Raw genomic sequence first — 108,723 nt, forward strand, 5'->3', positions numbered from 1 at the left:
CGCAGCGAAATAAAGGAGGAGGCCGCAGGCCGGGGGACATTCGCGGAGAAAGGTACCCCGTCGGCGGGTGCGCACCCAGGACGGTATTCCGATTGCATCTCACACCCCCCAATGCGGAATATGGTGCGACCCCATCGACACCGCAACATTCTTCGGTTCGCAGAACACTTCATAGCTCCACGTACCGCCTTCGCGCCCCGTCCCAGAGGCCTTGGTGCCGCCAAAGGGTTGTCGAAGGTCTCGTACGTTCTGGCTGTTGACGAAGCACATGCCAGCCTCCACCGCAGCCGCCACGCGGTGCGCACGGCCGATGTTCTCGGTCCATACGTAGCTCGAGAGACCGTACTGGATGTCGTTGGCCAGGCGGATCGCATCGGCCTCGTCCTTGAACGGAATCAGGCAGGCGACCGGGCCGAAGATTTCTTCTTGCGCAATCCGCATGCGGTTGTCGACGTCGGCGAAGACCGTGGGCATCACATAGTTGCCCTTCTTCACGCGGTCGGGAAGGTTGCCCGGAACCTCGAGCCCGCCGCACAAGAGCGTCGCGCCTTCCTTCGGGCCGAGCTCGATGTAGCTGCGCACCTTTGCCAGGTGGCCTTGTGAAATCATCGGGCCGACGATGGTCTTCTCGTCGAGCGGGTCGCCCACGGTGATGCGCTTCGCGCGTTCGGCAAACTTCGCTGCAAAGTCCGCATAGATCGACTGCTGCACCAGGATGCGCGAGCCGGCCGTGCAGCGCTCGCCGTTGTTGCTGAAGATCATGAACACCGCTGCGTCCAGCGCACGGTCGAGATCGGCGTCGTCGAAGATCACGAACGGGCTCTTGCCGCCCAGCTCCATGCTGAATTTCTTCAGGCCCGCGCTCTTCACGATGCGGTTGCCGGTGGCAGTGGAGCCGGTGAACGAGATTGCGCGCACATCGGGGTGCGCCACCAGCGGCTCGCCCGCTTCCTTGCCGTAGCCGTGCACCAGGTTCAGCACGCCCGCCGGAATGCCCGCTTCGAGCGCGAGCTCGCCCAGCCGCGCAGCCGTGAGCGGCGAGAGCTCGCTCATCTTCAGCACCGCGGTATTGCCGAAGGCGAGGCAGGGCGCGACTTTCCATGTGGCCGTCATGAAGGGCACGTTCCACGGGCTGATGAGCGCGCACACGCCCACGGGATGGAACAGCGTGTAGTTCAGGTGCGTGGGCGTGGGGTAGGTGTGGCCGTCGACGCGCGTGCACATCTCGGCAAAGTAGTAGAAGTTGTCGGCCGCACGCGGAATGAGCTGCTTGCCGGTTTGCGAGATGACCTGGCCGCAGTCGTTGGTCTCGGTCTGTGCGATCTCGGGCACGTGCCTGGCAATCAAATCGCCGAGCTTGCGCACCAGCTTCGCGCGCTCGGTCGCGGGCAGCCCGGCCCACCTGGGTAACGCTTCCTTGGCCGCGGCCACGGCCGCATTCACTTCGGCTTCGCCGCCCGACGCAACCTCGGCCAGCACCTCTTGCGTGGCGGGATTGACGGTTTCGAAGTAGTCGGTGCCGGCAACGCTCTTGCCGCCGATGAGGTGATGGATCTGTTGCATGGGTTCCCTGCGAGGGTCGGTCAGTCGAGTTTGATATCGCGCGCCTTGATCAAGGCGTGCCATTTCTTGCGCTCGGCGTCGACGAAGCGCGCCATCTCGGCGCCGTCGACGGGGCGTGCTTCCCAGCCGGCATCGAAGAGCTTCTGGCGCACGCCGGCGTCGGCCATGGTCTTTTGCAGGTCGGCGCCGAGGCGGGCTTGCGCGTCCTTCGGCGTGGCGGCGGGCACCACGAGGCCCTGCCAGGTGTAGGCCTCGACGCCGGCGTAGCCCAGCTCTTTGGCGGTCGGCACATTGGGCAGCTGCGGAATGCGTTCGGCACCCATCGTGATGAGCGGCACCACCTTGCCGGCCTTGACCGCGCTCACGCCGCTGGGCAGGTCGAGCATCATCAGCGGCACCTGACCGCCCATCAGGTCTTGCAGGGCGGGTGCGCCGCCCTTGTAGGGCACGTGCAGCATCGAAACGCCGGCTTCGCGCTGAAAGAGTTCCAGCGCCAGATGGTGGGGGCTGCCGGTGCCCGGCGTGGCAATGCTGTATTTGCCCGGCGATGCCTTCAGTGCGGCGATCAGCGCCTTGGCATCGGCCAGGCCGGCATTGGGCGCGGCCGTGATGACCAGCGTCGAGCGGCCCATCATGCCCACCATTGCGAAGTCTTTCTCCGCGTCGTAGGGCAGCTTCTTGTAGAGCGCGGGGTTGTACACCAGCACGCCGTTGTCGGCCGAAAACACGGTGTAGCCGTCGGCCGGCGAGCGCGCCACGTTCTCCGACGCGATGATGGCGCCCGCGCCAGGGCGGTTGTCTACCAGCACCGGCTGCCCCAGCTGCTGCGAGAGTTGCGCGCCGGCGGTGCGCGCGAGAAAGTCGGTGCCGCCGCCCGCGGGGTAGCCCACCACCCAGCGCACGGGCTTGGCGGGGAAGGGCTGCGCCTGCGCATGAGGTGCGATGGTGGCGGCGGCGAAAGCCACCAGGGCTGCTGCGAGCCCGAGCTTGTTCCTGATCGTCATGTGGTTTGTCTCTTCTGTAGTTGGTATTTGGGGCGAAGCAGGCGGCGCGGCGGGTGCGGCGTTAGGTGGCTAGGTCACTAGGTATCGCCGGAAATGGTGTTGACCAGCGCGCCAATGCGCTCGATTTCGGTCACCACCACGTCGCCCGGCTTGCAGTCGACCACCCCGTCCGGCGTGCCGGTGAGGATCAGGTCGCCTGGCGAGAGCGTCATGAACCTGCTGAAATATTCGATGAGGAACGGCGCATCGAAGATCATGTCGCGCGTGCTGCCCTGCTGCGTGACCGTACCGTTGACCGTCGTCTTGAGGGCAAGCGCCATCGGGTCCGGCACATCGGCCGCATCGACGAACCACGGGCCCAGCGGCGTGCAGGTGTCGCGGTTCTTCACGCGCAGGTTGGGGCGATACCAGTTCTCAAGATAGTCGCGAATCGCGTAGTCGTTGGCCACGGTGTAGCCGCCGATGAAGTCGTAGGCGTCATCGCGCTTCACGTTCTTCGCGGTCTTGCCGACCACGATGGCGAGCTCGCATTCGTAGTGCATGAACTGCACGCCGCTCGGGCGGTGCGTGTGCTGGCGGTGGCCGATGAGCGTGCTCTGTCCCTTGACGAACACCAGCGGTTCCTCGGGCGCCTTGAACTCGAGCTCCTTCGCGTGATCGGCGTAGTTGAGGCCCAGCGCGAGGATGGTGCGGGGCCGCGCCGTGGGTGCGAGCGGCGGCAGCCAGGTGAGCCGCTCTTGCGGCACGATGCGGCCGTCGTCCAGGCGCACGGCCGCGTCGGACTGGCCGCCGAATTCGTGGGCGACACCGGTGTGCTCGCGGCCTTCGAAGATGACGCGTGCGTGCTTCATGCGGTGGTCTCCTGCACCAGCGTGTTGATCAATGTCTCGAAGCCAGGCGAGGAAATCTCGATGCGGTCGCCCGCGCGCGCCAGCGGCCGGCCGGCGTCGCAACCCAGCAGCAGCACATCGCCGTGCGCGAGCGTCATGAATTCGCCCACATCGGCAAGCAGTTGCTGCGCCGGCCGCACGAGCTGCGAGAAATCGATCGACTGCTTGAGCGCCCCGTTGATGCGCACCTCGACGCGAAAGTTTGCCGGGTCGGCCACTTCCTGCGCATCGCGCAGCGCCGGGCCGATGCCCAGGAATCCGTCGATGCACTTGAACTTCACCGGTGGGCGAAAGAAGCTCGCATGCGGGATCGACAGATCGTTCATCAGCACAAAGCCTTCGATGTCGCTCTCGGCGCCGATCACCATGCCGATGCTCGCGCCGATCTCCACTTCGGGCACGGATGCAGGCACGGTGATCGCGCTGCCATGCGGACTCCAGGTGTTGGCGGTCTTCACATAGAGCACCGGCGCTTTCGGCGGTGCCTTGTAGGGCGGCTGCGTCATCTGCGGCGCAAGCGCTTCCACTTCCGCGCGAAAGTTCAGCAGCGTGCCGTACACCGTGCCGGTGGGCAGGAAAGGAGAAGGGGTCATTCGGGCTGCTCCAGCGCGATCAGTTCGTCGAGCAGCCCATACAGCTGCGTCAGCTTGGTCTTGCCCAGCGACTGCTCCAGCCACTGGTAGTGCGCCTCGATGCTCGAGGACAGCTTTTTCACCAGCTTCATTCCATGCGCAGTGGCTTCGACGACGGTGCGGCGCTGGTCTTCGGGATCGCGGCTTCGGGCGATCAGGTTGTCGCGCTCCATGCGCGCGAGCACACCGGTGAGGCTCGGACCAAGAATGAACGCCTCGCGCGCCACGCGGCCGGTTTCCACCGCCCCGTGCTCGCCCAGCACGCGCAGCACGCGCCACTGCTGGTCGGACAGCGCGTGCTCGCGCAGGCTGGGCCGCGTGTGAGCCATGACGGCTTCACGGGCCTGCAGCAGCAGGCGCGGGAGGTTGCGGTGGGTGAAGGTGCTGGCCACGTTTTTCTAGTTCGGCAAATTAGTTAACATGTTAAATGATCGGGCGTGACGGGGCCGGGATGCAATCGGGAAAACCCGTGTCAGGTGAGAAGAGGGTGACGGCGCCCAGCGAATCGGAGCCAGGCGGATTGGCAGGAGCCGGGGGGCGGCCTCAGGAAAGGAAGGACTTCTCGCCGCCGTACTCCCGGGCGACAAGCTCCAGCGTGTCCGCCATGGTCTGGCTCAGCGTCTCGGCATGCACTTCCGAGACTCGGATATCCCTGCCGGTGGTGTCCTCCTGAGGCCCGCGGATTTCGCAGGTCAGGTAGAGACCGCCTTGGGTGGGAATCAGGTAGCTTGCGACATTCAGCGTGACGTCGCCAAATTGCAGGAAGGCATACAAGCTCGAGAATTTCAGAGTGTCGGGATACTTTTCCGAGCCATCCGTGAAGATGAGATGGATGTCCTTGGGGCCGAGTTCGCCGAAGACGTCCGGCCTCTGCTCGAACCTGGTCTTCTTCCTGAAGCTCGCCAAGGCCTTGTCCAGCCGGAAGAGGAAGTTCGGCACATAGACATCGTTGTCGTTCTCGGTCAAATGCAGGTTCAGCGCGTGGATGTCCACACGGCGCATCGAGGCGCTTTCCGGGTCTTTCGCGCCCACCTCGAATTGAAGGATGTCTTTGCTGCCGAAGATGTGATTGAGCATCGGTGATGATTCTCCACGAAGGTGGTTCTTGGCACCTGGCTGGCGCTACCCACGGCACTGCGGCACCGAGTTGGCAAACCTGCGCTGGTCGGCATTCAAGGTGAGGCCGCCCCTCACTCCCTTGAGCGTGATGCCATTTTCCGATCCGGCCCAGTGATAGACCCGGTGTCCGGAATCCTGGAACTGGTGGATATTGCCGGCACTGTCCCGCGCAAATCGGACGCTGCGGTCGCCGGGATAGGACTGGCTGCTTCTGAACAGCTCCCGGTGGTTGTCGGGGAGCACGCTCTTTCCCGGGTTGTAGCGAACGTTCCCTCGTCCCGGTGCATTCCACTTCGGGTCGTGATGCCCCGGGTTTTCGTAGTGGTCGAACTTGCCGTCATTACCCTTGACGCGTTCGAGGATCTCATGTTCGTGGGGACCTCGCTCGCCGATCTCCCAGAATGGAAGCCTCGGGCTGTGCTGAAGGCCCAGGGGGTCGATGCCGAGGATGGGGTTCTCGGCGTAGCGCGTCAGGTTCTCCCCGGCGCGTAGTCGCAGTGGATCTTGCGAAACGAACTGGCCGCAGTTCGGATCGAAATAACGGTACCGGTTGTAATGCAGCCCCGTTTCCGCGTCGAAGTACTGGCCCTGGTAGCGCAGCGGGTTCGAGATCTCTTCCTGGTGCAGCGCCGCAATCGCACCTCCCGCTTCGTAGCTCGCTGACCAAGCCGTGTGTCCCTCCTTGGTCGTGATGCGCGTCGGGCAGCCGTTGGGATCGACGTGGTAATACAGTGTCCTGGTGTCGTCGCCGTCGCGCTCCATGAGAGCCAGGGGCACGAAGGTGTAGGGATAGCAGACGTACTCGCGCGCGTGCCGATACCTCGCGCTCGCGTTTTGTCCGCCCTGCGGCCGTCGGACGCTCGCGACCAGGCGCAACGCGGACGCTGGCTGTGCGGTCACTGGCGTCCTTGCGGCTTCGTGGCTTTCGACCAGTTCGCCGAGCAATGCGTTTCCATCCCAGAAGAACCAGGTGGTGTGCGTCGGGCTGCGCTTGAAGACGCGCCGTCCCGCCGGGTCATAGCCATAGCGGGTGGCTTGCGTGCCCCTGCGGCTTTCGGCCAATCGGTGGTTCGCATCCCACAGGAGATCCAGCCCGCTCCCGGCCGGCTGCTCGGCAGTGCGCGTCTGCACAAGGTCTCCGGCGCGGTCGAACACATAGTGAAGCCCCCCATAGCTGCCCTCCCGCGTCCAGAACGCTGGCTGGGAGCTATCCTCGCCACTTGCCACCTTCTTATGCGGCGTTTGCCGGATGCGCGTCTGCAGGCGATCGCCGGCCGGGTCGTGCAGGAACCGCTCGACGCGGCCTTTGGGATTGGTGTGCTCCAGGAGTTGTCCGAGAGGGTCGTAGCGATAGTCGTCTACACCTTGCTGGCTATCGGTCCGGTGCACGAGATGGCCCGCGCGGTCGTACTCGTAGCTGGTGTCGAAAACCGGCGCCGCCTCCTTGAGCAGACGCTGGGCGGTCAGCAGGTCGCGTGCGTCGTAGTCGAAGCGGCGCTCCAGTTGCATGCCCAGGCGCTCGCGGGTGGTGCGGCCCAGCGCATCACGGGTTATCGCGATGGGTGACTGGTCGTCGATAGTGATGGTCTCTACCCGATTGCACAGGTCGAAGGCGCAAGCCACGCGATGGCCCGCGCTCGTCTCGCGCAAGATGCGGTTGCCTGCTTCGTCGTACTGGCTCGTCACCCGGAAACCGCCCTGCAGTTCTTCCAGCAGATGGCCCGCAGGGTCGAAACGGCGTTTGACGTGCGCAGCGTCGTTGCGCATCTCCACCAGTTGCCCGCACCGGTCGTAGGAAAAGTGTTCCTGAACCTGCCGCTCCGGTCGCAGCGGGTCGGCGAAAGTCTTCCGCGTGATGCGACCCATCGGATCGCAAGCGAAGGCAATGCGTTGGCCCAGTGGGTCGATGGTGGCCGTCAGGCGCCCCGCCGTGTCGTATTCGTAGTGGCGCGACTGGCCCCAATAGTCCATTTCTTCGACAACGCGGCCCAGCGGGTCGCGGCGCAGCGTGTACCGCTCGCCGCGCTGGTTGGTCAGGCCGATCAGCCATTCCTCGGTGTCGTAGTGGAAATGCACCGTCTGCCCGTCGGGTTGGATGCGCCGGCCCACTCGGCCGGTGCCCACGTACTGCAGCCGTGTGCGGGCGCCGCCTTCGTCGATATAGGCAACCAGCTGGTCCTCGGCGTCGTAGGTGCAGTCGATCTGCTGGCCGCCGCCGGGCTGCGCAATGCGCAGCAGCCGGCCCTTGGCATCGTAGTGATAGCGGGTGGTTCGGCCCAATGTATCGGTTTGCGTCGCCAATCGCCCAAGCACGTCGTAGCCGAAGCGGCTTTCATGGCCCAGCGGATCGGTCAGCACGCACAGTTGGCCATGCCGGTCGTACCGAAGGTGGGTAACCGCGCCACGGGCATCAACGTGCCGTATCAACTGCCCGCGCGCATCGTGCGCGAAACGCGTGATGGCGCCCCGCGGGTCGCATTGGCTGACCGGGAGGCCGCGGGCGTCGTAGACCTGGGCCCAGCGATGGCCCAGCGGATCGATCACGGTGAGAACCCGGTCCTCGTCGTCGTACTCATTGCCGATGGTGCTGCCGTCCGGCCGCCGCACGCCCAGCAGATTGCCCCGCGCATCGTAGGTGAACCCCGTGCGCAGACCCCCGGGGGTGGTCACGGCCACGGTGCGTCCCACGTCGTCGTATTCAAAGGTGGTCACCCCGTCGAGCGGGTCGATCTCGGCCAGCGGCAGCCCGGCCTCGTCGAACTTGACGACGGTGATGTGCCCCAGCGAGTTGGTGACTTCGGTCTGGCGCAGCACGGCGTTGTAGGCGAACCGGTAGTCGTGCAGCCCGCCGTCGCCCCACGCGTGCACCACGCGCCACTGCTCGTCGTACGCGTAGTGAAACGACAGGTCCGTGCGATCCGTGTGGCGCGCCATGCGGTGCTGCAGGTAGGCAAACTCGCGCGCCGCGCCCAGCGCATCGATGGCCGCCAGCAAGTCTCCATCGAGGTGGCGGTAGCGCACCAGCGGATGGTCCTGTCCGGTGGCGGGGTCGCGCAGCGCCATGGACTCGATGTACCCCCCGCGCGATCGCACCTCGATGCTGCGGCCCGGGAGGCCGTCAACGCCGCTCTCGGCGATACGCACCAGATCGCCGCCCTGGCGCGCGAAGCGCCAGTGGTTGCCGCAGGCATCCTCGATGCGCGTGATCGGCAGGGTCGCGGCCAGAAGCTCTCCCTTGGTCGACAGCGCATCCTCGAAGTGATAGCGCAGGCCGCTCTTGAATCGCACCACCAGTTCGCTGCCCTGGCGCATCAGTCGCGCGCCGTCGACCACGTCGAGCACCTGCTGTCCCTCCGCCTGGGGCAACGCAGGGAACAGCGCGAATTCCTCCGGCCCCTGCAGGCTGATCAGTCCGTCGGCTTCGATTGCCAGGCGCACATCCGCCGGGGTTTGCCAGCCGTGGCCGCAATGGCCGGGAAGGGCGTGGTCGCGCGACGCGTAGACGCGTATCCAGCTCAGCGGCAGCCGCCCCGGAACGTGAAAGTCCTCGTGCGTCACCGAGACGCTGCCGTCGCGGATGTCCACCGGTTCGGCGCGCAGCACCTGGCACTTGAGAAAACCCGGCGGCATGTTCTTGAACACGCGCCGCGCAATGCGCGTGTAGGCGCGGCCCAGGGCCTTGAAGAGCCCGCGCTGGATCATTGCGCCCCACGAAATGGTGGGCGGACCGCCCACGAACACCTGCGGCGGAATGGCGATGTTGAAGGTGGTCGGCAGCATCAGGCTCAGCCGCAGGGGCTTGACCGCCTTCTTCTTGCGGAACGGCGGCACCATGCCCACGATGTTGCAGGCCAGCACCGGCATGCTGATGCGCGAAAAAGGCTCGCCGTCAGTCAGCACGGTGCGGCTACCCATGAAGAGTTCGTCGTCGAACTGCGGGCCGCCGGGCGCCTTGATTACCGGCATGGGCGCACCGATGAGGATGTGAAAGTCCACACCGCCTGTGCCGGCGTTGGCGCGGCGCACGCCTGCCACCTCGACGGTGGCGCCGAGCGGCAAGGGAATGCTCGCGGGCATCTCGCCGCCGCCGGCCGGTGCGCCCGGAGGCGGCGGGACCGCGGGGGCCGCAGTGCCCTGGCCGATGGCGTCCAGACCGGCCTGCATGGCGCCGTCCACGGCGGCCATGCCTTTCACGATCGGGTTGTCCGGCGAAACCTGGATGGTCGGCAGGTAATCGAACGGGTCCATCACGATGCCGATGTGCAGCGTGGGCCACACGCCGGGCGGTGCCAGGTAGGTGTGGGCGTCGATACCCAGCTGGGGGTCGAAGTGCTTGGCCGCGAAGAACAAGGTGCTTCTCTCTCTGTCTGGCGTGTGGCGTGTGGCGGGCCGGCGCGGCTCAGGCTGCCTGGACGAAGGGCTGCGGATCTGGCAAGCGGGCGAACTCGGGCGGCTCCCGCCATTCGTCGATTCCCTGGTCCAGCGGATGGCTCACGTGCGGCAGTCCGCTCCAGGCAGGGTCCAGCCATTGGCGTCCCAGGGCGATGACCGTGCGGAATACGTCCTCGCTGCTCTGCACCCACTTTTCGCGCTCGCGCAGTTGGGTCTGGAACGCCTGCTCGTAGCGCTGCGCGAGCCGCACCTCGATGGCCTCGATCGCAGGCCGCGGCGGCCGGTCGCTCAGCCGATGTCCCGCCAGGTCCGCTTCGACCAGGGCCGCGCGCGCATCGCGCTCGTAGCCGGTGGCGCAGCGCGCGATGTGCTCGCAGCGCTTGGGGTCCTGCATGACGAGCATGTCGTGCAGCAGCTGCGGCACGGTGCTCTGGGGGCGGTCGGCATCGGCCATGATGCGCGCCTCGCGGACGCCGGCCAGTGCCGCAGCCCATGCCTTGTCGCGCTCGCCGGCGCTGCGCCAGGCCTGGGCAGCGGCGCGATGCCCTTCGACGGCGAACATGCTGTGCGGCACGCGGCGGGCCGCTTCGGCGGCATGCTCGAAGGCAAGGGCGGCCTGCTTCATGTCGCCCGCCGCCGCACAGGCGCCGCCTTCGGCCATCCAGCCCTGCATGAACAGCGTGGCACCCATCGGGTTGCCGGCTTGCGCTGCCTCTGCCGCCGCATCGCGGGCCCGTCGGTAGCGCGTGATCGAGGCGCCGAAGTCGCGCGCCTGCAGCCGGGCGCCGCCCACCATCATGTCGACCACCGCGCGCTGGTCGGCCCAGCCGTTGCGGGTGGCCAGCCGCAGGGCGCGCTCGCCCGCGGCTTCCACCCCGGCCGCGTCGCCCTGGCGCAGCAGCGACAGCATGTCGGCATAGAGCTGCCGAAAAAGAGCCACGCCGCTGCCCCCGCCGCCGCTCTGGGCGGCGATCTCGCGCGCGGCGTCGAGGATGTCCAGCGGCGCATCGACCACTCGCATTGCGCCGGCATGCCGCTCCACCAGCGGCTGCCATGCGCGCGTGTCGCTGTCGTCCACCAGAACCAGCCGCAGCAGGCCGGCCTCCTGCTGCGGCATGGGCGTCTGCATCGCCGCATCGAACCAGCGCTCGAAGCATTCGGCGCTGCTCACGCTGCCGGGCTGCAGCACGACCGACATGCGCTGGCAGCGCAGATGCCGTGCGAGCGAACGGCCGGTTTCCATGAAGCCGGCGGCGCTGTCCCAGCCGGGCCTGGATTCTTCGTCCCAGGTTGCTGCGACGCCCTGTTTCACGAGTTGCGGGCGGTTGTGCCGGTAGGTGTCGACCAGCTGCTGCCGCAGCTCGCGGCTGTAGCGAAAGCCGGTCTCGAAGGCCGTGTCCAGCCGCAAAAACAGATCGGGCGTGCTGTATTCGCTGTCGAGCATCTGGAGCGTGAAGAAGGCCTCCAGCATGCGTTGCGAGTCGGGCGGCACGCGCAGCACGATGGCGCGCAGGGCGGGGTCATCGGTGCGCTCCCACCACAGGTCGTGCAGCTGGGCCATTCGCTTCTCGACGGGGTTGCGTGTCGACACGGCGGCCTCAGCAGTTCAGGAAGATCTTGGTGCCGTTGACCGTGACGCCGGCGTCGTCGAGCATGAGGGTCGCGCTGCCGGCGCGCAGCACAATGCGCCCCGGCGTGACCTCCACCGTGGTGCCTTCGACGTTGAGCACCACGCTGGTCGGGCTCGCATGCGTCATGGCGCCGGAGGAGAAAGTGTCCAGCGTGCCGCCCTCGGCGCTTACTCCGACGTTGTCCGACGCCACGGCGGAAAAGTCCCCGCCCTGCGCGAACAGCCCCACGTTCAGCGCGGCCGTTCCATAAATGTTGGCAGCCGAGCTGGTCACGGAAAAGTCGCCTTGCGAGGTGGCCGAGGCCGGCCCCGCCGGCACGTTCAGCGTCATCGCGTCGTTGTACGTTCCGCTGTGCGACTTGGCGGAAACCGTGTAGGCCTGCCCGATGGTGGTGGTCTGCCCGAGCGTGACGCTCCATGTGTCGGTGTCTTGCGCCGTGACGGTGCGGGCCTTCGTCACCGTCAGCGAATCGGTGCCCATGACCGACGTGCTCTGGTTGCCCGTGACGCTGGCGGTGCGGTTGGCCTTGGCGGTGTGCGTTTGGTCACCCGTGACCGTGAGGGTCTCGGTGCCGGTGATCGAGTGGCTGCGGTCCGACTTGACGGTGACCGTCTCGTTGCCGTCCACCGTCTCTGTGCGCTTGCCGTGAATCGTGATCGTCTCGTCGCGATCTACCGTTTCCGTGCGGTTGTTCTTGATGTGATTGGTTTCGTCGTGGTCGACGGTCTTTGTGCGGTCGCGGCCCACCGTGTGCACTTCGTCGTTCTCGACTTCGATCAGCTGGTCTTTTTCCGCATGCAGCCAAAGCTGCTCTTCGCCTTTCTTGTCCTCGAAGCGAAGGGCGTTCGCGTTCTCGCTGGTGCCGCCTTCGGAACTGCGGGACAGCAGGCCGCTTTGCGTGGCATTGCCCGGCAATTCCCACGGAGGCATGTTGTCCGCGTTGTACACGCGGCCGGTAATGATCGGCCGGTCCGGGTCGCCGTATTCGAAGTCGACCACCACTTCCTGGCCGATGCGCGGAATCTGCATGCCGCCGAAGTTGGTGCCCGCCCATGGCGAGGACACCCGGACCCAGCACGAACTGTTTTCGTCCTTGGTGCAGTAGCGGTTCCAGTGGAAGCTGAGCTTTACGCGCCCGTACTGGTCGGTCCATATCTCACGGCCCGCGGGGCCTGTGACCACCGCCGTCTGCGGCCCGGCCGTCCGGGGTTTGGCCGAGTCGGGGTTCGGGCGGAAGATGTTGCTCGCGGGGATGACTTCGAACTCGACGTTGCACTGGAACTCCTCCTGCCCCGTCGTGTCGCCCGCCTCCTGCAGGAACAGGCGCGCCGCCGTGACGAGGTAGTCGGCGTTCGCGCTGTCCTGCGGATGATCGACCAGCGTGAAGCGATGGCCGGTCGCAACGCCCCGCAGGTTGCCCGCGCCGCTGGCCACCTGCCCAGGCGCGCCGGCTTCTTCCATTCGTGCACGCGCGAGCTGCTCGCCTTCGGATTCCACGACATAGTTGCCGGGCCACGCGAACACCTCCCGCGTGCTGTGCTGCGTGCGCCGCGGCATGGCGCGGGTCTGCATGAGGTTCGCCTTCGGCCGTGTGAAGTCGAAGTCGCCCGTGACCCACCTGCCGCTTTGCAGGCCTTCGGCCAGCCGGAAGCGGTGGCAGTGCTCCTCGTTGGACGATGCCTCCATGGCACTGAAGGGAATCCGCTGGTAGCCGCCCGCGGGAAAAGGCCGGTGCGACTGCATGTCATCGACGATCACCATCGTGTGGCTGCCCTGGCCGTGCTCGAAGTAGTAGTACAGCCCCCACTCGTGCAGCAGGCGGCTGACGAAGTCGTAGTCGGTCTCGCCGTACTGGACCACGAATTCGCGCGCGGGATAGCTGCCCGTGGTCCGCACCGAAAGCGGAAAGCCGTACGCGCCGAGCACTTCGTTGACGGTGTCGAGCACGCTGTTGTTCTGGAAGATCTTGAAGTCCCGCGTTCGCTGCGCCAAGCCCAGCCAGGGCTCGATGACGACTTCGTAGAGGGCGCGCTTGCCCTCCAGGCGCAGAAATCGGGCGCGTGTCACCAGGCCGGAGATGTGGCGCTCCTGGCCAGCCCCGCCGACGCGGCCGTCGAGCAGGATGTGAACGCTGAACTCCTCGCCGATCAGTGGCTTGAGCTTGACGTTCGCTGCCGAGCGGGCATCGATGTCCGCGGACTCCGGCGTGATCAGCGTGATGGTGTAGCTGTAGGGGCGGCTGAGGGCTTCTTCTCCCTCCACCCGCATCGGCTCGAGTGCATCCATGCCTGCGAACGTGGGCATGGCATTGGACGTCGCGGCGAGCTTGCGCCCGCGATTGAAGACGGACATGACGTTGAGACTCCCTGAATGGGCCCGGGCGGATGCGCCAAGGACCGAAGCCCCGCTCTTGTTCCGAGCGCATTTCGAAAGTCCCGGCAACGCGAAGCGGACCGGCGTTTTCGAGCATTGCGCCGAATGGGCGGGTGCTCGCAGATGCTATCGCGGCCTCTCCCGGTTTCGCAAGGCAGTCATTTTTATGACATTTCCCCTGGCTGGCGGACATTGCGCATGCCGTGCCTCCCTACACTTCGGCATGGCCAAGGAAAAATCTCTCTTCGTCTGCAGCGAATGCGGCGGCACCAGCCCCAAGTGGCTCGGCAAATGCCCGAGCTGCGGCGCCTGGAACACACTCATCGAGCAAGTAGCGGGCAGCAACAGCGGCCCGGCCAACAACCGCTTCGGCACGCAATACGCCGCGCTCGCGGGCGTGTCCGAACTCGCAACCCTCTCTGAAATAGAAGCAACCGACGTTGCGCGCACGCCCACGGGGCTCGACGAGCTCGACCGCGTACTGGGCGGCGGCATCGTCTCGGGCGGTGTCACGCTCATCGGCGGTGACCCGGGCATCGGCAAATCGACGCTGCTGCTGCAGGCCGTCGATGCGCTGCAGCGCGCCGGGCAGAACGCGCTCTACGTTACCGGCGAGGAAAGCGGCTCGCAGGTGGCGCTGCGCTCCAAGCGGCTCGGGCTCGATCATTCGCAGGTGCAGGTGCTGGCCGAAATCCAGCTCGAAAAAATCATCGCCACGCTCGACGCCAACCGGCCCGCCATTGCGGTGATCGATTCGATCCAGACGGTGTATTCCGACCAGCTCACCTCTGCCCCCGGCTCGGTGGCGCAGGTGCGCGAATGCGCGGCCCACCTCACGCGCTTCGCCAAGACCAGCGGCACGGCGGTGGTGCTGGTGGGCCACGTCACCAAGGAGGGCGCGCTCGCGGGCCCGCGCGTGCTCGAGCACATGGTCGACACGGTGCTGTACTTCGAGGGAGACACGCATTCGAGCTTTCGTCTCGTGCGGGCCATCAAGAACCGCTTTGGCGCGGTGAACGAAATCGGCGTGTTCGCCATGACCGAGCGCGGCCTCAAGGGCGTGGCCAACCCGAGCGCGATCTTCCTGAGCCAGCATGCCGAGCCGGTGCCCGGCAGCGTGGTGCTGGTCACGCTTGAAGGCACACGGCCGATGCTGGTCGAGATTCAGGCGCTGGTCGACAACGGCGGGCCGAGCCCGCGCCGCCTTTCGGTGGGCCTGGACCGCGACCGGCTCGCGATGCTGCTTGCCGTGCTGCACCGCCATGCCGGCGTGGCCTGCATGGACCAGGATGTGTTCGTCAACGCAGTGGGCGGCGTGCGCATCAGCGAACCGGCGGCCGACCTGGCCGTGATGCTTGCCATTACTTCGAGCCTGCGCGGCAAGCCGCTGCCCAAGGGGTTCATCGCGTTCGGCGAAGTGGGGCTGGCCGGCGAAGTGCGCCCCGCGCCGCGTGGGCAGGAGCGCCTGCGCGAAGCCGCCAAGCTGGGCTTCAGCGTGGCCGTGGTGCCCAAGGCCAATGCGCCGCGCAAGGGTACGAAGGAGATCGAAGGCCTGACCATTCACGCCGTCGAACGCATCGAAGAGGCGATGGACGTGGTCCGCCGCCTCGACTGATCACCGGAGGAAAAAAATGCCCGGCGCACCACAGGCGCGCCGGGCCACCCTCCCTACCCCCCGATGTGCATCGTGAACGCCGGTCCGCCGTTGAGCACGCATTGGCCGCTGCCCAACGTGGCCGAGTTCATCGTGTACTGGCAACTCAGGTTGCCGCCGCGATTGCCGCTGGCGTTCGCCAGGCCGGCACCTCGCGAGCCCGCAACCCGGGTCGCCTCTCCCTGAAACTGCTCATTGCCGATCACCGTATTGAAGCGTCCGCGTCCGTTCATGTCGTTGGTCACCGTGCCTGCAATGGTTCCGTAGCGCGCCGCTTCGGCGTTCGACGGATACAACCGCGCACTGAAGCTTTGCGCCACCGGGCCCGGTGCCACGGCATAGGCCTGCGAAGGCGGCGCCGCGGGAGCGGGTTGTCCGAGCGGCACCACGTAGCAGCCGCTGAGTGCGGTGGCCGTGAGTGCGGCGCAAAGGCTGAGACGAACGAATGTGACGGATCGGGGAATGCTCATACGCTTTTCAGTGGCCCGGGCTGATGCCCGTGAAATGAAATGTGCCGCCCGGCGCCCCCGCGCCATGTGCTTTTCAGGGCGAGTACCGCGCCGCGCGCCCGGCGGTAGCCACGGCCGCTACTGCCGCCGGCCTTGCCGCGGCGGCAAGAAATCGCCCCCGATTCATATGCGTACTTTCGAATGACGCCCGCGGGGCTCAGGCCGCCGCGCGGCGACAATGCGCGCCATGAATTTCCAGAAATTGCTGGTGCCCGTGGGCGCCATCGTCCTTCTAGGGCTGGCTTGGCGCAGCGGCGGATGGGGCGGCGTCGCCCTGGCGGGCGGCGTGATCGTGATGTTCCTGCTGATGCACTTCACCCGCGCCATGCAGGTGCTCAAGCGCGCGGCCGATCGCCCGGTAGGCTATGTCGCAAGCTCGGTGATGCTCAACGCCAAGCTCAAGAAGGGCGTGACGCTGATGCACGTGATTGCGATGACGCGCGCGCTTGGCGAACTGCGCTCGCCGCAGGACGAGCAGCCCGAGCTTTATCGGTGGACCGATACGGGCGGCTCGTACGTCGACGCCGTGTTCAACGGCGGCAAGCTGCAAAGCTGGACGCTGACACGCCCTGAAGCGGAGCCCGACGCCGCTCCGCCTTCCGAAGAAAACACGGCGGGCTGAGCCGCCGCGCGGCGCCGTCGGGTCAGAAGGGCGCGTCTTCCTCGACCTCGGCATCCGCCGGGGTGGTGGTCGTGGTCGCTTCCGCAGCAGCCTTGGGGGCTACATCGGTCGGCGCGCCGCTGAAGGCCGCTTCGCCGCCCAATGCATCGAGCAGCGCCGGCACCAGCTGGCCGAGCTCGCCGGTGGCAATGGCCACGTCGGCATCGAAGTTGTCTTCCTTCTTGCCGCCCGAGGCACCGTCGCCCGTGCCTTCGAGGAACACGATCTTGCGGATCAGCATGCCGTGCGTCAGCTCGAAGGACACGCGGTCGTCCCAGGTGAGCGCCAGGCGCGTGGGGCGCTTGCCGTCGGTGATGTGCTTTTGCACTTCCTCGATGTCCAGCGGATGCTTGGCGTAGCGCACCACGGCCTTGGAATCGTCCGAAGCCTTGAGCTCGCATTCGCGGTCGATGGTGAAGCCGGCCGGCGGCTCCTGCGTGAGCAGCCAGTTGGCCATGGCGGCGGCGGGTTCCACCTGCGTGTTAATGAGGGCCACCGCAAAGCCGTCGAGCGACTTCACGAGGCTGGTCACCACTTCATCCGCGCGGGCGGCATTGGCGCTGTTGATCACGAGGCGGCGCTCGGCCTGATCGATCCACACGGCCACGCGCGCGCTGCGCGTGAAGGCCATGGGCAGCAGCTCGAGGGTGATGTCTTCCTTGAGCTCTTTCTTTTCCTTCTTGCCGGGCTTGCGGCCGGTGGTGGCTTCGATTTGCGCGCAGCGCTCGTCGAGCTTGCGGCGCACCACGGAGCCGGGCACCTGCTTGCTCTCGATCATGTACTCGACCAGCCACTGGCCGCCGATGGATTCGACCAGCGGGCCGTTGGCTTCGCCGCGGGGCTCCACCCAGCCGGCAGATTTTTCCTGCGAAGGGCCGCAGGGTTCGAAGCGCTGCTTGCCGAGGCCTTCTTCGATCTCGGTCAGTGTTTGGGACCAGGCAGGTTCGATGCGATAGACGATGACGTTCTTGAATACGGACACGGAAACCCTTTTTCCACTGGTTTGGACAACCCGCCATTGTCGGGCACCCCGTTCCGCCGGGCGCCGTAAAATCGAAAGCTTTTGCGACTCCCGGGTCGCTCCCCACACAGCTGCCCCCCAAAGGAATCAGGAAATGAGCTCGATCCCCCCCTCGCTGGACGACCGTGACGGCAAGATCTGGATGGACGGCGAACTCGTGGACTGGCGCGACGCCAAGATCCACGTGCTGAGCCACACGCTGCACTACGGCTGCGGCGCCTTCGAGGGCGTGCGCGCCTACAAGACGGCCGAAGGCACGGCCATCTTCCGCCTGGCCGAGCACACTGAGCGCCTGTTCAACAGCGCCAAGATCCTGCGCATGAAGATCCCCTTCTCGCAAGAGCAGCTCAATGAGGCCCAGAAGCAGGTCGTGCGCGAGAACAAGCTCGAAAGCTGCTACCTGCGCCCGCTGATCTGGATCGGCTCCGAAAAGCTCGGCGTCAGCCCCAAGGGCAACAAGGTGCACGCCATGGTCGCGGCCTGGTCCTGGGGCGCCTACCTGGGCGAAGAGGGCATGAAGCGCGGCATTCGCGTGAAGACCTCGAGCTACACCCGCCACCACGTCAACATCACGATGACGCAGGCCAAGACGGTGAGCAACTACACCAACTCCATCCTCGCCAACATGGAAGCGCTGGACGACGGCTACGACGAGGCGCTGCTGCTCGACGCGAGCGGCTTTGTCTCCGAAGGCGCGGGCGAGAACATCTTCGTGGTGAAGGGCGGCGTGGTCTACACGCCCGACCTGTCGGCCGGCGCGCTGAACGGCATCACCCGCAACACCATCCTGCACGTGTGCAAGGACCTGGGGCTCGAGCTGGTGCAAAAGCGCATCACGCGCGACGAGGTCTACATTGCCGACGAAGCCTTCTTCACCGGCACCGCGGCCGAAGTGACGCCCATCCGCGAGCTCGACCGCGTGGAAATCGGCAACCGCGGCGACGGCGGCTCGCGCGGCCCGATCACCGAGAAGATCCAGACGGCCTTCTTCGACATCGTGAACGGCAAGAACTCCAAGTACGCCCACTGGCTCACGAAGGTCTGAGAAACATGTCTACCAACGCAGTCGTCGAACTCCTGGCCAAGGAGCTCAACCACCAGGGCGGCGTGTTCTGCCCCAGCCCCAAGGCCGACATGAAGCTCTGGAACACCCATCCCAAGGTGTACCTCGACGTGGCGCGGACCGGCGAGGCCAAGTGCCCGTACTGCGGCACCGTCTACCGCCTGAAGGCGGGCGAGACGGTGTCGTCGCGGCACTGAGGGGGGGCCGGCCGCTGTCGGGTAGCTATCCGATGGCGATCTAGCTGGAAGCGGGAGCCTCGGGCACAGCTGCCATGCGGCTTCCCGGCAACAAGTCGTTCCAGGGCTGGACGCTCCGGGGTTCTTGCGCAAGCCGCAGGTACACCATCGCAATCCACAGCAGCGCCAGGCCGATCTGCGCATCGCGCACGGCCGAATTCACGCTCGATGCGATCAATGCGATCAGCGTGGCCGCCAACGCGTAGCGGCCCGCAATGTCGGGCCGTTTCCATGCCTGCCAGACAGCGCCGACCATGATCACCAGCAGGCTCAGCAAGGCCGGCAGGCCGCCCTGCGCGCCGACCCACAGGAAGTCGTTGTGCGGCATGTTCGAATCCGCAAACATCGCCGGTCCGCGCTTGTGCCACTGGCTGGTCCAGCCGCCGATGCCCCATCCGGTGAGCGGCCGGTCGGCAATCATGAGGCCGGTGTCGCGGTACATGTAGTAGCGGATGACCCAGCTGCCCTTGAAGACCGCGCCGGCCTGCGCCTTTTCGATTTCCTCGATGCCGGTCTCGACCTTGTGCTGCAGCTGCGGCAACTGGTAGAGCGCGGCGGCCAGCACCACTGCGCCCAGCACCAGCGAGCTCACCAGCATCTTCAGGTGGCTGCGCCATTGGTGGATGCACACCACCGGAATCACCAGCATCAGCGCGAGCACCGAGGTGCGGGAGGTGAGCGGCAGCGCCACCACCAGGCCCAGGCCGAGCACCAGCACAAAGGCGGGAACGGCGCGCAGCGGCTTGTGCGCGGCGATCTGCGCAATGCCCCAGACCGCGGCCGTGGACGCCACCACGCTGAACAGCAGCGCGTTGCTGATCGACTTGTTGCCCACCTCCATGACCACCGCGCGCAGCGGCGACCAGATCGGAAAGCCCGTGGCGTAGAACGCGACGATCAGCACGACGTTCAGCGCCGCGATCAGCAGGAAGCCGCGCAGCGCCCACATCGCTTCTTCGCGCGTGAGCGCCATGGCCATCAAGATGGTGATGCCGATGCGCAGGCCGTGGAAGAGGTTGGAGCCCGTTTCGGGGTAGTGCGGCCCGATGGCCAGCACGATGAAAGTCCACCCCAGGTACGCCACCAGCGGCCACCACAGCGGGTTGGCGCGCAGCCGCTCATAGCGCTCGCGGTAGCTGCCGGCCACCAGCATGGTGGCGAGCAGCAGCAAGGCCGAAAGGTAGGTGACGCCGACGGGCAGGAACACCACCAGCCCCCAGAACGCGGCCGCGGGCCTGACGATGTGCGATCTCTGCATAGGGGCGGGATTTTAGGTGGGGCCGGGCGGCCCCCACCTGACTGGCCCCGGCCCGCCGCCGGAAGGCGGATTCAATGTGCGGGTGCGCCCGTCGGCAGGCGGATCACGAAGCTCGCGCCGCCTTCGGGCCCCTCTTCGCAGCGCACGCTGCCGCCATGCCGCTCGGCAATCGACTTCACCAGCGCCAGCCCCAGGCCGACGCCGCCGTTGCGCTCGCTGGCGCCGGGCAGCCGGTAGAAGGGCTCGAAGATGCGTTCGCGCAGGGCAGGTGGCACGCCGGGGCCGCGGTCGGTAACGCGCACCGTCGCAAAGCCGTTGGCGCTGCCGAGCTCCACCCTGATGTCGCCGTTGCCATAGCGGCGGGCGTTCTCGAGCAGGTTGCGGATCGCACGGCGCAGCAGGCGCGACACGCCGGGCACGGTGAGCCTGGCGTTGTCGGTGCCTTCGACCAGGTCGAGTTCGGCATTCACCTGCGAGCACTCCTCGGCCGCGAGCCCGGTCAGGTCGACCGCCTCGATGGTGCCCATGTCGGCCTCGCTCGCATCGAGCCGGCTGGCCAGCAGGATCTCGTCGATGAGCTGGTCGAGCTCGCCGATGTTGCGCGAGATTTCGTCGCGCGCCGCGGGGCTCGGGCGGTCGCCCATCAGTTCCAGCCCCATGCGGATGCGGGTGAGCGGCGAGCGCAGCTCGTGCGATGCATTGGCCAGCAGCGATTTGTGCGAGCGCACCAGTTTTTCGATGCGTTCGGCCGATGCGTTGAAACGTTTGGAGAGATCAGCCACTTCGTCCTGCCCTTCTTCGATCACGCGCACCGAAAGGTCGCCTTCGCCCCAGCGCTGCACACCGCGCTGCAGCGTCTCCAGCCGCTGGGTAAGGCGCCGCACGATGGGGTACACGCCCAGCGCCACGGCAATGCCCACGAGCGCAATCATCCAGCCCAAGCCGAAAGGCGTGCGCCAGGGCGCGAACCCGCCGGTGCCGGTGGGCCGGTCGCGCGGCGCCACGCGCAGCGTGATGGCCTTGCCGTCGCTCAGCGTCACATCGAACTCCAGCCCCTGGCCCGGCACGCGCAGGGCCTTGCCGCTGCCGATGGTGCGGTCTTGCGCATCGAGCACCACCACGTTGCGCGGCACCGGGGCGAGGCGCTCGCGCTCGGCCTCCGCGGCTTCGCGCACGATCCAATTGGCCATCAGCGTGAGGATGACGACGCCGCCCACCACCGCGAGCCAGATGCGGACGTAGAGGTGCCGGGAGTACAGGCTGCGCAGCATCGATCGGTCAGTCCTGCTGCTTGGCGAACACGTAGCCCACGCCGCGCACGGTAAGAATGCGCTTCGGGTTCTTGGCGTCGACCTCGATGGCCGCGCGGATGCGGCCCATGTGCACGTCGATCGAGCGGTCGAAGGCTTCGAGCTCTCGGCCGCGCACGGCTTCCATGATCTGGTCGCGCGTAAGCACGCGGCCCGCGCGCTCGGCCATGGCCACCAGCAGGTCGAACTGGTAGGAGGTGAGGTCGGCCACCGCGCCGCCCACGGACACGGTGCGCGCGTTGCGATCGATCTCGAGCGTGCCGAAGCGCATCACCGTGCTGGCTTCGGTGTCGGCGTTGTTCTCGCTGCGGCGGCGCAGCACCGCGCGGATGCGCGCCAGCAGCTCGCGTGGCTCGAAAGGCTTGGGCAGGTAGTCGTCGGCGCCGATCTCCAGGCCGATGATGCGGTCCATGGGGTCGCCCTTGGCGGTGAGCATGAGCACCGACACCTTCGACGCCGGTGCGGGCAGCGAGCGGATGCGGCGGCAGATTTCAAGGCCGTCGGTGTCGGGCAGCATCAGGTCGAGGATCACCAGGTCGGGCGCGTGCTGCTGCAGCTGCTCGAGGCCGCTGGCGCCATCGCCGGCATGGGTGAAGAGAAAACCCGACTGCGTCAGGTATTCGCCCACCATCTGCGCCAGGCGGGCGTCGTCTTCGATCATCAGGAGTTGGGGGGTGCTCATGCGCTTCATGGTCGTGCACGGGGGGCAACGGGGCTTGAACGCTCCGTAAAGTTGGGTAAACGCGGCTCCCGATGGTCAACCGGAAGCGCTGCGAAAAGCATAGCGCCGCTTTCCGCGCGTGCGGGCGGCGACGACATGTTTTCTTCGAGGAGAGAGGGCAGGGGGCAATCGCCCAGGTCCGTATTGTCGGCCCGCGCCCGCTCGAGAATTTCGCGTGCGAGCTGCCGCAGCTGCGCCGTCGAAGCCCGGATGCGCGCCTTGAACCCGGCATCGTCCAGCCGCGGGTCCTTCAGGCTCCGGTTGAGTTCGGCGAACCACGGCATTGCGGCCTGGTCGAGCAGCACCGGGGCGTTGCGCCTGGCGCTTGCCGCGGACCATGCGCGCAGCAGCTGCTGGACCGCCAGGTTCAGGCGCTGGCAATGCTGCAGTTCTTCCTTCAGGCTGCCGAGCAGCATCAGGTCGGTGAGCCGCTGCTGGAAGAAGATCTGCGACAGCACGCCCCAGTAGTAGGCGTAGTCCCAGATCACCTTCACCGGCAGCACCTCGGGGTCGCCGAACAGCGGGTACTGGTCCTGGTAGAGCGCCAGCGTGCTCTCGTAGAACGAGTGGTAGATCTGGTCGTACAGCTGCGCGCGCGCCTCCACCGAACGGCCCGCGCGGTCGTGCGCCACCAGGTCGGTGATGTAGGTGTTGCTCATCGCGATGAAGTCGCTGCCCGGCGAATAGAACGGGTCGAGAAACAGCCCCGCCTCACCCGTCAGCGCCCACCGCTGGCCCGAGAACACCTGCTTGCAGCCGTGCGAGAAGTGCTTGAGAAAGGCAAAGTCCTGCAGCAGGTGCCGCTTGCCGTCGAGCGCTTCATACAGGCGCGGCTGGTAGGCGGCAAACCACTGCATCGCCTTCTCGAAGGTGTCGATGGTGTCCAGCGGATGCAGCTTGGGGTCCGCCACGATGCCCACCGAGTGCGAGCCCGAGGCCAGCGGAATCAGCCAGGCCCAGTACCCGGCGCCGCACAGGTGATTGGTCGAAAGCCAGCGTGCGCGGGGATCGCAGCGCGCCTGCCAGTCGGCGTTGTCGCTCCAGTCGTCGATGGCAATGCGCTCGCCGATGCGAAACCACACCGCGTTGACGTTGTGCGCGTTGGGCTCGGCCAACCCCAGCTTGCGCTTGAGCAGCCCGGCCCGCCCGCAGGCATCGATGATCCAGCGCGCCTCGGCACTGTGCGTCTGGTCGCCGCGAGACCATTCGATGCGGTGCGGCGCCTTGGCGTCCGAAGCCAGTTCGATGCGGCGCACCAGTGCGGCATCGTCGAAGCGCACGCCGCGCCGAACGGCCTCCTGGGCGAGATAGTTCTCGAAGATGCCGCGGTCGATCTGGTAGCTGGGCACCGCCAGGTAGCGGCTCGCGCCGATCTCGGTGACCTGGTCGATGTCGCGTCGGCCCTCGCTGAAGAAAAAGCGAAAGCCGAACTTGCGCAGTTGCGCGCTGTCCATGTGCGGCTTGAGGCCGAGCACCGTGTCGAAGTAGTGCGCGCCGATTTCCACCGACGATTCGCCCACCTTGTGGGCCGCGTGCGGCACCGGGTGCTTGCGGCGCTCCAGCACCAGCACGTCGATGTTGTCGAAGCGCTGCTTGAGCTGCAGCGCCAGAGTGAGGCCCGCGAGCCCGCCGCCCATGATCACTGCGTCACATGTATGCGCAGTGCCGGTCATGGAACTTCAGTCCCGGACCGGCTGCAGTTGCAGCCGCAGCGCCAGGGTGGAAGAAAGCGGCAGGTCCAGCGGCCCGGGCGGGTCGTCGTCCGCCACGCGCGCCAGCGATTCGAACAGGCCGAGCGCGTGCGCCATCGGGTTGATGTGCGCCAGCGTCTTGGCGGCGTCGGAAATAGGCGCCGGCGCGCCGCCGTCGCCGATTTCCGTCGACCAGTCGAAAGATGCCACGGTGCGCTCGGTGCGTTCGGGCGCAATCACCAGCGCCACGGCCAGCAGGCCCTGGCTGTCGGTGACCGAGGTCAGCGCGCCCACCGTCGGCGTGTCGTAGCCCACCAGCAGCACCGGCGAGTGGTCGGCCGCGCACTGCACCGCCGCTTCGAGCAGGCCGGCGGCGAAGCTGTTCTCGTAGGCCGACACCGAGTTGCTGGCCGCCATGCAGCCGGTGCCGATGGTCCAGTAGCCCACGGCCGCGTTGTGCACCGAGTTGTGAAAGCGCGTGGGCGACAGCACCGTCGGGTCGGTGGCGAGCGTGCTGCACATGTAGTCGTTGATCGAAAGATCGCCGTGCGCCGAGACGAACACGCAGGGCACGTCCGCCGCATTGCGGCCCGCGCCCGCCATCGATGCGGCGGCCACCTCGAGCGCGAGGGCGACGGTGTCCGGCGCGCGGCGGCGCTCGGCGGGCGCCAGCACCTGTGGCGACGGGCGCTTGGCCGGCGGATCGGTCAAGGTGCCTTCGCCGCGGAAGGCAGCGCGGGCGGCCTCCCAGCCTGGCAGCGTGGGCGTCCAGAAGGCGGGGCCTTCGATGTAGAGGGTGGGCGGCTTCGGAGCCTGGTTCGCGGCTGTCATTGAACAGCCTTGCCGAACACCAGCGAGCAATTGTTGCCGCCGAAACCGAAGGAGTTGGTCAGCGCGTAGCGAACCTCGCCGTGCGCGGGCTCCAGCTTGATCTGCGGCCCGAAGCCGGTATCGAGTTCGTTCGTGTTCACGGTGCCGGGCATCAGCCCGCGTTCGATGGCCAGCAGGCTGATCACCGATTCGACGATGCCCGCCGCGCCCAGCGTGTGGCCCATGAAGCCCTTGGTCGAACTGGCATGCGTGGTGGCCGGAAAGCGGCGCGCCACCAGCGCGCCTTCGACTTCGTCGTTCTTCTGGCTCGCCGTGCCGTGCATGTTGATGTAGTCGATGGCGTCGGGTGCCAGGCCCGCGCGCGCCAGCGCCTCGTCAAGCGCGCGTTCGGCCCCCAGGCCTTCCGGGTGCGGCGTCGACATGTGGTGCGCATCGCTGGCTTCGCCGTAGCCGAGCAGGCGCAGCGGCGCGCCTGCGTCGTCCTGCACGCGTTCCACCAGCGCAAATCCGGCTGCCTCGCCCAGGCTGATGCCCTTGCGGCCGGCGTCGAAAGGCCGGCACGGTTCGCTCGACACCAGTTCGAGCGAATTGAAGCCGAACAGCACGCTGCCGCACAGCGTGTCGACCCCGCCCACCACGGCGGCGTCGGCCAGCCCGAGGCGGATCAGCCGCTCGGCCGAGGCAAACACCTTCGCGCTGGACGAGCAGGCGGTGGAAATCGTCTCGCTGGGGCCGGTGAGCCCGAGCACCTGCTGCACGAACATGGCCAGCGAATGCGGCGTGTGCACCGCAGGGCGGCGCTGGTTCTGGGGAAAGAGCCCGTCGGCGTCGAGCTGGGTGTAGGCCAGTTCGGTTTCGCCGATGCTGGACGTCGAGGTGCCCAGGATCAGCGCAATGCGCGAGGGTCCGTACTTGGCCCGCGCGGCCGCCACGGCTTCGGGGAACCCGTCAGCGTGCAGGCCGAGCCAGGCGAGCCGGTTGTTGCGGCAGTCCCAGGGGGCGAGGTCTTCGGGCAGGCGAATGTCTTCGAGCCCGTCGACCCGGCCGATCCAGGTGGGCAGCGGCGCATCGCCGAAATCGTTGGCGCGCAAGCCGCTGCGCGAATGCGCGAGCGCCTCGGCGAGCGGCTCCTTGCCGACACCGACGGCCGAAGTGGCCGTGAAGGCGCTGATCTGAAGGGGAGAAATGCGGGGCGGCACGTTGCTTGTGGGTTTCGGGCGAAGGTAATCGCTTTGAAAGCGATGCGAAAGGTAACCGGAAAGTGAAAGCCTAACAGTTGTGCGGGGCCCCCAGCGTCAGCTGTTTTCCTATAGGGCCCGTGCTCTATTGACGCTCGGCAGGGGCTATGGTCGTGGTGATTCGGGCAGCCAAGGCCACCAGCAGCAGCACCGGCACCCCCAGCAGGGCGGTGGCGGTAAAGAACGGGGCGTAGCCGTAGGCATCGACAAAAACACCCGAGTAGCCGGCAATGAACTTCGGCAGCAGCAGCATCAACGAGCTGAACAGGGCGTATTGCGTGGCGGAGTAGCTGATGTTCGTCAGGCTGGAGAGATAGGCAATGAACGCCGCCGAGGCGATGCCGCCAGCCAGGTTGTCGGCCGACACCACCGCAATCAGCGCCGTAAGGTCGTGTCCGCGCGAGGCCAGCCAGGCAAAGAGCAGGTTGCTCGCGGCGCTGAGCACCGCGCCCAGCATCAGCACGCGCATCACGCCCAGGCGCATCGACAGCACGCCGCCGACAAAGGCGCCGGCCAGCGTCATGACCACGCCGTAGATCTTGCTGACCGTGGCTACTTCGTCCTTGGTAAAGCCCATGTCCACGTAGAACGGATTGGCCATGATGCCCATCACCACGTCGCTGATGCGGTAGATGGCAATCAGCGCGAGGATCAGCGCGGCTTGCCACTTGTAGCGGCGAATGAAGTCGGCAAAGGGCTCGATCAGCACGCCCTGCAGCCACTCGGCCGCGTTCTTGGCCTTGGGCAGCACGCGCCGCGCGGGCTCGGGCGAGAGCAGCACCGTGAGCACGCCGACCGCCATCGAGGCGGCCATGACCAGGTAGGCCGTTTTCCAGGCGCCGTTCTGGTACGCCCCCGCACCCGTGACGCCGGCCACCGGTGCGACTTCGGCCCAGGCCGCGACCCACAGCACGCCGGCGCCGGCCCAGATCATTGCAAGGCGGTAGCCCGTTTGATAGGCGGCCGCGAGCGCGGCCTGCTTGCGGGTTTCGGCCGATTCGATGCGGAAGGCGTCGAGCGCGATGTCTTGCGTGGCCGAGCCGAAGGCCACCAGCAGCGCACACCAGATCAGCGGCTGGAGCCCCTGGCGCGGATCGTTCAGTGCCATGCCGACCAGCCCCGCGATCACCAGCCCCTGCGCCAGCAGCAGCCAGCCGCGCCGGCGGCCGAGCAGCGTGGTCAGGGGCGGCAGCGGCAGCCGGTCGACCAGCGGCGCCCAGACCCATTTGAAGCCGTAGGCCAGGCCCACCCAGCTCAGGTAGCCGATGGTGGTGCGGTCGATGCCGGCCTCGCGCAGCCGGAAGCTCAGCGTGCCCAGCACCAGCAGCAGCGGCAGGCCGGCCGAAAAGCCGAGCGCCAGCATGCGCAGGGTGGCAGGCTCGAGATAGACCTTCAGCGCGTCGCGCCAGGGCAGGGAAGAGGCGGAGGAGGTTTCGGCGGGCTGGGCAGACATGAACCCCGGATTGTCCATGAGGGCGCGGCATGCGCCGAGCCGTCTTTTTGTCGGCAATTGTTCCTATGATCCGCGCATGTGCACACGATGCGAGCTCCTTCTTCCTTCCACGGCTTCTTCAGTCTCCCGTTCCTCGGCCTGGCAGCCGCGGCGGGCCTTCCTGCTGGCCGCGGCGGGTGCGGCGTTTGGCGGGCCGGCGTTGGCGCAGGTCAACGTGGGCAACGCCTCCGTGGCGCGCAACCTGGTGCCGGCGGACCGGATCGAGGCCGCCGGCGTCCAGCAATATGGGCAGCTGCTCGCGCAGGCGCGCACCAAGGGGGCGCTCGCGGGCGACGGCAACGGCCAGCTGCAAAGGCTGCGCACCATTGCCAACCGCCTGATTCCGTTCGCCACGCCCTGGAACACACGGGCGCGCGATTGGAAATGGGAGGTCAACCTCATCGGCAGCAAGCAGATCAACGCCTTCTGCATGCCCGGCGGCAAGATCGCCTTCTTCACCGGCATCCTCGAGCAGCTCAAGCTCAATGACGACGAGGTGGCAATGGTGATGGGCCACGAAATGGCCCATGCGCTGCGCGAGCATGCGCGTGCCCGCCTGGCCAAGAGCGCCGGCACCGGCGCTGCGCTTTCCATCGGTGCGCAGCTGCTGGGCCTGGGCCAGATGGGCGACCTGGCGGCCCGCGCCGGCACGCAGTTGATCACCCTCAAGTTCAGCCGCAGCGATGAGACCGAGGCCGACCTCGTCGGCCTGGAGCTGGCGGCGCGCGCCGGCTACGACCCGCAGGCCTCGGTGTCGCTCTGGAAGAAGATGGCCACGGCGTCGAAAAACCAGGGTGGGCTGAGTTTTCTTTCCACCCACCCGAGCGGGCCGGACCGGATCCAGAAGCTCGAAGCCAACCTGCCGAAGGTGGAAAAGCTTTACAGGGAAGCCAAGCGCAGCTGAGGTATCGCCCTGTCCCTGGCAAAGGGCGGGGCTGGCGTGTATTACTCCCTCTCCCTCTGGGAGAGGGCGGGGGTGAGGGCAGCTGCCTTCATATAAGAGCCGCGCTTCATCGGCCGCACAGAGCCCTCACCCCAACCCTCTCCCAGAGGGAGAGGGAGCAAAACCCCCAATAAAACACTTCTCTGAATGGCCACCTCCGATCGCCTGGCACGCCGCTTGCATCTCATCTTGTACACAAGTTTGGATGCTTTGAAATGGTGCATGAAGAAAACGGATCGGCCGCAGCGGCGTGGATCGCGCGCTTCCCTCGGCCCGTACCCGGCGCGGCTTCCGGTAACAGCCCGCTCGCCGGCCTGCGCTTCGCAGTCAAGGACAACATCGACGTGGCCGGCGTGCCCACGACCGCCGCCTGTCCGGCCTTCGACCGCAAACCCACGGCACACGCGGCCGTGGTGCAGAAACTGCTCGATGCCGGTGCATCGCTTCTCGGCAAGACCAATCTCGACCAGTTCGCCTGCGGCCTGAACGGCACGCGCTCTCCCTATGGCGAGGTGCCCAATGCCTTCGATCCGCGCTACGTCTCAGGCGGCTCCAGCTCGGGCTCGGCCTATGTGGTGGCCGCGGGCGAGGTCGATTTCGCGCTCGGCACCGACACCGCCGGCTCAGGCCGCGTGCCTGCCGGGCTCAACAACATCGTCGGCATCAAGCCTTCGCGCGGTTTGCTGAGCGCCTTCGGCGTGGTGCCCGCTGCGCAGAGCGCGGACTGCGTGTCGATCTTCGCGCGCACGGTCGGCCTGGCTGTCGACGTGCTTCTTGCGGCCGCGGGCCCGGATGCGCGCGATCCCTATTCGCGCGAACTTGCCTTGCGGAGCGACCCCTTTCCGTCGGCATTCCGCTTCGGCGTGCCCGATACGCTGAGCTTCTTCGGTGACGTGGAAGCCGAAGCGGCCTTCCGCGACGCACAGGCGCGGCTCGTGGCGCTAGGCGGCACACGCGTGACGATTCCCTTCGCCCCGCTGGCCGAGGCCGCCGCGCTGCTCTATGAAAGCGCACTGGTGGCCGAGCGCTATGCCGCGGTGCGCGGGTTCTTCGATGCGCACGGCTCCCAGGTCATCGAACCGGTGCGCGGCATTCTCGAGAGCGGCCGCGGCTACAGTGCCGCCGACGTGTTCGAGGCGCAGACAAGACTGCGCGCGCTCGCACAACAGGTCGAGCCGATGTGGCGTGGCATCGACGTGCTGCTGGTGCCGACCGCGCCCACGCACTACACGCGCGACCAGATGCGCGCCGACCCGGTCGTGCTGAACCGCAACCTTGGCGCGTACACCAACTTCGTCAACCTGCTGGACTACGCCGCCATCTCGGTGCCGAGTTCGTTGCGCGCCGATGGCCTGCCATTCGGCATCACGCTGATCGCGCCGTGCGGCAGCGACCTTGCGCTGGCCGATCTGGGTCAGCGCTATCACCACGCCACAGGGCTGCCGCAGGGCGCGACCGGCTTGCCGCTGCCCGAGCCGCGCGCCATTTCGGGCCTGGGCGTTTCGCAAGCGCAGACCATGCCCATCGCCGTCGTCGGCGCCCACCTTTCGGGCATGCCGCTCAACGGCCAGCTCACCGAGCGCGGCGCCACGCTGCTGCGTGCCACGAGCACCGCCCCCCGCTACAGGCTTCATGCACTGCCCGGCACCGTGCCACCCAAGCCGGGGCTGCAGCGCAGCGCAGGCGGCGGCAGCGCCATCGCGCTCGAAGTGTGGTCGGTTCCGGTTGCGCAGGTCGGCAGCTTCCTGGCACTGATCCCGCCTCCGCTGGGGCTCGGCAGCGTGGAGCTTGCCGACGGCAGCTGGGTGCACGGCTTCATCTGCGAAGGCCATGCGCTGGCCGACGCCGAAGACGTGAGCCACCACGGCGGCTGGCGGGCCTACATCGCGAGCCGCACCGTTTCTTCTTCCCAAGCCATTTCAACCTGACCGATCGAGGAGTCTTCATGAGCATCCCTGAAAAATTGACCGCCGCCGCGTCGCGCCGCCACGTGCTGCAGGCCGGGGCAGCGGGCTTGGCCGTGCTGGCAGCGCCGGCCATCGTGCGCGCGCAAGCGGCCCCGAAGATCCGCATCGGCTTCTGGCCGGTGGCTGCGGGCCTGCCCTTCTTTGCAGCGGTGGACCGCGGCTATTTCAAGGAAGCGGGCCTCGACGTGGAGCCGCTCAAGTTCGCGGGCGCGCAGCAGGTCATGGAAGGCATGCTGGCGGGCCGCTGCGACGGCAGCTCCAACGGCACGGGCTCGGCCAACCTCGCCATCGGTGAGATCGCGCAGCCGGGGCTCTTCAAGATCTTCTGCACCAACCCGAGCAACGCCAAGTTCGTGCTCGACGAATTCATCGTCGCCAAGGACAGCCCGATCAAGACCATGGCCGAGCTGGCCGGCAAGAAGATCGCGTCCGGTCCCGGCATCCAGAACGTGACCCTGTGCAAGACGATGCTCGAACGCGCGGGTGCCAAGGGCGCCACGGTGAGCGAGCTTCCCATCGGCCAGCACGTGGCCGCGCTCGTCGCGGGCCAGGTCGACGCCTGCTACACGCTGGAGCCCACCGGCACCGTGGGCCGCATGAACGGCACCACGCGCGTCATCGAGGCCGGCGTGGTCGCCAAGTACATCCTGGGCGATCCGATGGCGCCGTGGCACGGCGGCGCGGCCAGCCTCACGAGCGAGTTCATCAAGAAGAACCCCGAAGTGGCCAAGAAGTACATCGCGGCCTATGCGCGCGGCGTCGAGCTGGTGCGCACCAAGCCCGACGACGCCCGCCAGCACATGAAGGGCTACACCGCCATCGAGGGCAAGCTCACGGCCGAAGTGCCGCTCGCGTCCTACATGCTCTACAACGAGTTCAAGCCCAGCGACGTGGCGTACTTCCAGAAGTTCTACGACCTGTTCACCGAGAAAGGCATCTTCGAGAAGAAGGTGCTGGTGGACGGCTTGCTCTACAAGGCATGACCATGGCCGACGCAAGCACGACCACGGCTGCGCCGTGGACGCCGCCGGCCGCCGGTGCAACGGCGGCGGCAATGCCCAAGCCCCCGCTGCGCGACCGGCTGCTGCCCTTCATCGGACCCGTGGTGCTGTTCATCGTGTGGGACCTGGCGGTGCGGCTCGGTTTCATCAAGCCGATCCTGCTGCCCACGCCCGCGGACACTGTTGCGGCGCTGATCACCGGGCTCGCGGGCGGGCCGCTGCTCACCGACTTTGCGATGACCGTGTGGCGCACGCTGCAGGCCTTCCTGATCGCGGCGGTGGTCGGCGTGCCGCTGGGCGTGCTGCTCGGCAGCAACGAGAAGGCCTACCGCAGCGTTGAATTTCTGATCGACTTCTTCCGCTCCACGCCTTCGTCCGCGCTCATTCCGCTGTTCCTGCTGATCTTCGGCGTGTCCGACGTCAACAAGGTGGCCATTGCGGCCTTCGGCGCGCTGCTGATCGTGGTGTTCAACAGCGCCTATGGCGTCATCAATGCGCGCAAGCAGCGCGTGATGGCGGCGCGCGTCATGGGCGCCTCGCGCTGGCAGATCTTCAAGGACGTGCTGGTGTGGGAAAGCCTGCAGCCCAGCTTCGTCGGCCTGCGCTCGGCGGTGTCGATGGCCCTGGTGATCGTCATCGTGGCCGAGATGTTCATCGGCTCCGACACCGGCCTTGGCCACCGCATCATCGATGCGCAGCAGGTGCTCAACGTGAAGAGCATGTACGCGGCCATTCTTGCCGCCGGTGCGCTCGGCTATGCGCTCAACATTCTTTTTCTTGTGGCCGAGCGCCGCATCGTGCACTGGAGCGGCCGATGAAAGCCACGCAAGACATCGTCGTGAACGGCCCGGTGTATGCCGACGTGCCCAAGCCCGTGTTCAAGCCCGGCCCGGCCGGCACGCACATCACCATTCGCGGCCTGACCAAGTACTTTGCGGGCTGGCCGCTGTACGAGAACTTCGACCTCGACATTCCCAAGCACAAGATCGTCTCGGTGTTCGGGCCCAACGGCTGCGGCAAGTCCACGCTCATCAACATGATCGCGGGGCTCATCCCCATCGACGCGGGCGAAATCCTGTTCGACGGCAAGCAGCGCAAGGACACCAAGATCGGCTACGTGTTCCAGAACTACCGCGAGGCGATGTTCCCGTGGATGCGCACCATCGACAACATCGCCTACCCGCTGAAGCTCGAGGGGCGCAGCAAGGCCGAGGTCGACCGGCGCATGGAAGAGCTGGTGGCATCGTTCGACGTCAAGTTCGACCTGAAGCGCTTTCCGTACGAACTCTCCGGCGGCCAGCAGCAGACCGCATCGATCATGCGGGCGCTCGCGCCCAATCCCGAGGTGCTGTTTCTCGACGAGCCGTTTTCCGCGCTCGACTTCGAGATGACGCTCTTCATCCGCGAGAAGCTGCAAGAGGTGTTCATGCAGACCGGCACCACCATGCTGCTGGTGTCGCACGACCTCGAAGAAGCCGTGTACCTGGCCGACGAGGTGCTGCTTTTGACCAAGCGGCCCACCAAGGTGGCCGAGATCCTGCGCTACGGCGATGCACGGCCGCGCACGGTCGAGACGCTGAGCACCGAGAGCTTTGTCGCAATGAAGAAGCTCAGTCTCGACATCTTTCAACGCGAGGTTCGCCGATGACCCTGGAAATCAACATCCCCGAAGTGCTGGCCGAAGTGACCGAAGTGTTCGCGCGGTATGAAGAAGCACTACTCACCAACCGCCGTGATGTGCTCGACGAGCTGTTCTGGAACAGCCCGCACACGCTGCGCTACGGCTACGCCGAGAACCACTACGGCCATGCGGCCATCAGCGCCTTTCGCGCATCGCTGCCGGTGCAGAGCCCGCCGCGCGAGCTGCTGCGCACCGTCATCACCACCTACGGCCGCGACCTTGCGACCGCCAATGCCGAGTTCCGCCGCGAAGGCAGCGGCCAGACCGGCCGCCAGAGCCAGACCTGGCTGCGCACCGCCGATGGCTGGCGCGTCGCCGCCGCGCACGTGAGCCTCATCGGCTGAACACGCAGGCACATTTTTTGCACCCCACCTTGTATCCAAGATCGGAGAACGCCATGACCAGCCCCTTGAATCGCCGCGAGTCCCTCAAATCCCTGGCCGCGCTCGGCGCCGCCGGCACCCTTGGAGGCTGGAGCGCCCTTGCCGGCGCACAGGCCAAGCCGCTGACCGTCGGCGTGATCTACGTCGGCGCGCGCGACGACTACGGCTACAACCAGGCGCACGCCATGGCCGCGGCCGAGGTCAAGAAGCTGCCCGGCGTGAAGGTGGTCGAAGAAGAGAACGTGCCCGAGACCGCCGCCGTGCAGAAGACCATGGCCGGCATGATCTCGCAAGACGGCGCCAAGCTGCTGTTTCCCACGTCGTTCGGTTACTTCGATCCGCACATCCTCGCAGTGGCGCCCAAGAACCCCGACGTGCGCTTCTCGCACTGCGGCGGTCTCTGGACCGAGGGCAAGCACCCGAAGAACGCGGGCAGCTTCTTCGGCTACATCGACGAGTGCCAGTTCCTGAACGGCGTGATCGCCGCGCACATGACCAAGAGCAACAAGATCGCCTTCGTCGCCGCCAAGCCCATTCCGCAGGTGCTGCGCAACATTAACGCCTTTACGCTCGGCGCGCGCTCGGTCAAGCCGAACATCACCTGCAGCGTGATCTTCACCGGTGACTGGTCGATGGCCGTGAAAGAAGCCGAGGCCACCAACAGCCTGGCCGACCAAGGCTGCGACGTGTTCACCATGCACGTCGACGGCCCCAAGGTGGTGGTCGAGACGGCCGCCAAGCGCGGCAAGATGGTTTGCGGCTACCACGCGAGCCAGGCCAAGCTCGCGCCCAATGCGTACCTCACCGGTGCCGAGTGGAACTGGCTCACGGCCTACAAGGCGGCCATCGAGGCCGCGCAAGCCGGCAAGCCGCATCCCAACTTTTTGCGCGGCGGCCTGAAGGAAGGCTACGTGAAGATGTCCGCCTACGGCCCCATGGTGCCCGACGCCGCGAAGAAGCAGGCCGACGACATCAAGGCGAAGATGATTGCCGGCACCTTCGACATCTTCAAGGACGGCATCAAGGACAACAAGGGCGCCGTCGTGGTGCCGGCGGGCAAGGTGCTGAAGCAGACCGACCTGGAGCTCGAGAAGATGAACTACTTGGTCGAAGGCGTGATCGGCTCGGCCTGATACCGGCTTCATCCTCACCATGCGCCACGCGCTCAAGGAATTCGCCCTGCCGATGTTCGCCATCGCGGCGGCGCTGCTGTTGTTCGGCGTGCTGGTGGCCTTTGCCGGGGTCGATCCGGTGGAGGTCTGGGCGACGCTGTTCAAGGGCGCGTTCGGCGACTGGTTCTCGTGGCAGAACACCTTGCAGCGCGCCGCGCCGCTGATGCTCACGGCCCTGTGCGTGGCACTGCCTGCTCGCGCGGGGCTGATCGTCATCGGCGGCGAAGGCGCGCTGGTGCTGGGCGGCCTGGCCTCTGCGGCGCTCGCGCATGCGCTGCCTCTGCCGGGCAACATCGCGGGCACGGCGGCAGTGTGCATTGCGGGCGCGCTTGCCGGTGCGCTGTGGATCGCCCTTGCAGGCTGGCTGCGCCAGTACCGCGGCATCAATGAAACCATCAGCAGCCTGCTGCTGGCCTACATCGCGATCGGCATCTTCAAGCATCTGGTCGAAGGGCCGCTGCGCGATCCGGCGAGCCTCAACAAGCCGTCGACCTATGCGCTGGACGCCGGCTTGCTGATCGGCGGCATCGGCGGCTCCGACGTGCACTGGGGCCTTGCCATCGGCGTGGTGGCTTGCCTGGGCCTCGGGTGGTGGCTGCGTGCCACGGCATCGGGCTTTTCGGTGCGCGTGGTGGGTGGCAATCCGCGCACCGCGCAGCTCGTCGGACTGCCGGCCACGCGGCTCATCCTGGGCGCCTGCGCGCTCGGCGGTGCCTGTGCGGGGCTCGCGGGCGCGGTCGAGGTGGCGGCGGTGCACACCACCGCCAATGCCTCACTGATCGCGGGCTACGGTTATGCGGGCATCCTCGTGTCCTTCATCGCACGCCACAACCCGGTGGCCATCGTGCCGGTTGCCATTCTCTTCGGCGGCTTTGGCGCGGCGGGCAGCCTGCTGCAGCGCCGTCTCGGACTGCCCGACGCCTCGGTGCTGGTGCTGCAGGGCATCGCCTTCGTGCTCATTCTCGCGAGCGAGGGGCTGCGCATGGTCGACTGGAAGGCGTTGATGAGCCGCAGGGCCGCGCCCAAGGCGACCACCGCAGTGCGCGGCGCGGAGGCCGCCCCATGACCGCGGACCAGTGGATCGCCCTCGTGGCCGGCATCGTCGGCGGCGCCTTGCGCGTCGGCGCGCCATTCCTGTTCGTGAGCCTGGGCGAATGCCTCACAGAGAAATCGGGCCGCATCAACCTCGGGCTCGAAGGCGTGCTGGTGCTCTCGGCCATGGCGGCTTTCGGCGGCGCGTATCTCACCGATTCGGCATGGCTCGGCGTGCTCATCGGCGCGGTGGCAGGCGCATTGCTTGCGCTGCTGCACGGCCTGCTGTGTTCGCTCGACCGCGTCAATGACGTGGCGACCGGCATCGCACTCATGCTGCTCGGTACCGGCCTGGCGTTCTACCTGGGCAAGCCGCTCATCCAGCCGCAGGCGCCGCAGATTCCCGCGATACCTCTCGGCTTCTGGAGCGACAACCCGGTGGTGAGCTCCGCCTTGCAGCTGAACGCGCTGGTGCCCTTGGGCGTGGTGCTGGCCGTGCTGCTCTGGTGGGGCTTTGCGCGCACACGCGCTGGCCTCCTGGTGCGCATGGCTGGCGATTCGGCGCAGGCCACGCGCGCGCTCGGCTATTCGGTGTCGGGCCTGCGCATTGCGGCGACGACGGCGGGTGGCTTCATCGCCGGGCTCGGCGGCGCATCGCTCACGCTGTTCTATCCGGGCAGCTGGAACGAAGGCATCTCGAGCGGCCAGGGCCTCATTGCCGTCGCGCTCGTGATCTTCGCGCGCTGGAGCCCGCTGCGCTGCGTGGGTGCGGCGTTTCTCTTCGGCGGCGCGGGTGCCATCGGGCCCGCGCTGCAGTCCATCGGCGTCGGCTGGGGCTACCACCTGTTCAACACTGTGCCCTACGTGCTCACGCTGGTGATCCTGGTGCTGACCTGCAAGCCGGGCACGGCAGCAGCCGGCAGCCCCGGCGAACTTTCATCGACAAGGAACTGAACGCCATGACAACGACACCTGGCCGCCACGTAGAGGCCGAGCCCTATGCCTGGCCCTACAACGGCGCGCTGCGGCCCGACAACACCGCGCTGATCGTGATCGACATGCAGACCGACTTCTGCGGCAAGGGCGGCTACGTCGACGTGATGGGTTACGACCTCTCGCTGGTGCAGGCACCGATCCAGCCGATCGCGCGCGCGCTCGCGGCGCTGCGGCCGCTCGGCTATCACATCATCCACACGCGCGAAGGCCACCGGCCCGATCTGGCGGACCTGCCCGCCAACAAGCGCTGGCGATCGCGGCAGATCGGCGCCAACGGCGTGGGCATTGGCGACGACGGGCCGTGCGGGCGCATCCTGGTGCGCGGCGAGCCGGGCTGGGAGATCATTCCCGAACTCGCGCCGCTCGCCGGCGAGGTGGTGATCGACAAGCCCGGCAAGGGCTCGTTCTACGCCACCGACCTGGAGCTGATCCTGCGCACACGCGGCATCGAGAACCTTATCCTCGCGGGCATCACCACCGACGTGTGCGTGCACACCACCATGCGCGACGCCAACGACCGCGGCTTCGAATGCCTGCTGCTGTCCGATTGCACCGCCGCCACCGACCACGGCAACCACCTTGCGGCGCTGAAGATGATCACGATGCAGGGCGGCGTGTTCGGTGCGCACGCCACGTCGCAGGCGCTGCTGGCCGCGCTGGACTGACGAACGCATGGCCGACACGTCCCATGCCATCGGCGCACTGCCTGCGGGCAGCGGCGCCCTCGCGCTCGACACCTACGAACTGACCAAGCGCTTCGGCGCCTTCACCGCGATGGAGCGCGTGACGATGCGCGTCGAGCCTGGCACGGTGCATGCGCTGCTCGGCGAGAACGGCGCGGGCAAGAGCACGCTGGTGAAATGCGTCGCGGGCTTCCAGCGCGCGGAAGAAGGCAGCATCCTGATCGACGGCCGCGAGCAGGACATTGCCAACCCCATCGTGGCGCGCGCGCTCGGCATCGGCATGGTGTACCAGCATTTCACACTGGCGCCGGGCATGACCGTGGCCGAGAACCTGCTGCTCGCGGGCGGCAAGACGCCGGCACTGATCGACTGGAAGGCGAAGCGGGCCGAACTCAAGGCCTTTCTGGCGACCACGCCCTTCAGCCTCGACCTCGATGTGCGGCCATCGGAGCTCGCGGCGGGCGAGAAGCAGAAGCTCGAACTGCTGAAGCAGCTCTACCTGAAGCCGCGCCTGCTGATCCTCGACGAACCGACCTCGGTGCTCACGCCACAGGAGGCCGACGAGGTGCTCGGCCACGTGCGCGAATTCGCGAGAAGCGGCTTGTGCACCGTGCTCATCATCACGCACAAGTTCCGCGAAGTGATGGCCTATGCCGACAGCGTGACGGTGCTGCGCCGCGGCAAGGCGGTGCACCACTGCCGCGTGGCGGACACGAGCCCTGCGCAATTGGCGCAGGCCATGATGGGCGGCCAGGCTGCGATGTCGTCCGCGCCGGCTGCATTGCCTGCTGCCAGAAAGACCGTGCCCGAGGCGGCGCCCGTTGCGTTGAGGGTCGAAGGCCTCAAGGCGCAGGGTGACCGCGGCACGCTGGCACTGCACGATCTGAGCCTTTCCGTGCGCGCGGGCGAAATCCTCGGCGTGGCGGGCGTCTCGGGCAACGGGCAGCGCGAGCTGGTCGAGGCCCTGGTCGGGCAGCGCCCGCGGCTGGCCGGCCGCGTGACGGTCATGGGCCAGCCCTACAGCGCACGCCGGAGCGAGAACCGCAGTCTCAAGGTGCGCAGCCTGCCCGAGGAGCCGCTGCGCAACGCTTGCGTGGGCGACCTCAGCGTGGCGGAGAACATGGCACTGCGCGATTTCGACCGGCCGCCTTTGTCGCGCGGCGGCGTGTTGAACTTTCCCTTCTGGCGCAATCGGGCGCGCGATTGGATTGCCGAATACGGCGTCAAAACGCAAGGCGAGGGTGCGCCGATTCGCAGCCTCTCCGGCGGCAACGTGCAGCGCGCGGTGCTGGCGCGCGAACTCGCGGGCGACATCAATGTGCTGATCGCGGCCAATCCCGTGTTCGGCCTCGACTTCGCTGCGGTTGCCGAGATCCACGAACGCATCGTGCAGGTGCGCGAGAAGGGCGGGGCGGTGCTGCTCATCAGCGAAGACCTCGACGAACTGCTGGAGCTGGCCGACCGCATCGTCGTGATGAGCGAGGGTCAGATCGTGTTCGAGACTTCAGCGGCGGGCGCCGAACGGCATGTGATCGGGGCACACATGGGTGGCGGGCACCATGAACCTTTGAAGGCTGTGGCATGAGTGCCCTGCTTTCCGTGGGGAGGCCGCCCGGTGTGCGGTGCGGCACGGTCGACCCCACTATGCCGGCCGCTTCGCGGCTTCCCTGCGGTGCTCGCGTTTCGCGGGGTCTCGCAGAACCCGCTTCGCTCAAACAGCTGCGAGCCCTGATCCGCGAAACGCTGCGCTCCTCGGCGGCACAGAGGGGCCGCCCGCCCCGCACCGCAAACCGGGCTTCGAGGTGGGGTGTTTGCCCCTGGTGCACCCGAGCCCTCTGAACAAGCGAGCAACAACATGCGCATAGAAGAAGCCATTCCCTTCCCCTACGAGTTCGAGATAAAAAACACCGCGCTGGTCCTCATCGACATGCAGCGCGACTTCATCGAACCCGGCGGCTTCGGTGAAACGCTGGGCAACGATGTGACCCTGCTCGAAGCCATCGTTCCGGCGACAAAAGCGGCGTTGCAGGCTTGGCGGGAGGCCGGCGCCCTTGTGGTGCACACGCGGGAGGCGCACAAGCCCGATCTTTCCGATTGCCCGCCTGCCAAACGCAACCGCGGCAACCCGGCATTGCGCATCGGCGACGAAGGCCCGATGGGCCGCATCCTTGTGGCGGGCGAACCGGGCAACCAGATCATCGACGCGCTGGCTCCGATCGAAGGCGAAATCGTCATCGACAAGCCCGGCAAGGGCGCGTTCTACGCTACCGGCCTGCATGAATTGCTGCAAGCGCGCGGCATCACGCACCTGCTGTTCGGCGGGGTGACCACCGAAGTGTGCGTGCAGACCAGCATGCGCGAAGCCAACGACCGAGGCTACGACTGCCTTCTGCTCGAAGATTGCACCGAGAGCTACTTTCCGGCCTTCAAGGCGGCCACGCTCGACATGGTTCGCGCCCAGGGCGGCATCGTCGGCTGGACGGCATCGAGCGCGGCGCTGCTGGCTGCGCTTCGCGGCGGGCAATGACAGCGACTAATATTCCCCACGTGTCTACTGTTCGTTCCCGCCCCGCCTCGCCCGTATCCGCCGTCCCCGCCGCCGGCGAAGCCGTTTTTCGCACCCGCGCGGACGAGGTGTACGCGCAGCTCAAGCGCGACGTGGCCGATTTCATCCTCGTGCCGGGCGACCGCTTTACCGAGAACGAGATCAGTGAACGGCTCGGCGTCTCGCGCACGCCCGTGCGGCAGGCGCTGTTCCGCCTGCAGCAGGAAGGATTCGTCGAAGTGCTGTTCCGCAGCGGCTGGCGCGTGCTGCCCTTCGACTTCGACCAATTCGAGCAGCTCTACGACCTGCGCATGGTGCTCGAGACCACGGCCGTGCATCGCTTGTGCGAAGCCGACCGCCGCGTCGACCGCAGCCTGCTCGAGGCACTGGCCGACATCTGGCTCGTGCCCGCGGCCCAACGAAGCAGCGACACCGCGCAGGTGGCGCAGTGGGACGAGGCCTTTCACTGCTCGCTGGTGGCTGCCGCGGGCAACGCCGAGATGGCGCGCGTTCATGGCGACGTGACCGACCGCATCCGCATCATCCGCCGCCTCGACTTCACGCAGCAGCCGCGCATCGACGCCACTTATGACGAGCACGCCAAGATCCTGAAGGCCGTTCGCGCCAACCGCGGCGACCAGGCCGCGATGCTGCTGCGCGCCCACATCGAGACCAGCCAGGCCGAGGTGCGCAAGATCACGCTGCACCAGGTGCACCTGGCGCGGCACGCGGGCAAGACAGCGCCGCGCTGAAGCGGGCAGGCGGGCTACAGCGTGAAGTCGTAGTCCACCGTGATCGGCGCGTGGTCGCTGAACTTGATGGTCTTGTAGATCTGCTCGTTGCGCGCCAGCGCACCGAGCGCCGGCGTGGCCAGGTGGTAGTCGAGCCGCCATCCCACGTTGTTGGCATAGGCCTGGCCGCGGTTGCTCCACCAGGTGTAGGCCTCGGCCGTGGTCTCGGGCTTGAGCATGCGGTACACGTCCACCAGGCCCGCGCCGTCGGTGCCGGCGTCGAGCAGGCGGGTCATCCAGGCGCGTTCTTCGGGGAGGAAGCCGCTGTTCTTCTGGTTGCCGCGCCAGTTCTTGAGGTCGATTTCCTTATGCGCGATGTTGATGTCGCCGCAGAGGATGAACTCGCGCTCTTTCTTGAGCGCAACCAGGTGCGGGAAGAAGCCCTTCAGGAAGCGGAACTTGGCCTCCTGCCGTTCCTCGCCCGAGCTGCCGCTCGGAAAGTAGCAGCTGATGATAGAGAGCTTGCGCTTTGGGGTGTCGAAGCGCAGTTCGAGATACCGGCCTTCGGCATCGAATTCGGTGTCGCCCCAGCCCACGACCACGGCGCTTGGCGCGTGCTTCGTGTAGATGGCGGTGCCGGCGTAGCCCTTTTTCTCGGCAAAGTGGAAATGGCCCTTGAGCCCGGCCATTTCTTCGAACCGGCCTTCGATGTCGCTTGCCTGCACCCGGATCTCCTGCATGCAAATACAATCCGGCGCAAGTTCGGCCACCCAGTCCGCCACCCCTTTCGTGGCGGCCGAACGCAGGCCATTGAGATTGAGGCTGGTTAGTTTGAACACAAGGAAATTCCGATGGCTGTAGATGGTGTGGAAAGCAGTGCGGTGGCGCAGGACTTCGTCCAGTTCGCACTCGACTCTGGCGTGCTGCGCTTCGGCGAGTTCAAGACCAAGGCCGGCCGCCTGAGCCCCTACTTCTTCAATTCGGGCCTCTTCGACGACGGCGCCAAGATCGCTCGTCTCGCCGGATTCTATGCAGACCGGCTGATCGAAAGCGGTGTCGAGTTCGACATGATCTTCGGCCCCGCCTACAAGGGCATTCCGCTGGGCGCCACGGTGGCGGCCGAACTGGCCCGGCGCGGGCGCAACTACCCTTTTGCCTACAACCGCAAGGAAGCCAAGGCCCACGGCGAGGGCGGCAACCTGGTGGGGGCGCCGCTCAAGGGCCGCGTGCTCATCGTCGACGACGTGATGTCGGCCGGCACCGCGGTGCGCGAATCGATCGCGGCCATCGAAGCCGCCGGCGCCACACCGCACGCGGTATCGATTGCGCTCGACCGGCAGGAGAAAGCCACCGAAAACGGCGTGGACGTGGACCACAGCGCCGTGCAGTACGTGCGCAACCAGCTGGGCCTGCAGGTGGTGGCCATCGCCACGCTCGACGACCTGCTGAACTACCTGTCGGGCAACGCCGCCGCCGACCTGCTGGGTGCGCATCGCGAGCGCGTTCTCGCCTACCGCGCCCGCTACGGCGCCATTTGAGGCCACTCCCATGCCCGTGCGCAAGCTCGATCAGCCGGCCCGCCCTCTCGCCACGCCGGTGCTGCCGCTGCTGCTGCCGCTGATGGCGGCGCTGTTGCCCATGGCGGCGCCCGCGCAGCCCGCACCGGCGCCGGCCGCCATCTATTCGTGCACCGACGCCCGCGGCCGCACGCTCACGGCCGACCGGCCGATTGCCGAATGCATCGACCGCGAGCAGCGCGAACTGAGCCCGAGCGGCACCACGCGCCGAAAGATCGAGCCGACCTACACCGCACGCGAACTGGCTGAGCGCGAAGACCGGGCCCGCGAGGCGGCGTTGCAGGCCGCGCGCCTGATCGACGAGCGCCGGCGGGAGCGTGCATTGCTGGTGCGCTACCCCAACGTGACCGTGCACGAGCGGGAGCGCAAGGAGGCGCTGGTGCAGATCGATGCAGTGATCCAGGCCGCGCAGAAGCGCCTGGCCGAACTTGCCGAAGACCGCAAGAAGATCGATGAGGAGCTTGAGTTCTACAAGCACGACGTCAGCAAGGCGCCGGGCGCGGTGCGCCGCAAGCTCGAAGACAACACGCAGAGCGTGGCGGTGCAGAACCGCTTCATCGGCGAGCAGGAAGACGAGAAGAAGCGCGTGAACGCGCGCTTCGACGAAGAGCGCGCGCGCCTCAAGCAGATCTGGTCCCCCCAGAACGGCGGCGGCAAGTAGCTCGCCGCCGGAGGGCGCCGGTCAGGCCAGCTTGGCCTTGAGCAGTTCCGTCACCTGAGCGGGGTTCGCCTTGCCGCCGCTCGCCTTCATCACCTGGCCCACGAGGCCGTTCAAGGCCTTTTCCTTGCCGGCGCGATACTCGTCGACGTTCTTCTGGTTCTTGGCAATCACCTCGTCCAGGATCTTGTCGAGCGCGCCGGTGTCGTTCATCGGCTTCAGGTCCTTGGCTTCGATGATGGCGTCGACGTCGCTGCCGTCGCCCGTCCAGAGCGCATCGAACACCTGGCGCGCCGCGTTGTTGGGCAGCGTGCCGTCGGCAACACGTTGCACCAGCTGGGCCAACTGCTGCGCCGTGACGGGCGCGGCTTCGATGCCGATTTCCTGCGCGTTCAGGCGGCGCGCCATTTCGCCGGTGATCCAGTTGCTCGCGAGCTTGGGGGTTGCGCCGGCCTTCACCGCGTCGTCGAAGTAGCGTGCGAGCGCTGGGCTCTGCGTGAGCTGCGCCGCGTCGTATTCGGACATGCCGTGGTCGCGCACATAGCGCTCGGCCATGGCGCGCGGCAGCTCGGGCATGGTGGCGCGCACCCGCTCGATCCAGTCGGCCGCGATGACCAGCGGCGGCAGGTCCGGATCGGGGAAGTAGCGGTAGTCGGCCGAGTCTTCCTTGGCGCGCATTGCACGCGTCTCGCCGGTGTCGGGGTTGAACAGCACGGTGGCCTGTTCGATCTTGCGGCCGTCTTCGATCTCTTCGATCTGCCAGCGGATCTCGTAGTCGATGGCCTGCTGCATGAACTTGAAGCTGTTCAGGTTCTTGATCTCGCGCCGCGTACCGAGCTTTTCGCCGGGCCTGCGCACCGACACGTTGGCGTCGCAGCGGAAGCTGCCTTCCTGCATGTTGCCGTCGCAAATGCCGATCCACGTGACGATCTTGTGCAGCTCGCGCGCATAGGCCACGGCTTCGGCGGTGGAGCGCATGTCGGGCTCGGTCACGATTTCGAGCAGCGGCGTGCCGGCGCGGTTCAGGTCGATGCCGCTCTGGCCGATGAAGTCTTCGTGCAGCGACTTGCCCGCGTCTTCCTCGAGGTGGGCGCGCACCAGGCGCACCGTCTTCTTTTCTTCGCCCAGGAAGAACGACACCGAACCGCCTTGCACCACCGGAATCTCGAACTGGCTGATCTGGTAGCCCTTGGGGAGGTCGGGGTAGAAGTAGTTCTTGCGCGCGAACACGCTGCGCGGCGCAATGTGCGAACCGAGCGCCAGGCCCAGCTTGATGGCGCGTTCGACCGCGCCCTTGTTCATCACGGGCAGCGTGCCGGGCAGCGCCAGGTCCACCGCGCAGGCCTGTGTGTTGGGCTCGGCGCCAAAGGCGGTGGAGGCGCGGCTGAAGATCTTGCTCGCGGTCGACAGCTGAGCGTGCGTCTCGAAGCCGATGATGACTTCATAGCCGCGCACCAGCGGGCCGGTCGGGCGGCCTTGTTGTTGTGCTTCGAAGGTGTTCACGGTCTCGCTCATTTCAAAAGCCCTCCGGCGTGCGCGTGTGCCAGTCGGTGGCTTGCTGGAAGCGGTGGGCTGCGTTCAGCAGCTTCGCTTCGCCGAAGTAGTTGCCGATCAGCTGCAGGCCCACGGGCATCGGCTTGCCGATGCCCTGCTTCGAGCCTTGCATGCCGCTGTCATCGAAGCCTGCGGGCACGCTCATGCCGGGCAGGCCGGCCAGCGAGGCGGGCAGCGTGAAGATGTCCGCCAGGTAGTCGGCCACCGGGTCGTCGCCATGCTCGCCAATTTTCCAGGCGGTGGTCGGCGCGGCGGGGCCGGCAATCACGTCGCACTGCTTGAAGGCCTGCTGGAAGTCGTCGGCGATCATGCGGCGCACCTTTTGCGCCTGCAGGTAGTAGGCGTCGTAGTAGCCGTGCGAAAGCACGTAGGTGCCGATCATGATGCGGCGCTTCACTTCGTCGCCGAAGCCTTCGGCGCGGGTGCGCTCGTACATGTCGCCCAGGTCCTTGTACTGCTTGGCCCGGTGGCCGAACTTCACGCCGTCGAAGCGGCTAAGGTTGCTCGACGCCTCGGCCGCGGCCAGGATGTAGTACACCGGAATCGACAGTTCGGTGCGCGGCAGGCTCACTTCGACGCGCTTTGCGCCGAGCTTCTCGTACTGCGCCAGCGCCGCATCGACGGCGGCGCGAACGCCGGGCGCCACGCCTTCGCCGAAGAACTCCTTCGGCACGCCGATGCGCAGGCCCTCGAGCGAGTCGTTCAGCGAACGGCTGAAGTCTTCGGCGGGCCTGTCGAGCGAGGTGGAGTCGCGGTCCAGGTCGGGGCCGCAGAAGGCCGACAGCAGCAGCGCGCAGTCTTCGGCCGAGCGGGCCATGGGGCCGGCCTGGTCGAGGCTCGATGCGAACGCCACCATGCCGTAGCGCGAGGCGCGGCCGTACGTGGGCTTGATGCCGGTTATGCCGCAGAACGAGGCCGGCTGGCGGATCGAGCCGCCGGTGTCGGTGCCGGTGGCCGCGGGGGCCAGGCGTGCCGCCACGGCCGCCGCGCTGGCGCCGGACGAGCCGCCCGGAATGCGCTCGCGGTTCCAGGGGTTTTGCACCGGCACGGCCTTGTCGTGGCCCACGGCGGGCACGGCCACGTTCTCGTTGGCCGAGCCCATGGCGAATTCGTCGCAGCTCAGCTTGCCGAGCGTGACCGCGCCGGCTTCGGCCAGGCGGCGCACCACGGTCGCATCGAAGGGCGAGCGGTAGCCCGCGAGCATCTTCGAGCCGGCGGTGGTAGCGAAATCGGTGGTAACGAAGATGTCCTTGTGCGCAATCGGCACGCCGGCCAGTGCCGGGGCATTGCCGGCGGCAAGCTGCGCGTCGGCCGCGCGGGCCTGCGCCAGCGTGACTTCCTCGTTCACATCCACGAAGGTGCCGAGCGATTCGTGGGCCTTCATGCGGCCCAGGAAAACCTGGGAGGCCTCGACGGCGGACACCTTGCGGTCGGCCAATGCCTTGGCCAGGGCGACCACGCCCATCTGATGCAATTCGCCGCTCATTCGATCACCTTGGGCACGAGGAACAGGCCGGCTTCGACGGCCGGGGCGCTCTTCTGGTTAGCTTCGCGGTTGTTGGGCTCGCTCACCACGTCGTCGCGCAAACGCAGCGTGATGTCCTCGATGGCGGCCACCGGGTGGGCCAGCGGCTCGACGCCGGCGGTGTCGACCGAACGCATACGTTCGACTAAATCAAAAAAGCCGTTAATCTGGCTGAGCATGCGCTCGCTTTCGTCGGAAGCAAGCTGCAGCCGTGCCAGCGAGGCAATGCGTGCAATATCTGAAGCGGAAAGTGACATGGGTCGAACCGGTTGGAAAAACCGGAAGTAATCGCACGCCGGAGGGGGTGCTAACACGGGATTCAGAGGGGGATTCAGGTATTATCCCGCCTTTGCCGCAACCCCCGCGAACGCGCCGGCTTTTGCGCCAAAAACGATCAATTCACCCCGTCAAACGACCAAAAACAGAGCGACGACCTGCCGACGCGCAGGCGTGCTCCAGAGGATTCCGCACATGTTTGGAGCTTTCCGTCGGTACTTTTCCACCGACCTCGCGATCGACCTCGGCACCGCCAACACACTGATCTTTGCCCGCAACAAGGGCATCGTGCTGGACGAGCCGTCCGTGGTCGCCATCCGCCACGAAGGCGGTCCCCACGGCAAGAAGGTGATCCAGGCCGTCGGCCGGGAAGCCAAGGCCATGCTGGGCAAGGTGCCCGGCAACATCGAGGCGATCCGCCCGATGAAGGACGGCGTGATTGCCGACTTCGTGATCACCGAGCAGATGATCAAGCAGTTCATCAAGATGGTGCACCCGCGCACGCTGCTCACGCCGAGCCCGCGCATCATCATCTGCGTGCCCTGCGGCTCGACCCAGGTCGAGCGCCGCGCCATCAAGGACGCGGCCGAAGCGGCGGGCGCCACTTCCGTCTATCTCATCGAAGAACCCATGGCCGCGGCCATCGGCGCGGGCCTGCCGGTCAGCGAGGCTTCGGGCTCGATGGTGGTCGACATCGGCGGCGGCACCACCGAAGTGGGCGTCATCAGCCTGGGCGGCATGGTCTACAAGGGCTCCGTGCGCGTGGGCGGCGACCGCTTCGACGAAGCCATCATCAACTACATCCGCCGTAACTACGGCATGCTGATCGGCGAGCCGACGGCCGAGGTCATCAAGAAGAACATCGGTTCCGCCTTCCCCGGCTCCGAAGTGAAGGAAATGGAAGTCAAGGGCCGCAACCTTTCCGAAGGCGTGCCGCGCAGCTTCACCATCAGCAGCAACGAAGTGCTGGAAGCCCTGACCGACCCCCTGAACAACATCGTCTCGGCCGTGAAGAACGCGCTGGAGCAAACGCCGCCCGAGCTGGGCGCCGACATCGCAGAGCGCGGCATGATGCTGACCGGCGGCGGCGCACTGCTGCGCGACCTGGACCGCCTGCTGGCCGAGGAAACCGGCCTGCCGGTGCTGGTGGCCGAAGACCCGCTGACCTGCGTGGTGCGTGGCTGCGGCATTGCTCTCGAGCGCATGGACCGCTTGGGAAGCATCTTCACGAGCGAGTGAATGCGCCACTGCCATCATCGGCCGGCCCTGCTTGTGCAGGCCGGCCTTTTTGCCATCTGACGTTGCACAGCCAGGCCTGAACCATGCCCTTGGGCACGCTCGATCGCACAGCCCCGCCCCTGTTCAACCAGGGGCAGTCGGCCCTGAGCAAGTTGATTTTCTTCGGTGCGCTCTCGCTCTTCCTGATGGTGGCCGACGCGCGCTTTCATCTGGTTCAGCCGATCCGCGCGGCCGTCGGCGCGGTGCTCTATCCGGTGCAGTGGCTGGCGCTCAAGCCGGTGCAGTTCGTGGTGGGCGGCAGCCGCTACTTCGAAGACCTGCAAACCGCCCAGCGCAACGAAGAAGAAGCCCGCAAGGCGCTCATGCAGCAGGCCGAGCGTGCGAGCCAGGCCGACACGCTCGCGCAGGACAATGCGCGCCTTCGCGCCTTGCTCGAACTGCGCCAGACCACCCAGGCGCCGGGCCGCGCCGCCGAGGTGCTCTACGACGCCGCCGACCCGTACACGCGCAAGATCGTCATCGACCAGGGGCTCACGCACGGCGTGGCGGCCGGTTCGCCGGTGATCGACGCGGACGGCGTGCTCGGCCAGGTGACGCAGGTGCTGCCCTTCACAAGCGAGGTCACGCTGGTGATCGACCGCGATCTTTCCATTCCCGTGCAGAACACCCGAACCGGCGTGCGCAGCGTGGCCTTCGGTGACGCGTCGGCGCACGGCGCGGGGCTGGAGCTGCGCTTCATGGCCGCCAATGCCGACCTTCAGGAGGGCGACCTGCTCTCCACCAGCGGCGTCGACGGCGTCTATCCGCCCGGCCTGCCGGTCGCGAAGATCGAGCGCATCGAGCGCCGCGCCGATTCGGCCTTTGCGCGTATCTACTGCGTTCCGCTGGCGCGCGTGACGGCCGCGCGCTACGTGCTGGTGCTGGCGCCCACGGGAGCGCCCGCGGCACCGCCCGCGCCGGCCGCTCCCGCGCGCGGCAAGAAGCCCGAGCCCAAGCCGGCTGCCAAGGCGGACAAGGCCGACAAGAAAGCCGCGGAGCGCGCCCGATGATCAAACGCCCCGGCCAACAGCAGCTGCTGCTGCCCGTCAGCCCGCTCTTCATGTGGTCGAGCCTGGTGGTGGCGCTGCTCATCAACATGATTCCGATCGGCCGCGCTGCGTGGATGCCCGACCTGCTCGCGCTGGCCATCGTGTTCTGGGGCGTGCACCAGCCGATGCGCGTGGGCATTGGCGCGGCCTTCGTCTTCGGGCTGTGCATGGATGTGCACCAGGCGTCCATGCTGGGCCAGCATGCGCTGTCGTACACCACGCTGGGCTTCTTTGCGATCACCATCCACCGGCGCCTGCTCTGGTACCCGGTGGCTTCGCAGGCGCTGCAGGTGCTGCCGCTCTTTGCGCTCTCGCAGTTCATCGAGGTGGTGACGCGGATGATCGGCGGCGGCATTTTCCCGGGCTGGTGGGTGCTGGCCTCCCCGGTGGTCGAGGCCGCGCTGTGGCCGCTGGCAACGGCGCTGCTGCTGGCGCCCCAGCGCCGCACGCCGGAACCCGACGAGAACCGTCCCCTCTAAGCCTGGCAGTCCACCTTCCTATGCATTTGCCAACGCACTTGCACGCGCCTAAGCTCACCCCGCCATGACCGAAATCCGCAACGTTGCCGCCGACCTCGCGCGCTTCAAGCGCCGCGTGATCGTGATCGGCATGGTGGTGCTCTTCGCCTTCGGGCTGCTGGGCGCGCGGCTGTTCTACCTGCAGGTGGTGCGGCACGACGACCTGGCCGAGCAGGCCGAGAGCAACCGCACGGCCATCGTGCCGGTGGTGCCCAACCGCGGACTCATCCTCGACCGCAACGGCATCGTGCTGGCCTCGAACTACTCGGCCTACACGCTGGAGATCACGCCTTCCAAGGTGGGCGACGTCGAAGAGACCATCGACGCCCTGACGCAGGTGCTCGAGGTTTCGCCGCGCGACCGCCGCCGCTTCAAGCGCCTGCGGGAGGATTCGCGCAGCTTCGACTCCATTCCGATCCGCACCCGCCTGAGCGACGAGGAGGTGGCCCGTTTCGCGGCGCAGCGCTACCGCTTCCCGGGCGTGGAAATCAAGGCGCGGCTGTTCCGCAACTATCCGCATGGCGAGGTCGCCTCGCACGTGCTCGGCTACATCGGCCGCATCAACCAGCGCGAGAAGACCGCGATGGAAGACTGGGCCGAGGAAGACCAGGCCAACTACAAGGGCACCGACTACATCGGCAAGCTCGGCATCGAGCAGAGCTACGAGAAAACGCTGCACGGCCAGACCGGCGTCGAGCAGATGGAAACCTCGGCCGGCGGCCGCGCGGTGCGCCGGCTTGCCAGCCATCCGGCCACCCCGGGCAATACCGTGATGCTGTCGCTCGACATCAAGCTGCAGAAGCTGGTCGAAGACATGTTCGGCGACCGCCGCGGCGCGCTGGTGGCCATCGACCCCAAGACCGGCGAGGTGCTGGCCTTCGTGAGCAAGCCGACCTTCGACCCCAACCTTTTCGTCGAAGGCATCGACACCGAAAGCTGGAAAGAGCTCAGCGAATCGCTCGACAAGCCGCTGCTCAACCGGGCCCTGCGCGGCACCTACCCGCCCGGCTCGACCTACAAGCCCTTCATGGCACTGGCCGCACTGCAAACGGGCAAGCGCGGCGCCAGCGTGGTGGTGAACGACCCGGGGTACTTCAACTTCGGCGGCCACCGCTTCGGCAGCCCTGAAGGCAACCTGGGCGGCGTCGACATGCGGCGTTCCATTCAGGTGTCGAGCAACATTTATTACTACTCGCTGGCCAACGAGATGGGCGTGGACCTGATCCACGACTTCATGAAGCCGCTGGGCTTCGGGCAGCTCACAGGCATCGACCTGGGCGGCGAGGTGCGCGGCGTGCTGCCCAGCACCGAGTGGAAGCGCAACGCCTACAAGCGGCCCGAGCAGAAGAAGTGGTACGCGGGCGAAACCATCTCGCTGGGCATCGGCCAGGGCTACAACACCTTCACCATGCTGCAGCTCGCGCAGGCCACGGCGATCGTGGCCGATGGCGGACTGAAGCGCAAACCGCATCTGGTGCTGGCCACGCGAAACACGGTCAGCGGCGAGGTGGCTCCGCTGCCGCAGCCGCCGGCCGAGAACCTGGGCTACACCGCCGCCAACGTCGCGGTGATTCGCGAAGGCCTGACCAGCGTGGTGACCAGCGGCACCGCGCGCAGCGTGTTTGCCGGCGCGGGCTACCAGGCGGCCGGCAAGACGGGCACGGCGCAGGCGGTGACGCAGGCGCAGAACACCAAGTACAACGCCCGCGCGCTCGAAGAGCACCAGCGCGATCACGCACTGTTCATGGCGTTTGCGCCCGTCAACAACCCGAAGATCGCCCTGGCGGTGATCGTCGAGAACGCCGGCTGGGGTGCCGGCGCCGCGGCACCCATCGCGCGCCGCGTGTTCGACTACGTGTTGATGGACCAGTACCCGAGCGAGGCCGACCTGGCCGCCGTCAGGATCGGCAAGGCCGGTGCGCCGATCGGCAAGCCGCGCGTGGCGAGCGAAGTGGCTTGGCCGGTGGCCGGCACCGCTGCGGCCGCGCCCTGATTGTCTTGCACCCTCTCCCTCTGGGAGAGGGTCGGGGTGAGGGCAAGCGGCCTCGGAGCCCGCGAGATGTTGTGAGGCCGACAGCCCTCACCCTAGCCCTCTCCCAGGGGGAGAGGGGACAACACCTTAAGCCCCAGCCACCGTGCCGCTGACTTCACCCAAGCCGATGCGCACCGCGCCCTCCCGCTCGCAGTAGCCGCGCATGACCAGCGTGTCGCCGTCTTCCAGGAAAGTGCGCTTTTCCCCGTTGGGCAACGTGATCGGCTGCTTGCCGCCCAGCGTGAGTTCGATCAACGAGCCGGCCTCGTCGGGCCTGGGGCCCGAGAGCGTGCCGGAGCCCAGCAGGTCGCCCGGCTGCAGGTTGCAGCCGTTCACCGTGTGGTGCGCGACGAGCTGCGCGGCCGTCCAGTAGGCGGCTTCGGTGGTGTTGCCGCGCGTGAGCCGCGTGGGCGCTTCGCCCGCGGCGCGCATCTTCGCGGTCTGCAGCAGCACTTCGAGCGTGATGTCCAGCGCGCCGCTTTCTCGGTTAGAGGGCGCATCGAGGTAAGCCAGCGGTTGCGGGTCTCCCGCGGGCCGCTCGAACCTGGCGCGGAACGGCGCCAGCGCCTCCATCGTCACGATCCATGGCGACAGCGTGCTCGCGAAGTTCTTCGAGAGAAAAGGGCCGAGCGGCTGGTATTCCCAGGCCTGCAGGTCGCGCGCCGACCAGTCGTTGAGCAGCGTCACGCCGAACAGATGCTCTTCGGCCTTGCCGATGGCAACCGGCTCGCCGAGCGCATTGCCGCGGCCGATGAAGAAGCCCAGTTCCAGCTCGTAGTCGAGCCGCTTCGAAGGGCCGAAACTCGGCTCGGCCGCATCCGGTGCCTTGGTCTGCCCTTGCGGGCGCTTGAAGACCTGGCCGCTCACGCCGATCGACGACGCGCGGCCGTGATAGCCGATGGGCACCCACTTGTAGTTGGGCATCAGCGGCTGGTCGGGACGGAACAGCTTGCCGATGGTGGTGGCGTGGTGAATGCCGGTGTAGAAGTCGGTGTAGTCGCCGATGCGGCAGGGCACGGTGAGCTCGGACCTGGCCTGCGGCAGCAGCGCCTTCGACCATGCGGCCTCTTTGCCGCTGCCTTCCGCAAGGCCCGCCGAGATGGCCGCGCGAAGTGCCTGGCGGTCTTTCACGCTGGCGTTCATCAGCGCGTTCATGTCGTCGGTATCGACCAGGCCTGCCGTCTTCAGGTCGAGCACCTGGTCGCCGATGGCCACCCCGATGCGAAAAGCGTCGCTGCTGCCCGCCGCGCGAAAGCGGCCGAAGGGCAGGTTCTGGATCGGAAAGTCGCAGCCGGCTTCATTGGCCGAGGCAACCCAGCTGCGCAGCTTCGGGTCATGGGTGGCGTTGAGTGCGGTCATGGAATGTCTTTCTTTGGATGTGGCGTCTGCTCGTCGGCCGTCACGGCTTGAACTGGTCCTTGAGCCCGGCCCAGCAATCGGCGTAGTCGGTATCGAGCGCGGGGCTCTGCAGCGCGAAGTTCGTCGGAATGAAGCGGTACCGGCTCTCGAACATGAAGGCCAGCGTGTTGTCGAGCTTGTGCGGTTTCAGGTCGGTGCGCGTGGCCTTGTCGAAGGCTTCCTCGTCGGGTCCGTGCGGCACCATGCAGTTGTGCAGGCTTGCGCCGCCGGGCTTGAAACCGCCCGGCTTGGCGTCGTATTCGCCGAGCACCAGGCCCATGAACTCGCTCATGAGGTTGCGGTGGAACCATGGCGGACGGAAGGTGTTTTCCATCACCATCCAGCGCGGCGGGAAGATCACGAAGTCGCAGTTCGCGGTGCCCGGCGTGTCGCTGGGCGAGGTCAGCACAGTGAAGATCGACGGATCGGGATGGTCGAAGCTGATGGAGCCGATCACCATGAAGTTGGCCGTGTCGTACTTCACCGGCGCCAGGTTGCCGTGCCATGCGACCACGTTGAACGGCGACTGCCTGGTGGGCGCCTTCCAGAAGCGGCCGCCGAATTTCTTTACCAGCTCGTAGGCTCCGCCGTCTTCTTCGAAGGCCGCCACGGGCGCCTGGAAATCACGCGCATTGGCCAGGCCGTTCGAGCCGATAGGGCCGAGTTCGGGCAGGCGGAAATGCGCACCGTAGTTCTCGCAGACATAGCCGCGCGAGATTCCATCGGGCAATGCCACCTTGAACACCATGCCGCGCGGCAGCACCGCAATCTCGCCAGGCTTCACGTCGAGCACGCCCAGCTCGGTCGTGATCACGAGGCGGCCCTGCTGCGGCACCAGCAACATCTCGCCGTCTGCATTGACGAAGGCGCGCTTCTCCATCGAGCGGCCCGCAAGGTACATGAGCGAGCCGATGCCGACCTGCGACTCGGCGTCGCCGTTGGCCGCAATGGTGTGCATGCCGTCGATGAAGTCCACGTCGGCCGCGCCGTCGAGCGGCATTGGATGCCAGCGCAGCGGCTCGGGCGGCAGTGCAATCTCGCGGTCGGCGCCCGTGGTCCATTGCGCCTGCGCATAGGGCTGGTAGCGGCCCGACACGACCGAAGGCTGGCGGCGGTAGAGCCAGGTGCGGCGGTTTTCATGGCGCGGCGCGGTGAAGGCGGTGCCTGAAAGCAGCTCGGTGTAAAGGTCGAAGGGCGCGCGCTGCGGGTTGTTGCGGCCCTGGGGCAGGGCGCCGGCCACGGCTTCGGAGGCGTACTCGTTGCCAAAGCCGCTCTGGTAGGGCCGCTCGGCATCGGGCTTGTTGTTGGCGGATGGATTCGTCATGGTTCTCTCTTCCGGAAATCGCGATGAAGTTGGCACGTGTGTTCAGCTGCTGCTGCGCGCGGCCTCGAAAGCCTCGCGCAGCACGGCCAGCGAGCCGACGTGGTTCGCCAGCACGAGCACGAGCCGCGCGTTGAAGGCATGGCTCTCCTCAGTGGAAAGCCCCTGGTGGGCCTCGATCAGCGCCTCGTAGAAATCGTCGGGCGCCTCGAGGTTCGGCGTGGTGATCAGATGTGGTTGCATGGTGCTGCTCATCCCTTTGCCAATGCACGGTCGATCGCCGCGCGGATGTTCGCCGCCGTGGGCTGCCGCCAGCGCGCACACACATGCTGGTCGGGCCGCAGCAGGTAGACGGTGCCGGGTAGCGCGTCGTAGCGTTGCGTCGCGAGTTCGCCTTCGCTTGTAGCGGCTTTCACGCGCACCACGTGCAGCGGAAAGTCGCATGCCATCAGCGCCTGCAGGCTGCGCTCGGCCGCTTCGCCCTGGCCGAAAACCAGCGCCGTGAACTGCGCCAGATGGCATTCGCGCAGCAGCCAGCCGCTGCTGCCGTCGGCCCGCACGACCGGTGCATCGGCTGCCGCTGCGCCGGGCACCATCGCGCCTTGGAAGGTGTCGGTGTCGGGCGTGTTGAGCGGCGAGTCGCGCAGCACCGCCGGCACCGAGAGCCGACCGCTGTTGACCAGCGTGCGCGCGAAGGCGTGGCGCTTGGTGAGCTCCAGCACCGCGTCGCGGAACAGGCGGCTCACTTCGCTCTTGGGCGTGATGAAGTCGGTTGCGCGCGTGGAGTTGCGGATGTTCTCGTCGGCCGCGAATTCGCGTTCGCTCGCGTAGCTGTCGAGCAGCGCATCGGGTGCCTCGCCTCGGAGCACGGCCGCGAGCTTCCACGCGAGGTTGTCCGCGTCCTGCACGCCCGAGTTGGCGCCGCGCGCGCCGAAGGGCGACACGCCGTGCGCCGAGTCGCCCGCAAACAGCACACGGCCATGGCGAAAGCGCTCCATGCGCTGGCATGCAAAGGTGTAGACGCTGGCCCACCCAATGGTGAATTGAACGCCTTCGAAACCGATGCTGTCGAGCAGCGCGCGCACGCGGGGCGTGATGTTCTCGGGCTTGCGCTCCTCCACCGGATCGGCATCCCAGCCGAGCTGGAAGTCGACGCGCCACATGCCGTCGGCCTGCTTGTGCAGCAGCACGCTCTGGCCCGGGTGGAACGACGGGTCGAACCAGAAGCGCCGCTCCGTCGGCAGTTGCGCATCCATCGTGATGTCCGCAATCAGGAAGCGGTCGCGAAAGGTGCGGCCCTTGGCTTCGAGGCCCAGCATCTGGCGCAGGTTGGAGCGCGAGCCGTCGCAGGCGGCAACGTAGCCCGCTTGCAGCCGGTAGTCGCCCTCGGGCGTTTCCACGGTGAGAACGGCGCTGTCGTCGTTCTGCTCGATGCCTGTGACCTTGTTGTTCCAGCGCAGGTCGATCAGCGGCAGCGCCGCGGCGCGTTCGACGAGGTAGCCTTCGACGTAGTACTGCTGCAGGTTGATGAAGGCCGGGCGCTCGTGGCCGGGTTCGGGCAGCAGGTCGAAGCTGTAGACCTGCTCGTCGTGGAAGAACACCCGGCCCACGTGCCACGACACGCCCTTGTCGACCATGCGGTCGCCGCAGCCGAGGCGGTCGAACACCTCGAGCGTGCGCTTGGCAAAGCAGATCGCGCGCGAGCCGCTGGAAAGGGTGTTGTCGTTGTCGAGCAGCACCACGGGAATCCCGCGCAGCGCCAGGTCGATGGCCAGCGTGAGGCCGACCGGGCCGGCGCCGACGACGACCACCGGGTGGCGGGCGGGCGTGGGCGCGTCCTGGTCGGCGTGGCGCTTGTAGTCGAAGCGCAGGCTTTGATAGTCGATCACGTTTGTCTCCGTGTCTTTTGTCTTGCTCCTTCCCCCGCTGGGGGAAGGCTGGGATGGGGGCTCGGCAGCGCTCGAAACTGGCGCTCTGCCTGCCCCCACCCCAACCCTCCCCCAGCGGGGGAGGGAGCAATGCGGGGTCAGCCTTCCAGCGCCTTCCACATCTCGATGTCCCGCTCCGCCGTCCACACGCGCGGATCGGCATGGCCCGAGGCTTCGTCGTACGCGCGGCTCACGTCGAACGGCATGCAGTGGTCGAAGATCACCCACTGGCTGTACTTGGGCTTGAGCTTGGCGTAGGTGTCCTTGTAGACCGTGTTCAGGTCGCGTCCGGCCTTCACGCCCTCTTGCACGCTCGCATACACGTCGGAGATGAAGTTGCGCGTGCCGGTCAGGCCCTCGGCCACCTCGGCCGGCGTGGTGAGCGCGGCACCGCGGCCCGGCACCAGCGCGGCGGGCTTCAGTGCGGCAATGTTGTCGAGCGTTTGCGGCCAGTCTTGGAAGTAGGCGTCGCCCGCATACGGCGTGGCGCCAAATTCGACCAGGTCGCCCGACAGCAGCGTGCGCTCCTCGGGCAGCCACACGACCGTGTCGCCCTTGGTGTGGCCGCGGCCCAGCTGGATCAGCTGCACTTCGAGCTTGCCGAGCCACAGCGTCATCTTGCCGGTGAAGGTCATGGTGGGCCACGTCAGGCCCGGGGGCACCGTTTCCACGTTCTGGAACAGGCGCGGAAAGCGGCCGATCTCGCTGGCCTTGTCGGCCTCGCCGCGCTCCACGATCAGGTCGCGCGTGTCCTGGCTGGCCAGGATGTGCTCGGCCCCGTAGCCGGCCGCGCCCAGCACGCGCACCGCGTGATAGTGCGTCAGCACCACGTACTTGATGGGCTTGTCGGTCACCTCGCGGATGCGGCGCACCACGTCGGCCGCCATGGCGGGCGTGGCCTGGGTGTCGGCCACCAGCACGCAGTCGTCGCCAATGACGATGCCGGTGTTGGGATCGCCCTCGGCCGTGTAGGCCCAGGCGTGCTCCGAGATCTGGCTGAAGGTGATCTTCTTTTCTTCCATGTCGGCCTGGCTGGCGAACTTCTTGGCTTGGCTCATCGTGTGTCTCCGTCGGATGGATCGAAATTTGATTCGTCTAAAGCAAACGAATTTGCGGTTAACGAATTTCTGAAGTGTAAGCCCGAGATCAGTTAATGTCTAATCCCTTCTTCATGAACGAACAATCAGACGCCAAGGCGGCCATGGCAGCCAACGAGACCGAGCGCGCCGCCCAGCGCGGCATCCAGAGCATCGAAGTGGGCGGCCAGCTGCTGCGCGCGCTGGTGCACCACGGCCGGCCGATGGCCCTGAAAGACCTGGCGCGGGAAGCCGACATGACGGCCGCCAAGGCACACCCGTACATGGTGAGCTTCGGGCGGCTGGGCCTGATCGAGCAGGACCGCGCCAGCGGCCACTATCTGCTCGGCCCGCTGGCCTTGCAACTGGGGCTCATCAGCCTGCAGCAGGCCGACCCGGTGCACATTGCGACGCCGCTCATCGCCGGGCTGGCGCAGCGCATCGGCCATACGGTGGCGCTGGCGGTGTGGGGCGCACGCGGCGCAACCATCGTGCGCACCGCCGAATCGCCCTCGCCGGTGCATGTGAACATGCGCCACGGCACGGTGTTCTCGCTCACCAACACGGCTTCCGGCCGCGTGTTCGCCGCCTACCTGGAGGCCGAAGCAGTCAAGCAACTGCTCGACGCCGAACGCCAGCGGCAAAAGCAACGCAAGGCGGGCGAGCAGCCGCCGCCGGCCGGCATGCCGCCGCAGCCGCCCCTGCCGTCGTGGAGCGAATTCGAGCGCCAGCTGCAGGAAGTGCGCGTGCACGGCATCAGCCGCTCGGAAGGCGAGGTGATCGAAGGCGTGAGCGCCATGGCGGCGCCGGTGTTCGACCACACGGGTGCCATCGTGCTGTCGGTCACGGCCATCGGCCCGGCCGCCATCTTCGACACCGCCTGGGACGGCGAAATCGCACGCGCGCTCAAGGCCTGCGCGGGCACGGTCTCCGAGCGGCTGGGCGCAACGTCGGCCGGAAGAAACGCTTCCGCACACCTGGATCCATGAGCCTGGACATCACCGCTTCGTCTTCCACTCCCCCGATCGAATCCGCCATTGCCCTGCTGAGCGCCGCCCGGCGCATCGTCGTGTTTTCGGGCGCCGGGCTTTCAAAGGCCTCCGGCATTCCGACCTACCGCGACAGCGACGGACTCTGGATGAACCAGAACGCGCTGCAGTACTCGCATGCCGAAGACCTGCAGCGCGACCCGGCGGGATTCACGCGCTTCTGGTCGCGGCGGCTGTCCGCGGTGGAGGACGCGCAGCCGAACCCCGGGCATACGGCGCTTGCGCTGCTGCAGCGGCTGCGGCCTGCCACGCGCCTCATCACGCAGAACGTCGACGGGCTGCTGACGCTGGCCGGCGGGCTGGACGTGCTCGAACTGCACGGCTCGCTGCGGCGCTGGCGCTGCGACCACTGCGGCAACCGCCAGGGCCCGTGGCCCTTTCACCGCTGCATGCGCTGCGCCTCGCGCGCCCGGCCGGACGTCGTCATGTTCGGCGAAATGCTGAACCAGGGCGTGCTGCTCGATGCGCAGGCGGCCGCGCAGGAGTCGGACGTGTTCATGGTGGTCGGCAGCACGGCCGTCGTGTATCCGGCCGCCGAGCTGCCGCAGATGGCGGCGTCGCACGGCAGCCGGCTGATCACGCTCAACATGGAGCCGTTGCCGCATCTGGACGATGCGGCGGCAGTGGTCTTGCGCGGGGAATCCGAGGTTTTGCTGCCGCAGTTGCTGGCGGGGCTCGGCGGCTCGCCGGCCTAGGGTCGATCAGCTCTTCTTGCCGCCGAGCAGCACCAGCGCGCCGCCCACAACAATCGCGGCGACGCTCGCCCAGGCCGGGAAGTTGACCTGCTGCTTCTCCTTCACCGAAAACTCCAGTGGGCCGAGCTTGGCCTGGTGCGTTTCCTTGGTAAAGCTGAAGCCGCCGAGCCCGAGGCCCGCGATACCCGCCACGATGAGCAGGATGCCGGCGATGCGTGTTGCGTTCATGGTGAGTTCTCCTCGGGTTATTGGTAGGGTGGCGTCGAGCCGAAGCAGAGCTTACTGCCGCGGCTGCTGGTCGACCCACTGCACGATGTCGGCCACCGCGGCATCGGTGGCCGCGGCCAGCGCCTTCACGCCGCCGGGCGCGTCGGCGCTCGGTGCCGGCCGGCGCACGGTGAAGGTGCGCTGGCCGAGCACGCGGTCGCCGCCCGTGGTGCCGCGGATCAGCGTGGCGCGCAGGCGGACCAGGCCGACGCTGCTGCCCGCCGATTCGAAGTAGTGGCTGAACTCGTCGAGCGAAATGCGCAGCGTATCGGGCACGCGGCCCTCGGTGCGCGCGATGGTTGCACTTTCTTCAGGGCCGAGTACCGTGCGCCGTTCGGACAGCGCATCGCGCAGCCGCTGGCGCAGCAGCTGTGCCGGCGGCAGGCTCCAGCGCGACTGGCCGTAGGGGCGCAGCTCGTTGGCATCGGCATAGCCGAGCCGGTAAAGAATTTGCGTGCCGTCGAGCCGCGCGTTGCTCTCGATTTCCGCCAGCGCGAGCGTGGGCAGCGCGGTGGCCGGTGGATTGGCTGCCGCGGCCGACGCGGCAATGCCGGGCCCGAAGTCGTACAGCGTGGCGCGCGCTGGCTTGTCGGGCAGGGCGCCGCAGCCGGCAAGCAGCAGCGCAAGGCCAAGTGTCAGGCCGGAACCGAGGCCGGAACCCAAGCTGAAACCAAGGGATGGACGGGAGTGCATGGCGTTCTTGTTCATGGTCGTCACTTCAGGGGCGTCCCAGCGAGTTGGTGGCAGGCGGCGCGGAGAAGCCCGGTTCGCCCGGCCCCGCCGCAGTGCCGCCGTTGCCGAACAGCAGCGATTGCGGGTTGTCGTTGATGCCGTCGGCCGCGCGGCCGAGCCGGCGCACCGCGCGCGAGGTGTCGTCGGCCACCCGGTTCACGCGTGGCAGCGTGGCCGAGTTGAACGAATCGACCGCCTGCGCCAGTGCCTTGGTGCCGTCGCCCAGGCGTTCGATCGGGCCTTCGGGCGCGTTGAGGCGGCTCACCGTGGTGTTGAAGTTGTTGGCCACGCGCGAGACATCGCCGGCCGCCGTCTTTACCGACGACAGCGTGCCGGGCAGCGCCGCGAGCGTCGGGTTCAGGCCCGTCTTCACCGTGTTGTCCAGCTGCTTCAGCAACGTGTTGGCGCTGGACGATGCCGCCGCAATGTTCTCCAGCGCATCGGCCACCCGCTTCTGGTTGCCGTCGCCGAGCAGTTGGTTGGCGCGCTTCGTCGCTTCGTCGATCTGGTTGATGATGGCTTCGCCGCGGTCCTGCAGCTGCGCAAGCATCGAGGGCTTGAGCGGAATGCGCGGCGGGTCGTCGTTGTCGGGCGCAAGCACCACGTTCGATTCGCCCTTGTCATCCAGCGCGATGAAGGCCAGGCCGGTCACGCCCTGGTAGCTCAGCGTGGCAAAGCTCGACGTGGTGAGCGGCACGCGCTGGTCGACCGTGATGCGCACGCGCACGTTGCCCTTGGTCTTGGGGTCGAAGTCGATCGAGGTCACCTTGCCGACCGCGATGCCCCTGTAGCGCACCATGGCCTGCGGCTGCAGGCCGCTGACCGGGTCGCGCGTGGAGAGCTCGTAGATGTTGCGCACGGTGTTGTCGCGCGTGAACCAGACCACCAGCCCCACGAGCACGGCAATGAGGCCGAGCACGAAGGCGCCGGCGGCGAGGGCATGGGCTTTGTTTTCCATGTGTGGCTACCTTTCAGTGGGCCGCGCCGGCAGTTGGCGGCGCGGCGTTGGAGGGTTTGTCATGCAGGGCCTCCAAGGCGCGTTGGCCGCGCCCTCCCAGAAAATATTCATGAATGAACGGATGCGGATACGCGATGACTTCGCGCGCCGAGCCGCTGACGATGACCTTATGGTCGGCAAGCACCGCAATGCGGGTACTCAGGTCGAACAGGGTGTCCAGGTCGTGCGTGACCATGACCACCGTCAGGCCCAGTTCGCGGTGCAGGCCGCGCAGCAGGTCGCAAAAACTGTCGGAGGCTTCGGGGTCGAGTCCGGCCGTGGGCTCGTCGAGCAGCAGCAGCGGCGGGTCCATGATGAGCGCGCGCGCCAGCGCCACGCGCTTGATCATGCCGCCCGACAAGTCGGCCGGACTCATGTTGGCGTGCCGCGGCTGCAAGCCCACCATCTGCAGCTTGACCAGGGCCGCGTTGCGAATCAACTCGTCGGGCAGCAGCTTGAGCTCGCGCAGCGGAAAGGCAATGTTCTCGAGCACGCTGAAGGCCGAGAACAGCGCGCCGTGCTGGAACAGCATGCCCACGTTGGCCGCGCCCTGGGCGCTGAGCTCGCCGGGCGCCTGGCCCAGCACCTCGACCGTGCCCTTCGACGGCTTTTCGAGCCCGAGGATCTGCCGCAGCAGCACCGTCTTGCCGGTGCCCGATCCGCCAACCAGCGACAGCACTTCGCCGCGCCCGATGTGCAGGTCGAGGTCGCGATGAACCACGTGCTCACCCTCGGCATTCTTGAATACCGTCCAGAGCTTGCTGATGTCGACCACGTTGCTTGAATCGCTCATGCCCTGAACCCGATTCCCTTGAACAGCACCGCGAACAGCGCGTCGACCAAAATCACCGCGGTGATCGAGGTCACCACCGACGAGGTCGTGCCGCGCCCCAGGCTCTCGGTGTTGGGTTTCACCTTCATGCCGAAGTAGCAGCCGATCAGCGCAATCAAGATGCCGAACACCGCCGACTTCGCCAGCGCGAGCCAGAGGTTGGCAATCGGCACCGCACGCGGCAGCGCCGAAAGAAAATAGGCGGGCGAAATATCGAGCGCCGCATCGGCCGCGAGCATGCCGCCCGCAAGCGCCGCCATCGACGTCCAGAGGCTGATCAGCGGCATCGCAATGGCCAGGGCCAGCACGCGCGGCATCACCAGCCTGAAGCCGTGCGGAATGCCCATCACGCGCATGGCGTCGAGTTCTTCGGTCACGCGCATTACGCCGATCTGCGCCGTGATCGCGGAACCTGAGCGCCCCGCGATCAGCACCGCGGCAAGCACCGGCCCGAGTTCGCGGATCAGCGACAGCCCGAGGATGTTGACCACGAAAGCCTCGGCCCCGTACTGGCGAAGCTGCTGCGAGATCAGGTAGGCCAGCACCACACCGATCAAGAGGCCCACCAGCGCCGTGATGTGCAGCGCCGTAGCGCCGAACTGGTAGAGATGGCCCGAGAAATCGCGCCAGGGCGCGCGGTGCGGCGCGCGCAGGAGCGTGCCCACGTCGAGTGCGAGCTGGCCGACCAGCCCTACGAAATCGCGCATCACCTCCAGCGCGCGCGCGCCGGTGTGCGAGAAATGGCGCACCCGCTCGGCCAGCGTGGGCGGCGGCTCCTCGGGCGTTCCGACCGTGTACTGGGCCACCTGGTCGAGCACCGCCTTGTGCTGCGGCGACATCTCGAGCGTGGCCGGCCAGTCGTGGCGCCAGTGTTCCCACAGCAGCTGCGCGCCGATGTGGTCGAGCTGCTCGATGGGGCGCAGGTCCCAGGCGCGGTCGTCCGCGGGCGGTGCGCCCGCGAGGTCCTTTTCAAGGGACTGCCACGCGGTGCGCGACGACATGGCCAGCGTGGTCCAGCGGCCGTGCGCCACGGTCCAGCTGCGGCCGTCCTGCTCGCGCTGCTCGACGCGCGGCAACACGCTGTCGGCGGCGGATGCGTCGTCGGCAGGCGAAGTTGCTATGGGCATGGTGCGGCGGGGCAGGGCGAAGTAAGAAAAAAGAAGCGGTCGGAAAGGGCGCATCGTAACCGGATGAATCGGCTTTTCCCGTACGCCGCGCCGGTGCTTTGCGTAGGGCGGAACGCCGTCCGAATAGCCACGCGCGCCCTTTTTCCGGTCAGTTCCAAGCCCGCGCCAACGCGTTCCACGCGCTCGCGATCACGGGCTCGTTGCGCCGGGCCGCCAGCGAGACAAAGCGCAGCGCGCAGTCCAGCTGCACGCGGTCGGCCATCACCAGGCCGTGCGACTGGCTCTCGCGGATGGCAATGGAGTCGCGCAAGAGGCTCAGCCCCACGCCCGACTTCAGCAGGTCGAGCATCGAGGCTTCCTGGTCCACCAGCGCCGCGCGTCGCGGCGAAAGCCCGAGCGGGCCAAACACTTTATTGAGCAGCCTGTGGTGCGCGGATTCCGGCGGCGTGGCGAGCCACGGCAACGCGGCCAGCGCCTTCCAGTCGCGGCCCAGCACCTGCGGACCCCAGCCCGCGGGTGCGACCACGCGGTAGGTAAAGCGCGTGAGCGTGCGCGCCGCGAGCGGAGCCGCCGCGGCGGCATCGGCATCGTCGTCGGTGTCGAGGTGAAAACCCACGTCGAGCTCGCCGCGCAGCACCTGGGCCAGCACCGTGCCGCTCATGCCGTGGCGCAACTCGGTTTCGATCTGCGGCGCGGATTCGACGAGCTCGCGCAGGAACACGCCAAGCCGGGTGAACTCCGGGTCGAGGATGGTGCCGATGCGCAGCGCCCCGCGCACCGTGCCCTGCAGGTTGCGCGCGGCCTGCTGCAGGTCGCCCACTGCCGCGAGCACGCGCTCGGCTTGCGGCAGCAATGCGGCCCCGTCGGCAGTGAGCGCGAGCCCGTGCGGCGTGCGCGTGAAGAGCTGGAGCCCGGTCTCTTCGGCCAGGCGCTTCAGTTGCAGGCTGACCGCGGGCTGTGTCAGGTGCAGCCGCTCGGCCGCGCGCGACACGCTGCCCTCGCGCGCCGCAAGCACAAAGGCACGCAAGATCTGGAGGTCCAAGGCGGCGGCAGTCATATAAGAGCGATTTATAAGCCAACAATGCCGAAATCATTGGCTTTTTGCCGGCAGCTTGGGCGAAACTTGCTCAGCAGGCCCGCACAGGCCCATGAGCATCAAAAATATCGTTCCCCGGAGACAAGCAGGCGCCATGAGCGACAACACATTCGACTACATCGTCATCGGCGGCGGCACGGCCGGCGCGCTGATGTGCAACCGGCTGACCCGCAAATCGCAACAGCGCACGCTGCTGATCGAGGCCGGCCGCAAGGACGACTACCACTGGATCCACATTCCGGTGGGCTACCTGTACTGCATCGGCAACCCCCGCACCGACTGGCTCTACAGCACCGAGCCCGACGCGGGCCTCAACGGGCGCACGCTGCGCTACCCGCGCGGAAAGACGCTGGGCGGCTGCTCGAGCATCAACGGCATGATCTACATGCGCGGCCAGTCGCGCGACTACGACCAGTGGGCGCAGCTCACGGGCGACGACGGCTGGAAGTGGCAGAACGTGCTGCCCGACTTCAAGAAGCATGAGGACTACTACCTCGGCGCCGACGAGCTGCATGGCGCCGGCGGCGAATGGCGCGTGGAGAAACAGCGCCTGCGCTGGGACATCCTCGACGCGTTCGCTGAAGCCGCCGTGCAGGCCGGCGTGCCGCACAGCACCGATTTCAACCGCGGCAGCAACGAAGGCGTCGGCTATTTCCAGGTCAACCAGAAGAACGGCTGGCGCTGGAACACCGCCAAGGCGTTCTTGCGGCCGGTCTGCTATGGCCGGCCCAACTTCGAGATGTGGGTCAATGCGCACGTCACCAAGCTGATCATCGAGACTCAGCCCGACGGTAGCCAGCGCTGCACCGGCGTGCAGGTGTGGGACGGGCACGAGATGATCACCGCCCATGCCACGCGCGAAGTGGTGCTGTGCGCCGGCAGCATCGGCTCGCCGCAGATCCTGCAGCTCTCGGGCATCGGCCCGGCCGATTTGCTGCGCCAGCACGGCATCGATGTGGTGGTCGATGCGCCGGGCGTCGGCGCCAACCTGCAAGACCATTTGCAGATTCGCGCGGTCTACAAGATCAACGGCGCGCCCACGCTCAACGTGCTGGCGTCGTCGATGTACGGCAAGGCAAAAATCGGCCTCGAATACCTGATGAAGCGCAGCGGCCCGATGAGCATGGCACCGTCGCAGCTGGGCGCCTTCACGCGCAGTTCGCCCGAGCATGGGTGGCCCAATCTCGAATACCACGTGCAGCCGTTGTCGCTCGACGCATTCGGCGAGCCGCTGCACAGCTTTCCGGCCTTTACCGCGAGCGTGTGCAACCTCAACCCGACGAGCCGCGGCACGGTGCGCATCAAGAGCCCGCGCTTTCAGGACGCGCCGGCCATTGCACCCAACTACCTGAGCACAGATGAAGACCGCAAGGTCGCTGCCGACTCGCTGCGCGTGACGCGCCGCATCGCATCGCAGCCCGCACTCGCCAAGTACAAGCCGGAGGAATGGAAGCCCGGCGTTCAGTACCAGAGCGATGAAGACTTGGCGCGCCTCGCCGGCGACATCGCAACCACGATCTTCCATCCGGTGGGCACAACCAAGATGGGCGCTGACGGCGACCCGATGGCGGTGCTTGACTCGAAGCTGCGGGTGCGTGGCGTGCAGGGGCTGCGAGTGGTCGACGCAGGCGCGATGCCTACGATCACCAGTGGCAATACGAACAGCCCGACATTGATGATGGCCGAGAAGGCTGTGGGGTGGATTCTGGAAGCGAATCGCTGAGAACTTTTGCTCGGGGCCGTTGTTGTTTGGAGGCGCTGCTGTTTCAGGGCATGTGCAAAGGCCACCGGGTACTCCCCTCCGCGAATGTCCCCCGCCTTCGGCTCCTCCTTTATTTCGCTGCGTGGAGCACCCGATGCCCTGTGCACCTGGGCACGCTGCCGGTGTACCGCTGATCAACCACCGCTCTGTGCAACGCGCCCGCTGGCGGGGTGCCTTGCGCAGCGAAATAAAGGAGGAGGGGCGCAGCCCCGGGGGACATTCGCGGAGAAAGGTACCCCGTCGGCGGGTGCGCCGCCCTGAACACAGCGCCCTGAACACCGCCGCTCCAAAAACTCACGCAGCGATCACTTCTCAATAGTCTTGTTCCAACGCGCATTCCAAGCGGGTCGGTTCGCATTGATGCTGTCCCAGTCAATGGTGACCGCAGTCTTCATCCACTGGTTGATGTCGGCCACCTGCTTCACGCCATCGCCCACGGCCGGAGCCTTGGGATTGGTGGGAATCTGCGCGCCGTACTGCAGCACGTTCGCCTGAGCCAGCGGGCTCAGCAAGAACTCGGCAAGCTTTTGCGACAGCTCGGGCTCGCTGTTGTTGGCAATCACGCACTGGCCCACCATCAACACCACCGCGCCTTCCTTCGGCGGCGCGTATTCCACCGGAATGCCCTTGGTCTTGAGTGCGGCCACGGCCGTGGGCGTCAGCGGGAAGATCGCGGCCTCGCCGGTCTGCACCATTTCCGACAACTTGGCCGAACTCGGGATGTACTCGAGCACGTTGGGGCCGACGGTGGTGGGCCAGGCCTTGAAGCCCGGCTCCACGTTCTTGTCGTTACCGCCCTGGATGCGGTTGAACATCAAGAAGCCGTGCAGCCCGAAGGACGATGACGACATCGACTGGAAGACTACCTTGCCCTTGTACTTGGGGTCGGCCAAGTCCATCCACGAGGTGGGCGGCGCCCAGCCCTTGTCCTTGAACATCTTGGCGTTGTAGGCCAGGCCCGTCATGCCCAGGCTCACGCCGCTGGCCATGTCGTCCTTGAAGCGCGCGGCCGGATAGATTTCGGCGAGCGACGGATTGGGCCGTTGCTTCTGGCACAGGCCCATGCCGATGGCGCGCACCATGATGCCGTCGTCCAGGAACATCACATGCATCTGCGGGCGGTCCTTGTTGGCCTGCGCCTTCGCGAGGATGTCGGACGACGTGCCGGGCACCACCACCACCTTGGCGCCGTAGAGCTTCTCGAAGGCCGGGAACACGTACTGCGTGTATGCCTTCTCCATGGTGCCGCCGTTCATGCCGATGTAGAGCGTCTTGGTCTGCGCGCCAGCGGTGCCGCCGGCCGCGAGCGCGGCCACCGCCGCCGCACCGAGCAAGCTCCGGCGAAGGGAGAAAAAGAAGGGCTTCTTCTGAAAACGGGACATGGTGTTTTCCTTTCAGGGTGAGGTGGGGGTGGTGGTCTTGTCTGCTGCTGCTTCTTCGTCTGCTGCGGCCGCAAAGAAGCGTTCGATCGAGAAGCTCTCGATCGGCGTGCTGCTGCGTCCGTCGCGCACGAGTTCGGCCAGCACTTCGCCGGCTGCGGGGCCTATCTGGAAACCCGCGCCCGAAAAGCCGAAGCCGTGGAACAGCCCGGGCGTGGTGCGGCTCGGCCCGAGCACCGGCTGGTGGTCGGGCAGGTTGCCTTCGGTGCCGCTCCAGGTGCGGATGAAATGCGCGTGCCGCAGCGTGGGCAGCAGTTCGACGGCTTGCGCCGCGAGCGTGGCAATGGCGTCGCGGTCGGCGCGGGCGCGGTCTGCATCGAGCGCAATGCCCCTGCCGCCGCCGAGCACCAGGTTGCCGCGCGCCACCTGCCGGCAATAGATGCCGCCGCCCTCCACGCCGAGGCTCCAGTCCATGAAGTGCGGCACCGGTTCAGTCACCGCCATCACCGGGTGGCTCGAGCGCAGGGGAACGGCTTCGCCGAAATACTCGGCAATGGGGCCGGACCATGCGCCTGCACAATTGAGCAGCGCCGGCGCACGCACTTCGAGCGCATTGCCCGAACGCAGCAAGAAGCCCTTGCCGTCGTGCGCCACCTCGTCGACCTTGTGGCGCTCGAAGATCTGCGCGCCCGCGCGCTGCGCTGCGAGTGCGAAGGCCGGCGACACCAGCCGCGGGTTGGCCTGCCCGTCTTCGGCGCACAGCGAGCCGCCCACCGCGCGGGTGCCAAGCCAGGGGCAGCGCTCGCGCAGGCGGGCCGCCGAGATCAGTTCGAGCCCGAGATCGAAGTCGCGGCTTTTCGTGCGGTACTGCTCCAGCGATGCCATGTCGGCTTCGCTGCGCGCGATCTTGAAGTGGCCCGAGCGCAGGTACTCGCCGTCGGTGCCGATGGTTTCGCGCAGGTTGCCCCAGATGCGGTGTGCACGCTGCGCCAACGGCAGCTGGCTCACCGGACGGCCTTGGCGCCGCACGCCGCCGTAGTTGACGCCGCTCGAACGCGAGCCGCACAGGTCGCGCTCCAGCAGCACCACGCCGATGCCCATCTTTCGCAAGGCCAGCGCGGCGGATGCGCCGACGATGCCACCGCCGACGATGGCGACGTCCGTGCGCAATGTCTTGCGTCCGGTCATGCGCCGGCTCCTTCGGTCGAAGGCGCCGGGGTGTCCAGGTGAATCGGAATCGGCTTGATCGGCGCCTGCCCGCGCAGCCGGCCGACCTGTTGCACCGGCTGCCCCGTGGCGTGCGCAAGAATCTCGGCCGCCGCCACGCCGCACATGCGGCCCTGGCAGCGGCCCATGCCCACCCGCGAGAGGGCCTTGAGCCGGTTCATTTCGTCGGCGCCGTTCTCGGCAACGGTCTGGCGCAGCGTGCCCGCCGTGATGTTCTCGCAGCGGCACACCACCAGTTCGTCGGGCGCATGCGCGGCCCAGTCGTGCGGCACCGGAAAGGCGCGCTCCAGCCCTTCGCGAAAGGCGCCGAGCTTGTGCAGCTTGCGTTCGAGCATCGCCGCGCGTGCGGTGTCGACGGCCACGCCGCCGTCGGCGAGCAGCGCAAGCGCGGCGCGTTCGCCGGCCCATTCGGCCGCATCGGCACCCATGATGCCGGCACCGTCGCCGGCAAGGTACACGCCCCTCACGCTGGAGCGGCCGGCCGCGTCGCGCACGGGCAGGTGCGCACGGTGCAGCGGCGCAAATTCGAAGCGGCAGCCCAGCAGGTCGGCCAACTGCGTTTCGGAGCGCAGCGCATAACCGAAGCCGACGGCATCGCAGGCGAGCGTGCGCTCTTCGCGTCCGTCGTGCCACGCCACGCCGGCGACGCGGCCTTCGGCGGCATCGCCGAGCACGCGCAACGGCCGCACGCCACCATGCAGCGCCACGCCATGCGCGCGCAGCCACGCGACGTAGTACACGCCCTTGGCGAACACCGCCGGTTGCCGCAGCATCGCGGGCGTGGCGGCAAGCTGGTCCGCGAACCGCGAGGTGTCGAGAACCGCAGCGACCTTCGCTCCGGCCTTTGCGTATTGGTATGCAACCAGGTAGAGCAGCGGACCGGTGCCCATGAACACCACGCGCTGCCCGATGGCGCAGCCCTGGAACTTGAGCGCCACCTGCGCGCCGCCGAGTGTGTAGACGCCGGGCAACGTCCAGCCAGGTACCGGCAGCACGCGATCGGTGGCGCCCGTGGCGACGATCAACTGACTGTAGGGCACGCTGGAGGTGCTGCGGGTGGGGCCGTGCAGCACGTCGAGCCGGCCGCCTTGCGCGTTCCACACCAGGCTGTCGGGGCGGTAGTCGATGCGTTCGCGCAAGGTGTCGAAGGCGGTGTGCACCGCATCGGCGCGGCGGGCCTCGAAGCCGTAGAGCACATTCGCGCTGCGCGCCGCCAGGCTCGCAGGTGGGCGCCGGTAGATCTGGCCGCCGGCACGCGAAGCCTCGTCGATCACCACGGGCCGAATGCCGTGCGCCACCAGCGCCTGTGCGGCGCGCACGCCCGCCGGCCCGGCGCCGACGATCACCGGCTGCAATGGGGACTTAGAAGAAGGAGTCGTCATGCGCCGCTCCTTCCCGTGACCAGCGCCATGCCCGGCGCAATGAAGGTGGAGCAGGCGCGCAGGCGCTCGCCCTGCTCGGTGGCAATCCAGCAATCCTGGCAGGCGCCCATCATGCAGAAGCCCGCACGCGGTTCGTCGCTGAACTCATTGCGGCGCAACTGGGCGGCCTGCGTGAGCACGGCCGTGAGCACGGTGTCGCCCGCAAGTGCGGAGGCGGGCCGGCCGTCGAGCGTGAAGGGCACCGCGGCGCGGCCGGTCTCGGCCACGCGATGCAGCAGCGGTTGAATAACGGTCGGCAGGCTCATCTACCGCCGCCCCACCAGCACCCGGTCCAGCCCGTAGACGCGGTCGAGCACCACCATCGCAACGGCCGTCACCGCCACCATCAGCGCCGACACCGCCGCCATCAGGGGATCGATCGACTCGGTGGCATACATGTACATGCGCACCGGCAGCGTGACCGTGCTGGGCGAGGTGACAAAGATCGACATCGTCACTTCGTCGAAGCTGTTGATGAAGGACAGCAGCCATCCGCCCGTGACGCCCGGCAGGATCATCGGCAGCGTGATGCGCCGGAACACCGTGGCCTGGCTCGCGCCCAGCGATAGCGCAGCCTGTTCGGCGCTGCGGTCGAAGCCCACGAGCGCAGCCACCACCAGGCGCAGCGTGTAGGGCGTGACGATCAGTGCATGCGCCATCACCAGCCAGCCGAAGCTGCCCGTGCCGCCAACCAATGCGAACAGCCGCAGCAGCGCCACGCCCAGCACCAGGTGCGGAATGATCAGCGGCGAAAGAAAGAGGCCGTTGAGGAAGTCGCGCCCCGGAAACGCATACCGCGTGATCGCCATGCCCGCCGGTACCGCGAGCAGCGTGGCAATGGTGGCCGAAGCCAGCGCAAGCCACAGGCTGTTCCAGAACGACTGCATGAAGTCCGGGTGCGCAAACACCGCCTTGAACCAGCGCAGCGAGAAGTGCGTGGTGGGAATGGTCAAGGTGTTTTCGGGCGTGAACGCCACGATGCACACCACCACCAGCGGCGCCAGCATGAAGGTGATGACGAGCGCGTTGAACGCGAGGGCGAGAGGGCCGTTTTTGCTCATCGGATCAGCCCAGCGCTTTCTTGTAGCGGCCTTCTACCAGGCGGTTGTAGCTCAGCATCACAATGAGGTTGGCCGCCAGCAGAACCAGCGCAACGGCGGCGCCGAGCGGCCAGTTGAGCTCGTGCAGGTATTCGTCGTAGACGACGGTCGCGACCATCTTCAACCGGCGACCGCCGAGCAGGCCCGGTATGGCAAACGAGCTTGCGGCCAGGCCGAACACGATCAGGCTGCCCGAGAGAATGCCCGGCATCACCTGCGGCAGCACGATGCGCCGCAACGTGGTGAAGTGCGAGGCCCTGAGCGAAAGCGCGGCGTTCTCCACGCCCGCGTCGAGCTTCTGCAGCGAGGTCCACACCGGAATCACCATGAACGGAAGCATCACGTGGACTAGCGCCACGATCACCGCGATCTCGGTGTAGAGCATCTTCACCGGCCCGATGCCCACCAGGCCCAGCAACGCGTTCACGGCGCCCTCGGGCCCCAGCAGCATGCTCCAGCCAAAAGCGCGCACCACCACCGAAACCAGCAGCGGCGCCAGCACCACCAGCAGCAGGACCGATCGCCACGGGTTGCGCATGCGGCTCAGCACATAGGCCTCGGGCGCGCCGACCAGCACGCAGATCAGCGTGACGAGCCCCGAGATCCAGAAGGTGCGCCAGAAGATGCCGTGGTAGTACGAGTCGGTGAACACGTGCGTGTAGTGCTCGAGCGTGAACTCGCCCGTCTTCGGCCCGGTGGCCGGGTCGTACACATTGAAGGACAGCACCGCCGTGAGCGCGAGCGGCACCACCAGCAAGGCCGCGAACAGCAGCAGCGCGGGTGCCGAAAGCCACCAGGGCGTGGCCTTGTGCATGGCACCGCTCATGCCGCCACCGCCTCTTCGGCCGGCAACAGGCGCGTGCAATGCGCGGGCCAGTCGATGCCGACCGGGCTGCCTTCGTCCAGTGCCTCGCGGCCATCGTTGGGGCTCAGCACCATCAGGTCGCCGGCGGGCGTGCCCAGGCGGTAGAGCCATTGGCTGCCCAGGAAGAAGCGCTCCCGCACCGTACCGTCGAGGCGGCCGCGGCCGGCTTCCACCAGCTGCAGCTTTTCAGGGCGCACGCTCATCAGCACCGGGTCGCCCGGCTTGTAGCCGGTGTCTTCGACCTCGACGGTGAGCGAGCCGATCTCGACACGGCAGCTGCGTGCGCCGCAGGCCGTGACGCGTGCGTCCAACAGGTTGGCCTTGCCCACGAAGGTGGAAATGAAGCGCGTGCTCGGATGCTCGTACACGCGGTGCGGATGGTCGATCTGCGTGGCGCAGCCGCCTTCCATCACCACCACGCGGTCGCTGATGGACATGGCCTCGCTCTGGTCGTGCGTGACCATCACGGTGGTGGTGCCGACCTTGCGCTGGATCTGGCGCAGTTCGAACTGCATTTCTTCGCGCAGCTTGGCATCGAGGTTGGAGAGCGGTTCGTCCAGCAGCAGCACCGGCGGCTCGATGACCAGTGCGCGCGCCAGTGCCACGCGCTGTCGCTGGCCACCCGAGAGCTCGCGCGGGTAGCGGGTGGCATGCGCTTCCAGGTGAACCAGCGCAAGGGCCTGCTTCACCCGCTCAGCGCGCTCGGCCTTCGGCATCTTGCGCATCTCGAGGCCGAAGCTCGCGTTGTCGGCCACGGTCATGTGCGGAAACAGCGCGTAGGTCTGGAACACGATGCCCAGGCCCCGCGTGTTGGCCTTGGCATGGGTGATGTCCTTGCCGGCAAGTTCGATGCGCCCGCTCGACACCGCCTCGAAGCCCGCAATCATCTGCAGCGTGGTGGTCTTGCCGCAGCCCGAAGGCCCGAGCAGCGAAACGAACTCTCCCTTTTCCACCGCAAGGTTCATGGCCGACACGGCGCGCGTGGCGCCGTAGAACTTGGTCACGTCGGTGAGCCGGAGGAATGACATGGAAGAGCCTTTCTGCGCGGTCGTGGATGGCGCGCCGCACCTTGGTGCGCGCCATGGACAAGAGAGAACTTTCAATTCACTCTATTGCAACGATTGCGCCAACTTGCCTCGGGTATTCCATTAATCAGAATTTTTCTTTCATTTATTCCGTTCATCGGAATATGATGCGAACCATGGACCCAAAGAATTCCACAGGAGAAGCCGCGGAAAGCCCCACGGCCGCGAGCGGCGGCGTGCCGCGCGTGTTTTCAGTGCTTCGCGCGCTGGGTGCGGTGCAGGCCGAAGGCGGGCGTGTGACGCAAATTGCACGTTCGGTGGGCCTCACGCAGGCGACCACGCACCGCCTGCTGCAGTCGCTCATGGCCGAGGGCATGGTCGAGCAGGACGAGCGCAGCAAGCTCTACCGCCTGAGCATCGATTTCTTCGCGCTGGCGGCCAGTGCCGGCAACCCCGGTGACCTGCGTTCCATTTGCCGCCCGGTGCTGCTGCGGCTGTGCGCGAGCCTGGGCGACAGCATCTTCTTGCTGGCGCGCAGCGGCTTCGACGCGGTGTGCCTCGACCGCAGCGAAGGGCCGTTTCCCATTCGCTCGTTCACGGGCGACATCGGCGGGCGCATTGCATTGGGCGTGGGGCAGGGCGCTCTCGCCATCCTTGCCTTTCTGCCGGAGGCCGAGCGCGAGGAAGTGATTCGCTTCAACCTGTCGCGTGTGCGTGAGTACGGCGTGTACGACGAGGTCTATCTGCGCACCGAGATCGAGCGCGTGCGCCAGGCCGGTTATGCGGGGCGCAACACCGGCCTGCTCGAAGGCATGGCCGGCGTGGCGGTGCCCATTCTCGATCGCGAGGGACGCGCGGTGGCCGCGCTGAGCGTGGGCACGATCGCGGACCGGCTCAACGCCGACCGCATGCCCACCGTGGTCGAGCTGCTCAAGCGCGAGGCGGCAGCCATCGGGCCGAAGATCAACCCCTTCGATGCAACGCTCAGAAGGCCCGCGCAGAGCCTGGCGGGGTCGCCGGCAGGGCAGAAGATTCCCTTGCCGGACGCGCCGGAGCCCCGATAGGCGCCGCGCTCATTTCAGCTTCTTGTCTTCGCTCTTGGCTTCTGCCATGGCCTCGGGCTCCAGTTCCTCGGCGTAGCGGTTCAGCCGGATGAAGATGCCCCAGCCCGCCATGAGCAGGCCGACCGAGCCCAGCATCGCGGCGGCATGCAGCATCAGCTCGGGCGCTTCACGCGCCTTGAAGGTCGCGACCAGCCCCTCGACCGCCACGGCAACCACGATGACGACCATGAACCTGGACAGGAAGCGGCGCACCCGCGTCGGCGCGCCGATGTGCGCGTCGCGCACCACTTCTTCTTCGAGCACGGTCTGGGAGATCTGCAGCGCCACCACGCCCGCCGCCAGCAGGCCCACCGCTTCGATGACCGCCTCGGCTGCTGGAACATCGAGCCCCTGCATGACCGCGCCCCACCCGGCCCGCGCCGCAATCACGACGAGGACGAGCGACGCGGCGGCAAATGCGAGGGCCATCAGGGCATGGATTGCGGCATACAGGGTGAGGATCGACTTCATGGCGCTACCGGGGTTGAACGTGCGGCGAGGCGAGGCCCCGGGGCAGCGCACGGGACCGCGCCGGGGTGCGGAATCTTCGGCGCAGCCCGGCGGTTTGCGCGTAGGCGCGAAGCCCGTCCCGCACCGGGCGCATGCCGAGTTCATTCGGCAAACGCATCAAGTCCTTCCTTTTTTTCACTAGGCAAGTGCGCGGGATTGGAAGATATTGCGCCGGTCCCGTCTCGCCGTTTCCTTTTTCTCTCTCCACCCTCCTACCCGGAGCGCGCCCATGTCCGAAGCACAAGCCTCTGCCCCCCTTGCCGCCGAAATCGAACAGCTGCTGCAGCGCCTGGGCGTGCCCCGCAGCGCCTACACCGGCGGCGAATTGACGGTGCGCTCGCCGGTGACGGGCGAGGTGATTGCACAGGTGCCGCAAACCACCCCGGCCGAAGCGACAGCCGCCATCGGCCAGGCGCATGAAGCGTTCAAGGCCTGGCGCAGCGTTCCGGCACCGCGCCGCGGCGAGCTGGTCCGGCTGCTGGGCGAAGAACTGCGCGCCGCCAAGGCCGACCTCGGACGCCTGGTCACGCTCGAGGCCGGCAAGATCCCGACCGAAGGCGCGGGCGAAGTGCAGGAAATGATCGATATCTGCGACTTCGCGGTCGGCCTCTCGCGCCAGCTCTATGGCCTGACGCTGGCCACCGAACGCGCCGAGCACCGCATGATGGAAACCTGGCATCCGCTGGGCGTGTGCGGCGTGATCTCGGCTTTCAACTTTCCAGTGGCCGTGTGGTCGTGGAACGCGGCCTTGGCATTGGTGTGCGGCGATCCGGTGGTGTGGAAGCCGTCGGAAAAAACGCCGCTCACCGCGCTGGCCACGCACGCCATCGCGCAGCGCGCCGTTGCGCGCTTTGGCGAAGACGCACCCGAGGGCCTGCTCGGCCTTCTGCTGGGCCAGCGGGATATCGGCGAAGTGCTCGTCGACGACCACCGCGTGCCGATTCTTTCGGCGACCGGTTCGACTGCGATGGGCAAGCAGGTGGGACCGAAGCTGGCCGCGCGTTTTGCGCGCGCCATTCTTGAACTCGGCGGCAACAACGCCGCCATCGTCACGCCGTCGGCCGACCTGGACCTTACGCTGCGTGCCATTGCGTTCTCGGCCATGGGCACGGCCGGCCAGCGCTGCACCACGCTGCGCCGGCTCTTCGTGCACGACAGCGTGTACGACGCGCTGGTGCCCAAGCTGGCCAAGGTGTACGGCAATGTGCGTGTGGGCGATCCGCGCGAGGCGGGCACGCTCGTCGGGCCGCTGATCGACCGCGCCGCGTTCGACGGCATGCAGAAAGCGCTTAGCGAAAGCCGCGAAATCGGCGCCACGGTGCATGGGGGCCAGCGCGTTGAAGGCATAGGCACGCAAGACGCCTTCTACGTGCGCCCCGCATTGGTGGAACTGAAGTCGCACGACGGCGCGGTGCTGCGCGAAACCTTTGCGCCCATTCTTTATGTGGTGCGCTACAGCAAGCTCGACGATGCCATCGAGTGGCACAACGCGGTGGGCGCGGGCCTGTCGTCGTCGATCTTCACGCTCAACGTGCGCGAGGCCGAGCGCTTCCTGTCGAGCGCAGGCTCCGACTGCGGCATTGCCAACGTCAACATCGGGCCGAGCGGTGCCGAGATCGGCGGTGCGTTCGGTGGCGAGAAAGAAACCGGCGGCGGCCGCGAAGCCGGCTCCGACAGCTGGAAGGCGTACATGCGCCGAGCGACGAACACCATCAACTATTCGACGGCATTGCCCCTTGCACAAGGCGTGACCTTCGATATCGGCGATTGATCACCCCAGGCCCTTGCTTTTGCCGCGCAGCGTTCGGCTGCGCCGGCAAGGCAGCGGCTGCCCGAGCCCAAGAAAACCATAGGAGACAGAGAAAATGAAGATGCAATCGAAAACCCTCGCCACCGCCGCAGCGCTGCTTGCGCTCGCATTCGGCGCTTCGGCGCAGCAAGCCCCCGCCGGCGGCACGCTCGACAAGATCAAGAGCAGCGGCAAGGCCGTGCTCGGCGTGCGCGAGGCCTCGCCGCCCATGGCCTACATGCTGGGCGCGAACGACAAATACGTGGGCTATCACGTCGAGCTTTGCGAGCGCGTGCTGAAGGACATCGCGCCTTCCGCCAAGCTCGAATACATGGCCGTTACCGCGCAGAACACCATTCCGCTGGTGCAGAACGGCACGCTGGACATCGGCTGCGGCCCCACCACGAACAACACCGCGCGCCAGCAGCAGGTGGCCTTTGCGCTCACCACGTATGTGAGTGAAGTGCGCATGGCGAGCAAGGTCGATTCAGGCATCACGTCGCTCGACCAGCTGGCCGGCCGCACCGTGTCGGCCTCCACCGGCACCACCGCCGTGCAGTTGCTGCGCAAGCGTGAGCGCGCGCAGAACACCACCATCAACACGATGCTCGGCAAGGACCACCTCGAGAGCTTCCTGCTGATGGAGTCGGGCCGCGCCGATGCCTTCGTGCTCGACGACAACCTGCTCGCCGGGATCATCGCGAACTCGAAGAACCCCACGGCCTATCGCATCACCGGCGAGGCTCTGGGCTCGGAGCCGATTGCGCTGTTGTTCCGCAAGGACGATCCGGCCTTCAAGGCCGCGGTGGACGATTCGCTGCGCAAGCTCATGAAGAGCGGCGAGCTCGAGAAAATCTACACCAAGTGGTTCGTCGCGCCGATTCCGCCAAAGAACACCAGCCTGAACCTGCCGATGAGCACGGCGCTGAAGCAGCTGATTGCCGAGCCCAACGACAAGCCGCTCGAGGCTTACGCCAAGTGATGTCCGCCGTGCTCGATTCCGCGCTTTCTTCGGCTTGCACGTTCGAGCCTGCGCAGCGCGTGCGCGCCATCGGCGTGTCGGAAATCCTGCGCATCACCGACCATGCCAATGCGTTGAAGCGCGCGGGCCGGCCGGTGATCGTGCTGGGCGCGGGCGAGCCGGACTTCAACACGCCCGAGCACATTCGCGCCGCCGCGGCCCGCGCCATGGAGCGTGGCGACACGCGCTACACCGTGCTCGACGGCAGCCCGGCCATGAAGACCGCGGTGCAGTTCAAGTTCAAGCGCGACAACGGACTGGACTTTGCGTTGAATGAAATCAGCGTGGGTGCGGGCGCCAAGCAGGTCATCTTCAACGCGTTGATGGCCAGCCTGAACCCGGGCGACGAGGTGATTCTGCCGGCGCCGTACTGGACCTCTTACGCCGACATCGTGCAGATCTGCGGCGGCGTGCCGGTTAGCGTGCCGTGCAGCGAGACGCAGGGCTTTCGGCTGGATGCCGCGCAACTCGAGGCGGCCATCACGCCGCGCACGCGCTGGCTCTTCTTGAACTCGCCATCGAACCCGAGTGGCGCGGCCTACAGTGCGGCGCAGCTCGCGCCGTTGTGCGAGGTGCTGCTGCGGCATCCGGCGGTGTGGGTGCTGGCGGACGACATCTATGAGCACATCCTCTATGACGGTCTCGCGTTTGCCACGCCGGCGGCCTTGGAGCCGCGGCTGCGCGAACGCACGCTCACCGTGAACGGCGTGTCGAAGGCCTATGCAATGACGGGCTGGCGCGTGGGCTACGGGGCAGGGCCGCGCGCGCTGATCGCGGCCATGGCGGTAGTGCAGAGCCAGTCGACCTCGTGCCCGTCGTCGGTGAGCCAGGCGGCCGCGATCGAGGCGCTCACGGGGCCGCAAGACATCGTGGCCGAGCGGCGCGACGACTTCCAGTCACGGCGCGACTTCGTGGTGGCCGCATTGAACCGCGCGCCGGGCCTGCATTGCCGCGTGCCCGAGGGCGCTTTCTATACTTTTTCCAGTTGCGCGGGCGTGCTCGGGCGACGCACGGCGAGCGGCGCCTTGCTGCAGACCGACAGCGACTTCTGCAGCTACCTGCTGCAGGATTACGAAGTGGCGGTGGTGCCGGGCAGCGTGTTCGGGCTGGCGCCGTATTTCCGTATTTCGTATGCGACGTCGATGGCGCAGCTCGAAGAGGCGTGTGCACGGATTGCCGCGGCATGCGAAGCTCTCACATGAATTCTCCCTCCCCTTCCGGGGGAGGGCAGGGGTGGGGGCAAGCGGCGCGTCTGTCACCGTCGGCGTGGTTGATGCCGTCTGCCCCCATCCCAACCTTCCCCCAGAAGGGGAAGGAGTAGATACCAAGACCTTCATTGCATTGGACACAGCATGACTTCTCCCCGCACCGGCGGCCAGATACTGGTCGACCAGCTCATCACCCACGGCGTCAAGCAGCTCTTCTGCGTGCCCGGCGAAAGCTTTCTGGCCGTGCTCGACGCGCTGCACGATGCCTCCATCGACGTGACGGTATGCCGCCAGGAAGGCGGCGCCGCGATGATGGCCGAGGCGCAGGGCAAGCTCACCGGCCAACCCGGCGTGTGCTTCGTCACGCGCGGGCCGGGCGCCACCAACGCGGCGGCCGGTGTGCACATTGCGCACCAGGATTCGACGCCGATGCTGCTCTTCGTCGGCCAGGTCGCGCGCGAGGCCCTCGGCCGCGAGGCGTTCCAGGAGCTGGACTACGGCGCGGTGTTCGGCACCATGGCCAAGTGGGTGGTGCAGATCGACGATCCGGCGCGCGTGCCCGAGCTGGTCTCGCGCGCCTTCCACGTCGCCACCTCGGGCCGGCCCGGGCCCGTGGTGATTGCGCTGCCCGAAGACATGCTGACCGAAGCCGCCACGGTGGCCGATGCGCAGCCGTACGCAGTGACCGAAACCCATCCCGGCGCAGCGCAGATCGCCGAACTGCAGCAGCGCTTGTCGCAGGCGCAGCGTCCCGTGGTCATCCTCGGCGGCAGCCGCTGGTCCGAAGCTGCGACGCAGCAGTTCGCCGGCTTTGCCGAGGCGTTCTCGCTGCCGGTGTACTGCTCGTTCCGCCGCCAGATGCTGCTGTCGGCCGAGCATCCCTGCTATGCGGGCGACCTGGGGCTGGGCGCGAATCCGCGCATGCTCGAACGCATCCGCAATGCCGACCTGGTACTGCTGGTCGGCGGTCGCATGTCGGAGGTGCCGTCGCAAGGCTATGAGCTGCTCGCCATTCCGCAGCCCAAGCAGGCGCTGGTGCATGTGCATGCCGATGCCGACGAGCTCGGCAAGCTCTACCGCCCGGCGCAGGGCATTCACGCCACGCCGCAGGCATTTGCCGACGCGGTGGCCGCATTGCGCCCGGCTTCACCGCCGGCTTGGCAGGCCGAGACGAAGACCGCGCGCGAGGACTTCCTGCGCTGGAGCGATCCGGCGCCGATCCGCATTCCGGGCCCGCTGCAGATGGGCGAGGTCATGCAGCACCTGCGCGAGGTGCTGCCGGCCGACACCATCTTCTGCAACGGCGCGGGCAATTTCGCGACATGGGTGCACCGCTTCTGGCCGTTCCGCGCGTTCGCGAGCCAGCTGGCGCCGACCAGCGGATCGATGGGCTATGGCCTGCCGGCCGGCGTGGGCGCCAAGCGCCTGTGGCCGCAGCGCGAGGTGGTGGTGTTTGCGGGCGACGGCGACTTCATGATGCATGGACAGGAGTTCGCCACCGCCGTGCAGTACGGGCTTCCGATCATCGTGGTGCTGCTCGACAACGCCATGTACGGCACCATCCGCATGCACCAGGAAAAGCACTATCCCGGCCGCGTGAGCGCCACGCAGCTCAAGAACCCCGACTTCCGCGGCTATGCCGAAGTGTTCGGCGGCCACGGCGAGCGCGTCACCCGCACGGAAGAGTTCGGCCCCGCGCTGGCCCGCGCTCGCGCGAGCGGCAAGCCCGCAATCCTGCATTGCCTGCTCGATCCCGAAGCCATCACGCCCGCGAGCACGCTGCAGTCCATCCGCAAGGCTGCGCTGGCGGCAAGCTGAGGCTGGAGGCGGTGTGATCCGTCAGCGGGTCCCGCCCACATAGCGCGCCAGCGGGTTCGGCGGATTGCCGTTAGACGCCCCACGCGCCGCCAGCCGTGCGGCGCGCGCCAACGGCTCCATGGCTTGTTCGAGGCGGGTGGCGAGCAGGTAGAGATCCTCGTCCTTGGTTTCCGCGGCATGTGCGCGCGTCATGCGCACGATCTCGGCGGCGTACTCGGCATTGGTGGCCATCCATTCGGTGTCGGTCACGCGCCCGTGCTTTCGCCGCAGCGCCACGTGCAGGCGCGCGGCAAGGGCAATGCGTTCGCTTTCGGACATGGACATGGCGCGGTCCCTCCACGGATGGCTCAATCGCTTGCGTGCACAAGTCGTGCCACCTTGGGGCCGCGTTGTTAACGCTCCGAAACACTTTTGTTTGCCAACAGGTCTTCGCAGGTAAGGCAAAGCGGGTAATTCCCAATGCACTGGCCCGGTGCACCGCCTAAAGTCTGCCCACTCGCGAACGGGCCAAGCTCGTGCTGCCGAGGGTCCGAGGAGACAAAATTCGGTCTACAAGAAAAATTCTTCAAGGCTTCCGTTCGAGAAGCCGTGTTTGAACTTGAAAGGCGCCGCTGGTCGGCGCCTTTTTTATTGCCCGGCGCAGCCCCTTCGCCTGTCGATTCCTGACTGGCGCAAGCGAGCTTGCAGGCCCGCCCTGCCTTTCATCGAAGCTCCTCTTTTGGTAGCGCCTCGGGTGCGACAATCCAGGCATGGAAATGCTGGTGGTCACGGGCGCTTCGCTGCTCGCAGGGTTTGTCGATTCGATCGTGGGCGGCGGCGGTTTGATCCTTGTGCCGGCGCTCTTCGCCGTGTTTCCGGGCGCGCCGCCGGCCACGTTGCTGGGCACCAACAAAAGCGCTTCTATTTGGGGCACGGGTGCCGCGGCCGCCCAGTTCAGCCAGCGGGTGCAGATGCGCTGGGGCGCTTTGTGGCCGGCCGCCCTGCTCGGATTCGCGGGGTCGATGCTCGGCGCCTGGGGCGTGACCCTGTTTCCGGGCGACTTCCTGCGGCGGGCGCTCCCCATCGTGCTGCTTGGCGTGCTGCTCTACACGCTGGCGCGCAAGGACCTGGGCCGCCACCACGTGCCGCGCTTCAGCGGCCGAGCCGAAACGCTGGCGGCCTGCGCCATCGGCCTGTCGATCGGCTTTTACGACGGCTTCTTCGGGCCCGGGGCGGGCAGCTTTCTCGTCTTTTTGTTCGTGCGCTGGATGGGCTACGACTTCCTGAATGCTTCTGCGTCGGCGAAGATCATCAACACGCTCACCAACGCCGCGGCCCTGCTGCTGCTCGCGCTCAAGGGGCATGTGTGGTGGCACTATGGGCTGGTGATGGCGGTGGCCAACGTGGCGGGCAGCCTGCTGGGCACGCGTGTTGCGCTGAAGCATGGAGCGGGCTTCGTGCGGGTGGTCTTCATCGTGGTGGTGAGCGCGCTCATCCTGAAGACCGCCTATGACGCATTCCTGAAATAGCACAACGAGAAAGTCTCATTCATGGCATTGCCAGAGTCCGCTGTACCCGTTGAACGCCCCGCAGCCGTCAGCTTCTGGCAGGCCTTCGCCTATTGGCTCAAGCTCGGCTTCATCAGCTTTGGCGGCCCGGCGGGGCAGATCGCGCTCATGCACCAGGAGCTGGTGGAGCGCCGGCGCTGGATCTCGGAAAAGCGCTTTCTGCATGCGCTCAACTACTGCATGCTGCTGCCCGGCCCCGAAGCGCAGCAGCTTGCCACCTACATCGGCTGGCTCATGCACCGCACCTGGGGCGGCCTTGCGGCGGGCGTGCTCTTCGTGCTGCCTTCGCTCTTCATCCTGATCGGGCTGTCATGGGCGTACATGGCCTACGGCCACGTGCCGGCGGTGGCGGGCTTGCTGTACGGCGTGAAGCCCGCGGTCACGGCCATCGTGCTGTTCGCGGCGTGGCGCATCGGCTCGCGGGTGCTCAAGAACCCATGGCTCTGGGCGATTGCCGTTGCCGCCTTTGTCGCGATCTTTGCGCTGCAGTTGCCGTTTCCGATCATCGTGCTGTCCGCAGGGGTCATCGGGTACTTAGGCAGCCGGTTCGCGCCGGCGTACTTCACGCCGGGCGGCGGGCACGGTGCCGCAGCGGGCTCGGCCGGCCCGGCGCTGATCGACGACGACATGCCCACGCCGCCGCACGCCCTTTTCAGCTGGGGCCGCTTCGCGCGCGTGCTTGCGGTGTTCTTCCTGCTGTGGCTCGGCGCGCTGGGCGCGCTCACGGCGCTGTACGGATGGAGCGGCGCGCTCACCCAGATGGGCTGGTTCTTCACCAAGGCGGCACTGCTGACCTTCGGCGGCGCCTATGCGGTGCTGCCCTATGTGTTCCAGGGCGCGGTCGACCACTACCACTGGCTTACCGCCACGCAGATGATCGACGGCCTCGCGCTCGGAGAAACCACGCCCGGCCCCTTGATCATGGTGGTGTCGTTCGTGGGCTTCGTCGGCGCGTGGGGCCAGGCGCTGTTCGGCCCCCATGCGCTGTTCGCGGCCGGCGTGGCGGGCGCGACGGTGGTGACCTTCTTCACCTTCCTGCCGTCGTTCCTGTTCATTCTGCTGGGTGGCCCCTTCATCGAGTCGACCCACGGCAACCTGAAGTTCACTGCCCCGCTCACCGCCATTACCGCGGCCGTGGTCGGCGTGATCGTCAACCTGGCGGTCTTCTTCGCCTACCACGTGCTCTGGCCGAAGGGCTTGCCAGGGCCCTTCGAATTTCCCTCCGCCGTCATCGGCGTTCTCGCAGCCATCGCGCTCTTTCGTTTCAAGGCCGGCGTGATTCCGGTGGTGCTCGCTTCCGCGTTGGCCGGCATGGCGTGGCAACTGCTCATGCGCTGACGGCTTGGGGTTGGCTTATTCCTCGACGAAGGCTTCTTCGCGTTTCGCCTTGATCGACGGCAATAGCACAATGCCGAGCAGCAACGCCGCCGCGACCAGCAAGCCCGCCGACAGCGGCCGCGTGACGAACACGCTCCAGGTGCCGCGCGACAGCAGCAGCGCGCGGCGCAGGTTTTCTTCCATCATCGGCCCGAGGATGAAGCCCAGCAGCAACGGCGCAGGCTCGGTCTTGAGCTTGATGAACAGGTAGCCGATGAAGCCGAAGGCCGCCACCATCCAGATGTCGAAGGTGTTGTTGTTGGTCGAGTACACGCCAATCGCGCAGAACAGCACGATGGCAGGGAACAGGAACTTGTAAGGCACCGTCAGGAGCTTGATCCACATGCCGATCAGCGGCAGGTTCAGCACGATCAGCATCGCGTTGCCGATCCACATCGAGGCGATCAGCCCCCAGAACAGTTCCGGGTTGCTGGTCATCACCTGCGGGCCCGGCTGGATGTTGTGGATGGTCATCGCGCCCACCATCAGCGCCATGACCGCGTTGGGCGGAATGCCCAGCGTGAGCAGCGGAATGAACGAGGTCTGCGCGCCCGCGTTGTTCGCCGATTCAGGCGATGCCACGCCGCGGATGTTGCCCTTGCCAAAGGGCACTTCGCCCGGGCGCATCTTGATCTTCTTCTCGAGCGCATAGGCCGCAAAGGCCGCCAGCAGCGCGCCGCCGCCGGGCAGGATGCCGAGCGCCGAACCCAGCGCCGTGCCGCGCAGCACCGCGGGCGTCATGCGCTTGAAGTCGTCCTTGGTGGGCCACAGGCCCTTCACCTTGTGCGTGAACACCTCGCGCTCGTCGTCGGGCTGCGAGAGGTTGCCGATGATTTCGCCATAGCCGAACACGCCCATGGCAATCACCACGAAGCCGATGCCATCGGTGAGCTCGGGGATGTCGAAGCTGAAACGCGCCACGCCCGAATTGACGTCGGTGCCGACGATACCGAGCAGCAGGCCGAGCACGATCATGGCCACCGCCTTGAGCAGCGAACCCGAGGCCAGCACCACGGCGCCGATGAGGCCCAGCGTCATCAACGAGAAGTACTCGGCCGGGCCGAACTTGAAGGCCAGCTCGGTGAGCGGCGGCGCAAAGGCAGCCAGGATCAGCGTACCCACGCAACCCGCAAAGAACGACCCCAGGCCCGCCGCGGCGAGCGCGGGCCCCGCGCGGCCCTGCCTTGCCATTTGGTATCCGTCGATGCAGGTGACCACGGAGGACGATTCCCCGGGCAGGTTCACCAGGATCGCAGTGGTCGAGCCGCCGTATTGCGCGCCGTAGTAGATGCCTGCCAGCATGATCAGTGCCGATACGGGCGGCAGCGCATACGTTGCGGGCAGCAGCATCGCGATGGTCGCAACCGGACCGATGCCCGGCAGCACGCCGATCAGCGTGCCCAGGATGCATCCGACCAGGCAATACAGCAGGTTGGTGAAAGTGAAGGCGACGCCGAAGCCGGTCGCAAGGTTGTGGAACAGTTCCATGGCGGTGTGCTCCTCAACCCGAAATGAAAGTAGGCCAGACCTGGATCTGCAGCTTCAGCGCCCAGATGAAGGCCACGTAGCTGCCGGCCGCCAGGATGGTGGAGAGCACCAGCACGTCGCGCAGCTTGAAGTGTTCGCCCGCCATGCTCGAGATGATGGTGAGCGCGTAGATCGCGACGATCATCCCCATGGCGGGAAGGCCGATGCTCGGCAGTCCGCCGAGCAGCACGCCGAAGGCCAGGTTGGCGCCCAGCACGAAGGCCAGCGGCTTCCAGGCCCATTTGCCGATCGGGTCGCCGCCGGCGGTTTCGACCACCATGGCCTGGAACATGATGGCCCCGCCGAGCACCGCCAGCAAAATGCCCAGCATCAGCGGAAAGTAGCCGGGGCCCATGCGGGCCCCGTCTCCGATGGTGTAGGTGGTGGCGCCAATGGCGAAAGCGCCGCCGACACTTGTGAACATGACTCCTGAAAAGAAGTCAGCCTGACTCTTTATGCGCATTGTCTCGACCCTCTTGATTGGACGGGTGAGGGTCGTCGCCCGCGGCTGACCTTGGGCTGACCGGCGCGGTAAGGACAAATGCGTACAAGGGTGCCCAGGCCTTGCGCGGAGCTCAGGCGGAGCGTGGGGCGCAGAAACGAAAAAAGCTCCCGAAGGAGCTTTTTTATTTGAGAGCGAGGTCTCGGGGGAAGGGCTTAGTAGCCGCCGCGACCACCGCCGCCGCCGCCATAGCCACCGCCACCACCGCTGCGGCCACCGCCGCCACCACCGTAGCCGCCGCCGCCACCACCGCCGTAACCACCACCGCCGCCGCCGCCGTAGCCGCCGCCACCACCGGTACGGGGGGGACGAGCTTCCATCGGACGTGCTTCGTTCACGGTCAGGGCGCGGCCCTGGAGCGAATGGCCGTTCATGGCTTCAACGGCTGCCAGCGCTTCAGCGTCGGTGCCCATTTCCACGAAGCCGAAGCCCTTGGAGCGGCCGGTGTCGCGTTCCATCATGACCTTGGCGCTGACGATCGAGCCGAACTCGCCGAAAGCCTGTTCCAGGTCGTTGTCACGCACAGAGTAGGCGAGGTTGCCTACGTAGAGTTTCTTGCCCATTGAGGGACTCCTAATTCAAACCAACAAAACAAAGCGATGGAGTCCCAGAATCACAACAAACAAATGCGCTGTGGCGCGAAACTGACCGATCACCGAATTACGTGCACGGGAGGCAAGCTCACAGACACGTAGGCACGATTATCAATGCGATCTGGAAAAAGGGTGATGAAATTCGCTCTTCTTACGAAACATCACGCCTTGGAGGGCGGTTTCGCAACGGTTGCAGAAGGCCGGAGAGCCCGTTGTGGTCTATTTCATGCATCAAATGGAGCAGCCGCCCGATTTCACCTGCGGGAAAACCCTCGCGTGCGAACCAATTCAGATAATTGCCGGGTAAATCCGCAATCAAGGTGCCCTTGTGCTTGCCGAAAGGCATTTCGAGCGTGACGAGGCGCTGCAGGTCTTCGGGTTTCATGAGGTTCAGCCCCCGGCGCGCTTGACCACGTGGCCTTGCTTTGTGAGGGCCGCGATCACCAGTTCGCGGTGGTCGCCCTGGATTTCGATGGTGCCGTCCTTCACCGTGCCGCCCGTGCCGCAGGCCGTCTTGAGCTGCTTGCCCGTGGCCGCGAGCGCGGCCGCATCGAGCGCCAAGCCCTTGACCACCGTCACGCCCTTGCCTTTGCGGCCCTTGGTCTCGTGCGATACACGCACAATGCCGTCAGTGGCCGGAACGCGCGCCTTGAGCTCCTTGCAGCGGCACTGCGCAATCGGCGCGCGGCACTCGGGGCACATGCGGCCTCCGGCTTCGGTGGAATACACCAGGGCTGTGGACTGATTGCTCTTCATCGTCATTCGGTCGATCTCTTCTTCAACGCTTCGGTTCCTGTTGGTTCCCGGTTCATCTTTCTCTGTCTGCTCACATGCCATTCGACTCACTGGGCCTGGCCCCCGCGCTCGTGCAGGCTGCCGCCGAAAGCGGCTATGCCGCCCCGACCGCCATCCAGGCCGCGGCCATTCCCGCAATTCTGCAAGGCCGCGACGTGCGGGGCTCGGCGCAGACCGGCTCCGGCAAGACCGCCGCATTTTCCCTGCCGCTGCTGCAGCGCCTGGCGGCCGAACGTGCCACGTCGCCGCGCCGCGTGCGCGCGCTGGTGCTCGTGCCCACGCGCGAACTCGCCGCCCAAGTGGGCGAAACCATGCGCAGCCTTGCGCAGCACCTGCCCGAGCGGCTCAAGATCGCGATTGCCTTCGGCGGCGTGTCGATCAACCCGCAGATGATGAGCCTGCGCGGCGGCGCCGACATCGTGGTGGCCACGCCGGGCCGGTTGCTCGACCTGGTGGACCACAACGCGCTCAAGCTCAATGCGGTTTCCATGCTCGTGCTCGACGAGGCCGACCGGCTGTTCGACCTTGGCTTTGCCGAGGAGCTGGGCCGCATCCTCGCGCTGCTGCCGGCGCAGCGTCAGAACCTGCTGTTCTCGGCCACCTTCCCGGCCGCCATCCAGGCGCTGGCCGACAGCGCGCTGCGCGACCCGGCGGTGATCGACGTGCAGGGCGAGCCCGGCACCGAGCCCGCCATCGTGCAGCGCGTGATCGAGGTCGACGCCAACCGCCGCACGCAGCTGCTTCGTCACTTGCTGAAGGAGAACGAGTGGGACCGCGTGCTGGTCTTCGTCGCCACGCAGCATGCGGCCCAGACCGTGGCCGAGAAGCTCTACAAGAACGGTGTCTATGCGGTGCCCTTCCACGGAGACATTGCACAGGGCACGCGCGCCGGCATCCTCGCGCAGTTCAAGGAGAGCCGCTGGGACGTGGTGATTGCCACCGACCTGGCCGCACGCGGCATCGACATTGCACAGCTGCCGGTCGTCATCAACTACGACCTGCCGCGCTCGCCCACCGACTACATCCACCGCATCGGCCGCACCGGCCGTGCCGGCGAAAGCGGGCTGGCGATCAGCTTTGTGAGCGCTGCGACCGAGGCGCACTTTCGCCTGATCGAAAAACGCCAGGGCCTCAGCCTCCCACGCGAACGCATCGAAGGCTTCGAGCCGACTGAAGCCCCCGTGCCGATGGTCGATGCCTCGGGCACCGGCGGCATCAAGGGCAAGCGGCCGAGCAAGAAGGACAAGCTGCGTGCCGCAAACGCACTGGCCGCGACGCGGCAGGGCGACGGCGAGCAGAACGACTGAAGCCCCGGGGCCTAAAGCCAGCCCAGCTGCCGCGCAGCCAGCTCCTTCATGATCTCTTCGGCGCCGCCGCCGATCATCATCACCTTCACTTCGCGGTAGATGCGTTCACTGACGGTGCCGCGCATGAAACCCATGCCGCCCAGGATCTGCACGGCCTGGTCGGCACAGAACTGCATGGTTTGCGTCGCGTGATTCTTGAGCATGCAAACCTGCGCGACCCACTCGGGCGCGTTGAAGCGGCCCTCCGCTTCGCACGCATCGCCTTGCGCTGATACAGCCTCGATCCAAGTCTCGGTGGACGCAATGCGCATCTGCATGTCGACCAGCTTGTGGCGCACCGCCTGGTGCTCGATGAGCGCGGCGCCGAAGGTCTTGCGCTCCTGAGACCAGGCCAGCGCCTCGTCGAGGCAGGCCTGCGCAAAGCCGAGTGCGCCCGCCGCCAGCCCGATGCGTTCGCCGTTGAAGTTGCCCATGACCATGCGAAAGCCCGCGCCTTCGCTGCCGAGCAGGTAGCGTGCAGGCACGCGCACGTTGTCGAAGTGCAGTTGCGCGGTGTCGGAGCACAGCCAGCCCATCTTCGCGAGGCGAGTGCGCGTGAGGCCGGGTGTGTCGCCGGGCACCAGCAGCATCGAGATGCCGCGGGCGCCGCGCTCTTCGCCGGTGCGCACCGCCACCGTGATCCAGTCGGCCCGCATGCCCGAGGTGATGAAGGTCTTTTCGCCGTTCACCACGTAGTGTTCGCCGTCGCGGTGCGCCGTGGTGTGCAGCGCCGCCACGTCGGAACCACCGCCGGGCTCGGTGATGGCGAGCGCGGCGATCTTCTCGCCGCGCAGCACCGGCGGCACGACCTCGCCGCACACCGCGTCGCTTGCATGCAGCACCACCGGCGGCAGGCCGATGTTGTGCGAGAACAGGCTGGCGAGCACGCCGCCGCTCTTGCCGTGGCGCGCGAGCGCGATCCACGCCGGCAGCTTGAGTGCATAGGACGCCGGTGTGCCGCCCAGCGACTCGGGGTAGCCGAGGCCCAGCAAACCCAGCTCCGCCGCACGCGCATACAGCGCGCGGGGAAACTCGCCCGCGTCTTCCCAGGCCTGCACGTGCGGCGCGATCTCGTCTTCGGCAAAGCGCCGCACCGTGTCGGCGAGGGCCGCGCGGTCGGCTTGCAGTTCGGCGTCCATGTGCGCTTCAGCCGCGCGGTGGTCGCTTGGCGATGCCCATCGTCTTGGCGAGGATGCCGAGCATCACCTCGTCCGCGCCCCCGCCGATCGAGCCGAGACGCCCGTCGCGGTAAAGGCGCGAGACGCGGTTCTCGAGCGTGAAGCCCATACCGCCCCAGAACTGCAGGCAGGTGTCGGCCACCTGCCGCGTGAGCCGGCCGGTCTTGAGCTTGGCCATCGATGCCAGCTCGAGCACGTCCTGGCCCTGCACATGCAGGTCGCAGGCGCGGTAGGTGAGGGCGCGCAGCGCCTCCACTTCGGTCTTGAGCTCGGCGAGCTTGAACTGCACCCACTGCTGGTCGGCCAGCGTGGCGCCGAACATCTTGCGCTCCTGCGCCCATCCGATGGTCTGCGCAATGCAGTCTTCCATCGGTTGGAGCGAGCTCGCGGCAGCCCACAGCCGCTCTTCCTGGAACTGCTGCATCTGATAGACGAAGCCCTGTCCTTCCTCGCCGATGCGATAGCGCTGGGGCACGCGCACGTTGTCGAAGTAGATGAGCCCCGTGTCGCTCGAGTGCATGCCGATCTTGCGGATTTTGTTCGCCTTCTCGATGCCGGGGCTGCCCATCGGCACCATCACGAGCGACTTGTTGCGATGCACGGGTCCATCGCCGGTGTTGACCAGCATGCACATCCAGTCGGCTTGCAGGCTGTTGGTGATCCACATCTTCTGGCCGCTGATGAGGTAGTCGCCGCCGTCCTTGCGCGCATGGCTCTTCAGGCCCGCCACGTCGCTGCCCGCGCCGGGCTCGCTCACGCCGATGCAGCCGACCATGTCGCCCGCGATGGCAGGTGCCAGGAACTCGCGCCGCAGTTCGTCGCTGCCGAAGCGCGCGAGCGCGGGCGTGCACATGTCCGTCTGCACGCCAATCGCCATCGGCACGCCGCCGCAGTTCACGTGCCCCAGCGCCTCGGCCATGGCCATCGCATACGAATAGTCGAGCCCGGCGCCGCCGAAGGCTTCGGGCTTGTTCAGGCCCAGCATGCCCAGGTTGCCGAGCTTCTTGAAGACCTCGTGCGCGGGAAAAATCTCGGCTTCTTCCCATGCGTCGACATGCGGATTGATCTCTTCGTCGATGAAGCGGCGCAGCGTCTTTTGAATCTCGAGGTGCTCGTGGGTGTACTGCATGCGGTTGTCTCCAGTCAGTCAGTCAGTCGTTCGGTTCGTCGGCGTTCTTGAAGACACGCGGCGTCTGCGCCCGGTGAAAACCGTCGAAGGGCCGCACCGCCACGCGCTGCTGCGTCTCTTTGTCCGGCAGTGCCATCGGCCAGCCCATGCGCACCTGCGGCCGCGCGCCATCCACGCGAAGCACGCTGCCGCTGATGAAGCTGGCGGCGGGGCTTAACAAAAAGGCGATGGCGGCGGAGGTCTCGGCCTCGTTCCCGAAGCGGCCCGCAGGCACCGTGCCGCGCATCGCGCGCAGCATGTCGCCTGCTTCGGGCGGGTAGTGGTCCATGCCGCTCGATGCGATGTAGCCCGGCGCCACGGCATTCACGCGCACGCCGCTCGCGGCCCATTCGAGCGCGGCGGTCTCGGTAAAGCTCACCATGCCCGCGCGCGCCGCGCCGCTGTGGCCCATGCTGGGCATCGAGCCCCACATGTCGGCCACGATGTTGACGATGGCGCCGCCATGCGCCTGCATGCTCTGCAGAAAGCATTCGCGTGCCACGAGAAAACCGCCCGTGAGATTGGTATGGATCACCGCCTCCCATCCCTTGGTCGAAATGGCCGCGAGTGGCGTGATGTACTGGCCGCCCGCGTTGTTCACCAGCCCGTCGATGCGTCCGTGCGCGGCCACGATCGCAGCCACCGCGCTGCGCACGGCCTCTTCCTGCCGGATGTCGAAGGGCTGCGTGCTCGCCTTGCCGCCGTCATCGATGATTTCGGCCCGCACCGACTCGAGCTTCTCTGCATTGCGGCCGACCAGCACCACCTGAGCGCCGAGCGAAGCGAGTTCATGCGCCGTGCAGCGCCCGATGCCGGAGCCGCCGCCGGTGACGACGATCACCTGGCCGGCAAAAACGCCGGGCGAAAAAACGGAGCGGTACCGGGAGGGCGAGTTCATCGGACGGCTTTCAACAAAATCTGCGCAGAAGCAGCGTTGTCAGGCATCGGCTATTTCCGCCACCACATGGCGCGCGGCCACCTGTGCGCCGACGGCCACATGCAGCGCGGCCAGCCGACCGGCACGCGGCGCGCAGTGCACATGTTCCATCTTCATGGCCTCGAGCGTGACGAGCGGCTGGCCGGCGGCCACGGTGTCGCCCTCCGCCGCCAGCAGCGCGATGACGCGGCCGTTCATCGAGGCGCGCAGCAGCCCGTCGGCGGCAGCAACACCCTCGCGCGCGACAGCGACATGGGTGAGGTTGTCGAGCTGAAACGGCCGCCCGCGAAAGTGAAAGAAGAGGCGGCCCGCCGGTCCGTGCGCCACCACCGCTTGCTCGGCCAACCCGTTGCAACAGAAGCGCACATGCCCTTCGCCAGGCAGCGCAAGCAAGTCGATCCGTACGGGCGCCTGGTCGCCGATGCAAATGTCGAAGCGGGCTGCGCCAAGAGGCTGCACGCGCGCCTGGCAGTTCATTCCGTCGAGCGCGAAGCGCAATGCATTCGGCAACCGGTGGGCGAGCGGCGAGGGCCAGCCGTGCTCTCCGAGCTGGAGCAACAGCGCAGCGAGCAACGTGGCGCGCGCTTCGGCCGCGTCGTAGGGTGCGAGCAAGCCGTCGAGCTGTTCGGCGATGAATGCGGTGGTCGCCGCACCGCTTTCGAACACCGGATGCGCCAGTGCGCGCTGCAGCAGCTGCTGGTTCGTGGCAAGGCCCAGTGCCACCGTGTCTTGCAGGCCCGCCAATAGCCGTTGCCGGACTTCGTCGCGCGTGCGGCCGTGTGCCACGAGCTTGGCGATCATCGAGTCGTAGTACGGCGGCACCGCAGCGCCGTCGCGCAGCGCGTGTTCGGTGCGCAAAGTTGGCGATGGCCGCCACGCGGCGAGCGTGCCGCTTTGCGGCAGAAAGCCTTGCCGCGGATCTTCGGCGCACAGGCGCACTTCGATCGCGTGGCCGCTCATGCGCACATCCTGTTGCGCAAGTGGTAGCGGTTCCCCGGCCGCGATGCGCAACTGCAGCTCGACCAGGTCGAGCCCCGTCACCGCTTCGGTCACCGGATGCTCCACCTGCAGCCGCGTGTTCATTTCCATGAACCAGTAGCGGCCGTCGGCATCGAGCAAGAACTCGAGCGTGCCCGCACCTTCATAGCCGATGGCCTTTGCGGCGGCGACCGCCGTTGCGCCCATGCGTTCGCGCAACGCTGCGGAAACGGCCGGCGAGGGCGACTCTTCGATCACCTTCTGGTGCCGCCGCTGCACCGAGCAGTCGCGCTCGCCCAGGTGAATGGCGTTGCCGTGCCGGTCGGCGAACACCTGGATCTCGATGTGGCGCGGCGCCACGATGGCGCGCTCCAGGATCACGGCCGCATCGCCGAAGGCATTGAGCGCTTCCGATTGCGCGCTCTGCAGCAGTTCGGCGAAGGCCGCGGCCGATGGCACCAGGCGCATGCCGCGTCCGCCGCCGCCGGCCGTTGCCTTGATCATCACGGGCCAGCCGATGCGCGCGGCTTCGGCGGCGAGCGTGGACTGGCTCTGGTCTTCCCCTTGGTAGCCCGGAATACACGGCACGCCGGCCGCCTGCATCAGCCGCTTCGCGCCGGCCTTGTCGCCCATTGCGCGAATGGCTTCGGGCGAGGGGCCGATGAAGACGAGGCCCGCATCGCGGCAGGCCTGTGCGAACGCCGCGTTCTCGGCGAGAAAGCCGTAGCCCGGATGCACCGCTTGCGCGCCGCTCGCACGCGCGGCATCGACGATGGCTGCAATGTTCAGGTAGCTCTGCGCGGGCAGCGATTCGCCGATCAACACCGACTGGTCGGCCTGGCGCACATGCTCCGCATCGGCGTCGGCCGTCGAATACACGGCCACCGTGCGGCAGCCCATGGCACGCGCGGTGCGCATCACGCGGGTCGCGATCTCGCCGCGGTTGGCTACCAGAATCTTGCTGAAGCTCATGGCCGCGCCACCGAGAACTGCATGGCCTGCGGCATGCGCGTATCGGCATCGCGGCAGACGGAGAGCACTTCGGCCAGCACCGCCCGCGTGTCGCGCGGGTCGATCACGCCGTCGTCCAGCAGCAGCGCGCTGGTGGTGAACACGCTCATCTGCCGATCGAAGCGCTCGACGATCTGCTGCTGCATCGCATCGATCTTCGCGTGATCGACAGCACCTTTGCGCGCCATGCCCGCTTCCATCACGATGGCCATGGTTCTTGCCGCCTGCTCGCCGCCCATCACGGCAGTGCGCGCGTTCGGCCATGAAAAGCAGAAGCGCGGCGCGAAGCCGCGGCCGCACATGCCGTAGTTGCCCGCGCCGTAGGAGGCGCCGCAATGCAGCGTGATCTGCGGCACGGTGGCGCTGGTCACCGCCTGGATCATCTTGGCGCCGTGCTTGATGATGCCGGCCTCCTCATGCGCGCGGCCCACCATGTAGCCCGTGATGTTCTGCAGGTAGACGATGGGCGTGCGCGACTGGCAGCAGGCCTGGATGAAATGCGTGGCCTTGGTGGCGCCGTCGGAGTCGATGGGGCCGTTGTTGGTGACGATGCCCACGGCATGGCCTTCGAGCCGCATGTGGCCGCACACCGTGGCGCTGCCGTAGTGTTCGCTGAATTCGAGGAACTCGGAGCCGTCGGCAATGCGCGCAATCACCTCGCGCATGTCGACCGGCCGGCGCCCGTCGCCCGGCATGATGCCGAGCAGTTCTTCGGCTTCATAGAGCGGCGGCGCAAACTTGCGCGGGGCTTCGTCGCGGGTCCAGTCGATGCCGCCCAAGATGGAGCGGGCGATGCGAATGGCGTCGCGGTCGTCTTCCGCCAGGTAGTCGCCCAACCCCGAGATGTGCGTGTGCATCACGGCGCCGCCCAGCTCTTCCTCGGTGGCAATTTCGCCGGTGGCGGCGTTGAGCAGCGGCGGGCCGGCCAGGAACGCGCGGGTGCGGTCCCGCACCATCACGATGTAGTCTGAAAGGCCCGTCTGGTAGGCGCCGCCCGCGGTCGAGGAGCCGTGCGTCACCGTCACCACTGGCAGCCCGGCGGCCGAGAGCCGCGCCAGGTTGCGAAAGATGCCGCCGCCGCGCACGAAGTCCTGCACGCGGTATTGCATGAGATTGGCGCCCGCGCTTTCCACCAGCTGAACATAGGGCAGCTTGTTTTCGAGCGCGATCTCCTGCATGCGCAACTGCTTGTCCAAGCCCATCGGCTGCAGCGCGCCGGCGTCGATGCCGGAGTCGGAAGCGCTCACCATGCAGCGCACGCCGGCCACCCGCCCAATGCCCGCGATCACCCCGCCGCCGGGCACGCTCCTGCCGAGGTCCTGGTGGTCATGGCCCAGGCCGGCCAGCGAGGCCAGCGGCAGAAAGGGCGCGCCGGTGTCGAGCAGCAGCGCCAGGCGCTCGCGCGGCAGCAGCTGCCCGCGCCTGGCAAAGCGCTCGGCCGAGGCATTCGAGGCCGCCGCCGAGCGGGCCTCGTGCGACCGCACCTCGGCAAGCAGCGCGAGCATGCCGGCGCGATGGGCCTGGAAGGATTCGCTGGCCGCGTGCAGCCGGGATTCGATGGCGGGCATGAGGAGTCAGTGCAGATCGCTTTCGCTCTGCACTGACTCTAGGGCACCGATTCGCGCCCGGCTTGCGCCAATTAGCTGGTGCGGACCCGCCGCGCCGCAGCGGGGGCGTCCAGGCTGGTGCCCGTGATCACCCAGTAGATGAAGATCAGCACCGCGCCGGCCGTGCCGAACACCGACAAGCCCATGTAGTTGCCGCCGATGGCGAGCGCATCGGTCGGAGCGGCAGCAGTGCAGATCATGTTGGCGGCGCTCATGCCCACGTAATGCATGGTGCACACCGCCACGCCCATCACCGCGGCGGCGGCCACCTTGTGGCTCAGCCGGCGCAGGTTGAAGGCCAGCCACAGGGCCGCGCCCGCGGCGGTGATGGCAATGGCCACGGACAGGCCGACGATGTTGAGATCGAAATCCATCGAGGCGCGCATGTTCATGGCAAACATGCCCATGTAGTGCATCACGCACACCCCCAGGCCCGCCAACAGGCTGCCGGCCAGCCAGCCCGGCTTGCTGAATTTGCTTCGCCCGCCCGCCAGGTACAGCGCAATGCCGGAGATGAGGATGGCCGCCACCAGGGACACGACGGTCAGCGGCACGTTGTATGAAATGCCCACCGGCAGCCGGTAGGCCAGCATGCCGATGAAATGCATCGACCAGATGCCGATGCCGCCCAGCGCCACGGCGGCGCAAGCCACCACCGCCAGGTTCGGTTTACCGTCCGCCCCGACCATGCGCCCTGCGCAGATCAGCGCCACCAAAGAACCCGCGAACGAAATGAGGAACGAGAGCGCCACCAGGCCGAGCGAATACTCGGGCGATAGCAACTGGCCAACAACGAGGGGGGTCATGCTTTGTTCTCCTGGAAAAAAGAACGACTCACCGCCGTGGGATCGGGTGTGGAAAGGGTTGTAACGAGTCGTTCGCGGACGAGTTTGTAATAGTTGTTTTTAAAAGTAAACAGAATTTGGTGCGGTTTTGTTTACCTTCTCACACCTCATCGTTGAGGCCGAATCCGGTAGATCGCATTGTTCCGGTCGGCCGCCACGTAGATGCTTCCGTCACCGCCCACGGCAACGCCTGTCACCACATAAGGCGGCGGCAATCCGGGGCCCGCGGCCAGGCCGATCGGCAGGTTTTCCGCCACGGTGCGGCGCGAGCCGTTCGCAGGGTCGATTTCCACCAGCCGGCGCGCCGCGCTCTCGGCCACGATGAAGCTGCCCCAAGGCGTTTGCGCCAGGCCTTCAGGCAGCGCCAGTCCCTCGGCAATGGCACGGAGCGGTGCGCTCGCGTCGAGCGGAATGCGGGTCAGCTTGCCCGCCGCCTCGGTCACATAGAGTGCGCCGTCCTGGCCGATGATCATCTGCACCGGGCCGCTCAGCCCGCTAGCGAGCACTTGCTTGTCTGCAAACTTGGCACCGCGGGCGCGCGTGATGCTGCCGGTGGCGATCTCGGCATAGATCACGCTGCCGTCGGCCATGGGCAGGGCGTCGAAAGGCGCCTTCAATCCGTGAATGGTCTCGACGGTTCGCAGCGTCTGGCGGTCGACCAGCTGCACCGTGCCTGTGAACCACGAGGTCAGCGCAAACAGCTTGCCCGAGAGACCGATGGCGAAGGGATAGTCGAGGTCCGGATCGCGCTGCATGCGGAACACGTCGCGCACTTCGCCGGTACGCACATCCACCTGGCGAAAGCCGAACACATCGGCCACCCAGAGCGTGTGGCCTTCGATCTTGAGGCCCGCGGGTGCCGCGAGCTTGCCGCTGGTGAGCGTGCGCAGCGCACCGGTGGCGGGGTTGAAGGCCTGCACCTCGTTGTTGGCCATGTTCGAGATGTAGATGGTGCCATCGGGCGTGTCCCGCGCAATGGCCAGGTTGTCGAGCGACGGGCGCAGCTGCTTCGCGACGGTCTTGCGGCCGGTGGCCAGGTCCACGCGCACCAGCTCGCCGCTGCGCGCATCGACCACCCAGAGGTTGCCCTTGCCGTCCAGATTGGCCGCCGCGGGAATCTTGAAGCCATCGGCAATCACGGTCATCTGGCCGTTGGCCGGGTCGATCTTCACGACCTGGCCCTTGAACCACAGCGGCCCGTAGAGCATGCCGTCCGGGCCGACCTCGAAGCCGTTGAAGCCGCCCATGTCCTTCTTGATGAGCCGCGGCGGCTTCTGGCCTTCGCGGTCGATCTCCCAGAGCGCATCGCCCAGGAACACCTGCGAGGCATAAAGCTTGTTGTTGCGGCGGTCGAAGTCGAGCGAGTTGAGGCCGGGCAGGTCCTTGGCGAGCACGCGCATCGGTGCGCCGTCGCTCTCGCGGTAGCGCAGCATGCCCATGAGGTAGTTGGTCCAGGCCAGCTCGCCCTTGGGGCCGACCGCGATGTCGTCCGCCTGGCCCTCGGGCGCGTCGATCAGCACCTTGGCCGCGCCGGTGGTGCGGTCGACCTCCCACAGCGTGTTGCCGAGCACGGAGCCGGCAAGCAGCCGGCCCTTCTGGTCGATGGCCAAGCCGTGCACTCCCGAGAAGGAGGACGGCGGCACCAGCGCCTCGGGTGCGGCCCATGACGCGGGCCGGGTGGTGGGCGGCGGTGCGACAACGGTGCTGCAGGCGCCCAGCAGGGCGAGCGTGGCGGTCAGCGCGGCGGCAGCGCGCAACAGGCGACGGGGCATGCCTTCTCCTTCTTGTGGTTGCGCGCGCAGTCTAGAAGGAGGAGGGGGATGCGGCGCAGTCGCTACTGCGACATGTGCGGCAACATGCGGACTTTCTTCCGCTGTGGATTACCCGCGCAGCAGCTGCGTCGCGGTGTGTATCAACAGCCCCACCAGGCCGCCCACCAGCGTGCCGTTGATGCGGATGAACTGCAGGTCGCGGCCGATGTTGCGTTCGAGCTCCACGGTCATCTCCTCCGCATTCCATTCGGCGACCCGCTCTTCGATGTAGCGCCGGATGTCTTCGCGGTAGCGTTCGATGGCCAGCGGCGCGGCCGCCTCGATCTGCTCGTTGATCCAGCGGCGGATCGCTTCGTCGGCCTGCAGGCGCGCACCCAGCGCACCGGCCATCGACGCGATGCGGCGGCGGATCGTCGAATCGCCTCGGCCCAGGTCGTCATGCAGCCACGCGAGCAGCTCGCCCCACAACCCATGCAGGTAATCGCCCAGCGCGGGGTGGGCCATCAGCTCGGCGCGGATCTGTTCCCCGCGTTGCTGGAACTCGGGGTCGAGCTTCAACCGCACCACGAAGTCGTCGACAAAGTGATCAAAGCGCTTGCGCATCGGGTGGCCGGGTTCGGCCGCCAGCTCGGCAATGGTGCGCGCCACTGCTGCAACGATCTTGCGCGTGGCGAGCTTGGCCGCCACCTGGTCGAGCCCCACGTAGCGCAGCGTTTTTATCTCGCGCGCAATGGCTTCGGTGATGTGCGCCTGAACCTCTTCGCCTTCGAGCAGGCCGGCCACCTGCTGCAGCACATCGTCGAGCAGGGCCTGGTGGCGCCCGCCCGCGGTGAGTGCGTCCAGCGCCTGGCCGGTCAGGCGCGAGAGGTCGATCTTTTCCAGGCCCGCGGCTGCAGCACGGCCCATGAAGGCGCGAACCCGCTCGTCGTCGAATGCCGAGAGGCCGTAGCGCGTGGCGGCCACGCCCCATTCACCGAGCTTCTCGCCGCTCGCGGGGCGGGCCAGCCAGTCTGCAATTCGGCCGGCCGCGTCGAACGCCCGGAGCTTGGCCAGCACCTGCTCGGTGCCGAGAAAGTTGTTGCAGATGAAGCCGGCCAGCTTGGCGCCGATGCGGTCCTTGTTGCTCGGGATGATGGCCGTGTGCGGAATCGGCAAACCCAGCGGGTGGCGGAACAGTGCCACCACCGCGAACCAGTCGGCAATGGCGCCGACCATCGCCGCCTCTGCAAAGGCGGCCACGTAGCCCCAGGCCGCGTGCTCGTCGTGCAGCGCGCTGGCCAGCGCATACAGCAGCGCCGCGGCGCACAGCAGGCCGAGCGCGACGCGCTTCATCCGTTGCAGCGCGTCGCTGCCGTGGTGGTCTTCAGCCAATGGTCGGCGTGGCCGCAAGGCGTTCCATGAACAGTTCGCAGCGCGCCAGCTGCTCCAGGCTCACGAACTCGTCGGGTTGGTGCGCCTGGTTGATGCTGCCCGGGCCGCACACCACGGTGGGGATTCCGGCGTTCTTGAAAAGGCCCGCTTCGGTGCCGAAGGCCACCAGCGTGGTGCGATCTTCGCCCGCGAGGCGCTGGGCCAGCAGCGTGATCGGGTCGTCGGCCGCGCCAAGGAAGCTCGGGATCTCGCAGATCGTTTCGAACCTGAAGCCCGCATCCGGCGCCACCTTCTTCATCGCGGGCTCGATGCTCGCGGCATAGGCCAGCACGTCGGCCTGCATGCGCTTTGCATCGGCGGTGGGAAGGTCGCGGAATTCATAGCGGAACTCGGCGTCGCGCGGCACCACGTTGTCGGCAATGCCGCCGTGGAACTGGCCCACGCTCGCGGTGCTGAAGGGCACGTCGAAGCCTTCGTAGCGCGGCTCGCTGCGCTCGAAGCCCTCGGCCATGTCGCGCACCTTGCCGACCACGCGCGCCGCCATCTCGATGGCGTTGACCGAATGCGGCGTGAGCGACGAGTGCGCCTCCTTGCCGCGCACGCAGCACTTGTAGCGGTACACGCCCTTGTGCGCGATGGCCGGCACCATGCTGGTGGGCTCGCCCACGATGCAGGCCAGCGGCTTGATGTTGGCGTCGCGCATGTCGGCAATCAGTTCCTTCACGCCGAAGCAGCCGATTTCTTCTTCATAGCTGAAGGCGAAGTGCACCGCGTAAGGCGAGTCGCTTTCCAGGAAGCGCTTGGCGTTGGCAAGGGCGATGGCGATGAAGCTCTTCATGTCCGCCGAGCCGCGGCCGTAGAGGCGCTCGTTCTGCACCACGGCGGAGAGCGGGTCGACGCTCCATTCCTGCCCGTCCCAGGGCACCGTGTCGGTGTGGCCCGAAACGATGACGCCGGCCGGCTTGCCTTCGCCGAGGGTGGCGAACAGGTTGGCCTTGGTGCGTTCGGCGTTGTAGGTGATGCGGCTTTTGACGCCCAGCGCGGCCAGGTGGCTCTGTGCGAGGTCGATCAGTTCGAGGTTGCTGTTCGCGCTGATGGTGTTCATGCGCACGAGCGCCTGGGCCAGGGCGAGGCTTTGAGGGGAAAGCGTATGGAGCATGCAACAGATTGTCCAAGAAGTCGGCCCCGCGCGCCGCGGGTGCCGCTGCTGTCATGCGAAGCGGGTACCCTGCGCCTCTTTTGGATGGAGAAAAAGACGATGCGCAACCTTCAGCTGGCTCTCTCTGCAACCGCTGCCCTCTGCCTTGCCGCCTGCGGTACCACCGGCCCCGGCGGTTCTCCCGGAAAGCTGCTGACGCTCGACGGCCAGCCGCCGCTGGTCATTGCGCACCGCGGTGCCTCGGGCTTGCTGCCGGAGCAGACGCTCGAGTCTTATGCGCGCGCCATCGAACTGGGCGCCGACGTGATCGAGATGGACTTGGTCTCCACCAAGGACGGCGTGCTCATTGCCCGCCACGACCCCAACCTGGCCATCAGCACCGACGTGGCCAAGCACCCGCGCTTCGCCTCGCGCAAGAAGACCATCAAGGTCGACGGCGAAACCCAGACCGGCTGGTTCAGCAACGACTTCACGCTGGCCGAGATCAAGACGCTGGGCGGTATTTCGACCGACGCCGAGCGGCCGCAGGAGTTCAATGGCAAGTTCAAGATTGCCACCTTCCAGGAGATCATCGACTTTGCCAAGGCCAAGTCGAAGGAAACCGGGCGCACCATCGCGATCTACCCCGAGACCAAGAACCCGACCTACTTCCGCGACCTGGGCCTGCCGATGGAAGACAAGGTCATTGCCGCCATCAACGCCGCCGGCTGGAACAGCAAGACCGCGCCCGTCTACGTGCAGTCGTTCGAGCCCGGCAGCCTCAAGTACATGAAGAGCAAGGGCCTGAACACCCGGCTCATCCAGTTGATCGACGGCGACGGCATCGACATGAAGACCGGTGCCATGACCTATGCCGTGCCGGTCGACCGCCCCTACGAATGGACCAAGGCCGGCGACAAGCGCAACTTCGACGTCATGGTCACGCCCGCGGGCCTCGCCGAAATCAAGACCTATGCCGACGGCATCGGCCCGTGGAAGCGCTACATCGTGAGCATCAAGGGCAGCATCGGCGCCGACGGCAAGCCGCTCGACGTCAACAAGGACGGCAAGATCAACGATGCCGATGCCACTTCGGTTTCGCCCACCACGCTGATCGCCGACGCGCACAAGGCCGGCCTGTTCGTGCACCCGTTCACCTTCCGCAACGAGTCGCGCCGCCTGGCCGCCGACTACAACAAGGACGGCAAGAACGAGTACGCCATCTATTACAAGCTCGGCGTGGACGGCGTGTTTACCGACTTCACCGACACGGCAATTGCCGCGAGGACCGACTACCTCAAGAGCATCGGCCGCTGAGTTTTTGCGGGGAACACCGCGGAACCGGCTTTGCCGGGCCGCTGGTGTTGCCCCCGGCGAGGGGGAGGGAGAAGCGACACGAAGTGCGCGAAGCCTGGGGGAGTGCGTAATTCGCCGGCACGGTCTTTGCGGTGGTGAGCCGCAAAGCCTAGACTGTGCCCCATGAAACTCATCGATTCGCTCGTCACGCAGGCGGCCGGCATCGCCGCCGTGCGGCGTGACCTCCACGCCCACCCCGAACTCTGCTTCGAAGAAGTCCGCACCGCCGATGTGGTGGCAGGCAAGCTCACTGAATGGGGCATTCCCATTCACCGCGGCCTGGGCACCACCGGCGTGGTGGGCATCGTCAAGAACGGCACCAGCAACCGCGCCGTCGGCCTGCGCGCCGACATGGACGCGCTGCCGGTGACCGAGCTCAACACCTTCGCCCATGCCAGCAAGCACCACGGCAAGATGCACGCCTGCGGGCACGACGGCCACACCGCCATGCTGCTGGCCGCGGCGCAGCACCTCGCGAAGCACCGCAACTTCGACGGCACGGTGTACCTGATCTTCCAGCCGGCCGAAGAGGGCGGCGGCGGCGCGCGCGAAATGATCAAGGAAGGGCTCTTCGAGCAGTTCCCCATGGACGCCGTGTTCGGCATGCACAACTGGCCCGGCATGAAGGCCGGCCAGTTCGCGGTGAGCCCCGGGCCGGTGATGGCGTCGGGCAACAAGTTCTATGTCAACGTGATCGGCAAGGGCGGCCATGCCGCGCTGCCGCAGACCGGCATCGACCCGGTGCCGATCGCCTGCGAGATCGTGCAGGCGTTCCAGACCATTCTCACGCGCAAGATGAAGCCGACCGATTCGGCCGTGATCTCGGTCACCACCATCCACGCGGGCGAAGCCAACAACGTGATTCCCGACAACTGCGAGTTGACGGGCACCGTGCGCACCTTCTCCATCGAGGTGCTCGACATGATCGAGGCGCGCATGAAGAAGATTGCCGAGAACATCTGCGCGGCGCACGACGCCACCTGCGACTTCCGCTTCGAGCGCTACTACCCGCCCACCATCAACACCGAGGCCGAGGCCCACTTTGCCCGCCGCGTGATGGGCGAGATCGTGGGCGCCGAGAACGTGCTGCGGCAGGAACCCGCCATGACCTCGGAAGACTTCGCCTTCATGCTGCAGGCCAAGCCGGGCGCCTATGCCTTCATCGGCAACGGCGACGGCTCGCACCGCGACGTGCACCACGGCGAAGGGCCGTGCACGCTGCACAACGCGAGCTACGACTTCAACGACGACCTCATTCCCCTGGGCGCCACCTGCTGGGTGCAACTGGCCGAGCAGTTCCTGAAGCCCGGAGGAAACGCATCTTGATCGGCATCGGGGAGGCGTTTTCGCCGCGCTACGCCCAGGCGCGCCAGAAATTCCTGCAGGCCTGCGTGAGCGCGGGCCTCACAGTCGAGCCGCATGCGCATCCGGCCAAGGGGCAGGACGGCGAAGAGCTTTCGATGGATGTGGCGCTCGATGGCGATGCCAACGCCGAGCGCCTGCTGATCGTTTCCAGCGCCTGCCATGGCGTGGAGGGCCATTGCGGCAGCGGCGTGCAGGTGTTTGCGCTGCACGACGCCGAGTGGCGCGAGAAGGCCAAGGCGCAGGGTGTTGCGGTGCTGTACGTGCATGCGCTCAACCCGCACGGCTTTTCGTGCGGGCGGCGTGTCACGCAAGAGAACGTCGACCTGAATCGCAACTTCGTCGATTTCTCGAAGCCGCTGCCGGTCAACCAGGCCTATGCCAAGCTGCATCCGCTGCTGTTGCCCGACGCCTGGCCGCCCACGCCCGAGAACCAGGCCGCGGTCGATCAGTGGATCGAAAAGCATGGTGTCGCTGCTTTCCAGGCGGCTGTCACCGGCGGGCAATACCAGTTCGACGACGGGCTGTTCTTTGGCGGCAAGGCGCAAACCTGGAGCAACAAGATGCTGCGCAATGTGCTGCGCCGCCATGCGGCCGGCACGCGCCGGCTGGGCTGGATCGACCTGCACACCGGGCTCGGGCCGAACGGCATCGGCGAACGCATCTTCGCGGGACGGGATGACAAGGCGGCCTACGCGCGCGCCAACGCCTGGTGGGGCGCGCCCGCGGCGCCGGTGACGTCGATCTACGACGGTTCGTCCACTTCGGCGCTGCTGAGCGGCCTCATCAGCGAAGCGGTGTACCAGGAATGCCCGCAGGCCGAATACACCGGCATTGCGCTCGAATACGGCACGCTGCCGATGCTCGACGTTCTGGGCGCCCTGCGCGCCGACCACTGGCTGCACAAGCACCCTGAAGCGCCGGCCGAGCTGGCCGACGGCATTCGGGCGCGAATGCGCGATGCCTTCTATACCGACACCGATGCGTGGCGCGGCCAGATCGTCAGCCAGGCCCGCCAGGCCATGTTCCAGGCCGTGGACGGCTTGAGCAGCTGACGCAAGAAGCAAGAAGTGGGGCGCGATGCCCCTGCGGTCAGGTCCTGATCTTGCCGTCGGCGGTGATCATCGACAGCTCGACGAACTTCGAGCCGACGTGGTTCTTGGGAGAGAACGACACCTCGAAGCCGCCGAACTGCTGGCGGTCGATGCTCTCCAGCCCCGCAATGAGGCCGTCGCGCGAGGCCTTGCCCGGCGCGCGACGCAGGCCCTCGGTCAGCACCTTGGCGGCAAGGTAGCCTTCCATGCTCGAGAAATTGGCGCTCGCCGCGGCACCGGCCTTCTTGACCGCGTCGCTGAATTCGCGCGTGATCGCGTTGGCGGGGTTGTAGGGCGAGGGCACCACCTGCGTCACCATCACGCCCGCGCCGCCCTTGCCCAGCTCGTCGGCCAGCGCCTGGGTACCCACGAACGACACATTGAAGAAGGTGCCGCCGTAGCCGGCCTTGCGGGCCTCGCGAATGAAAGCCGCACATGCCTTGTAGGCACCGACCTGAACCACCGCGTCGGGGCGCGCCGCCACGATGCTCTTCACGGCAGAGGCCACGTCGACCGAGTTGCGCTCCACCGTGGCCAGCGCCACCGGCTTGAGGTCCTGCTGCGAAAGCGCCAGGGTCACGCCGTCGAGACCGGCCTTGCCGTAGGCGTCGTTCTGATAGAAGACCGCGATCTTCTTCAGGTGCAGGTGCGTGAGCTGCTTCACGATGAGCGCGGTCTCGTCGTTGTACGAGGCGCGCAGGTGGAATACGTTCTTCTGGAACGGCTCGCGCAGCGACATGGCGCCGGTGAACGGCGCGATGAAGGGCACCTTGTCCTTCACCGCGAGCGGCAGCGCCGCCATGCTGGTGGGGGTGCCGATGTAGCCGAACAGCGCGAACACGTCTTCCTCGATCAGCTTCTGCGTGTTGGCCGCGCAGCGGTCGGGCTCGTAGCCGTCGTCCAGGTTCTTGATCACCACCTGGCGGCGGCCAGGCTGGGCGTTGTATTGGTCCAGGAACAGCTTGGCACCCTGGTGAAACTGAATGCCGAGCTGAGCGGCCGGGCCGGTGAAGGGGGCCGATTGACCCAGAACCAGCGGCGTGTCGCCTTGGGCCCTGGCCAGCTGGAAGCCACCCAGCGCCGCCGCGCCGGTGGCCAGTGAAAAATGTCTGCGATTCATCATGGTGAAAACCTCTTTTGCGCAATGCCGCGCACTACCTGGAAAACTTTAGACTTGCCGGATGGACGATGCCCCGGTCTCTACAACTGCTGTTCTCCCCACCGAAACTTCCACGGTCCTGGGCGCTTGCCCGCACGACTGTCCGGACACCTGCGCGCTGGTCACCACCGTCACAGACGGCGTGGCCGTAAAGCTGCAGGGCAATCCGGCCCATTCGCACACCGGCGGCGTCCTTTGCACCAAGGTTTCACGCTACATCGAGCGCAACAGCCATGCCGAGCGCCTCGTGCAGCCCATGAAACGCGTCGGTCCCAAAGGCAGCGGCCAGTTCGAACCCGTAAGCTGGGACGCCGCTCTTGACGACATCGCCGCGCATCTCCGTGCATTGCAGACAGATCCAGAAACAATTGTGCCTTATAGTTACGCAGGCACCATGGGTCTTGTGCAGGGCGAGTCCATGGACCGTCGTTTTTTCCACAAGCTGGGCGCGACGCTGCTGGACCGCACCATTTGCTCCATGGCCGGCGGCGAGGCCATGGTCTACACGCTGGGCGCCAAGATCGGCATGCGGATCGAGTTTTTCGCCGAGGCCAAGCTCATCCTGATCTGGGGCAGCAACTCCATTGCGAGCAACCTGCACTTCTGGCGCCACGCCCAGGCCGCCCGGCGCGCCGGGGCGCGGCTGGTGTGCATCGACCCACGAAAGACCGAAACCGCCGACAAGTGCGACGAGCACATCGCCCTGCTGCCCGGCACCGACGCGGCACTGGCCCTGGCGCTGATGCACGAACTCATCGTGCACGACTGGCTCGACCACGACTACATCGAAAACCACACGCTCGGCTGGGAGCAGTTGCGCGAGCGCGCCCTGCAATGGCCGCCGTCGCGCGCCGCCGCCGTGTGCGGCGTGCCCGAGGCGCAGATCGTGGCGCTGGCGCAGGCCTACGGCACCACCAAGCCGGCCGCCATTCGGCTGAACTACGGCATGCAGCGCGTGCGCGGCGGCGGCAACGCGGCGCGCGCCATTGCCTGCCTGCCCGCGCTGGTGGGCGCCTGGCGAGACCGCGCGGGCGGGCTTCTCTTGAGCAGTTCGGGCCACTTTCCGGCCGACCGCGCCGCGCTGCAGCGGTCCGACCTGCTTGCCGGGCGCCAGCCGCGCACCATCAACATGAGCACCATCGGCGACGCGCTGCTCGACCAGGCCAAGCCGGTGAAGGCCATCGTGGTCTACAACAGCAACCCGGTCGCGGTGGCGCCCGAGTCGGGCAAGGTGGTGGCGGGCTTTGCGCGCGAAGACCTCTTTACTGTGGTGCTGGAGCAGTTCCAGACCGACACCGCCGATTACGCCGACTACCTGCTGCCCGCCACCACCCAGCTCGAGCATTGGGACATCCACTGCAGCTATGGCCACACCGACGTGCTGCTGAACCGCCCCGCGGTCGCGCCGCGCGGCGAGGCGCGCAGCAACGCATGGATCTTCCGCGAACTGGCGCGCCGCATGGGCTTCGACGAGCCCTGCTTCTCCGAAGACGACGAGGCGCTGTGCCGCACCGCTTTTGCGCCCGGCGCCATCGACTACGAAGAGCTGCTCGCGCAAGGCTTCACCAGCCTGCCGCTGCCTGAGGCGCCTTTTGCAGACGGCAAGTTTCCGACGCCTTCGGGCCGCTGCGAATTCTTCAGCGCGCGCCTTCAGGCGCAGGGCATGGACGGGCTGCCTGACCATGTGCCCAACTACGAGCCGGCGGGCGGTTCGGCCGAATTTCCTCTCGCGATGATCTCGCCGCCGGCGCGCAATTTTCTCAATTCGACTTTCGTCAACGTGACGAGCCTGCGCGCCATCGAAGGCGAGCCGCTGCTCGAGATCCACGAGGCGGACGCCGCCGCGCGCGGCATCGAGAGCGGCGCCACGGTGCGCGTGTTCAACAGCCGCGGCGAGCACCGCTGCCGCGCCGAAGTCTCGCGCCGCGCGCGGCCCGGCGTGGTGCACGGCATGGGCATCTGGTGGCGCAAGCTCGGCATGGACGGCACCAACGTCAACCAGCTCACCAGCCAACGCCTGACCGACATCGGCCGCGGCCCGACTTTCTACGACTGCCTGGTCGAAGTGGAGCGCATTGCTCCCTCTCCCGCTGAGAGTGGGTTGGGGTGAGGGCTGCCCCCGCATTCGCGCTGGCCGGCGCGCTGCTGTTGCTCGGCGGCTGCGCCGACCTTGGCTACTACTGGCAATCGGCCAGCGGCCACATCGGCATCATGCGGGCCGCCAAGCCGGTGCCCGAGTGGCTGGCCGACCCGGCCGTTTCCGAGCCGCTGAAAGCCAAGCTCGAACTCGCGCAGCGCATCCGCCGCTTTGCCGTGACCGAACTGGCCCTGCCGGACAATCCCAGCTACAAGTCGTATGCCGACCTGCGCCGGCGCGCCGCGGTGTGGAACGTGGTGGCCGCCCCGCCGTATTCGCTCACGCTCAAGAACTGGTGCTTTCCGGTGGCCGGCTGCGTGGGGTATCGCGGCTACTACGACGAGGCCGCGGCCAAAGCCGAAGCCGAGGCGCAGAGCGCCAAGGGCCTGGAAACCGCCGTGTACCCGGTGCCGGCATATTCCACACTCGGCTGGATGAACTGGGCCGGCGGCGACCCGCTGCTTTCCACCTTCATCGGCTACCCCGAAGGCGAGCTGGCGCGCATCGTGTTCCACGAGCTCGCGCACCAGGTGCTCTACGTGCCGGGCGACACGGTCTTCAACGAGTCGTACGCCACGGCGGTGGAGCGCATCGGCGGCGCCCTGTGGCTGCAGCGCGAGGCCAGCGACGCGGCGCGAAGCGAATACGCGCGCTTCGATGCGCAGCGTCAGCAGTTCCGCGCGCTGGCCCTCAACACGCGCCGAGCGCTCAACCAGGTGTACGAATCCGCGCAGGCCAAGGCTGGCGACTGGACGGCAGTCGGCGCCATGAAAAAGGCGGCGATGGACGACTTTCGCGAGCGCTACGCCCGGCTGCGCGCAGAATGGCTGGGCCCGCGCCAAGGCGCCTACGACCTCTGGGTGGCTCGCGCCAACAACGCGACCTTTGCAGCCCAGGGTGCCTACGACGACCTGGTGCCCGGCTTCGAGGCGCTGTTCGAGCGCGAGGGCCGCAACTGGCCGCGCTTCTACAAGGAGGTGCGCCGCATTGCCGCGCTGCCGACGATGGAGGAGCGGCGCCACGCATTGCAAACGGCCACCGGCATCCTGCAGACGAACAATTCCATCCACAAGAATCAAGACAACCACGGAGATCACGGTGCCTGACATCCTTATCGAACGAAACCACGCGCTGGGCATTGCCGGCGCACGCGAAGTCGCACGCCAATGGATGCAACAAGTCGAACAGGATTACGGCCTGGAATGCACCTATACCGAGGGCGAGACCAGCGACGTTGCGCAGTTCAGCCGCGCCGGCATCGACGGCACCGTGGAGGTCACGGCCAACACGTTGACGCTGGAGGCCACGCTGGGGTTTCTGTTCAGCAGCTTCAGCGACCAGATCGAGCAGAAAATTGCGAAGAACCTCGACGCGCTGCTCGATGCGCCGGGCGGCAAAAGCCGCTTTGCCTGACGGCTCTTAGCCGCAGCGGCTTCAGACGATGGTGTAGCCGCCGTCCACCGGCAGCGCCGCACCGCTGATCATCGATGCGCCATCGGAGAGCAGAAACAAGATCGGCGCCACCACTTCATCGACCTGCGCAAACCGCCCCAGCGGAATATTCCTGAGCGCAGCCGCGCTCTTCGCAGGATCGGCCCAGGCCTGCTCGGCCATGGGCGTGAGCGTGACAGTCGGGTTCACGCTGTTCACGCGAATGCCGTGGGGCCCAAACTCAAGGCACAGCGAACGCGTGATCGCATCCATGGCGGCCTTCGATGCGCAATAGCAAAGATGCGCATCGAGCGCGACCAGCGAAGCCTGGCTCGACACATTGACGATGCTGCCGCGCACGCCGGCCGAGACCATCGCCTTGCCGCAGCGCGAGGCCACCAGCGCGGCGGCGCGCGCGTTGACGGCCATCACGGCATCGAAATTCTTGGGCTGGAAGTCGAACGCCGATTCGAGCAATGCGATACCGGCGCAGTTCACCACGAGATCGAAGGCTGGCAACGCTGCGAGTTCTCGTTCCAATGCGGCCGTATCTTCGACGTCGATCACCAGTGGGGTGCAACCGGCTTCTGTGTGCAGGGCATCGAGTGCCGAGGCATTGCGGCCCACGGCTGTTACCGATGCGCCTGATTGTGCGAGCCGTATGGCTGCTGCGCGGCCGATGCCGCTGCTGGCGCCGGTCACGAGGGCGCGTTTGGCGGAGAAGTCGAAGGAGGTTTTCATGATGGTTGTTTACTGTGGTGTGCGCTGGAATGCATTCGGGGCGTGTGCAAAGGCCACCGGGTACTCCCCTCCGCGAATGTCCCCCGGGGCTGCGCCCCTCCTCCTTTATTTCGCT

98 protein-coding genes are annotated in these 108,723 nt (G+C 67.0%); 40 read left to right on the forward strand and 58 right to left on the reverse strand.

The window, feature by feature from the left end:
• Positions 1 to 99: 99 nt before the first annotated feature.
• The 9 genes from hpaE to V9K97_RS20310 all read right to left on the reverse strand — a co-directional run bounded on the left by hpaE (position 100) and on the right by V9K97_RS20310 (position 13,583).
• Positions 100 to 1,563, reverse strand: coding sequence for a 5-carboxymethyl-2-hydroxymuconate semialdehyde dehydrogenase (hpaE, locus tag V9K97_RS20270; RefSeq protein WP_337320224.1), 1,464 nt, complete (start codon positions 1,561 to 1,563; stop codon positions 100 to 102).
• Positions 1,564 to 1,583: 20 nt separating this feature from the next.
• Positions 1,584 to 2,567, reverse strand: coding sequence for a Bug family tripartite tricarboxylate transporter substrate binding protein (locus V9K97_RS20275; RefSeq protein ID WP_337296622.1), 984 nt, complete (start codon positions 2,565 to 2,567; stop codon positions 1,584 to 1,586).
• Between the two features lie 77 nt (positions 2,568 to 2,644).
• A complete protein-coding gene (locus V9K97_RS20280; protein ID WP_337320225.1) occupies positions 2,645 to 3,418 on the reverse strand; it encodes a fumarylacetoacetate hydrolase family protein in 774 nt (257 codons plus the stop codon).
• Positions 3,415 to 4,050: a fumarylacetoacetate hydrolase family protein gene (locus tag V9K97_RS20285; protein ID WP_337320227.1), complete on the reverse strand. Its 636-nt coding sequence runs from the start codon at positions 4,048 to 4,050 to the stop codon at positions 3,415 to 3,417. The genes V9K97_RS20280 and V9K97_RS20285 overlap by 4 nt, the downstream gene beginning before the upstream one ends.
• Entirely contained in the window at positions 4,047 to 4,481 is a 435-nt protein-coding gene (gene hpaR / locus V9K97_RS20290; protein ID WP_258503442.1) for a homoprotocatechuate degradation operon regulator HpaR, read from the reverse strand. The genes V9K97_RS20285 and hpaR overlap by 4 nt, the downstream gene beginning before the upstream one ends.
• Before the next feature lie 151 nt (positions 4,482 to 4,632).
• Entirely contained in the window at positions 4,633 to 5,166 is a 534-nt protein-coding gene (locus tag V9K97_RS20295; protein ID WP_337320229.1) for a hypothetical protein, read from the reverse strand.
• A gap of 45 nt (positions 5,167 to 5,211) precedes the next feature.
• Entirely contained in the window at positions 5,212 to 9,558 is a 4,347-nt protein-coding gene (locus tag V9K97_RS20300) for an RHS repeat-associated core domain-containing protein (RefSeq protein ID WP_337320230.1), read from the reverse strand.
• Positions 9,559 to 9,607: 49 nt separating this feature from the next.
• Positions 9,608 to 11,191: a hypothetical protein gene (locus V9K97_RS20305; RefSeq protein WP_337320232.1), complete on the reverse strand. Its 1,584-nt coding sequence runs from the start codon at positions 11,189 to 11,191 to the stop codon at positions 9,608 to 9,610.
• A 7-nt stretch (positions 11,192 to 11,198) separates the two neighbouring features.
• A complete protein-coding gene (locus tag V9K97_RS20310; protein ID WP_337320233.1) occupies positions 11,199 to 13,583 on the reverse strand; it encodes a type VI secretion system Vgr family protein in 2,385 nt (794 codons plus the stop codon).
• A gap of 244 nt (positions 13,584 to 13,827) precedes the next feature.
• Between V9K97_RS20310 and radA the strand changes: the two genes are divergently transcribed.
• Entirely contained in the window at positions 13,828 to 15,219 is a 1,392-nt protein-coding gene (gene radA, locus V9K97_RS20315; RefSeq protein WP_337320235.1) for a DNA repair protein RadA, read from the forward strand.
• 53 nt (positions 15,220 to 15,272) lie between these two features.
• Here radA and V9K97_RS20320 read toward each other — a convergent pair whose 3' ends face one another.
• The gene (locus tag V9K97_RS20320) at positions 15,273 to 15,728 is read right to left on the reverse strand and encodes a hypothetical protein (RefSeq protein ID WP_157611410.1); all 456 of its coding nucleotides are present in this window, start codon (positions 15,726 to 15,728) and stop codon (positions 15,273 to 15,275) included.
• A gap of 217 nt (positions 15,729 to 15,945) precedes the next feature.
• On the opposite strand from V9K97_RS20320, the gene V9K97_RS20325 reads away from it, so the two are divergent.
• Positions 15,946 to 16,389 (forward strand): glycerate kinase, encoded by a 444-nt coding sequence (locus V9K97_RS20325; protein WP_337296615.1) that lies wholly within the window; start codon positions 15,946 to 15,948, stop codon positions 16,387 to 16,389.
• A 22-nt stretch (positions 16,390 to 16,411) separates the two neighbouring features.
• Here V9K97_RS20325 and V9K97_RS20330 read toward each other — a convergent pair whose 3' ends face one another.
• Complete coding sequence (locus V9K97_RS20330; protein WP_337320236.1) at positions 16,412 to 17,410, reverse strand: recombination-associated protein RdgC; 999 nt, start codon at positions 17,408 to 17,410, stop codon at positions 16,412 to 16,414.
• 133 nt (positions 17,411 to 17,543) lie between these two features.
• Between V9K97_RS20330 and V9K97_RS20335 the strand changes: the two genes are divergently transcribed.
• Both V9K97_RS20335 and V9K97_RS20340 read left to right on the forward strand, forming a co-directional pair.
• Positions 17,544 to 18,494: a branched-chain amino acid transaminase gene (locus tag V9K97_RS20335; protein WP_337320238.1), complete on the forward strand. Its 951-nt coding sequence runs from the start codon at positions 17,544 to 17,546 to the stop codon at positions 18,492 to 18,494.
• A gap of 5 nt (positions 18,495 to 18,499) precedes the next feature.
• The gene (locus V9K97_RS20340; protein WP_126747864.1) at positions 18,500 to 18,709 is read left to right on the forward strand and encodes a zinc-finger domain-containing protein; all 210 of its coding nucleotides are present in this window, start codon (positions 18,500 to 18,502) and stop codon (positions 18,707 to 18,709) included.
• Positions 18,710 to 18,749: 40 nt separating this feature from the next.
• Here V9K97_RS20340 and V9K97_RS20345 read toward each other — a convergent pair whose 3' ends face one another.
• The 7 genes from V9K97_RS20345 to V9K97_RS20375 all read right to left on the reverse strand — a co-directional run bounded on the left by V9K97_RS20345 (position 18,750) and on the right by V9K97_RS20375 (position 27,268).
• Positions 18,750 to 20,006 (reverse strand): O-antigen ligase family protein, encoded by a 1,257-nt coding sequence (locus V9K97_RS20345; RefSeq protein ID WP_337320240.1) that lies wholly within the window; start codon positions 20,004 to 20,006, stop codon positions 18,750 to 18,752.
• A 71-nt stretch (positions 20,007 to 20,077) separates the two neighbouring features.
• On the reverse strand, positions 20,078 to 21,277 hold the full coding sequence (locus V9K97_RS20350) for an ATP-binding protein (protein ID WP_337320241.1): 1,200 nt from the start codon (positions 21,275 to 21,277) through the stop codon (positions 20,078 to 20,080).
• Positions 21,278 to 21,284: 7 nt separating this feature from the next.
• Positions 21,285 to 22,007 (reverse strand): response regulator transcription factor, encoded by a 723-nt coding sequence (locus V9K97_RS20355; RefSeq protein ID WP_258503459.1) that lies wholly within the window; start codon positions 22,005 to 22,007, stop codon positions 21,285 to 21,287.
• Positions 22,004 to 23,710: an NAD(P)/FAD-dependent oxidoreductase gene (locus V9K97_RS20360; protein WP_337320243.1), complete on the reverse strand. Its 1,707-nt coding sequence runs from the start codon at positions 23,708 to 23,710 to the stop codon at positions 22,004 to 22,006. Before V9K97_RS20360 ends, V9K97_RS20355 begins: the two co-directional genes overlap by 4 nt.
• 6 nt (positions 23,711 to 23,716) lie before the next feature.
• Positions 23,717 to 24,559 (reverse strand): beta-ketoacyl synthase chain length factor, encoded by an 843-nt coding sequence (locus V9K97_RS20365; protein ID WP_337320244.1) that lies wholly within the window; start codon positions 24,557 to 24,559, stop codon positions 23,717 to 23,719.
• The gene (locus tag V9K97_RS20370; protein ID WP_337296610.1) at positions 24,556 to 25,758 is read right to left on the reverse strand and encodes a beta-ketoacyl-[acyl-carrier-protein] synthase family protein; all 1,203 of its coding nucleotides are present in this window, start codon (positions 25,756 to 25,758) and stop codon (positions 24,556 to 24,558) included. The genes V9K97_RS20365 and V9K97_RS20370 overlap by 4 nt, the downstream gene beginning before the upstream one ends.
• 124 nt (positions 25,759 to 25,882) lie before the next feature.
• On the reverse strand, positions 25,883 to 27,268 hold the full coding sequence (locus V9K97_RS20375; RefSeq protein WP_443303809.1) for an AmpG family muropeptide MFS transporter: 1,386 nt from the start codon (positions 27,266 to 27,268) through the stop codon (positions 25,883 to 25,885).
• A gap of 58 nt (positions 27,269 to 27,326) precedes the next feature.
• On the opposite strand from V9K97_RS20375, the gene V9K97_RS20380 reads away from it, so the two are divergent.
• The 13 genes from V9K97_RS20380 to V9K97_RS20440 all read left to right on the forward strand — a co-directional run bounded on the left by V9K97_RS20380 (position 27,327) and on the right by V9K97_RS20440 (position 40,444).
• Positions 27,327 to 28,193 (forward strand): M48 family metallopeptidase, encoded by an 867-nt coding sequence (locus tag V9K97_RS20380; RefSeq protein ID WP_337320246.1) that lies wholly within the window; start codon positions 27,327 to 27,329, stop codon positions 28,191 to 28,193.
• A gap of 254 nt (positions 28,194 to 28,447) precedes the next feature.
• Positions 28,448 to 30,160 carry an allophanate hydrolase gene (atzF, locus tag V9K97_RS20385; protein WP_337320247.1) on the forward strand — a complete coding sequence of 571 codons (1,713 nt, stop codon included), beginning with the start codon at positions 28,448 to 28,450 and terminating at the stop codon, positions 30,158 to 30,160.
• A gap of 17 nt (positions 30,161 to 30,177) precedes the next feature.
• Positions 30,178 to 31,182: an ABC transporter substrate-binding protein gene (locus V9K97_RS20390; RefSeq protein ID WP_337320248.1), complete on the forward strand. Its 1,005-nt coding sequence runs from the start codon at positions 30,178 to 30,180 to the stop codon at positions 31,180 to 31,182.
• A gap of 2 nt (positions 31,183 to 31,184) precedes the next feature.
• Entirely contained in the window at positions 31,185 to 32,018 is an 834-nt protein-coding gene (locus tag V9K97_RS20395; RefSeq protein ID WP_337296605.1) for an ABC transporter permease, read from the forward strand.
• Positions 32,015 to 32,848 (forward strand): ABC transporter ATP-binding protein, encoded by an 834-nt coding sequence (locus tag V9K97_RS20400; protein WP_126747852.1) that lies wholly within the window; start codon positions 32,015 to 32,017, stop codon positions 32,846 to 32,848. Before V9K97_RS20395 ends, V9K97_RS20400 begins: the two co-directional genes overlap by 4 nt.
• A complete protein-coding gene (gene hpxZ, locus V9K97_RS20405) occupies positions 32,845 to 33,225 on the forward strand; it encodes an oxalurate catabolism protein HpxZ (RefSeq protein ID WP_258503470.1) in 381 nt (126 codons plus the stop codon). Before V9K97_RS20400 ends, hpxZ begins: the two co-directional genes overlap by 4 nt.
• Before the next feature lie 53 nt (positions 33,226 to 33,278).
• A complete protein-coding gene (locus V9K97_RS20410; protein WP_337320250.1) occupies positions 33,279 to 34,397 on the forward strand; it encodes a BMP family ABC transporter substrate-binding protein in 1,119 nt (372 codons plus the stop codon).
• A gap of 19 nt (positions 34,398 to 34,416) precedes the next feature.
• Positions 34,417 to 35,502, forward strand: a complete 1,086-nt coding sequence (locus tag V9K97_RS20415; RefSeq protein WP_337320251.1) for an ABC transporter permease — start codon at positions 34,417 to 34,419, stop codon at positions 35,500 to 35,502.
• Complete coding sequence (locus V9K97_RS20420; RefSeq protein ID WP_337320253.1) at positions 35,499 to 36,422, forward strand: ABC transporter permease; 924 nt, start codon at positions 35,499 to 35,501, stop codon at positions 36,420 to 36,422. Before V9K97_RS20415 ends, V9K97_RS20420 begins: the two co-directional genes overlap by 4 nt.
• Positions 36,423 to 36,427: 5 nt before the next feature.
• Positions 36,428 to 37,129, forward strand: a complete 702-nt coding sequence (biuH, locus tag V9K97_RS20425) for a biuret amidohydrolase (RefSeq protein ID WP_337320255.1) — start codon at positions 36,428 to 36,430, stop codon at positions 37,127 to 37,129.
• Positions 37,130 to 37,136: 7 nt separating this feature from the next.
• A complete protein-coding gene (locus V9K97_RS20430) occupies positions 37,137 to 38,732 on the forward strand; it encodes an ABC transporter ATP-binding protein (RefSeq protein ID WP_337320256.1) in 1,596 nt (531 codons plus the stop codon).
• 270 nt (positions 38,733 to 39,002) lie between these two features.
• Positions 39,003 to 39,674 (forward strand): cysteine hydrolase family protein, encoded by a 672-nt coding sequence (locus V9K97_RS20435; RefSeq protein WP_337320258.1) that lies wholly within the window; start codon positions 39,003 to 39,005, stop codon positions 39,672 to 39,674.
• Positions 39,671 to 40,444 carry a GntR family transcriptional regulator gene (locus V9K97_RS20440; RefSeq protein ID WP_337320260.1) on the forward strand — a complete coding sequence of 258 codons (774 nt, stop codon included), beginning with the start codon at positions 39,671 to 39,673 and terminating at the stop codon, positions 40,442 to 40,444. Before V9K97_RS20435 ends, V9K97_RS20440 begins: the two co-directional genes overlap by 4 nt.
• A gap of 14 nt (positions 40,445 to 40,458) precedes the next feature.
• On the opposite strand, the gene V9K97_RS20445 is transcribed toward V9K97_RS20440, so the two are convergent.
• Positions 40,459 to 41,262 (reverse strand): exodeoxyribonuclease III, encoded by an 804-nt coding sequence (locus V9K97_RS20445; RefSeq protein WP_337296597.1) that lies wholly within the window; start codon positions 41,260 to 41,262, stop codon positions 40,459 to 40,461.
• 12 nt (positions 41,263 to 41,274) lie between these two features.
• Here V9K97_RS20445 and pyrE point away from each other — a divergent pair, with 12 nt between their 5' ends.
• Both pyrE and V9K97_RS20455 read left to right on the forward strand, forming a co-directional pair.
• Positions 41,275 to 41,961 (forward strand): orotate phosphoribosyltransferase, encoded by a 687-nt coding sequence (gene pyrE / locus V9K97_RS20450; RefSeq protein WP_337320262.1) that lies wholly within the window; start codon positions 41,275 to 41,277, stop codon positions 41,959 to 41,961.
• 10 nt (positions 41,962 to 41,971) lie between these two features.
• On the forward strand, positions 41,972 to 42,661 hold the full coding sequence (locus V9K97_RS20455; protein WP_337320264.1) for a DUF4124 domain-containing protein: 690 nt from the start codon (positions 41,972 to 41,974) through the stop codon (positions 42,659 to 42,661).
• 21 nt (positions 42,662 to 42,682) lie between these two features.
• Here V9K97_RS20455 and gatB read toward each other — a convergent pair whose 3' ends face one another.
• From gatB to gatC, 3 genes are read right to left on the reverse strand one after another with little or no spacing between them, the layout of a single operon-like run.
• Positions 42,683 to 44,173: an Asp-tRNA(Asn)/Glu-tRNA(Gln) amidotransferase subunit GatB gene (gatB, locus tag V9K97_RS20460; RefSeq protein ID WP_337320266.1), complete on the reverse strand. Its 1,491-nt coding sequence runs from the start codon at positions 44,171 to 44,173 to the stop codon at positions 42,683 to 42,685.
• A gap of 1 nt (position 44,174) precedes the next feature.
• The gene (gene gatA / locus V9K97_RS20465; protein ID WP_337320268.1) at positions 44,175 to 45,698 is read right to left on the reverse strand and encodes an Asp-tRNA(Asn)/Glu-tRNA(Gln) amidotransferase subunit GatA; all 1,524 of its coding nucleotides are present in this window, start codon (positions 45,696 to 45,698) and stop codon (positions 44,175 to 44,177) included.
• Positions 45,695 to 45,994 carry an Asp-tRNA(Asn)/Glu-tRNA(Gln) amidotransferase subunit GatC gene (gene gatC, locus V9K97_RS20470; protein ID WP_307703377.1) on the reverse strand — a complete coding sequence of 100 codons (300 nt, stop codon included), beginning with the start codon at positions 45,992 to 45,994 and terminating at the stop codon, positions 45,695 to 45,697. Before gatC ends, gatA begins: the two co-directional genes overlap by 4 nt.
• A gap of 214 nt (positions 45,995 to 46,208) precedes the next feature.
• Between gatC and V9K97_RS20475 the strand changes: the two genes are divergently transcribed.
• The 4 genes from V9K97_RS20475 to mrdA all read left to right on the forward strand — a co-directional run bounded on the left by V9K97_RS20475 (position 46,209) and on the right by mrdA (position 50,851).
• Positions 46,209 to 47,252 (forward strand): rod shape-determining protein, encoded by a 1,044-nt coding sequence (locus V9K97_RS20475; RefSeq protein ID WP_007833435.1) that lies wholly within the window; start codon positions 46,209 to 46,211, stop codon positions 47,250 to 47,252.
• Between the two features lie 83 nt (positions 47,253 to 47,335).
• Entirely contained in the window at positions 47,336 to 48,301 is a 966-nt protein-coding gene (gene mreC / locus V9K97_RS20480; RefSeq protein WP_258503488.1) for a rod shape-determining protein MreC, read from the forward strand.
• Entirely contained in the window at positions 48,298 to 48,819 is a 522-nt protein-coding gene (mreD, locus tag V9K97_RS20485; RefSeq protein WP_126747836.1) for a rod shape-determining protein MreD, read from the forward strand. The genes mreC and mreD overlap by 4 nt, the downstream gene beginning before the upstream one ends.
• A 64-nt stretch (positions 48,820 to 48,883) precedes the next feature.
• Positions 48,884 to 50,851 carry a penicillin-binding protein 2 gene (mrdA, locus tag V9K97_RS20490; protein ID WP_337296591.1) on the forward strand — a complete coding sequence of 656 codons (1,968 nt, stop codon included), beginning with the start codon at positions 48,884 to 48,886 and terminating at the stop codon, positions 50,849 to 50,851.
• A 126-nt stretch (positions 50,852 to 50,977) separates the two neighbouring features.
• On the opposite strand, the gene fahA is transcribed toward mrdA, so the two are convergent.
• From fahA to V9K97_RS20515, 5 genes are all read right to left on the reverse strand, one after another.
• Positions 50,978 to 52,249, reverse strand: a complete 1,272-nt coding sequence (gene fahA / locus V9K97_RS20495; RefSeq protein WP_337320271.1) for a fumarylacetoacetase — start codon at positions 52,247 to 52,249, stop codon at positions 50,978 to 50,980.
• Positions 52,250 to 52,289: 40 nt separating this feature from the next.
• Positions 52,290 to 53,612, reverse strand: coding sequence for a homogentisate 1,2-dioxygenase (hmgA, locus tag V9K97_RS20500; RefSeq protein ID WP_337320273.1), 1,323 nt, complete (start codon positions 53,610 to 53,612; stop codon positions 52,290 to 52,292).
• A gap of 42 nt (positions 53,613 to 53,654) precedes the next feature.
• Positions 53,655 to 53,852 carry a DUF2783 domain-containing protein gene (locus V9K97_RS20505; RefSeq protein WP_258503494.1) on the reverse strand — a complete coding sequence of 66 codons (198 nt, stop codon included), beginning with the start codon at positions 53,850 to 53,852 and terminating at the stop codon, positions 53,655 to 53,657.
• Positions 53,853 to 53,860: 8 nt separating this feature from the next.
• Positions 53,861 to 55,498, reverse strand: a complete 1,638-nt coding sequence (locus V9K97_RS20510) for an FAD-dependent oxidoreductase (protein ID WP_337320275.1) — start codon at positions 55,496 to 55,498, stop codon at positions 53,861 to 53,863.
• Positions 55,499 to 55,635: 137 nt separating this feature from the next.
• Positions 55,636 to 56,595 carry an MBL fold metallo-hydrolase gene (locus V9K97_RS20515; protein ID WP_176660650.1) on the reverse strand — a complete coding sequence of 320 codons (960 nt, stop codon included), beginning with the start codon at positions 56,593 to 56,595 and terminating at the stop codon, positions 55,636 to 55,638.
• A gap of 143 nt (positions 56,596 to 56,738) precedes the next feature.
• Here V9K97_RS20515 and V9K97_RS20520 point away from each other — a divergent pair, with 143 nt between their 5' ends.
• Both V9K97_RS20520 and V9K97_RS20525 read left to right on the forward strand, forming a co-directional pair.
• Positions 56,739 to 57,602, forward strand: a complete 864-nt coding sequence (locus tag V9K97_RS20520) for an IclR family transcriptional regulator (RefSeq protein ID WP_337320347.1) — start codon at positions 56,739 to 56,741, stop codon at positions 57,600 to 57,602.
• Positions 57,599 to 58,357, forward strand: a complete 759-nt coding sequence (locus V9K97_RS20525) for an SIR2 family NAD-dependent protein deacylase (protein WP_337320277.1) — start codon at positions 57,599 to 57,601, stop codon at positions 58,355 to 58,357. The genes V9K97_RS20520 and V9K97_RS20525 overlap by 4 nt, the downstream gene beginning before the upstream one ends.
• A 6-nt stretch (positions 58,358 to 58,363) precedes the next feature.
• Here the strand turns inward: V9K97_RS20525 and V9K97_RS20530 are convergent, their stop codons facing one another.
• The 6 genes from V9K97_RS20530 to V9K97_RS20555 all read right to left on the reverse strand — a co-directional run bounded on the left by V9K97_RS20530 (position 58,364) and on the right by V9K97_RS20555 (position 63,369).
• On the reverse strand, positions 58,364 to 58,585 hold the full coding sequence (locus V9K97_RS20530; protein ID WP_126747828.1) for a hypothetical protein: 222 nt from the start codon (positions 58,583 to 58,585) through the stop codon (positions 58,364 to 58,366).
• Positions 58,586 to 58,636: 51 nt separating this feature from the next.
• Complete coding sequence (locus V9K97_RS20535) at positions 58,637 to 59,332, reverse strand: ABC-type transport auxiliary lipoprotein family protein (protein WP_443303823.1); 696 nt, start codon at positions 59,330 to 59,332, stop codon at positions 58,637 to 58,639.
• Positions 59,333 to 59,342: 10 nt separating this feature from the next.
• The gene (locus tag V9K97_RS20540; RefSeq protein ID WP_337320279.1) at positions 59,343 to 60,314 is read right to left on the reverse strand and encodes an MlaD family protein; all 972 of its coding nucleotides are present in this window, start codon (positions 60,312 to 60,314) and stop codon (positions 59,343 to 59,345) included.
• 13 nt (positions 60,315 to 60,327) lie between these two features.
• Positions 60,328 to 61,146 (reverse strand): ABC transporter ATP-binding protein, encoded by an 819-nt coding sequence (locus tag V9K97_RS20545; protein WP_337320281.1) that lies wholly within the window; start codon positions 61,144 to 61,146, stop codon positions 60,328 to 60,330.
• Positions 61,143 to 62,312 carry an MlaE family ABC transporter permease gene (locus V9K97_RS20550; protein WP_337320283.1) on the reverse strand — a complete coding sequence of 390 codons (1,170 nt, stop codon included), beginning with the start codon at positions 62,310 to 62,312 and terminating at the stop codon, positions 61,143 to 61,145. Before V9K97_RS20550 ends, V9K97_RS20545 begins: the two co-directional genes overlap by 4 nt.
• 148 nt (positions 62,313 to 62,460) lie before the next feature.
• Positions 62,461 to 63,369, reverse strand: coding sequence for a LysR family transcriptional regulator (locus V9K97_RS20555; protein ID WP_337320285.1), 909 nt, complete (start codon positions 63,367 to 63,369; stop codon positions 62,461 to 62,463).
• A gap of 133 nt (positions 63,370 to 63,502) precedes the next feature.
• On the opposite strand from V9K97_RS20555, the gene V9K97_RS20560 reads away from it, so the two are divergent.
• Positions 63,503 to 65,131 carry a GMC family oxidoreductase gene (locus tag V9K97_RS20560; protein ID WP_337320287.1) on the forward strand — a complete coding sequence of 543 codons (1,629 nt, stop codon included), beginning with the start codon at positions 63,503 to 63,505 and terminating at the stop codon, positions 65,129 to 65,131.
• Positions 65,132 to 65,475: 344 nt separating this feature from the next.
• Here the strand turns inward: V9K97_RS20560 and V9K97_RS20565 are convergent, their stop codons facing one another.
• From V9K97_RS20565 to V9K97_RS20595, 7 genes are read right to left on the reverse strand one after another with little or no spacing between them, the layout of a single operon-like run.
• Entirely contained in the window at positions 65,476 to 66,552 is a 1,077-nt protein-coding gene (locus tag V9K97_RS20565) for an ABC transporter substrate-binding protein (protein WP_337320289.1), read from the reverse strand.
• A gap of 12 nt (positions 66,553 to 66,564) precedes the next feature.
• Positions 66,565 to 67,737, reverse strand: coding sequence for an NAD(P)/FAD-dependent oxidoreductase (locus tag V9K97_RS20570; RefSeq protein WP_337320291.1), 1,173 nt, complete (start codon positions 67,735 to 67,737; stop codon positions 66,565 to 66,567).
• On the reverse strand, positions 67,734 to 69,158 hold the full coding sequence (locus tag V9K97_RS20575) for an FAD-dependent oxidoreductase (RefSeq protein ID WP_337320293.1): 1,425 nt from the start codon (positions 69,156 to 69,158) through the stop codon (positions 67,734 to 67,736). Before V9K97_RS20575 ends, V9K97_RS20570 begins: the two co-directional genes overlap by 4 nt.
• Positions 69,155 to 69,463 carry a (2Fe-2S)-binding protein gene (locus tag V9K97_RS20580; RefSeq protein ID WP_258503520.1) on the reverse strand — a complete coding sequence of 103 codons (309 nt, stop codon included), beginning with the start codon at positions 69,461 to 69,463 and terminating at the stop codon, positions 69,155 to 69,157. Before V9K97_RS20580 ends, V9K97_RS20575 begins: the two co-directional genes overlap by 4 nt.
• Positions 69,464 to 70,258 (reverse strand): ABC transporter permease, encoded by a 795-nt coding sequence (locus tag V9K97_RS20585; RefSeq protein ID WP_157611506.1) that lies wholly within the window; start codon positions 70,256 to 70,258, stop codon positions 69,464 to 69,466.
• 4 nt (positions 70,259 to 70,262) lie between these two features.
• Positions 70,263 to 71,123 carry an ABC transporter permease gene (locus V9K97_RS20590; protein WP_337320296.1) on the reverse strand — a complete coding sequence of 287 codons (861 nt, stop codon included), beginning with the start codon at positions 71,121 to 71,123 and terminating at the stop codon, positions 70,263 to 70,265.
• Positions 71,120 to 72,190 (reverse strand): ABC transporter ATP-binding protein, encoded by a 1,071-nt coding sequence (locus V9K97_RS20595; RefSeq protein ID WP_337320298.1) that lies wholly within the window; start codon positions 72,188 to 72,190, stop codon positions 71,120 to 71,122. The genes V9K97_RS20590 and V9K97_RS20595 overlap by 4 nt, the downstream gene beginning before the upstream one ends.
• Before the next feature lie 173 nt (positions 72,191 to 72,363).
• Between V9K97_RS20595 and V9K97_RS20600 the strand changes: the two genes are divergently transcribed.
• Positions 72,364 to 73,251: an IclR family transcriptional regulator gene (locus V9K97_RS20600; RefSeq protein ID WP_258503522.1), complete on the forward strand. Its 888-nt coding sequence runs from the start codon at positions 72,364 to 72,366 to the stop codon at positions 73,249 to 73,251.
• Positions 73,252 to 73,260: 9 nt separating this feature from the next.
• Here V9K97_RS20600 and V9K97_RS20605 read toward each other — a convergent pair whose 3' ends face one another.
• Positions 73,261 to 73,761, reverse strand: coding sequence for a hypothetical protein (locus V9K97_RS20605; RefSeq protein ID WP_258503523.1), 501 nt, complete (start codon positions 73,759 to 73,761; stop codon positions 73,261 to 73,263).
• A 268-nt stretch (positions 73,762 to 74,029) separates the two neighbouring features.
• On the opposite strand from V9K97_RS20605, the gene amaB reads away from it, so the two are divergent.
• The 4 genes from amaB to V9K97_RS20625 all read left to right on the forward strand — a co-directional run bounded on the left by amaB (position 74,030) and on the right by V9K97_RS20625 (position 79,636).
• Positions 74,030 to 75,571, forward strand: a complete 1,542-nt coding sequence (gene amaB / locus V9K97_RS20610) for an L-piperidine-6-carboxylate dehydrogenase (RefSeq protein ID WP_337320300.1) — start codon at positions 74,030 to 74,032, stop codon at positions 75,569 to 75,571.
• Between the two features lie 94 nt (positions 75,572 to 75,665).
• Positions 75,666 to 76,571, forward strand: coding sequence for an amino acid ABC transporter substrate-binding protein (locus tag V9K97_RS20615; protein ID WP_337320302.1), 906 nt, complete (start codon positions 75,666 to 75,668; stop codon positions 76,569 to 76,571).
• The gene (locus V9K97_RS20620) at positions 76,571 to 77,812 is read left to right on the forward strand and encodes a pyridoxal phosphate-dependent aminotransferase (protein ID WP_337320304.1); all 1,242 of its coding nucleotides are present in this window, start codon (positions 76,571 to 76,573) and stop codon (positions 77,810 to 77,812) included. The genes V9K97_RS20615 and V9K97_RS20620 overlap by 1 nt, the downstream gene beginning before the upstream one ends.
• A gap of 150 nt (positions 77,813 to 77,962) precedes the next feature.
• Positions 77,963 to 79,636, forward strand: coding sequence for a thiamine pyrophosphate-binding protein (locus V9K97_RS20625; protein ID WP_337320306.1), 1,674 nt, complete (start codon positions 77,963 to 77,965; stop codon positions 79,634 to 79,636).
• A 21-nt stretch (positions 79,637 to 79,657) separates the two neighbouring features.
• Here V9K97_RS20625 and V9K97_RS20630 read toward each other — a convergent pair whose 3' ends face one another.
• Positions 79,658 to 79,960 carry a hypothetical protein gene (locus tag V9K97_RS20630; RefSeq protein ID WP_337320308.1) on the reverse strand — a complete coding sequence of 101 codons (303 nt, stop codon included), beginning with the start codon at positions 79,958 to 79,960 and terminating at the stop codon, positions 79,658 to 79,660.
• 425 nt (positions 79,961 to 80,385) lie between these two features.
• On the opposite strand from V9K97_RS20630, the gene V9K97_RS20635 reads away from it, so the two are divergent.
• Together V9K97_RS20635 and chrA are read left to right on the forward strand one after the other, a co-directional pair.
• On the forward strand, positions 80,386 to 81,144 hold the full coding sequence (locus V9K97_RS20635; protein ID WP_337320309.1) for a TSUP family transporter: 759 nt from the start codon (positions 80,386 to 80,388) through the stop codon (positions 81,142 to 81,144).
• Between the two features lie 21 nt (positions 81,145 to 81,165).
• Complete coding sequence (gene chrA, locus V9K97_RS20640; protein ID WP_337320311.1) at positions 81,166 to 82,521, forward strand: chromate efflux transporter; 1,356 nt, start codon at positions 81,166 to 81,168, stop codon at positions 82,519 to 82,521.
• Positions 82,522 to 82,536: 15 nt separating this feature from the next.
• On the opposite strand, the gene V9K97_RS20645 is transcribed toward chrA, so the two are convergent.
• The 5 genes from V9K97_RS20645 to V9K97_RS20665 all read right to left on the reverse strand — a co-directional run bounded on the left by V9K97_RS20645 (position 82,537) and on the right by V9K97_RS20665 (position 85,938).
• Positions 82,537 to 84,048, reverse strand: a complete 1,512-nt coding sequence (locus V9K97_RS20645) for a tripartite tricarboxylate transporter permease (RefSeq protein WP_337310139.1) — start codon at positions 84,046 to 84,048, stop codon at positions 82,537 to 82,539.
• A 13-nt stretch (positions 84,049 to 84,061) separates the two neighbouring features.
• A complete protein-coding gene (locus V9K97_RS20650) occupies positions 84,062 to 84,550 on the reverse strand; it encodes a tripartite tricarboxylate transporter TctB family protein (RefSeq protein ID WP_126747806.1) in 489 nt (162 codons plus the stop codon).
• Positions 84,551 to 84,744: 194 nt separating this feature from the next.
• The gene (locus tag V9K97_RS20655) at positions 84,745 to 85,152 is read right to left on the reverse strand and encodes an RNA recognition motif domain-containing protein (protein WP_157611529.1); all 408 of its coding nucleotides are present in this window, start codon (positions 85,150 to 85,152) and stop codon (positions 84,745 to 84,747) included.
• 181 nt (positions 85,153 to 85,333) lie between these two features.
• Entirely contained in the window at positions 85,334 to 85,567 is a 234-nt protein-coding gene (locus tag V9K97_RS20660) for a DUF3820 family protein (protein ID WP_126747804.1), read from the reverse strand.
• Positions 85,568 to 85,572: 5 nt separating this feature from the next.
• Positions 85,573 to 85,938, reverse strand: coding sequence for a translation initiation factor Sui1 (locus V9K97_RS20665; protein ID WP_337320349.1), 366 nt, complete (start codon positions 85,936 to 85,938; stop codon positions 85,573 to 85,575).
• A gap of 74 nt (positions 85,939 to 86,012) precedes the next feature.
• Here V9K97_RS20665 and V9K97_RS20670 point away from each other — a divergent pair, with 74 nt between their 5' ends.
• Entirely contained in the window at positions 86,013 to 87,284 is a 1,272-nt protein-coding gene (locus tag V9K97_RS20670) for a DEAD/DEAH box helicase (RefSeq protein ID WP_337320315.1), read from the forward strand.
• A gap of 11 nt (positions 87,285 to 87,295) precedes the next feature.
• Here the strand turns inward: V9K97_RS20670 and V9K97_RS20675 are convergent, their stop codons facing one another.
• The 9 genes from V9K97_RS20675 to argE all read right to left on the reverse strand — a co-directional run bounded on the left by V9K97_RS20675 (position 87,296) and on the right by argE (position 99,349).
• Positions 87,296 to 88,462 (reverse strand): acyl-CoA dehydrogenase family protein, encoded by a 1,167-nt coding sequence (locus V9K97_RS20675; RefSeq protein WP_337320317.1) that lies wholly within the window; start codon positions 88,460 to 88,462, stop codon positions 87,296 to 87,298.
• A gap of 7 nt (positions 88,463 to 88,469) precedes the next feature.
• Positions 88,470 to 89,630, reverse strand: coding sequence for an acyl-CoA dehydrogenase family protein (locus tag V9K97_RS20680; protein ID WP_337320319.1), 1,161 nt, complete (start codon positions 89,628 to 89,630; stop codon positions 88,470 to 88,472).
• Positions 89,631 to 89,652: 22 nt separating this feature from the next.
• The gene (locus tag V9K97_RS20685) at positions 89,653 to 90,567 is read right to left on the reverse strand and encodes an SDR family oxidoreductase (RefSeq protein ID WP_337320321.1); all 915 of its coding nucleotides are present in this window, start codon (positions 90,565 to 90,567) and stop codon (positions 89,653 to 89,655) included.
• A 39-nt stretch (positions 90,568 to 90,606) separates the two neighbouring features.
• The gene (locus V9K97_RS20690; protein WP_337320323.1) at positions 90,607 to 92,556 is read right to left on the reverse strand and encodes an acetyl/propionyl/methylcrotonyl-CoA carboxylase subunit alpha; all 1,950 of its coding nucleotides are present in this window, start codon (positions 92,554 to 92,556) and stop codon (positions 90,607 to 90,609) included.
• Positions 92,553 to 94,163, reverse strand: coding sequence for an acyl-CoA carboxylase subunit beta (locus tag V9K97_RS20695; protein ID WP_337320324.1), 1,611 nt, complete (start codon positions 94,161 to 94,163; stop codon positions 92,553 to 92,555). Before V9K97_RS20695 ends, V9K97_RS20690 begins: the two co-directional genes overlap by 4 nt.
• Before the next feature lie 71 nt (positions 94,164 to 94,234).
• The gene (locus V9K97_RS20700; protein WP_258503542.1) at positions 94,235 to 95,008 is read right to left on the reverse strand and encodes an MHYT domain-containing protein; all 774 of its coding nucleotides are present in this window, start codon (positions 95,006 to 95,008) and stop codon (positions 94,235 to 94,237) included.
• A gap of 146 nt (positions 95,009 to 95,154) precedes the next feature.
• The gene (locus V9K97_RS20705; protein ID WP_337320328.1) at positions 95,155 to 96,819 is read right to left on the reverse strand and encodes a hypothetical protein; all 1,665 of its coding nucleotides are present in this window, start codon (positions 96,817 to 96,819) and stop codon (positions 95,155 to 95,157) included.
• 108 nt (positions 96,820 to 96,927) lie between these two features.
• Positions 96,928 to 98,190 (reverse strand): DUF445 domain-containing protein, encoded by a 1,263-nt coding sequence (locus V9K97_RS20710; protein WP_337320330.1) that lies wholly within the window; start codon positions 98,188 to 98,190, stop codon positions 96,928 to 96,930.
• Complete coding sequence (gene argE / locus V9K97_RS20715) at positions 98,183 to 99,349, reverse strand: acetylornithine deacetylase (protein WP_258503547.1); 1,167 nt, start codon at positions 99,347 to 99,349, stop codon at positions 98,183 to 98,185. Before argE ends, V9K97_RS20710 begins: the two co-directional genes overlap by 8 nt.
• 99 nt (positions 99,350 to 99,448) lie before the next feature.
• On the opposite strand from argE, the gene V9K97_RS20720 reads away from it, so the two are divergent.
• From V9K97_RS20720 to V9K97_RS20730, 3 genes are all read left to right on the forward strand, one after another.
• On the forward strand, positions 99,449 to 100,645 hold the full coding sequence (locus tag V9K97_RS20720; RefSeq protein ID WP_337320333.1) for a glycerophosphodiester phosphodiesterase: 1,197 nt from the start codon (positions 99,449 to 99,451) through the stop codon (positions 100,643 to 100,645).
• Positions 100,646 to 100,807: 162 nt separating this feature from the next.
• Positions 100,808 to 102,010 carry a M20 aminoacylase family protein gene (locus V9K97_RS20725; protein ID WP_337320335.1) on the forward strand — a complete coding sequence of 401 codons (1,203 nt, stop codon included), beginning with the start codon at positions 100,808 to 100,810 and terminating at the stop codon, positions 102,008 to 102,010.
• A complete protein-coding gene (locus V9K97_RS20730) occupies positions 102,007 to 103,101 on the forward strand; it encodes a M14 family metallopeptidase (RefSeq protein WP_337320337.1) in 1,095 nt (364 codons plus the stop codon). The genes V9K97_RS20725 and V9K97_RS20730 overlap by 4 nt, the downstream gene beginning before the upstream one ends.
• A 37-nt stretch (positions 103,102 to 103,138) precedes the next feature.
• Here V9K97_RS20730 and V9K97_RS20735 read toward each other — a convergent pair whose 3' ends face one another.
• Positions 103,139 to 104,263, reverse strand: coding sequence for an ABC transporter substrate-binding protein (locus V9K97_RS20735; protein WP_337296554.1), 1,125 nt, complete (start codon positions 104,261 to 104,263; stop codon positions 103,139 to 103,141).
• Between the two features lie 58 nt (positions 104,264 to 104,321).
• Between V9K97_RS20735 and V9K97_RS20740 the strand changes: the two genes are divergently transcribed.
• The 3 genes from V9K97_RS20740 to V9K97_RS20750 are packed head-to-tail and all read left to right on the forward strand — an operon-like array spanning position 104,322 to position 107,849.
• Positions 104,322 to 106,409 carry a molybdopterin-containing oxidoreductase family protein gene (locus V9K97_RS20740; RefSeq protein ID WP_337320339.1) on the forward strand — a complete coding sequence of 696 codons (2,088 nt, stop codon included), beginning with the start codon at positions 104,322 to 104,324 and terminating at the stop codon, positions 106,407 to 106,409.
• Positions 106,406 to 107,542, forward strand: a complete 1,137-nt coding sequence (locus tag V9K97_RS20745) for an aminopeptidase (RefSeq protein WP_337320341.1) — start codon at positions 106,406 to 106,408, stop codon at positions 107,540 to 107,542. Before V9K97_RS20740 ends, V9K97_RS20745 begins: the two co-directional genes overlap by 4 nt.
• Entirely contained in the window at positions 107,535 to 107,849 is a 315-nt protein-coding gene (locus V9K97_RS20750; protein WP_337320343.1) for a polyhydroxyalkanoic acid system family protein, read from the forward strand. The genes V9K97_RS20745 and V9K97_RS20750 overlap by 8 nt, the downstream gene beginning before the upstream one ends.
• Positions 107,850 to 107,870: 21 nt before the next feature.
• Here the strand turns inward: V9K97_RS20750 and V9K97_RS20755 are convergent, their stop codons facing one another.
• Positions 107,871 to 108,608: an SDR family oxidoreductase gene (locus V9K97_RS20755; RefSeq protein ID WP_337320345.1), complete on the reverse strand. Its 738-nt coding sequence runs from the start codon at positions 108,606 to 108,608 to the stop codon at positions 107,871 to 107,873.
• Positions 108,609 to 108,723: the final 115 nt, after the last annotated feature.

It is taken from the genome of Variovorax sp. CCNWLW186 (assembly GCF_037203865.1).
In the GTDB taxonomy this organism is placed as follows: Bacteria; Pseudomonadota; Gammaproteobacteria; order Burkholderiales; family Burkholderiaceae_C; genus Variovorax.

Bases quoted from the DNA above. Each gene is read 5' to 3' on its own strand.
- V9K97_RS20395 (WP_337296605.1), top strand. From the start codon at position 31,185: ATGGCCGACGCAAGCACGACCACGGCTGCGCCGTGGACGCCGCCGGCC.
- V9K97_RS20570 (WP_337320291.1), bottom strand. From the start codon at position 67,737: ATGACCGGACGCAAGACATTGCGCACGGACGTCGCCATCGTCGGCGGT.
- V9K97_RS20400 (WP_126747852.1), top strand. From the start codon at position 32,015: ATGAAAGCCACGCAAGACATCGTCGTGAACGGCCCGGTGTATGCCGAC.
- V9K97_RS20355 (WP_258503459.1), bottom strand. From the start codon at position 22,007: ATGAAGCGCATGAGCACCCCCCAACTCCTGATGATCGAAGACGACGCC.
- V9K97_RS20720 (WP_337320333.1), top strand. From the start codon at position 99,449: ATGCGCAACCTTCAGCTGGCTCTCTCTGCAACCGCTGCCCTCTGCCTT.
- pyrE (WP_337320262.1), top strand. From the start codon at position 41,275: ATGGCTGTAGATGGTGTGGAAAGCAGTGCGGTGGCGCAGGACTTCGTC.
- gatB (WP_337320266.1), bottom strand. From the start codon at position 44,173: ATGAGCGAGACCGTGAACACCTTCGAAGCACAACAACAAGGCCGCCCG.
- V9K97_RS20390 (WP_337320248.1), top strand. From the start codon at position 30,178: ATGAGCATCCCTGAAAAATTGACCGCCGCCGCGTCGCGCCGCCACGTG.
- V9K97_RS20415 (WP_337320251.1), top strand. From the start codon at position 34,417: ATGCGCCACGCGCTCAAGGAATTCGCCCTGCCGATGTTCGCCATCGCG.
- V9K97_RS20340 (WP_126747864.1), top strand. From the start codon at position 18,500: ATGTCTACCAACGCAGTCGTCGAACTCCTGGCCAAGGAGCTCAACCAC.
- V9K97_RS20680 (WP_337320319.1), bottom strand. From the start codon at position 89,630: ATGCAGTACACCCACGAGCACCTCGAGATTCAAAAGACGCTGCGCCGC.
- V9K97_RS20735 (WP_337296554.1), bottom strand. From the start codon at position 104,263: ATGATGAATCGCAGACATTTTTCACTGGCCACCGGCGCGGCGGCGCTG.
- V9K97_RS20575 (WP_337320293.1), bottom strand. From the start codon at position 69,158: ATGACGACTCCTTCTTCTAAGTCCCCATTGCAGCCGGTGATCGTCGGC.
- V9K97_RS20455 (WP_337320264.1), top strand. From the start codon at position 41,972: ATGCCCGTGCGCAAGCTCGATCAGCCGGCCCGCCCTCTCGCCACGCCG.
- V9K97_RS20275 (WP_337296622.1), bottom strand. From the start codon at position 2,567: ATGACGATCAGGAACAAGCTCGGGCTCGCAGCAGCCCTGGTGGCTTTC.
- V9K97_RS20625 (WP_337320306.1), top strand. From the start codon at position 77,963: ATGACTTCTCCCCGCACCGGCGGCCAGATACTGGTCGACCAGCTCATC.
- V9K97_RS20530 (WP_126747828.1), bottom strand. From the start codon at position 58,585: ATGAACGCAACACGCATCGCCGGCATCCTGCTCATCGTGGCGGGTATC.
- V9K97_RS20475 (WP_007833435.1), top strand. From the start codon at position 46,209: ATGTTTGGAGCTTTCCGTCGGTACTTTTCCACCGACCTCGCGATCGAC.
- V9K97_RS20410 (WP_337320250.1), top strand. From the start codon at position 33,279: ATGACCAGCCCCTTGAATCGCCGCGAGTCCCTCAAATCCCTGGCCGCG.
- V9K97_RS20630 (WP_337320308.1), bottom strand. From the start codon at position 79,960: ATGTCCATGTCCGAAAGCGAACGCATTGCCCTTGCCGCGCGCCTGCAC.
- V9K97_RS20725 (WP_337320335.1), top strand. From the start codon at position 100,808: ATGAAACTCATCGATTCGCTCGTCACGCAGGCGGCCGGCATCGCCGCC.
- V9K97_RS20365 (WP_337320244.1), bottom strand. From the start codon at position 24,559: ATGACAGCCGCGAACCAGGCTCCGAAGCCGCCCACCCTCTACATCGAA.
- fahA (WP_337320271.1), bottom strand. From the start codon at position 52,249: ATGACCGCACTCAACGCCACCCATGACCCGAAGCTGCGCAGCTGGGTT.
- V9K97_RS20635 (WP_337320309.1), top strand. From the start codon at position 80,386: ATGGAAATGCTGGTGGTCACGGGCGCTTCGCTGCTCGCAGGGTTTGTC.
- chrA (WP_337320311.1), top strand. From the start codon at position 81,166: ATGGCATTGCCAGAGTCCGCTGTACCCGTTGAACGCCCCGCAGCCGTC.
- V9K97_RS20380 (WP_337320246.1), top strand. From the start codon at position 27,327: ATGTGCACACGATGCGAGCTCCTTCTTCCTTCCACGGCTTCTTCAGTC.
- V9K97_RS20660 (WP_126747804.1), bottom strand. From the start codon at position 85,567: ATGAAACCCGAAGACCTGCAGCGCCTCGTCACGCTCGAAATGCCTTTC.
- V9K97_RS20670 (WP_337320315.1), top strand. From the start codon at position 86,013: ATGCCATTCGACTCACTGGGCCTGGCCCCCGCGCTCGTGCAGGCTGCC.
- V9K97_RS20335 (WP_337320238.1), top strand. From the start codon at position 17,544: ATGAGCTCGATCCCCCCCTCGCTGGACGACCGTGACGGCAAGATCTGG.
- amaB (WP_337320300.1), top strand. From the start codon at position 74,030: ATGTCCGAAGCACAAGCCTCTGCCCCCCTTGCCGCCGAAATCGAACAG.
- V9K97_RS20360 (WP_337320243.1), bottom strand. From the start codon at position 23,710: ATGACCGGCACTGCGCATACATGTGACGCAGTGATCATGGGCGGCGGG.
- V9K97_RS20665 (WP_337320349.1), bottom strand. From the start codon at position 85,938: ATGAAGAGCAATCAGTCCACAGCCCTGGTGTATTCCACCGAAGCCGGA.
- V9K97_RS20440 (WP_337320260.1), top strand. From the start codon at position 39,671: ATGACAGCGACTAATATTCCCCACGTGTCTACTGTTCGTTCCCGCCCC.
- atzF (WP_337320247.1), top strand. From the start codon at position 28,448: ATGGTGCATGAAGAAAACGGATCGGCCGCAGCGGCGTGGATCGCGCGC.
- V9K97_RS20615 (WP_337320302.1), top strand. From the start codon at position 75,666: ATGAAGATGCAATCGAAAACCCTCGCCACCGCCGCAGCGCTGCTTGCG.
- V9K97_RS20430 (WP_337320256.1), top strand. From the start codon at position 37,137: ATGGCCGACACGTCCCATGCCATCGGCGCACTGCCTGCGGGCAGCGGC.
- V9K97_RS20580 (WP_258503520.1), bottom strand. From the start codon at position 69,463: ATGAGCCTGCCGACCGTTATTCAACCGCTGCTGCATCGCGTGGCCGAG.
- V9K97_RS20690 (WP_337320323.1), bottom strand. From the start codon at position 92,556: ATGAGCTTCAGCAAGATTCTGGTAGCCAACCGCGGCGAGATCGCGACC.
- V9K97_RS20515 (WP_176660650.1), bottom strand. From the start codon at position 56,595: ATGAGCCAAGCCAAGAAGTTCGCCAGCCAGGCCGACATGGAAGAAAAG.
- V9K97_RS20605 (WP_258503523.1), bottom strand. From the start codon at position 73,761: ATGAAGTCGATCCTCACCCTGTATGCCGCAATCCATGCCCTGATGGCC.
- V9K97_RS20345 (WP_337320240.1), bottom strand. From the start codon at position 20,006: ATGCAGAGATCGCACATCGTCAGGCCCGCGGCCGCGTTCTGGGGGCTG.
- hpxZ (WP_258503470.1), top strand. From the start codon at position 32,845: ATGACCCTGGAAATCAACATCCCCGAAGTGCTGGCCGAAGTGACCGAA.
- mreC (WP_258503488.1), top strand. From the start codon at position 47,336: ATGCCCTTGGGCACGCTCGATCGCACAGCCCCGCCCCTGTTCAACCAG.
- V9K97_RS20280 (WP_337320225.1), bottom strand. From the start codon at position 3,418: ATGAAGCACGCACGCGTCATCTTCGAAGGCCGCGAGCACACCGGTGTC.
- V9K97_RS20520 (WP_337320347.1), top strand. From the start codon at position 56,739: ATGGCAGCCAACGAGACCGAGCGCGCCGCCCAGCGCGGCATCCAGAGC.
- V9K97_RS20295 (WP_337320229.1), bottom strand. From the start codon at position 5,166: ATGCTCAATCACATCTTCGGCAGCAAAGACATCCTTCAATTCGAGGTG.
- V9K97_RS20590 (WP_337320296.1), bottom strand. From the start codon at position 71,123: ATGAGCGGTGCCATGCACAAGGCCACGCCCTGGTGGCTTTCGGCACCC.
- V9K97_RS20325 (WP_337296615.1), top strand. From the start codon at position 15,946: ATGCGCGCCATGAATTTCCAGAAATTGCTGGTGCCCGTGGGCGCCATC.
- V9K97_RS20535 (WP_443303823.1), bottom strand. From the start codon at position 59,332: ATGAACAAGAACGCCATGCACTCCCGTCCATCCCTTGGTTTCAGCTTG.
- V9K97_RS20545 (WP_337320281.1), bottom strand. From the start codon at position 61,146: ATGAGCGATTCAAGCAACGTGGTCGACATCAGCAAGCTCTGGACGGTA.
- V9K97_RS20310 (WP_337320233.1), bottom strand. From the start codon at position 13,583: ATGTCCGTCTTCAATCGCGGGCGCAAGCTCGCCGCGACGTCCAATGCC.
- V9K97_RS20550 (WP_337320283.1), bottom strand. From the start codon at position 62,312: ATGCCCATAGCAACTTCGCCTGCCGACGACGCATCCGCCGCCGACAGC.
- V9K97_RS20740 (WP_337320339.1), top strand. From the start codon at position 104,322: ATGGACGATGCCCCGGTCTCTACAACTGCTGTTCTCCCCACCGAAACT.
- hmgA (WP_337320273.1), bottom strand. From the start codon at position 53,612: ATGACGAATCCATCCGCCAACAACAAGCCCGATGCCGAGCGGCCCTAC.
- V9K97_RS20645 (WP_337310139.1), bottom strand. From the start codon at position 84,048: ATGGAACTGTTCCACAACCTTGCGACCGGCTTCGGCGTCGCCTTCACT.
- V9K97_RS20375 (WP_443303809.1), bottom strand. From the start codon at position 27,268: ATGGACAATCCGGGGTTCATGTCTGCCCAGCCCGCCGAAACCTCCTCC.
- V9K97_RS20700 (WP_258503542.1), bottom strand. From the start codon at position 95,008: ATGACCCCCCTCGTTGTTGGCCAGTTGCTATCGCCCGAGTATTCGCTC.
- hpaE (WP_337320224.1), bottom strand. From the start codon at position 1,563: ATGCAACAGATCCATCACCTCATCGGCGGCAAGAGCGTTGCCGGCACC.
- V9K97_RS20655 (WP_157611529.1), bottom strand. From the start codon at position 85,152: ATGGGCAAGAAACTCTACGTAGGCAACCTCGCCTACTCTGTGCGTGAC.
- gatC (WP_307703377.1), bottom strand. From the start codon at position 45,994: ATGTCACTTTCCGCTTCAGATATTGCACGCATTGCCTCGCTGGCACGG.
- V9K97_RS20320 (WP_157611410.1), bottom strand. From the start codon at position 15,728: ATGAGCATTCCCCGATCCGTCACATTCGTTCGTCTCAGCCTTTGCGCC.
- V9K97_RS20560 (WP_337320287.1), top strand. From the start codon at position 63,503: ATGAGCGACAACACATTCGACTACATCGTCATCGGCGGCGGCACGGCC.
- V9K97_RS20595 (WP_337320298.1), bottom strand. From the start codon at position 72,190: ATGTCATTCCTCCGGCTCACCGACGTGACCAAGTTCTACGGCGCCACG.
- V9K97_RS20565 (WP_337320289.1), bottom strand. From the start codon at position 66,552: ATGTCCCGTTTTCAGAAGAAGCCCTTCTTTTTCTCCCTTCGCCGGAGC.
- V9K97_RS20675 (WP_337320317.1), bottom strand. From the start codon at position 88,462: ATGGACGCCGAACTGCAAGCCGACCGCGCGGCCCTCGCCGACACGGTG.
- argE (WP_258503547.1), bottom strand. From the start codon at position 99,349: ATGCTCCATACGCTTTCCCCTCAAAGCCTCGCCCTGGCCCAGGCGCTC.
- V9K97_RS20620 (WP_337320304.1), top strand. From the start codon at position 76,571: ATGTCCGCCGTGCTCGATTCCGCGCTTTCTTCGGCTTGCACGTTCGAG.
- V9K97_RS20525 (WP_337320277.1), top strand. From the start codon at position 57,599: ATGAGCCTGGACATCACCGCTTCGTCTTCCACTCCCCCGATCGAATCC.
- mreD (WP_126747836.1), top strand. From the start codon at position 48,298: ATGATCAAACGCCCCGGCCAACAGCAGCTGCTGCTGCCCGTCAGCCCG.
- V9K97_RS20285 (WP_337320227.1), bottom strand. From the start codon at position 4,050: ATGACCCCTTCTCCTTTCCTGCCCACCGGCACGGTGTACGGCACGCTG.
- V9K97_RS20420 (WP_337320253.1), top strand. From the start codon at position 35,499: ATGACCGCGGACCAGTGGATCGCCCTCGTGGCCGGCATCGTCGGCGGC.
- V9K97_RS20435 (WP_337320258.1), top strand. From the start codon at position 39,003: ATGCGCATAGAAGAAGCCATTCCCTTCCCCTACGAGTTCGAGATAAAA.
- gatA (WP_337320268.1), bottom strand. From the start codon at position 45,698: ATGAGCGGCGAATTGCATCAGATGGGCGTGGTCGCCCTGGCCAAGGCA.
- V9K97_RS20555 (WP_337320285.1), bottom strand. From the start codon at position 63,369: ATGACTGCCGCCGCCTTGGACCTCCAGATCTTGCGTGCCTTTGTGCTT.
- biuH (WP_337320255.1), top strand. From the start codon at position 36,428: ATGACAACGACACCTGGCCGCCACGTAGAGGCCGAGCCCTATGCCTGG.
- radA (WP_337320235.1), top strand. From the start codon at position 13,828: ATGGCCAAGGAAAAATCTCTCTTCGTCTGCAGCGAATGCGGCGGCACC.
- V9K97_RS20685 (WP_337320321.1), bottom strand. From the start codon at position 90,567: ATGAACTCGCCCTCCCGGTACCGCTCCGTTTTTTCGCCCGGCGTTTTT.
- V9K97_RS20705 (WP_337320328.1), bottom strand. From the start codon at position 96,819: ATGCCCCGTCGCCTGTTGCGCGCTGCCGCCGCGCTGACCGCCACGCTC.
- V9K97_RS20600 (WP_258503522.1), top strand. From the start codon at position 72,364: ATGGACCCAAAGAATTCCACAGGAGAAGCCGCGGAAAGCCCCACGGCC.
- mrdA (WP_337296591.1), top strand. From the start codon at position 48,884: ATGACCGAAATCCGCAACGTTGCCGCCGACCTCGCGCGCTTCAAGCGC.
- V9K97_RS20650 (WP_126747806.1), bottom strand. From the start codon at position 84,550: ATGCGCATAAAGAGTCAGGCTGACTTCTTTTCAGGAGTCATGTTCACA.
- V9K97_RS20540 (WP_337320279.1), bottom strand. From the start codon at position 60,314: ATGGAAAACAAAGCCCATGCCCTCGCCGCCGGCGCCTTCGTGCTCGGC.
- V9K97_RS20585 (WP_157611506.1), bottom strand. From the start codon at position 70,258: ATGAGCAAAAACGGCCCTCTCGCCCTCGCGTTCAACGCGCTCGTCATC.
- V9K97_RS20755 (WP_337320345.1), bottom strand. From the start codon at position 108,608: ATGAAAACCTCCTTCGACTTCTCCGCCAAACGCGCCCTCGTGACCGGC.
- V9K97_RS20350 (WP_337320241.1), bottom strand. From the start codon at position 21,277: ATGCTGCGCAGCCTGTACTCCCGGCACCTCTACGTCCGCATCTGGCTC.
- V9K97_RS20505 (WP_258503494.1), bottom strand. From the start codon at position 53,852: ATGCAACCACATCTGATCACCACGCCGAACCTCGAGGCGCCCGACGAT.
- V9K97_RS20695 (WP_337320324.1), bottom strand. From the start codon at position 94,163: ATGCCCGCCATCGAATCCCGGCTGCACGCGGCCAGCGAATCCTTCCAG.